This window comes from Dactylosporangium sp. CA-092794 (genome assembly GCF_050948465.1).
In the GTDB taxonomy this organism is placed as follows: domain Bacteria; phylum Actinomycetota; class Actinomycetes; order Mycobacteriales; family Micromonosporaceae; genus Dactylosporangium.
On sequence record NZ_CP192044.1, the window covers coordinates 288358 to 403038 of the forward strand.

The window sequence follows — 114681 nt, forward strand, 5'->3', positions numbered from 1 at the left end:
CTCCGCCAACACAAAGCGGCTGGTGATCGTGGAGTCGCCGGCGAAGGCCAAGACGATTTCGGGCTACCTGGGCCCGAATTACCTCGTCGAGGCCAGTTTTGGCCATGTCCGGGATCTGCCGGTGGGCAAGAAAGACATGCCCGACGCGCTGAAGAGCAAGCCGTGGGCCTACCTGGGCGTCGACATCGACAACGATTTCGCCCCGGTCTATATCATCTCGGCCGACCGGCGCAAGCAGATCAGCCGGCTCAAAGACCTGCTCAAGCAGGCCGACGAGGTCTACCTCGCCACAGATGAGGACCGCGAGGGCGAGGCGATCGCCTGGCACCTGCTGGAGACGCTCAAGCCCAAGGTGCCGGTCCGCCGGATGGTCTTCCACGAGATCACCCGCCCGGCGATCCAGGCCGCGGTCGCCAACCCGCGCGAGATCAACCGCTCGCTGGTCGACGCCCAGGAGGCGCGGCGCATCCTCGACCGCCTCTACGGCTACGACGTGTCCACCGTGCTGTGGAAGAAGGTCCAGCGCGGCCTGTCCGCCGGGCGCGTGCAGTCCGTGGCGACCCGGATCGTGGTCGAGCGGGAGCGACAGCGGATGCGGTTCCGCTCGGCCGAGTACTGGGACATCATCGCCAAGCTGCTGCCGGAGAACGAGACCCGCACCTTCAACGCGACGCTGATCGCGATTGACGGTGACCGGGTCGCTACCGGGCGTGACTTCGACCCGGAGACCGGCCAGGTCCGCCCCGGCGCCGGCGTCATCCACCTCGACGAGACCGGCGCCCGCGGCCTGGCCGCGCGCCTGGAGGGCCGGCCGTTCACGGTCACCCGGGTCGAGGAGAAGCCGTATCGCCGCAAGCCCTACCCGCCGTTCATCACCTCGACGCTGCAGCAGGAGGCGGCCCGCAAGCTGCGGCTGTCCTCGGCGCAGACGATGCGGGTCGCCCAGCGGCTGTATGAGAACGGCTACATCACCTACATGCGTACCGACTCGGTGAACCTCTCCGAGGCGGCGATCGCGGCGGCCCGCCAGCAGATCCAGGACCTGTTCGGGGCCAAGTCGGTGCCGCCGCAGCCCCGGCGGTACACCGGCAAGGTCAAGAACGCCCAGGAGGCGCACGAGGCGATCCGCCCGGCCGGCGACGCCTTCCGCACCCCCGGCGACGTGGCCAAGGAGCTCAACGCCGAGGAGCTGCGGCTCTACGAGCTGATCTGGCGGCGCACGATCGCCTCGCAGATGACCGACGCGGTCGGCAACAGCACGTCGGTGCGGATCAACGCGGTCACCCCGGCCCAGGAGTCGGTCGACTTCGGCGCCAGCGGCAAGACGATCACCGACCCGGGCTTCCTGCAGGCCTACGTCGAGTCCTCCGACGACGAGTCGGCCGAGGCCGACGACGCCGAGCGGCGCCTGCCGGTGCTGGTCAAGGGCCAGCCGCTGACCGAGCGGGGCCTGACCCCGACCGGCCACACTACCCAGCCGCCGCCCCGCTACACCGAGGCGTCGCTGGTCAAGGCGATGGAGGAGCTGGGCATCGGCCGGCCGTCGACCTATGCGTCGATCATGGAGACGATCAACAACCGCGGCTACGTGTTCAAACGCGGCCAGGCCCTGATCCCCTCCTTCCTCGCCTTCGCCGTGGTCGGGCTGCTGGAGCAGCACTTCCCCCGGCTGGTCGACTACGACTTCACCGCCTCGATGGAGAACGTGCTCGACGAGATCGCCAACGGCGACGAGAGCACGGTGGACTTCCTGCGCCCGTTCTACTTCGGCGGCGACACCGGCGACGAGGGCTCGGTGCCCCGCCAGGGCGGGCTCAAGCGGATGGTGACCGAGCGCCTCGGCGAGATCGACGCGCGCGGCATCAACTCGATCCCGCTGTTCCGCGACGAGGCCGGCCGCGACGTGGTGGTCCGGGTCGGCAAGTTCGGCCCCTACCTGCAGCGCTTCGTGCCCGGCGCGCCCGAGGAGGACGAGCCGGAGCGGGCCGCCGTGCCCGACGGCATCGCCCCCGACGAGCTCACGCCCGACAAGGTCGCCGAGCTGTTCGTCGGCGGCTCCGGCGGCGAGCGCAAGATCGGCGAGCACCCCGAGACCGGCGAGCCGATCGTGGTGAAGTCCGGCCGGTATGGCCCCTACGTCTCCAGCGGCGACAAGACCACGTCGCTGTTCCCGACGCAGAGCCCCGACCAGCTGACCCTCGAGGAGGCGCTGCGGCTGCTGTCGCTGCCGCGGCTCGTCGGCCACGACCCCGAGGGCGAGCCGATCATGGCCTCGCCGGGCCGCTACGGCCCCTACATCAAGCGCGGCAACGACACGCGGTCGCTGGAGAACAACGACCAACTGTTCTCGCTGACCCTGCCCCAGGCGCTGGACCTGCTGGCGGCGCCGAAGACCCGCGGCCGGGCGGCGGCCAAGCCCCCGCTGCGCGAGATGGGCGCCGACCCGCGCACCGAGAAGCCGCTGGTCATCAAGGACGGCCGGTTCGGTCCGTATGTGACCGACGGCGAGGTCAACGCCTCGCTGCGCCGCAGCCAGTCCGTCGAGGAGCTGACCATCTCCGAGGCGAGCGACATGCTGGCCGACAAGCGGGCGAAGGGCCCGGCGCCGAAGAAGGCCCGCCCGGCGGCCAAGAAGGCCGCACCGGCGGAGAAGAAGGCCGCGCCGGCCAAGAAGGCGGCGACCGGGGCGAAGCAGGCCACGGCGGCCAAGAAGACGACGGCGGCGAAGAAGACCACCACCGCGGCCAAGAAGGCCACCCCGGCGAAGAAGGCGGCCCCGAAGAAGGCCACCTCGCGCAAGGCGGCCCCTTCCGAGGACTGAGCATCACGACCGCGCCGACCGAGGCGCCGCCCGGACGTCGCCCGCGCCGGGCCGAGCCAGGCGGGGCGCAGGCCAGGCGGGGCGCAGGCCAGGCGGGGCGCAGGCCAGGCGGGGCGCAGGCCAGGCGGGGCGCAGGCCAGGCGGGGCGCAGGCCAGGCCAGGCCGGGCGGGGCGCGGGCCAGGCCGGGCTCGGGCCGAGCGCGGCGCCCCGGCGCCGATGACCGCCGTCCCGTCAGCTGCCGGCCTGGAATGCGGCCCCGCGCCCCTGTAGCGACCGTCCCGTCGGGTCGCTTCGCGCATCTAGGGGGCAGGCACGGAGCGGTCCGGCATCCGGGGTCGGGCACAGAGCGGTCCGCCATCCGGCCGCTCTGCGCATCCAGGGCGGGTCAGGCGCGGAGCGGTCCGCTATCAGGTCGGGAAGCCACCGCCGGCAGGTCGCGGTGGTGGAGCGCTCGCGGCTTGGGCGTCGGCGCGCGATGGGACGAGATCGCGAGGTCCAGCCGGTCGTCGACCTCGTGCCGATCCGCCGGATGTCTCCGTGATCATGCTGGATCGGCCGCGTGCACCACGCGTTTTTCATGATCGTGGAAGATGGATGTACGCCTGGGTACCGTATGTCTCCGGGATCATGGCGAACCCCGGGTATCGGCGTGGTGGCGTGCATGATCGCGGAGAGTTGTCGTCGTCAAATCGGATATATGCCCTGTCAGGGTATAAATCCGAAAAGTCGTGGCGCGGAGCGCCCGACTTTTCGGGGCTAGTCTCCGTCTCCCTGCCGGGCGGCCCGTTCCGGGCTGAAAATCGGTCGTGATGGTTGCGGTTCGTGGTGGTCTGTGGTGGCGTGATGCTGGTCGCCCGCTGACGTCGTGCCTCCTTGATCCGTTTGAGGTCGTGGGCTAGTCGGACGGTGGCAGCCGCGCCATGGGCCCTTCACTGTTGCTTCGAGCACGCGGATTAGCTTCACCCGTCCTGTGGCTGCCGCGGGCGACCGCCCTGGTATGTGCGCTGATGGGAGGTCGCGGGTGCTGGAGGAGACGCAGGATCGTGAGGAGATCATCGAGCGGGTCGCGGCGTTGGACATCGGCAAGGCCGAGGTGGTGTGTTGCCTGCGGGTTCCGGACGAGGCCAACCCCGGACGCCGGTTGCAGGAGGTGCGGACCTATTCCACGATGACCCGCTCGCTGGCCGGGATGGCCGAGCGGTTGCGGGAACTCGGGGTGACCCGGGTGGTGATGGAGGCGACGAGCGACTATTGGAAGCCGGCGTTCTATCTGCTGGAGGCGTACGGGTTTGACACCTGGCTGGTCAACGCCCGGGATGTCAAGCACCTGCCGGGCCGGCCGAAGACCGACCGGCTCGACGCGGTGTGGTTGTGCAAGGTTGCCGAGCGGCAGATGATCCGGCCCAGCTTCGTCCCGCCGCCACCGATCCGGGAACTGCGTGATCTGACCCGCTACCGGGTGGATCTGGTCGCCGCGGCCGGCGCGGAACGCAACCGGGCCGAGAAGCTCCTTGAAGACGCCCAGATCAAGCTGTCCGTGGTGGCCTCGGATATCTTCGGCACCTCGGGCCGGGCGATGATGGCCGCGCTGATCGACGGGCAGCGAGACCCGAAGATCCTCGCGCAGCTGGCCCGCTCCAGGCTGCGGAGCAAGATCCCGCAGTTGGAGGAGTCGTTCGTCGGGCGGTTCACCGACCATCACGGGTTCCTCCTGGCCAAGATGCTGGCCCGGGTCGATGCGATCAACGCCGACATCGCTGAGGTCGATGCCCGGATCGAGGCCCATATCGCCCCTTTCGGCGAAGCGGCGGTCCGGCTGGCTGAGATCCCCGGCGTCGGCCCGGCCGCCGCCCACGCGATCATCGCCGAGATCGGCCTGGACATGAGCCGCTTCCCCACCCCCGCGCACCTGGCCGGCTGGGCCCGGTTCGCACCCGGGATCAAGGAATCCGCCGGCCGGAAGAAGGGCAACGGCTCGACCGGGCACGGCAATCCCTACCTGGCCAGAGTCCTCGGCCAGATCGCGGTGTCCGCCGCCCGGACCCACACGTTCCTCGGCGAACGCTACCGCCGCCTCGCCCGCAGGCGAGGCGCCAAACGCGCCATCGTCGCGGTCGGCCGATCCGTGCTGACCATCATCTGGCACCTGCTGCACGACCCCGAGGCCCGCTTCCACGACCTCGGGGCCGCCTTCTACGACACACGTACCAGTACCGAACGCCGCAAACGCAACCACGTCCGCCATCTCGAAGCCCTCGGCTTCAAAGTCACCCTCGAACCCGCAGCCGCCTGACCACGTCAGACCTGGACATCCCGGCTCCGCTTCGCTACGCCGGGAGCTGCCGCCTGCCCACTCACCGTCGATTTTCGGATTAGGGGCCGAGGACGCGCTCGGTGTAGGCGTTGGCAAACAGGCGGTTCGGGTCGAGCTTGTCGCGGACTGCCTGGAAGTCGGCGAATCGGGGGTAGACCTCGGACAGCGACTCGGCGTCGCGGAAGTGCATCTTGCCCCAGTGCGGGCGTCCGGCCAGTGGGGCGGCGACGGCCTCGAAGCGGCGGAAGTACTCCTCGTAGGGCGCGCCGACGTACTGGTGGATCGCGACGTAAGCGTTGTCGCGGCCGTGGCCGTGGGACAGCCAGATGTCGTCGGCGGCGGTGAAGCGCACCTCCACCGGGAACTGGACCTTGTAGGGCAGGCCGGCCACCACCGCCCGCAGCCCGTCGAACGCCTCGCGCAGCGCGGCGCGGGGCAGGCCGTACTCCATCTCGACGAACCGGACCCGGCGCGGGGTGCAGAACACCTCGTGGGACGGCGCCGTGTAGACCCGCGCCGAGAGCGCCCGGGCCGAAACGCGGCTGATCGGCGGTACCGCCGCGGGAACCACCCGGCCGATCCGGCAGGCCGCGCCGAAGACCGTGTTGGACAGGAAGTCGTCGTCGAGCCAGCGCCGCCAGCCCGCCAGCGGCGTGTCCGCCTCCGGCACCCGGTTGTTGCGCTTGATCTGCACCCGGTCGGTGTAGGGGAACCAGTAGAACTCGAAGTGGTCGTTGGCCCCGACGTGCTCATCCAGGCCCGACCACACGTCGGCCAGCGACGCCGGGCGCTCGTCGGCGCGCAGCGTGAACGCCGGTGCGCAGCGCAGCGTGACGGTGCTGAGCACGCCCAGCGCGCCGATGTTGACCCGGGCCGCGGCGAACAGGTCCGGGTTCTGCGTCGTCGAGCAGGCCACCTCGGTGCCGTCGGCGGTGACCAGGGTGAGGGCCTCGATGAAGGTGGACAGGCAGCCGAAGCCGGTGCCGGTGCCGTGGGTGCCGGTCGACAGCGCGCCGGCGATCGTCTGCGCGTCGATGTCGCCGAGGTTGGGCATGGCCAGCCCGTTCGCGGCGAGGGTCGCGTTGAGCACGCGCAGCGGCATGCCGGCCTGCACGGTGACCAGGTTCCCCTCGACCCGCACCAGGGACGCCATCCGGTCGAGCTCGACCCGGACGCCGTCGGTGAGCGCGGTGGGGGTGAAGGAGTGTCCGCTGCCGACCGCCTTCACCCGCAGGCCCTCCGCGGCGGCGGCGTGGAGGACCTCGGCCAGCTCGGCGGGGTCGGCCGGGTGAGCGACGCGGGTGGCGGTCGCGGTCTGGTTGCCGGCCCAGTTGGCCCACGGAGTAGTCACGAAATCTGAGTACCCTTCACGTATGCCCCCCGTCAATCACCGGGCTCAATCACACGGGTGAAATGGGCTATCCGCCGATCGTCCCCGGTCGTTGACGTGAGTAGGTTTCAAAGGCGGGACCGACCGGGAGCTTCCCGGCGGACCCGACGAAGTGGAGGGGGGACATCCGGGTGGCGACACAGACTGTGGCCGGCGCCGGGACGAAGCCGCTGCGCCGGGTTCCGGTGCAGGGGCGCAGCGTGGCGCGGGTCGGGCGGATGCTCGATGCCTGCGCCGAGCTCGTCGACGAGGTGGGGTACGACGGGCTCACCACGACCCTACTGGCGGAGCGGGCGGGGGTGGCGATCGGCTCGGTCTACCAGTTCTTCCCGGACAAGCGGGCCATCGTGCAGGCGCTCACGCTGCGCAGCCTGGAGGGCTATCTGGAGCGTCTCGGGGCCCGGCTGGCCGACCAGGGCATCGCGCACTGGTGGGATGCCGTGGACGCGGCGATCGACGAGTACATCGACATGCACCGCACCGTGCCGGGTTTCCGCACCCTGCACTTCGGCGATGTGGTCGACATTCACCTGCTCGACGACGAGCGCGACAACAACGACGTCATCGTGTCGCAGCTCGCCAACCTGCTCATCGAGCGCTTCGGCGTGCCCGACCCGCAGCGCCTGCAGTTCGTGCTGGCGATCGCGGTCGAGGCGGCCGACGGGCTGATCAAGCTCGCGTTCCGCCGCTCGCCCGAGGGGGATCCGGTCGTGCTTGGCGAGGCCAAGGCGCTGATCAGGGAGTACTTGCACCACCGCCTGTAGTCGCATTACGTGGCGGGTGAGGCGGACGAAACACGTTGTTGACAATCCCACAACGGCTGTCCGCTTTGCCCGCTGCGACGCATACTTCTGTCGACCGGTACCCCGCACGAGGACTGGATCTTTCAGATGAACAGCGCTGTGAACAGGCGAAACATCGGCATTATCGGTGCCGGGCGAGTAGGTGCCGCACTCGGCGCCGCGCTCGAGCGAGCCGGTCACCGAGTGGTCGCCGCGGCGGGCGTCTCCGCCGCCTCCAAGGCCCGCGCGGAGCGCATGCTGCCCGCCGCGCGCCTGCTGCCCGCCGACGAGGTCGCCGCCGCCGCGGACCTCGTGCTGCTGGCCGTCCCCGACGACGTCCTCGCCGGCCTGGTCAAGGGCCTGGGCGAGACCGGAGCGCTGCGCGCCGGGCAGGTCGTCGCCCACACCTCGGGCGCGCACGGCCTGGCCGTGCTCGCCCCCGCGGCCGCCGCCGGCGCCCGCCCCCTCGCCCTGCACCCGGCCATGACGTTCACCGGCACCGAGGCCGACCTCGACCGGCTGGCCGCCGGGGTCTCCTTCGGCGTGACCGCCCCCGACGACCTGCGCGAGCTCGCCGCGGCGCTCGTCGGCGACCTGCACGGCGTCGTCGAGTGGATCGCCGAGGAGCGCCGGCCGCTCTACCACGCCGCGCTCGCCCACGGCGCCAACCACCTGGCCACGCTGGTCAGCGAGGCGATGGACCGGCTGCGCGACGCGGGCGTCACCGACCCCGAGCGGGTGCTCGCCCCGCTGCTCGGCGCCGCCCTCGACAACGCGCTGCGCCTGGGCGACGCCGCGCTGACCGGCCCGGTCTCCCGCGGCGACGCCGGGACCGTGGCCAAGCACCTCACCGCGCTGGCCGAGGTGGCGCCCGGCTCGGTGCCGCCGTATCTGGCGCTCGCCCGGCGCACCGCCGACCGGGTCATCGCCGCCGGCCGGCTGCGGCCCACCGACGCCGAGCCGCTGCTGGACGTGCTGCGCGAGGCCGCCCGGGAGCGTGCCGCGTGAAGGTCGTCGCCACCCGCCCGGAGCTGCGGGCCGGGCGCGCCGGGCTGACCGGTGACGTCGCCGTCGTGATGACCATGGGCGCCCTGCACGCCGGGCACGCCGCCCTGCTGCGCCGGGCCCGGGCCGAGGCCGGCTCCCTGCTGCTCACGGTCTTCGTCAACCCACTGCAGTTCGGCCCGGCCGAGGATCTCGACCGCTACCCGCGCACCCTGGAGGCCGACCTCGAGCTGGCCCGGGCCGAGGGCGTCGACCTGGTCTTCGCCCCGTCGCGCGAGGTCATGTATCCGGGCGGCGACCCCGCCGTGCGGGTCGATCCGGGGCCGCTGGGCTCGGTGCTGGAGGGCGCCAGCCGGCCCGGCTTCTTCCACGGGGTGCTCACCGTGGTCAACAAGCTGTTCCAGCTGACCCGGCCCGATCTGGCGTACTTCGGCGAGAAGGACTATCAGCAGCTCGGCCTGATCCGGGCCATGGTGCGCGACTTCGACCTGCCGATCGACGTGCGGGGCGTGCCGACCGTGCGGGAGCCGGACGGCTTGGCCCGCAGCAGCCGCAACCGCTACCTGGCCCCGGCCGAGCGGGAGGCGGCGCTGGTGCTGCACCGCGCGCTGCGCGCCGCCGCCGAGGCCGGCTCGGTCGAGGCCGGCCTGGCCGAGTATGCGCTGGTGCCCGAGGTCAAGCTCGACTACCTCGTGCTCACCGACCCGATGCTCGGCCCCGCGCCCGAGCACGGCCCGGCCCGGCTGCTCACCGCCGCCTGGGTCGGCGGCACCCGTCTCATCGACAACCTCGGAGTGAGACTCAACGGCCCGGTAGGAGAACAGTCGTGATCCGCACCATGCTCAAGTCCAAGATCCACCGGGCCACGGTGACCCAGGCCGACCTGCACTACGTCGGGTCGGTCACGGTCGACGAGGACCTCATGGACGCCGCCGACCTGCTGGCCGGCGAGCAGGTCGCGATCGTGGACGTCACCAACGGGGCGCGGCTGGAGACGTATGTGATCGCCGGGCCGCGCGGCTCGGGCGTGATCGGCATCAACGGCGCCGCCGCGCACCTCGTGCACCCGGGCGACCTGGTCATCCTGATCTCGTACGCGCAGCTCGAGGACGCCGAGGCCCGCGCCTACCGGCCGCGGATCGTGCACGTCGACGCCGCCAACCGGATCATCACCCTCGACCACGACCCGGCGGGCGCCGCGCCGGGCACGGCCGGCTCTCCGCACCGCGGCGACCTCGTGCGGTCGTAGACGGCGCGGGTTGCCAAGCGGCTCTATGGTTGGGCAGACTGCCGTGGCATCGTGCCGGGCCGGGGGAGGGACAGGACACCGATGGCGCGCAAGTTGATCTCGGTGCTGGTGCCGGTGCTGGCCTTGGCGCTGCTGGCGGGCTGCGGCGCGCCGGCGGGCACCGACAAGGACCTCACCGACGACTGGGCGATGCTCGCCGCGCCGAAGATCCCTCTGCCGCCGGTCGGCGCCTGTTACACGACCACCGTCGACTACTTCGCCACCGACTCGACCACGCTGTTCTCGTTCAAGCCGGTCGACTCCTGCACGGTCGCGCACGCGAGCGAGACGTTCTTCGTCGGCGACCTCACCGGCTCGGCCGCCACCGGCACCGCCCCGCCCAAGGGCGTGGCGCTCAAGGACGGCTGGGCCAAGTGCGCGAGCGAGGCGGAGAAGTTCCTCGGCGGCGACTACCACGACGGCCGGCTGGAGCTGATCGCCCTGGTGCCGTCCTCGACGCAGTGGTCCGGCGGCGCGCGCTACCTGCGCTGCGACCTGGCCGAGGTGGTCAGCGACGGCGACAAGCCGGTCAGCCGGACCAGCAGCCTGAAGGACGGGCTCAAGGGCGACAAGCCGCTCGCGCTGACGTGCGCCATGGAGGTGTACGACACCGACGGCAAGACCTGGCTCGACTTCAACCCGACGCCGTGCACGAGCACGCACAACATGGAGTACGTCGGGACGTACACGTCGACCGACCGCCCGTTCCCGTCCAACTCCGACGAGCGCAAGACCGCGATCCGCCCCGGCTGCGAGGCGCTCGGCGCGAAGTACCTCGGCATGACCACCTCCCAGCTGACCAACCACCAGCAGGTCGGTATCGGCTTCTGGGTGGTCGACGAGGAGTCCTGGAACCGGGGCAACCGGGCGGCCCGCTGCTACGCGATGCTCTTCGACAAGAAGACCGTCACCCGCACCATCAAGGGCGTGGGCACCGGCACCATCTGACGCGTTCGCCCCGATCTGGACAGTTACCGGCGGGTAACGCAGACTGCTTCCTCATGAAGCGGGTGGCCGTCATCGTCGTGGTCGTGCTGCTGCTCGGCGGCGGGTTCTTCTGGCTGTACCGGCGCGGGGCAGGGCGCGACATTCCCGGCGCGCCGCCGGCCGGGGCGCCGAAGGCTGGGACCTGCTACCGGGTCGACGCCGCCGGGTCCAAGGCGGCGCTGCCGTGGGCCGGCCCGCCGGTGGACTGCGCCGGGACGCACACAGTCGAGCTGTTCCACGTCGGGCAGGTCGGCAAGGACCTGCTGCACCGGCTCGACGCCGCCGAGGGCGACGACGTCAAGGTCGTCCAGGCGCTGCTCTACGCGCAGGCCCGGCGCGCCTGCCTGGTCCAGGCGCCGGGCTTCCTCGACGGCGGGTGGCACGAGGCGCGGCTGCAGATCGTGGCGGCGTGGATCAAGCCGGCGGCCGACGGGTTCTTCGGCTGCGGCGTCGCCGAGGTGACCGGGCCGGCCGGCGACGAGTTCGCCGAACGCGCCGGCAGGCTCAGGGGCGCGCTCGGGCGGGACTCGCAGCTCGCGATCGGATGCGTCGCGAAAAACAATGAGCTGCTGCGGTACGTCCGGTGTGCCGGCGTTCACGACGGGGAGTACACGGGCGTGTACAGCATCACCCCGCCCGAGGCCCCGTTCGACGCGGCGGCCGTGCAGTCGGCGGCGACCAAGGGCTGCACCGCGGTCGGCCTGCGGTATCTCGGGCTGCCGGAGAACGGCTCACGCGACGACCTGGCCCCGGGCTCGGTGGGCCCGAAGAGCGCCGACGAGTGGCTCGGCAGCGACCAGGCGTTCGCCTGCTATCTGATGAGCGCGCGGCCGCTCAAGGCGAGTGTCCGAGGCCTGGGCGCGGCGCCCCTGCCGCTCGCATAGGGCGACCATTATCACCACCCGCGGTAGGGGTGAGTGCGGTTGACTGTAGTGATGACTGCAGGCATGAACGGGCCGATCGTCCCGCGCCGCCTCGCCGGGCCACAGCCCGGATGGGCGGAGCCGACCGATGTCGTTGTCATCGGCTCCGGCGTTGCCGGGCTGACCGCCGCGCTTCACCTCCGCGCGGCCGGCCTCCACGTCACCGTCGTTACCAAGGTCAACATCGACGACGGGTCGACCCGATGGGCGCAGGGCGGGATCGCCGCCGTGCTCGACCCGCTCGACACGCCCGAGGCCCACGCGCAGGACACGCTGGTCGCCGGCGTCGGCCTGTGCGACCCGTCCGCCGTCGACGTGCTGGTGCGGGAGGGGCCGACCCGGGTGCGGGAGCTGATCCGCTGGGGTGCGGAGTTCGACCGCAACAGCGACGGGTCGCTCATGCTCACCCGCGAGGGCGGCCACCACGCCAACCGCATCATTCACGCCGGCGGCGACGCGACCGGCGCCGAGGTGCAGCGGGCGCTGCACGCGGCCGTGCACCGCGACCCCTGGATCCGCCTCATCGAGCACGCCCTCGTGCTCGACCTGCTCACCGACGACGCCGGCCGGGCCTGCGGGGTGACCCTGCACGTGCTGGGCGAGGGCGCCGAGGACGGCGTCGGCGCGGTCCTCGCCCGGGCCGTGGTGCTCGCCACCGGCGGCATGGGCCAGATCTTCGCCGCCACCACCAACCCGATCGTCTCCACCGGCGACGGCGTGGCCCTCGCGCTGCGGGCCGGCGCACGGGTCACCGACATCGAGTTCGTGCAGTTCCACCCCACCGCGCTGGCCCTGGGCAACCACGACTCCCAGCAGCCGCTGGTCAGCGAGGCGCTGCGGGGCGAGGGCGCCTACCTGCGCGACGGTGACGGCAACCGGTTCATGGTCGGTCGGCACGAGCTCGCCGAGCTGGCCCCGCGCGACGTCGTGGCCAAGGGCATCTACCGGGTGATGCGCGCCGAGGGCACGCAGAACGTGTGGCTCGACGCCCGGCACCTGGGGCGGGAGTTCCTCGAGGCCCGCTTCCCGACGATCGTGGCCTCCTGCCGGGCCGCGGGCGTCGACCCGGCCGAGGACCTGATCCCGGTCTCCCCGGCCGCCCACTACGCCTCCGGCGGGGTGCGCACCGACCTGCGCGGACGCACCTCGATCCCCGGGCTCTACGCGTGCGGCGAGGTCGCCTGCACCGGCGTGCACGGCGCCAACCGCCTGGCGTCGAACTCGCTGCTGGAGGGCCTGGTCTTCGCCCGCCGCATCGCCGAGGACATCGCCCGGGACCTGCCCCGCCAGGCCGACCCGGCGACCCACGAGCGGCCGTCCTGGGCCGCCGACCCGGCCATCCGCCCCCACGTGCAGGCCGCGATGTCGGCGCACGCCTCGGTGCTGCGCAGCGCCGCGTCGCTGGACGAGGCCATGCAGGCGCTCACCAAGCTCTCGCTCGACCGCGCGGCCGCCAACGTGGCCGCCTGGGAGGCGACCAACCTGCTCACCGTCGCCAGTGCCCTGGTGTCCGCCGCAGCGCCGCGGCAGGAGACCCGGGGCTGCCACTGGCGGGAGGACTTTCCCGCCGCCAGCGACGTCTACCGGGGCCACTTCCTCGCCGCCCTCGACGACGCCGGCGCGATCACCGAGACCTGGGAGGACGCGTGACGACGCAGACCGACGCTTTCGCGGGGGAGGGCGCGTGAGGATCCAGACCGAGGCCGAGCTTCGCAAGGTGGGGCTCGACCCGGCGGCCGTCGACGAGATCGTGCGGCGCACGCTGGCCGAGGACCTCGGCCCCGAGGGCCTGGACGTCACCAGCGTGGCGACCATTCCCGAGGAACAGACCGACGAGGCCGACATCGTGGCCCGGGCCGACGGCGTGGTCGCCGGGCTGTGGGTGGCGGTGGCGGTGTTCGAGACGGCTTCGGGCGGTACCACCGCGGAAGTCCGCAAACGCGACGGAGAGCGGGTGGCCCGCGGTGATGTCCTGGCCACGGTCAGCGGGCCCACCCGGGCGCTGCTGACCGCCGAGCGCTCCGCGCTCAACCTGCTCTGCCGTATGTCCGGCGTGGCCACCCACACCCGCCGCTGGGCGGATCTGCTGGAGGGCACCAAGGCGCTCGTGCTCGACACCCGCAAGACCACCCCCGGCCTGCGCGTCCTGGAGAAGTACGCGGTGCGGGCGGGCGGCGGCACCAACAAGCGCATGGGCCTCTACGACGTCGCCATGATCAAGGACAACCACAAGCTGGCGGCGGGCGGCATCACGGCGGCCTTCGAGCGGGTGCGCGCCGCGTTCCCGGACATTCCGGTGCAGGTCGAGGTCACCACCGTCGGCGAGGCCGTGGAGGCGGTCACCGCCGGCGCCACGTTCCTGCTGCTGGACAACATGCGGCCGGAGCTGCTGCGGGAGGTGGTGAGCGCGGTCGGCGGCCGGGCGGAGCTGGAGGCGACCGGCAACCTGACCCTGGCCACGGCCGCGGAGTATGCCGCCACCGGCGTGGACTTCCTCTCGGTGGGCGGCCTCACCCACTCCTCGCCGATCCTCGACATCGCCATGGACCTGCGGCTGCACTGATCGCCTCACCGGGGCGGGAAGGCAACCGTCACAAAGGGGTCGATGCGGTCGTACCGCCAATCCTGCGGCACGATCGCCCGGCAGCGATCCTGCTCGGAGACGCAGATGACCGCATCGACCGACCTGACGTCCCCCGCCGGCTGGCTGGGCACGTCCGACCACAGTTCGACGATCTTCTTGTCGCGCAGTTCGATCTGGAGGGGGTACTCCCAGAGGTCCCCCTCCAGCACCAGCCCGACCCGCTCGGCCCCGCCAGCGCGCACCCGGTCGATGGCGGTGCGATAGCCGGCCGCCTGGTCCGGCATGCGGACGAACCGCTCCTGCCAGTCGTCCAGCGTGAACACCGACCACGGCCCGACGAGCCGGCGCGGCTGCCCGTAGAACACGGCGGTGTAGCCGTGCGCCGCGCCCGCCGCGATCGCGAGCGCGACCACCGCCCCGGCGGCTCCTCGCGCCACGCCGCCGGCGCGGCCTTTGGCGGCTCCGCCCGCCTCGGGGTTTTCGGCCACTTCTTCCGTTTCGCGCTGACCGGCGGCGCTCGCCACGCCACGCCGGATAAATCGCGCTTTTCCGCGAATGAGCGCGGTTTCCAGGTATACGCCGACCAGCGGGGTGGCCACGGCGAAGGCGGGCAGGATGAGCCGGTTGCCCCAGTCCTGCCACTTCACGATCGCGGCGGTCAGCAGCAGGGCGCCCAGGATCAGCAAGGCGTAGCCACGGGTCCGGCGCAGGCACAGCCCCGCCGCGGTGGCGACCAGCGCCAGGGCGGACTGGACCGGGTAGGGCGAGCGGTCCTCGTCGGGCTTCCACCGGTCGCCCGGGAAGACGCTGCGCCACTGGGTGATGGCCGGGTCGTTCGGGTCCACGCCGACCAGCCGGGCGACCTGGATGACCGCGCCGCCGATGGCCGCGTTGACCTCCGGGATCGGGGTGAGCAGCGTGGACGCGCCCAGCCGCAGGCTGTTGACCAGGATCGCCGGCGGGTCGTGGCGGGTGGTGGACAGCGAGGCGCGGTAGCCGGGCGGGCCGAACGGCGAGCCGAACGCCTCCTGGACGCGCAGCAGCGACGGGCCGGCCAGCAGGGCACAGGCGGCGACGACCGCGCACCCGCCGTACACCATCGGCCGGAACTTTCGCTGTCTCGCCTGGCAGACCGTCCAGTAGCCGACGATCGGCACCAGGGCCATCAGGCCGGTGGACTTCGTCACCACGACCAGCCCGGCGGCGCCGGCCAGGGTGAGCACGTCGGCGAGCGTGGCCGGGCGCCGGCGGCCGTCCAGGGCGATCGTGGCGGCGCACAGGATCCACGCGGTGACGACCAGGTCGTTCTGGGTGCTGGTGGACTCCAGCACGACCGCGGGCGCGGTGAGGAACACGGTGGCGGCGAGCCACTGGCCCACGCGGCCGGCGCCGAGCTGGGCGGCGCAGCGGGCCACCGCGATCGCGCCGAGCAGCCCGGCCGCCCACTGCAGCAGGTTGAGCTGGCCGTCGCTGCCGCTGAGCAGGCGCAGCTGGAGCAGCAGGAACTCGGCGCCCGGCACCAGAATCAGCTCCTGGGCCTGCGCGGTGGGGAAGTTGGCGAGGTTCCGGTCGGCGATCCAGTGCTCGATCTTGGGCAGGTGGTAGCTGTTGGAGTCGAAGTTGTTCGGCGCCGACGCGACGGCCAGCACCAGCTCGGCCGCCACGAGCAGGCCCACCACGACCGCCAGCGCGCCGACGGCCCACCGCTCGCCGCGCGCGCCCGCGCCCCAGGCGGCCCGCCAGCCGATCGCCCACGCCTTCGGCCGGCCGCGGAACGCGAGCCAGCCGGTCACCGCCGCGGCAACCGCCCACAGGGCGATCACCGGGCCCGGCGCGATCCAGTCGACCAGGGAGAACAGCTCGACGCTCAGCACGGTCCCGACGGCGACGGCGACGGCCGCGCGGACGACCGCGAGGCGGCGGTCCGGTGCGTCCCGCGGGCGCAGCGCGACGGCCGCGAACACCAGCGTGGCCACCGGCAGCAGCGCCAGGAGCGCGCGGGCGTGGGGGATCATTGGGACGCGATCGTAATTGAACAACCTTTGGTTAGGCTTCCGGGGTGCTGCTGTGCATCGACATCGGAAACACCAATACGGTGCTCGCCACGTTCGAGGGCGAGAAGATCGTCCACTCGTGGCGGATCAAGACCGACGCCCGCGACACCGCGGACGAGCTCGGTCTGCTCTACCGGGGCCTGCTGGCCACCGACGCGGTGTCGCTGACCGGCATCGCGGCGTGCTCCACCGTGCCGGCCGCCCTGCGCTCGCTGCGCACGATGCTGCAGCGGTACTACCCGCACGTGCCCACCGTCGTCGTGGAGCCCGGCGTGCGCACCGGCGTCCAGCTGGCCATCGACAACCCCAAGGAGGTGGGGACCGACCGGGTGGCCAACACGCTCGCGGCGTACACCCTCTTCGGCGGACCGTCGATCGTCGTGGACTTCGGCACCTCGACCAACTTCGACGTCGTGTCGGCGCGGGGTGAGTTCCTCGGCGGGGTGCTCGCTCCCGGCATCGAGATCTCCGTGGACGCCCTCGCCGGGCGCGCCGCGCAGCTGCGGAAGGTGGAGCTGGTCAAGCCTCCGCGGGTGATCGGCAAGAACACGGTGGAATGCCTGCAGTCCGGCGTGGTGTACGGGTTCGCCGGCCAGGTGGACGGGGTCGTGCGCGGCGTGACCAACGAGCTCGGCGGCACCGTGAAGGCGGTCGTCGCGACGGGCGGCCTCGCGCCGATCGTGATCGGGGAGTGCCAGAGCGTGACCCATCACGAGCCGATGCTCACCCTGATCGGTCTCCGCCTGATCTTCGAGCGCAACACCTAGAGCTTCGCCGCCCGGTAGGTATAGGTGACGTAGGGCAGCTGGAAGCTCTCCCGGTCGCCGAAGGTGCGGGCGGCCAGCTCGCGGACCCGCCGCTCCAGGCCGGCCTGGGTGTCCGGGTCGGAGACGAGATAGTACGAGCGGGAGCGGATCAGCTCCACCAGCGACTCTGCGGAGTGCTCGGCGCTCCAGCGGAACAGCCGCAGCTCGGCCGGGGCGAACCGGGGGCCGAACTGGTCCGGGGTCATGCGGCGCTCGTCCAGCACCGAGCGGGCGCGGTGGCCGTCGAAGACCTCGGACAGCTCGGCCACCCAGCCGACCGACTCGTCGCGGACGTTCCAGATCGGCACGAAGGCCCCGCCGGGGCGCAGCACCCGGGCGATCTCGGTGTGGGCGGCGTCGCCGGCGAACCAGTGGTACGCCTGCCCGGCGGTGACCGCGTCCTGGCTCTCGTCGCCGACCGGGATGCCGGTCGCGCTGCCGGCCCGGGCGTCGCCCTCGATCTGCTCGCGCATCTTGTCGTCCGGCTCTACGGCCACCACCCGGTGGCCGAGTTCGGCCAGCTGGCGGGTCAGGATGCCGGTGCCGGCGCCGAGGTCGACGACCTGGCGTGGTTCGTCGCCGAGCGCCCAGCGCAGCGCCTCGACCGGATAGCTCGGCCGGATGCGGTTGTAGAGGTCGGCGGCGGCGCCGAACGAAGACGCGTGTTTGGCGATGTCCACGGCGCCTACCGTACGCCGCCGGAGAATTCACCATGGTGCAGTTGCTAGATGCCGGTGCGGGACTGCACCATTCGTCACAGATAGCAATGTGCTCGACACGCAAACTGTATCCCGGACATTGCTTCCGAGCTATTCCTGAGGCAGGTCTCGCAGGCCGGGCGCGAGGTGTGTGGCTTTGTGTGGGTGTCGGAGTACGGTTTGCCGCCCCGGTCCGTCGTCGCCGGAATCGCACTCTTCGCAGGTCATCGACGCAAAGATGAGCCTTTCCCGGCTGGAGTAGTTTCGGCGTACCGTTGACGGGGCGCGCCCTTACTGCGTTATCTTTGCTTTCGCACATCGCGAGCGGGCTTCCGTGAAGGGAATATGACAGTGGCCAAGCGGACCATCCACGTGCTGGTCGATGACCTCGACGGCGGGGAAGCCGACGAGACGGTGAAGTTCGCGCTCGACGGCGTTCAGTACGAGATCGACCTGTCCAAGAAGAACGCAACGAAGCTCCGCGATGCGTTCGGGCCGTTCCTGGCCGCCGGGACCAAGGTCGGCCGGGGTGGCGTCGTTGTCGGCGGGCGCGCGGCCAGCGCGCGGGGCCGGGGCGGTGCCGCTGCGGATCGCGAGCAGAACAAGGCGATTCGGGAATGGGCGCAGAACAAGGGCATCAAGGTGTCCGACCGTGGCCGGATCAAGCAGGAAATCGTCGACCGGTATAACGCCGAAGCGGGTCGATAGCGCCGGTTGACCGTTTCGTCCGGAATGGGAGTCCGCTGAACGGACGTTTCGGTAAGCCTCGCTCGAACTCGGAGAGCCCCCGACACCCACCGTAGCGATCTGATTACGGTGGGTGCAGCGCATCCGGGCGCCGGATTTCGCTCTTGGCGTACGGGCCGGTATGCAGGAACAGGACGCCGGATGCGAACGTTGGGCCAAAGCACCGGGTACACGCGGTGCCTGGAGGGTAGGCAACGTCAGATCGTGGGTCCAGACCTGGCGAATGTGGGGTGCGGCAACGCCGCACACCCCGCAATGTGTCGGCCCACGGCGATAGAGTGATGGCACGGTCACGTTGGCGTCCGACAGAGCTTTGGCGTGGCGACCCCCACACAACGGGGTTCCGCGTAGAAGCGGCGGCGACGGACACGGCACGTGAGGAGCAGGGATGTTCGAGCGGTTCACCGACCGAGCACGACGGGTTGTCGTCCTGGCACAGGAAGAAGCCCGGATGCTCAACCACAACTACATCGGCACCGAGCACATCCTGCTCGGCCTCATCCACGAGGGTGAGGGCGTGGCGGCCAAGGCGCTCGAGAGCCTCGGCATCTCGCTGGAGGGTGTCCGCCAGCAGGTCGAGGAGATCATCGGCCAGGGCCAGCAGGCGCCGAGCGGGCACATCCCGTTCACGCCACGCGCCAAGAAGGTGCTGGAGCTGTCGTTGCGGGAGGCGCTGCAGCTCGGGCACAACTACATCGGCACCGAACACATCCTGCTGGGCCTGATCCGGGAGGGTGAGGGCGTCGCGGCCCAGGTGCTGGTCAAGCTGGGCGCCGACCTCAACCGGGTCCGCCAGCAGGTCATCCAGTTGCTCTCCGGCTACCAGGGCAAGGAGCCGGCCGCGGCCGGCACCGGCGCACCTGGCGAGGCGGCCCCTTCCACCAGCCTGGTGCTCGACCAGTTCGGCCGGAACCTCACCCAGGCGGCGCGCGAGGGCAAGCTCGACCCGGTCATCGGCCGGGAGAAGGAGATCGAGCGGGTCATGCAGGTGCTGTCCCGCCGCACCAAGAACAACCCGGTCCTCATCGGCGAGCCCGGTGTGGGCAAGACCGCCGTGGTCGAGGGGCTGTCCCAGCGCATCGTCAAGGGCGAGGTGCCCGAGACGCTCAAGGACAAGCAGCTCTACACGCTCGACCTGGGCGCGCTGGTCGCCGGCTCCCGCTACCGCGGCGACTTCGAGGAGCGGCTGAAGAAGGTCCTCAAGGAGATCCGCACCCGCGGCGACATCATCCTGTTCATCGACGAGATCCACACACTCGTCGGTGCGGGCGCCGCCGAGGGCGCGATCGACGCGGCGAGCATCCTCAAGCCGATGCTGGCCCGCGGCGAGCTGCAGACGATCGGCGCCACGACGCTCGACGAGTACCGCAAGCACCTCGAGAAGGACGCCGCCCTCGAGCGGCGCTTCCAGCCGATCCAGGTGGGTGAGCCCTCGCTGGCGCACACCATCGAGATCCTCAAGGGCCTGCGGGACCGCTACGAAGCGCACCACCGGGTGACGATCACCGACGCCGCCCTGGTGGCCGCGGCGACCCTCGCCGACCGCTACATCTCCGACCGCTACCTGCCCGACAAGGCGATCGACCTCATCGACGAGGCCGGCGCCCGGATGCGCATCCGCCGGATGACCGCGCCGCCAGACCTGCGTGACTTCGACGAGCGCATCGCCCAGGTGCGCCGCGACAAGGAGTCCGCGATCGACGCGCAGGACTTCGAGCGCGCCGCGCAGCTGCGCGACAAGGAGAAGCAGCTGCTCGGCCAGAAGGCGCAGCGGGAGAAGGAGTGGAAGGCCGGCGACCTCGACGTCGTGTCCGAGGTCGACGACGAGCAGATCGCCGAGGTGCTGGCGAACTGGACCGGCATCCCGGTGTACAAGCTCACCGAGGAGGAGACGGCCCGGCTCCTGCGCATGGAGGACGAGCTGCACAAGCGCCTCGTCGGCCAGGAGGACGCGGTCAGGGCGGTCTCGAAGGCGATCCGGCGCACCCGGGCCGGCCTGAAGGACCCGAAGCGCCCCTCCGGCTCGTTCATCTTCGCCGGCCCGTCCGGCGTCGGTAAGACGGAGCTGTCCAAGGCGCTCGCCGAGTTCCTCTTCGGCTCCGAGGACGCGCTGATCCAGCTCGACATGTCCGAGTTCCACGACCGCTACACGGTGTCCCGCCTCGTCGGCGCGCCGCCCGGATACGTCGGCTACGACGAGGGCGGCCAGCTGACCGAGAAGGTCCGCCGGCGGCCGTTCTCGGTGGTCCTCTTCGACGAGATCGAGAAGGCCCACCCGGACGTGTTCAACACCCTCCTGCAGATCCTCGAGGACGGTCGGCTCACCGACGGCCAGGGTCGCATCGTGGACTTCAAGAACACGGTGATCATCCTGACCACCAACCTGGGCACCCGCGACGTGGCGAAGGCCGTGTCCCTGGGCTTCCAGGCGTCGGAGGACAACGAGTCGAACTACGAGCGGATGAAGCAGAAGGTCAACGACGAGCTGAAGCAGCACTTCCGCCCGGAGTTCCTCAACCGCATCGACGACACGATCGTCTTCCACCAGCTCCTGCAGGACCAGATCCTCGGCATCGTCGATCTGATGATCGCCCGGATCGAGACCCAGCTCCGCAACAAGGACATGGGCCTGGAGCTGACGGACAACGCCAAGAAGTTCCTGGCGAACAAGGGCTATGACCCCGTGCTGGGCGCCCGGCCGCTGCGCCGCACGATCCAGCGCGAGATCGAGGACGCCCTGTCCGAGCGCATCCTGTTCAACGAGCTGCGCCCGGGCCAGATCGTGGTCATCGACTGCGAGGGCGACCCGGCCCAGTTCGAGAAGGCCAAGCTGGTCTTCAACGGCGCCGACCGCCCGGGCGCAGTGCCCGACGCGGTCCCGGCCGAGCTGGCCGGCGGCGGCTCCGCCGACGAGCCAGCCGCCTGACGGCGCCCGACCGCCACCGGCCGCCTGCCGGCCGGTAGCGGCCACCCGGCAGAACGACGTCCGGCCGGGGCCGCCCCACAGCGACCCCGGCCACCCCGGCCGCGCAGGTGATCTCCACCCGCGCGGCCGTCGCCGTCCCCGCCCGCCATACCTCCGCCCCGCTCCCGCTCCCGCTCCCGCTCCCGCGCACTGCCCCTGCGCCCTGCTTCCGCGCCCGCCCCGTGCCTGTGCACTGCCACTGCGCCCCGCGTCCCGCTCCCGCGCACTGCCCCTGCGCCCTGCTTCCGCGCCCGCCCCGTGCCTGCGCACTGCCACTGCGCCCCGCGTCCCGCTTCCGGGCCCCGCCCCGCCCCGCGTCCGCGCGCTGGCCCCGCGTCCGCGCGCTGGCCCCGCGCCCCGTGCCCTGCCGGCGCGGACGTATGTCTCCGTGATCATGATGCCCGTCGTGGCCGCACCACGGGTTTGCCATGATCCCGGAGACTTTCGGTACACGGGTGTACATGGACACTCCGTGATCATGAAAAACCCTTGGTGTCGGTGGCGGGTTCGGCATGATCGCGGAGAGTTCCGGTCGGTGCGCTGTGCTCCGCGGCGTGCAGTGCCCGCCGTATTCGACCTGATCGCCCCGCACCCCGCGCCCCGCGCCCCGCGCCCCGCGCCCGCGCCGCTGCGCGCCGTGCGCCCGGCGGCCCGGGTCCCGGGGCGAAGGGCGGGGCGGCGGACAGCGGTTTCGCGCGGTGTGCTGTGCGGCCTTCGTGCTCCCGGGCAGGCTTTGCGCTGTGGCGAGCGGCGGTGGCCGGGAATGAGGGACGGCGACTCGCATCGGCGAATGGTGCGTTTTGCTGGTAGGGCGATGTGGAGGGGAACTGGGGGACTCCTTCGGGTGTGGTGGCGGGTATGTTCCCCGCGTGAGTACGGGGCGGCGATCGTTCGGGTCCGGACGATTCGAGCGGCGGCCGATTGTGCGGCCGATTTCGCGGCCTGGGCTGCTCGCTCGGCTCGACGCGGCCGATCGGGCGGTCATTCTGGTTGGGGGCGCCGGGGCCGGAAAGAGCACGCTGCTCGACGCCTGGGTCGCCGCGCGGGGCGGTGTGATGGTCGACCTTTCCCGCGCCGACGATCGGACCGGAATCGAGCGGATTCACGCCGCGTTCGTCGGGGCAGGCGCGGTGGTGGGGATTGACGGGGCGACCGCGAATCATTTTTCCGGACTGTCCGGAATATTGGGGCGTGGCGGGGTGGCGGTCGCCGTTGCCGGGGAAGTCGCGGTGGGCGGGGCCGTGCGGATTTCCGGGGCCGAGCTGGCGTTTGCCGAGGACGAGACGTACCAGGTGCTCGCGGGCGTGTTCGGCGACGCGGAGGCGGCCGATGAGCTGGCGCCCGATTTGCACCTGCTGACGCATGGGTGGCCGGCGCTCGTGGGTCTGGCCGGGGCGTGGCTCGGGCAGCAGCCGGCGGAGGAGCGGCGGGAGCGGCTGCGGGCGCTCGCGCGGGTCGACGGGGACCTGGGCGAGCACCTCGTGCCGGCCGTCGTCGCCGGGCTGGACGGGGAGGAGCGGGAACTGGTGCGGCGCCTCGCCCGGCTGCCGTGGGTCAACGCCGCGCTCGCCGACCGGCTCGACCTCACCGAGGACCTGGAGGCGGTGGCGCCGTTCGTGCAGAGCGTGGCGCGGAGGCCGGGCTGGTTCGCCGTCCCGGACGGTTGGCGACGGCCACTGCAGCGCGAGCTCCCGATGACCGACGCCGAGGTCGCAACCCTCCAGGAGGCCTACGCGGCAGCCACCTAGCCGCCGGCAAAGGTCAGGTGGCGGGCATGTAGTCGACGAGGAGGGCCGGGGTCAGGCCCGCGGCGGAGATGGCCTGGAGGGCGGCGATGAAGTCGTCGACGAAGCGGTCGCGGAAGTGCATCAGGATGATGTCGCCCGGCTTGATCGCGTGGCCCTCCTGGTAGCGCACGATGCCCTTGTCGACCGTCTCCTTCCAGAAGAAGCCGGCGTGCAGGCCGCAGTCGTGGGCGACCTTCAGCGTGGTGGCGTCCTTGTCGCCGAACGGCGGGCGGAAGAGGGTCGGGCGTTTGCCGTACAGCTGGGCGAGCTGGTCGGCGGAGCCGCAGATCTCGTGCTTCTGGAAGTCGTACGACTTGCCCTTGAGGTTGGGGTGGGTGAGCGTGTGCGCCTCGATGTCGGCGCCCGCGTCGCGCAGCTGTTTGAAGTACCCCGGATTGTCCTTGATGGCATTGATCGTCAGGAACAGCGTGACCTGCACGTCGGACTCGCGCAGCAGCTCCAGGGCCTCGGGGCGCTTGATCCAGCCGTCGTCGATGGTGAGGAACGCCACCGGCTGGTCGGTCGGGATGCGCGCGTAGTAGGCGGCGCTCGCGCCCTCCGGCAGGTTGACCCGGTGCGGGGCCGGCGGCCGGCCGAACTTCGGCAGGCGGCCCGCGTAGGCGTGGCCGGGCGGCGGCGGGCTCGTGGTGGGGCCCTTGGACGGCGTGGGGCTGCTCGACGAGTGGCTGGCCGACGGCTGCGGCGAGCCGTCATCGGCCGGAACGCCGGCGTCGTCGCCGGCGGAGGCGGAGGGCGCGGCGGAGGCCGGCGCGGACATGGCCGGGGCGGCTCCGTTGTGGGACCGGCCGCCGGCCTTGTCGTCACAGGCCGCGATCGCGATGGTCAGCGCGGCGGCCGCGGCGACGATCCTCGCGAGCCGGCGGGCCCTGGCGGAGGCGAGCACGAGGAGAGCCTAGCGAGCCGGTACCCCTTCCGAGATACCCATTGCGGGTATTGACTCCGGTGAAGAAAACCACCCGGGCGACCTGCAACCTAACCCGGCAGGGTGAACGTCTGATCCCGGCGGTTGACCAGGCCGTCGGCGAGCAGGCCGGCGAGCGCCCGGCCGCGCTGGTCGGCGTCGGGCCAGACGGCGTCGAGGCGCTGCGCCGGGACCGGCTCGTCGCTGGCGCGCAAGACGGCCATGAGCAGTCCACGGACATATCGGTCTGTTCCGTGGTACCCCTGGGATCGGCGCATCGGCCCGTCCGACGGCGGCGATCCGGCCAGCCGCCACGCACACACCCCGGTCAGCGGGCACTCCTCGCAGCGGGGCGCCCGCGCCGTGCACACCACCGCGCCCAGCTCCATGAACGCGATCGAGGCCCGGGCCGCCGCCTCCTCGTCCTCGGGCAGCAGGGCCTCGACGGCGCGCAGGTCGGCCGGGGTCGTGGCCGGACCGCCGTCGGCCTCCCCGGCCACGGCGCGGGCCACGACCCGGCGCACGTTGGTGTCCACGACCGGGTGGCGGCGGCGGAAGGCGAACGCGGCGACGGCGCGGGCCGTGTACATGCCGATGCCGGGCAGCGCGAGCAGTGCGTCGACGTCCTCGGGCACCTCGCCGTCGTGCCGCTCGACGATGGCCGCGGCGCAGGCGTGCAGGCGCAGGGCGCGGCGGGGGTACCCGAGCCGGTCCCAGGCTCGGATGGCCTCGCCCGGCGGGTCGACGGCCAGGTGCGCCGGTGTGGGCCAGCGCTCCATCCACCGCTGCCAGGCCGGCTCGACCCGCGACACCTGGGTCTGCTGCAGCATGACCTCCGACACCAGCACGCCCCACGGCGAGGCGCCCGGCCGGCGCCACGCGAGATCGCGGGCGTTGGCCTCATACCACCGCGTGAGGATGACGGCGATGGTGGTCTGTGCGTTCCTGATATTGGCGATACGCAAGGATAAGGCCCGTGAACGAGTACGCCGTCACGGTCATCGGGCACGACCGGCCCGGCATCATCGCCGACGTGGCCGAGATCCTGGCCCGCCTCGGCCTCAACCTCACCGACTCCACCATGACCCGCCTGCGCGGGCACTTCGCGATGACGCTGGTGTGCGCCGGTCCGCCCACCGCCGAGCAGATCGAGGCGGCCCTGGAGCCGTTGACCACCGACCGGACGCTGCTGGTCACCGTGCGTGCGGTCGCTGAGGAGCCGGTGCACGAGCCGGCCGGCTCCCACCACGTGCTCACCATGCACGGCGCCGACCGGCTCGGCATCGTCGCCACGCTGAGCCGTACCGTCGCCGAGGCGGGCGGCAACATCACGGACCTGACCACCCGGTTGTCCGGCCACCTCTACGTGGTCGTCGCCGAGGTCGACGTCGTCGACCCCGCCGCCCTCGACGCCGCGCTGCAGTCCGCCGCGCAGCGCCTCGGCGTCGAGGTGTCGCTGCGCCCGGCCGACGCGGATCTGCTGTGACCGGCGCCGTACTGCCGGTGGTCCGCGCGCCCGCCGAGGTGCTCGGCACCGCCGGCGCCGAGGTCGACCCGACCGCGCCCGAGATCCTGCAGCTGGCCGAGGACCTGCTCGCGACCATGCGCGTGTCGCCCGGCTGCGTCGGGCTGGCCGCGGCCCAGGTCGGGGTGAGCGCGCAGGTGTTCGCCGTCGACGTCACCGGCCACCCGAAGGCGCGCACCGTGCACGGCGCGTTCGTGCTGTGCAACGCCCGGATCCTGGAGGCCACGCAGTGGCAGAAGGGGCGCGAGGGCTGCATGTCGGTCCCCGACCTCACCGGTGATGTCAAGCGCGCCAACCGGCTCGTCGTCGCCGGCTACCCACCCGGCGAGACCGAGGAGGTGCAGATCACCACCGACGCGTTCGAGGCGCGGGCCCTGCAGCACGAGATCGACCACTGCGCCGGGCTGCTGTTCCTCGACCGGGTCGCCGGCGCCCACGCCGTCTACGCCCGCAAGGTCTATCTCTGAGCGCTCGCCCCGGCGTGCCGCCCCAACTGCGGGCTGTTCCCCCGATACGGTGAGTACATCATGAAGCTGACGGTTGGCCCTCTGCCGCCCGGCGTCTACTGGCGGCGTCGGGCGATCGTCGGCGGGGTGGTCGTGCTCGCCGGGCTCATGCTGTGGGCCTCCTGCGGCGGCGGCAGCGCCCCGGACGACCGGAAGGTGTCGGACGCGGCCTCGGCCGACCAGCGGTCGCGGGCCGACGTGGACCCGACGGTGACCATTCAGGTGCCGACGACCGGCGAGCCGCCGGCCTCATCGGCGCCGCCGCCCGCGAGCTCCGCCGCCGCCCCGCCACCGTCCGTGGCGGCCATCGCCCCGCCGTGCGCCGACGCCGACCTCTCGCTGACCGCCGCGCCCGACCAGCCGGTGCAGTTCCGCGGGGCGTACCTCAAATTCACGCTCAAGGTCAAGAACGTCTCCGCCCAGGACTGCGTGCGCGACCTCGGCGCCGACTACCAGGAGCTGTATCTGCAGGTCGGCGCGGCCAAGGTCTGGTCGTCGGACCAGTGCGACCCGCTGAAGGGCAGCAAGCCGACGGTCATGAAGCCCGGCATCGAGATGTCGTTCGAGACCACCTGGAACGGCAAGGCCACCAACACCAGCTGCGTCAACCGCGAGGTACCACCGGCGGGTAAATATCAGCTCGTCGGCCGCCTCGCCACGAAGATCAGCGACCCGGTCCAGATCCAGCTGACCTAGCGCGCCTTGCCGAGGTTGTTCGCGATCAGCACCTGGTCGGGCGCGAACGCGGCCAGCGCCGCCAGCTGCCCCTCCGGGCCGCCGGTGAAGTCGCGCAGCCGCACCGCGAGGTCGATCCCGCGCACCCGGCCCTCGCCGGCTTTGGCCATTTCGCGCCGCACCGTCTGATCGACCCAGGCCGGGTTTGTCCCCGTGCGGTCGAGGCCCGCGCGGAGGCGGATCGTGAGATACCGCTCGCCGCCCACCTCGACCGCCGCCACCTCACCCACCCGCGACCAGGGCAGCACCAGCGTGCGCACCCAGCCGGGCCGCACGGTCAGCGCGAAGTGGTTCGCACCCACCCGCGGCCGGCGCACCACGGCCAGCGTGACCGGCACCGCCCCGGCCACCGCCAGCCCCGCCGTCCACATCGGAAGGTCGGCCAGCGGATTGTGCGCCCCGGAGCCCAGCGTCTGCGGCTCGTCGGCGAACAGCGCCCGGACGAGCAGGATCAGCAGGACGACGGACACGACATACCACACCAGGGTCCCGACGGACCGGGACGGGAAGCTCCGCCGCCATTCGATCCGCTCCGGACCGGCCACCGGTTGGACCCCTCAGGTATGCACCACCATCCATCGGCGGATGGCATCCGCCCACTCTACGGGCTGGGTCGATACCGCACCAGCACCGGATGACCGACCATCCGTAGACTAGGCGGGTGCCGATTGACCGCGAGCCCGGCAGGGGCGGCGCCAACACCGGCCTCATCGGGGGCTGGGCCGCCGCCCTGCCCGGCGCCGACCCGCTGCGCGCCACCCTGGCCCTGATGGCCCCGGGCACCGTCCTGCGCGACGGCTTGGAGCGCATCCTGCGCGGCCGCACGGGCGCGCTCATCGTGCTGGGCTACGACCGCGTGGTCGAGCAGATCTGCACCGGCGGCTTCCCCCTCGACGTCGAGTTCTCCGCCACCCGCCTCCGCGAGCTGTGCAAGATGGACGGCGCGGTCGTCCTGTCGAGTGACGGCACGAGAATCGTCCGCGCGGCGGTCCACCTGATGCCCGATCCGACGATCCCGTCGGAGGAGTCCGGCACCCGCCACCGCACCGCCGAGCGCGTGGCCAAGCAGACCGGGTACCCGGTCATTTCGGTGAGCCAGTCGATGCGGATCATCGGCCTGTATGTCAACGGTCAGCGCCACGTCCTGGACGACTCCGCCGCCATCCTGTCCAAGGCCAACCAGGCCCTGGCCACCCTGGAGCGCTACAAGCTGCGCCTCGACGAGGTCAGCGGCACCCTCTCCGCCTTGGAGATCGAGGACCTGGTCACCGTCCGCGACGCCGTCGCGGTTGTGCAGCGCCTGGAAATGGTCCGCCGCATCGCCGACGAGATCGCGGGCTACGTCGTCGAGCTGGGCACGGACGGCCGCCTCCTGGCCCTGCAGCTGGAGGAGCTGATGGCCGGCGTGGAGGCCGACCGCACCTTGGTCATCCGCGACTACTTACCGCCGAGCCGCCGCAGCCGCACCTCCGATGACGCCTTGCAGGAGCTCGACGCCCTCTCCGCCACCGAGCTGATCGACCTGGTCGGCGTGGCGAAGTCCCTGGGCTACCCGGGCGCCAGCGACGCCCTGGACGCCGGCGTCTCCCCCCGCGGCTACCGCCTGCTGGCCAAGGTTCCAAGGCTCCCTTCGCTGGTGGTAGAACGCCTGGTAGAACACTTCAGCAGCCTCCAGCGCCTGCTGGGCGCCACGGTGGAAGACCTCCAGGCCGTCGAGGGCGTCGGCGACGCCAGGGCACGAGGCATCCGCGAGGGCCTCTCCCGCCTGGCCGAGGCCTCAATCCTCGAGCGCTACGTCTAGACCTTCACCACCACCCGCTCGCCCCCGCCCTGCTTCCAGCGCCGCGCCGGCCACAACTCTCCGCGATCATGCTGCAGTCGCCCTCCGCACCAGGCGTTTTCCATGATCACGGAGGGATTCGTCCGCTCCCTGCGCGGCCGATAAGTCACAACGCCCGGCGGTTCGCCGTCGGCGGCCGCTGCAGGCTGGGCGTCGGCGTCCACCGGCGCGGCACCAGCGATCATCGGCGCCGACCCCGGGGCAGCGCGGCCGACCGGTGCGGATGTCGCACCCGTCGGGCGCAACGGCCGATCTGCGCGGCCGGGCCGGACGTATGTCTCCGTGATCATGATGCCTGCGGTAACCGCACACCGGGTTTGCCATGATCCCGGAGACTTCTGGTACACAGGGGTACATCAGCACTCCGTGATCATGAAAAACCGTTGGTGTCGATGCGCGAGTGTGCAGATCACGGAGACTTCCGGTCCCTGCGCCGTGGCGTGCGGCGTGGCGTGGCGTGCGAAGTGGCGTGGGGCCGGAGCGCGCCGCGCGCGTGCGGCGTGGCGTGCGAAGTGGCGTGCGGCGCCCGACGGGTAGGACGTGATCGCCGATCGTGCCCACCCCTGAGTGGTGGGGCGCGCGGGCCGGGCACTGCTTGGTCGCCGACGGGATGGCGGCCAGCGGTGCCGGTTCCCGCGCGGCGCTGGCCGGTGCCGGGCGCGGGCAAACCACGTCGGCCGCACGCGCCGCGCCCCGGTCGCATGCGCCGCGCCCCGGTCGCATGCGCCGCGCCCCGGCCCGCGCCGGTGTCGGTCCGTGACGGGCACGCCAAGCTCATACACCACGCCGGCGGACGTGGCCCTGCACGCGCTGATCGGGCTGCAGTTGACCGACCAAGGCCGTCGGTGGTGGCGCGGTCCGCGGGCGGCCGGGGGCAAGGCGGCCGGAAACGCTTGGTTGGCGACGGCGGTGGCGTCGCCCTCGGGGCTACACCTCCTCGGCCGTAGCCTTCACCGCGTAGTGCAGCGCTGTGCGCACATCGTTGACCTCCAGCACCCGCATCCCTGGGGGCGTGACGCCCGTGGCCGCCGGACCGCAGCCGGGTGGCACCAGCGCGAACCGGAAGCCCAGGCGGGCCGCCTCCGCCAGTCGGCGGGGCACCGCGCCCACGCGCCGCACCTCACCCGTGAGGCCTACCTCGCCCAGCGCCACCAGGTCCGGCGGCATCGGTAACTCGTGCGCCGCCGATGCCGCGGCCAGCGCCAGCGACAGATCGGCGGCCGGCTCGGTCACCCGCAGGCCGCCGACGGTCGCCGCGTAGACCTCCCGGTCGTGCAGCTGGATGCCGGCGCGGCGCTGCAGCACCGCGAGCACCATCGCCAGGCGGGCCGAATCCAGGCCGCTGACGGTGCGGCGCGGCGAGCCGGGCATCTGGGCGCCGATCAGGGTCTGCACCTCGGTGACCAGGGCGCGGCGGCCCTCCATGGCGACGCAGACGCACGTGCCCGAGACGGCGTCGGCGTAGCGGGTGAGGAACAGGCCGCTCGGGTCGGGCAGGCTGGTGATGCCGCCCTCGTGCATCTCGAAGCAGCCGACCTCGTCGGCGGCGCCGAAGCGGTTCTTCAGGCCGCGGACCATCCGCAGCGACGAGTGCTTGTCGCCCTCGAAGTTGAGGACCACGTCGACGAGGTGCTCCAGGACGCGGGGGCCGGCGACGTTGCCGTCCTTGGTGACGTGGCCGACCAGGATGGTGGCCAGGCCGCGCTCCTTGGCGATGGCGACCAGGGCGGCGGTGACCGCGCGGACCTGGGTGACGCCGCCGGCCACGCCGTCGACGCCGGGGGCGGAGACGGTCTGGACGGAGTCGAGGATCAGCAGGCCGGGCTTGACCGCGTCGAGGTGGCCGAGGACCGCGGACAGGTCGGTCTCGGAGGCGAGGTAAAGCCGCTCGTGCAGGGCGCCGATGCGCTCGGCGCGCAGCCGCACCTGGCTGGTCGACTCCTCCCCGCTGACCACCAGGGCCGGGCTGTCGCCCTGCTTCGCCCACTGCTGGGCCACGTCGAGCAGGAGTGTGGACTTGCCCACACCGGGCTCGCCGGCGAGCAGGACCACGCCGCCGGGGACGATGCCGCCGCCGAGCACCCGGTCGAACTCGCCGACGCCGGTCGGGCGGGCCTTCGCGGGAGCGGCGCTGATCTCGGCGATCGGGCGGGCCGGCTCCAGCGGGGCACGGGACGGCACGGTGCGCAGGGCGGCCGGGCCGACGGCGGCGCCGCCCGCGAGCTCCAGGATGGCGCCCCACTCACCGCACTCCGGGCAGCGACCCATCCACTTGGGCGGCCGGTGCCCGCAGACGTCGCACTCATAGATCGCGCCCTTGGCTTTGGTCACACCAAGAAGCTAGCGGAGGGGTACGACAAAAAAGCTCACTCGCCGCCGTTGGGCACGACCGGGCTCGGCTTCGGCAGCGGCGTGAGCGGCGGCGTCATCGGCAGCTCGGGCAGGGTGATCGTGGTCGTCGTGCCGTCGGCGTAGGTGAAGGTGAAGACCACGTTCTTCAGCGCGTCGCCGGCCCGCAGGGCGCTGCCGGTCAGCCGGTCGACGGCGAGGTACGTCTCGGTGTCGCGGCTCAGCACGGCGAAGCCGGACACCGGCAGGTTGACGCTGATCTTGGCGGTGCCGGCCGAGGTCGGTGCCGGGGCGGCCAGCGCGGAGGCCGACGGCGACGCCGGGACGGAGGCGCCACCGGAGGCCGGGGCGGAGCCCGACGGCTTCTTGGAGCCCGACGGCGTCGCGGAGGCCGAGGCCGGGGCGGAGGAGGACGGGGCCGGCGCCGCGGCGGCCGCCGCCGAGCTCGCGGACCCCTGGCCGACCAGCACGAAGGTGCCGCTGTCGCTGGTCACGCCGGTCAGCTTCGCCGTCTGGTGGCTGTTGTTGAACAGGCGCACGCTGATCGGGACGGTCGAGCCGGGCTTGTACTCGTCGGCGTAGGTGACGAGGCCGTCGCGCAGCGCGATCTGCCCGTCGGTGCTGTTGACGTTGACCCCGGGCACCGCCGGGACCTGGGTGTCGGTCTGCGTGATCTGGCCCGCCCCGCACGCGGAGAGCAGGCCTACGCCGAGCGCGGCCGAGGCCATGAGCGCGGCGCGCAGCATGGTGCGGCGAGCCAGCGGCGTGGCCAGAGTCGAACGCGTCACCTTGGGTCCTCCAAGTCAAGGGGTGGCCGCACTACAGCCTAGATGCCGTTGATCTGCCGATAACGGCCACCCTCGCCCTGGCGGATCAGTCCAGGTGCAGGCCGCTGACCAGCAGAAACACCACATCGATCAACGCCACCGCGATGACGGACAGGAAGGGTACGCGCGAGGCAGGGTCGCGGCTCATGCGGTACCACCCCAGGGAAAGGGCGATGAGCGCGGCCGCGAGGGCCGGCCAGAACAGCACCGGCGGCGGACCCGGCGGCCCGAACGCGAGCGTCGCGGTCGCCGCGAGCAGCAGCACGGCGGCGGCCAGCAGCGAACCCCGGCGGCCCAGCAGGTGTGGCAGGCCACGGACCCCGGTCCGCACGTCGTCGTCGAGGTCGGGCAGCGTGTTGACGAAGTGCGCGCCGGCGCCGAGCAGCGCACCCGCGGCGATCAGCCACGCCGGCGGGGTCCGGCCCGCGCCCAGCGCCACGAACGCCGGCAGGGCCCCGAACGACACCGCGTAGGGCACCACCGAGGCGAGCGTCGACTTCAGCGGCCAGTCGTAGAGCAGCGCGGAGACCAGCGCCAGCGCGGAGACCAGGCCGGCGTCGGGCCCGGAGAGGAAGCCCAGCGGCACGCACGCCACCGCCGCGAGCGCCCCGAGGGTGAACACCAGCCGCCGGGACAACACGCCCGTCGCGACCGGCTTGTCGGTGCGCCCGGTCGCGGCGTCGCGGGGCGCGTCGAGGGCGTCGTTGACCCACCCGATGGAGAGCTGGCTCGCCAGTACCGTCGCCGCAACGGCAATCACGCCCGGTAACGGCCGGTCCAGGCCGATCGACAGCAGGGCGGCCACCGCCGTGACGCCGGCCGCCGGTTCGGGATGGCTAGCCCGCAACAGCGAGATCGCAACCGACATTCGGCAAGTGTGGCCGCTGGAAGGGTTCCATGTCAGGCTCATCTCATGCCGACGGTGCGGCGGGCTCGCAACGATCCGGGTCAGTATGACGACCTGGCCGGCGAGTGGTGGCGCCCCGGTAGCCCGCTGTCGATGCTCTACTGGCTGGCCCGCGCCCGCGCGCGGCTGATCCCGCCCGCCGAGCGCCCCGGCGCCGTGCTGGTCGACCTGGGCTGCGGCGGCGGGCTGCTCGCGCCGCACGTGGCCGACAAGGGGTACCACCACATCGGCGTCGATCTGGTCGTGTCCGGCCTGGAGCAGTCGGCGGCGCACGGGATCGCGCCGGTGCTCGCCGACGTGCGGCGGCTGCCGTTCGCCGACGGCAGCGCCGACGTGGTGAGCGCGGGTGAGCTGCTGGAGCACGTGCCCGGCCTGTCCCGGGTGATTTCCGAGGCCTGCCGGGTGCTGCGCCCGGGCGGCTGGCTGGTGCTGGACACCCTCGCCGACACCGCGCTGTCCCGGCTCATCGCCGTGCGCCTCGCCGAGGCCGTGCTGCCCGCGGTGCGCGGCATCCACGACCCCGCCCTGTTCGTCGACCCGCGGCGCCTGCGCGCCGAGTGCGCCCGCCACGGGGTGCCGCTCGCGGTGCGCGGTGTCCGACCGGCCCTGCCCGCCCTCGCCCGCTGGCTGGTCACCCGCCGTAACCCTGTGCCGATCGTGCCGACGTTCTCGACCGCGATCCTCTACCAGGGGCGCGGTAGGAAGGGGTACCGGTGACGGGTGCCGCCATCGCGGGAATGCACGTGACGTTCCCCGGCCAGATGCGCCAGGACGAGGTATGGGACGGCTTCTTCGAGCGGCACTACAACGGGCCCAGGCGGGGTCTGGCGAAGCGCATCTTCGCCAACGCCGGCGTGGTCACCCGGCACGGGGCGGTCAACCCGCTGGTGGAGGACGCGTCGGGCTGGTCGACCGCCAAGCGGATGAGCCGGTATCTCACCGAGGCCCTCCCGCTGGGCAAGGACGCCGTCGGCGGGGCCCTCAGCGCCGCCGGACTGCGCCCGGACCAGGTCGGGCTGTTCGTGGTGTGTTCCTGCACCGGGTACGCCACGCCCGGGCTGGACATCCTCCTCGCCCGTGACCTGGGCATGGCGCCCGACACGCAACGCCTGTTCATCGGGCACATGGGCTGCTACGCCGCGCTGCCGGGGCTGGGCGCGGCGTCGGACTTCGTGGTCTCCCGCGGCCGGCCGGCGGTGCTGCTCTGCCTGGAGCTCACCAGCCTGCACGTACAGCCGCCGACCGACGATCCGCAGCAGATCGTGGCGCACTCGCTGTTCTCCGACGCGGCGGCCGCGGTCGTGCTGGTCCCCGGCGGGGCGGGCGCCGGCGTGTCCGACATCGTCGCGGTGACCGACACCGCCACCGCGGATCACATGACCTGGGACGTCACCGACCTCGGGTTCCGGATGGGGCTGTCGCCCAAGGTGCCCGACGTGCTGTCGATCTACGTCGCCGACCTGGTGACGCGGCTGATCGAGCCGCACGGGCTCACTCCCGCAGAAGTTGATGGTTGGGCGGTACACCCCGGAGGCCCCCGGATCCTCGACGTCGTCCGCGACCGGCTGGAGTTGCCGGAGGCGGCGCTGGCCGAGTCCCGCGACACGCTGGCGGCGCACGGCAACTGCTCCTCGCCGACGGTACTGCTGATCATCGACGCCCTGCGCCGGCGCGCGGCCGGCCCGCCGCGCACGACGGTGGCCCTGGCCTTCGGCCCCGGCCTCACCCTCTACGGCGTGCTACTGCAGCTTTGACAGATCGTCGCGGAAGGCGTCGGGCGTGGTGACCGACTTGACCACCCGGACCATGACGCCGCTGCGGCCGACCAGCACCGCCGAGCTGGTGTGCTCGCCGGTGAGCGCCGGCACCGTGGCTCGCACCGCGTTGTTGGGGTCGGCGAGGGCACGCACGGTCACCTTCTCGTTGAGGCCGCTCGGCAGGGTCGGCGGCCGGGTGGCCACGACGAGGACCTTGGCCTCGCCCTTCGAGTCCGCCACCGCATCAGCGGTACTGCCGATGAGCTTCTCGCACGAGCACCCCTCGACCAGCAGGATCACCGCCGGGGCGAGATCCTTCAGCGCCACCTGCGCGCCGTCGGCGCCCTGCAGGCTGACGCCGGCCAGGGAGATGGGGGCCGGCGGCGAGGCGGAGCCGACGTGCGGCGTGGTCTTGGGGTGGTTGCCCGGCCACGCCACGGCGAACAGGCTGACCAGCGTGGCGATCACCGCGATCGACATGATCAGCAGCGGGACGGCCAGGCCGGGGGACTCGTCGGTGGCCCGGCCCATGGGCTCGGGCCGCAGGTGGAACCGCCGCCGCCAGCGCCGGCGTATTGTCGCGCGGCGGAATTGCCTGCGGATCGGTGCGCCTTCGGCATCGAGCGCACCGGCATCGTCGGGGATGATGATCGTGCCCCACTCAGGCGGCAGGTCGGGCAGTCCACCGCCCTCTTGTGGTCGCTCACCACCGCCGTTGTCGCCGCGCAGCGTGCCCATCGCTGTTCTCCTCGCACCTGCCTCAACTTTCCCTCACGCGGCGCCTGCGCGCCAGAGGGAGACTCCATCGAGATGTGTGCGTATCATCTACGCTCCGCCGCTGGTCAGGTCACTCAGCGTGTCGGTGCTGGACGGCTCCCGCGCGGCGCGAGACACTTGCGGTAGTCAATCGGATATGTCCGGCTGGCAGGCCATTTGTGTGTGCTCCCGGTTGTTGATCCGCTACACAGCAGGTTCCACGATTCCTGTCAAGCGGGAGAAAGGGGACTCACATGTGTTCTGACCTGCGCGAATGCTGCTCTCCGGGGTGGGACGACGGCGCGTGACCGTGTTACCCTAGACACAGCGAAAGGGGTTTCGAACCTATGGTTTTCAGTGTCGGCGAGACCGTTGTCTACCCCCACCACGGGGCCGCACTCATCGAGGCAATCGAGACTCGCGTCATCAAGGGCGAGGAGAAGCAGTATCTCGTCCTCAGGGTCGCTCAGGGTGACCTGACGGTGCGGGTGCCCGCCGAAAACGCCGAGATCGTCGGCGTGCGCGAGGTGGTCGGCGAAGAGGGCCTGACGAAGGTCTTCGACGTCCTCCGCGCTCCGCACACCGAGGAGCCGACCAACTGGTCGCGGCGTTACAAGGCGAATCTGGAGAAGCTGGCCTCCGGCAATCCGCTCAAGGTCGCGGAGGTCGTGCGCGACCTGTGGCGTCGTGACCGTGAGCGCGGTCTGTCGGCCGGCGAGAAGCGCATGCTCGCCAAGGCTCGGGACATCCTTGTCGGCGAGGTGGCGCTCGCCGAGAAGAGCACCAAGGACGAGGCGGAGACGCTGCTCGACAAGGTGCTGACCGAGGCCTGACATTCCAGCCCGGCTATCCCTTCGATCGAGGACCGCGACGTGACGGCGCACGCGACTGTGCGTGGTGACGTCGCGGTCCTCGTGCCCGCGGCCGGCATGGGAGTCCGACTCGGACCCGGCGGCCCCAAGGCGCTCCGCCTGCTCGGCGGCGAGCCACTGCTCGTGCACGCGGTGCGCCGGCTCGCGCTCGCACCCAGCGTGGGTTGCATCGTCATCGCCGCGCCGGCCGACGCCGTGGCCGAGGTGGCCGAGCTGCTCGCTCCTGTGGCGCCGGTCACGGTGGTGCCCGGCGGGACGACCCGGCAGGCCTCCGTCGCGGCCGCCCTCGCCATCGTGCCCGACGGTTTCGACATCGTGCTCGTCCATGACGCGGCGCGCGCCTTGACCCCACCGGAGCTGGTGGAGTCGGTCGCGGAGGCGGTCCGTGGGGGGCACGGCGCGGTCATACCCGTTCTGCCGGTGGTCGACACCATCAAGCGGGTCTCGGCTTCCGGCGACGTGGTGGAGACGGTCGACCGGTCGTCGCTGCGGGCGGTGCAGACGCCGCAGGGCTTCCGGCGCGAGGTGCTCGAGAAGGCCCACGCGGCCGCCGTCGACGACCACACCGACGACGCCGGCCTGGCGGAGCGGATCGGCGTCACCGTCCACACCGTGCCCGGTGCGGAGGCCGCCCTGAAGATCACCCGCCCCTTCGACCTGGCCGTCGCTCAGCTCCTGCTCTGAGCCGGCACCGTGTCGGCACCGTTACTACGGGGCGGCCCGGGATCGCCTTGGCCGGTCTTGTGATCTACCTGGCCGACTTGGCCGGTGCGGTGGCCCCTCTGGCCGCCGCGGTCGCCATCCGTTCGCGGCCCGCCGTCCGCTCGCCGTGCCGCCATGGGCCTGCGGTTCCGGCAGGTCTACCGTCCGCCGTTGCGCCCCAGCTTCGGCCGTCGCGCGCTCGGCCGCTGCGTGCATCCGCCGACAGTGCCGCGTGGCCCCCCGTCCGCCCGACGCGGCTGGGCGCTGGGTGGAAGCGGCCGGAAGTCTCCACGATCATGCTCGGACCGCGGGTGACATCAGGCGATTCTCATGATCACGGAGTGAATATGTACACATAGGTACCATATGTCTCCGGGATCATGGAAAAGCTGCGGTGTCCGAATGGCGACGAGCATGATCGTGGAGAGTTTCGTCCCCGGCTCGCAGCAAAATGGGCGTTTTGTCCCCGGGCTGGTCAGGCGGCGGCGGGAGTGGTCGCGGCGGTGGTCGAGCCGGCGCAGACCTTGCGCGGGCGGCGGCGCCACAGCAGGAAGCTGCCGATCGAGCCGCCGACGCTGAGCGTGACGGTCATCGCGCCGGCGATCGACATGCCGACCGCGTCGCCGCGGGCGGTGGCGGAGCCCAGTGCGGAGTACGCCAAAGTGGCGGGCAAAGCGCCAAGCACCGTGCCGGCCACGAACGAGCGCATGCGCACGCTCGTGGTGCCGAACAAGTAGTTGGCGATGCCGAACGGCACCAGCGGGATCATCCTCGAGATCACGATCGCGAGCATCCCCCGCTTCGCGACGGCCTGCTCCATCGCCAGCAGCCGGCCGCTGAGGTGCCGCGCCATGAAGTCGCGGCCCAGCAGGCGGCCGATGGTGTGGGCGACCAGGGCGCCCAGGGTGAGGCCGAGCATGGTGTACAGCGCGCCGCCGACAAAACCGAACAGCAACCCGCCCACGCCGGCCAGCAGCGTGCGGGGCGCGAGGGCGGTGGTCAGCACGGCGGAGCCGCCGATCGCGATGATCGGGGCCATGGTGTGGTTCGGGCCGATCGCGTGGACCAGCGAGGCGCGGTCGGGGTGAGCGATGAGAATCACCACGGACAGGGTCGCCACCAGCAGGGCGAGCAGACCGAAGCGAAGCGCGGCTCCGGTGCGCCACCACGGCTTGTGGCTCGTCGGGGTCGTCAGGTCGCTGCGCACCCGACCCAGCCTAGGCCCCGGATGCCAAGATGCCGACCCCGGATTCGTTTCGGCAACCGGACGTTCACAGTTGTGCACCGATTCGTCGTACCCTCCGGAAGTGATGTTGATCGGCAATGGGACTGACGTTCATGCCTTCGAATCCGGGCGCGAATGCTGGGTGGCCGGGCTCAAATGGGACGGAGTGGACGGGCTCGCCGGGCACTCCGACGGTGACGTCGCGGCGCACGCGATCTGCGACGCGCTGCTGTCCGCGGCCGGGCTGGGTGATCTGGGGGCGAACTTCGGCACCGGGCGGCCGGAGTGGGCCGGTGCCTCCGGGGCCACCCTGCTGCGCGAGACGGCCAAGAAGGTGCGCGCCGCCGGCTACGAGATCGGCAACGTGTCCGTCCAGGTCATCGGCGTGAAGCCGAAGGTCGGCACGCGGCGGGCGGAGGCCGAGCGCACGCTGCACGCCGCGATCGGCGCCATCGTGCGCGTGTCCGGCACCACCACCGACGGCCTCGGCTTCACCGGCCGGGGCGAGGGCCTGGCCGCGACCGCCGTGGCCTTGATCTATCCGATCGTGCGCGAGAGGTCCTAGCCGCCGTTTCGTGACCATGTCCAGGCGTAGCCGGTGTCCTCGATCGAGAGCGCCGGTTCGCACAGGTCGAGCGGCCGGAACGTGTCGACCATGACCGCCAGCTCGTCGAACGCCTCGGCCCCGATCGCGCGCTCGACGGCGCCGGGCTGCGGCCCGTGGGTGAAGCCGCTCGGGTGCAGCGAGATCGAGCCTAGTTCGATCCCGGAGCCGCGCCGCGCCTCGTAGTTGCCCCCGGTGTAGAAGAGCACCTCGTCGGAGTCGACGTTGTGGTGGTTGTACGGCACCGGGATCGCCAGGGGGTGATAGTCCACCTTCCGCGGTACGAACGAGCAGACCACGAAGTTCGGGCCCTCGAACGTCTGATGGACCGGCGGCGGCTGGTGGACCCGCCCGGTGATCGGCTCGAAGTCGTGGATGGAGAAGGCCCACGGGTACAGGCAGCCGTCCCAGCCGACGACGTCGAATGGGTGATTTGCGTAAATGTGCTCAGTCCAGCCACGGCGGTGCTGCACCAGGACAGAAATGTCGTACCCCTCCACGAGTATGGGCGCCGAGGGGCCGCGCAGGTCACGTTCGCAGTAGGGCGCGTGCTCCAGGAACTGTCCACGCACCGACAGATAGCGCCGCGGGGGTCCGATGTGTCCAGCAGCCTCGATCGTCAGCAGCTTCACCGGCTCGCCCTTGGCCGGCACCAGGCGGTGGATGACCGACGTCGGGATGATCGCGTAGTCGCCCTCGCTCAGCTCCAGCGCGCCGAAGGTCGACTCCAGGGTGACCGCCCCCGCCGAGACGTAGAGACACTCGTCCCCGACCGCGTTGCGGTAGAGCGGCGAAGGCTCCGTCGCCTCGACGTAGGAGATCCGCACGTCGTCGTTGGCCAGCAGGTGCTGCCGGCCGAGCACGGGGTCCGCCTTCCCGCCGGCGAGCTTGCCCGTCTGCAGATGGCGCGGTTTGAGCGGCAGGTTCGGCACCCGCGCCCACGCCGGCGGGGTGAAGGGCACTGCCGAGAGGATCGCGGTCGGTCGATGGCGGTGGTAGAGCAGCGAGGAGTCGCTCGAAAAACCCTCCTGCCCCATCAGCTCTTCCGCGAACAACGAGCCGTCCGGCTGGCGAAACTGGGTGTGGCGCTTCGGCGGCACCTCGCCGACGCGGCGGTAGTACGGCATCACGGCCCTCCCTACAGGAGCGTCCGGATAGCGGACGAAGTTGTCCGCCCTGTAAAGCGTCCACTAGATTCGGAAGCCGTGTCAAACGCAGTGCCACCCCTGCTGACCGCACTGGTCGACGACGCCGCCGTGTTCCCGCCGGGCAGCGCGTCGCTGGCCGACGCCGTCCCGGCGCACGCCGAGCACCGCGCGCGCTGGTATGCCCCGCTCGTCGGCCCGCTGGTCATCCCGCTCGCCGACCGCGCCGAGTTCCGCGCGCTCGCGCCGCCGGGCACCGCCGTCGGCCTGGTCGGCGAGCCGGCCGCGGTCGAGGCCGCGCTCGGTGACCTGCCCGCCGGCACCCGCCAGATCGAGAGCCCGGTCGCCAAGCGGGGCGAGGACCCGCTGCCCGGCATCGAGCGGCTCGCGGCGCTCATGCGCAAGAACGAAGAGCCTTGGCAGTGGTATCTCGAAGTGCCCCTCTCCTGGGGCCTCATGTCCGCGCTCGACGCCGTCGCGGCGCTGCGCGCCGAGGGCCTGTCCGCGGCCGCGAAGTTCCGCACCGGCGGCCTGGCCGCCGAGCTGTTCCCCACGCCGATGGAGCTCGCCGCGGTGATCTGCGCCTGCCGCGACCGCGCCCTGCCCTTCAAGCTCACCGCCGGCCTGCACCACGCGCTGCGCCACACCGACGCCGAGACCGGCCTGGTCCACCACGGCTTCCTCAACATCCTGGTCGCCGTCCTGGCCGCCGCCGACGGCGCCGAGCCGGCCGACCTGGGCGGCGTCCTCGCCACGACCGACGCCCCGCCCCTGGCGGACCGCATCCTGCCGGCCCTGGACCGCGAGCGCCCGCTGTGGGTCGGCTTCGGCAGCTGCAGCGTCCGAGACCCGGTCGCCGACCTGGTCACCCTCGGCCTGCTCGACCGCCCCCGCCCTACTTCACCTCCTCCCTCGCCCGGGGGTGCCTCATGACCGCCGTCCGGTTCGCGCCGTTCCGTCCCTGTCCGGCCCTGCCGCGTGGTTCCTGGGGGTGCGCCGTGACCGCCGTCCGGTTCGCGCCGTTCCGTCCCGGCGGCGTGGTTCCTGGCGGTGCGTCATGACCGCTGTCTGGTTCGCGGCGTCGCGTCCCGGCGGCGTGGTTCCTGGCGGTGCGGCGTGAGCGCGGCGGAGACCTGGCTGGAACTGGCCGACGAGGATCCGTTCGGCGTGCACAATCTGCCCTACTGCGCGTTCGGCCAGGACCGGTTCCGCTGGCCGGGGGTCCGCATCGGCGACCGCATCCTCAACCTCGCCGCCGCCGAGGGCCGGGATCTGATCGATGCCGGCGGGGCGTTCCTCGGCCAGGCCACCCTGAATCGCTTCATGAGCGCCGGGCCCCCGGTCTGGCGGCGCGTGCGCGAGGGGCTCACGGAGCTCTTCACCACCCCGCGGCACCGGGAGGCGGTCGAGCCGCTCCTGCTGGCGGTCGGCGACGTGCGGCTCGACCTGCCGTTCGAGGTCGCCGACTACGTCGACTTCTACTCCTCGCAGGAGCACGCCACAAACCTCGGCCGGCTGTTCCGCCCCGGCGGCGAGCCGCTGCTGCCCAACTGGAAGCACCTCCCGGTCGGCTACCACGGCCGCGCCGGCACCGTGGTCGTCTCCGGCACCGACGTGCCCCGCCCGCACGGCCAGCGCAAATCACCCGACGACCCAGTCCCGACGTTCGGCCCGTCCGCCCGCCTGGACATCGAGGCCGAGGTCGGCTTCGTCGTCGGCGTGCCGTTACAGGCCCCGGTGCCCATCGACGACTTCCGCGCCCACGTCTTCGGCGCCGTGCTGGTCAACGACTGGTCCGCCCGCGACCTGCAGGCCTGGGAGTATCAGCCCCTCGGCCCGTTCCTGGGCAAGTCCTTCCGCACGTCGATCTCGCCCTGGCTGGTCCCACTCGACGCCCTGGACGCCGCCCGGGCGCCGGCCCCGCCGCAGGACCCGGCCGTGCTGCCCTACCTCCGGGCGGCGGACCACTACGGCTACGACATCGAGCTCGAGGTCTTCTGGAACGGCACGCTCGTCTCCCGCCCGCCGTTCGCCGGCCTGTACTGGACCCCCGCCCAGCAACTCGCCCACCTCACCGTGAATGGCGCCTGGACCCGCACCGGCGACCTGTATGCCTCAGGCACCGTCTCCGGCCCCACCCCCGACCAGACCGGCTCCTTCATCGAACGCACCTGGAACGGCACCCACCCGCTCCAACTCGCCGACGGCACCCCCCGCACCTTCCTCCTCGACGGCGACACGGTCACGATCACCGCCACGGCCCCGGGCCCATCCGGCACCCGCGTCGGCTTCGGGGAGGTGACCGGCACGATAACCAAGCCCGAGTAACGCACCCCACACCGCGACCGCGCCACGCCGCACCGGACCCGCGAGGCCGGGACAACCGCAGCCGCGGTGCTGCATGCGGTCGACGCGTCCGGCCCGCAGCTACCGTGCCCCGCTCGCACCCCCGTACCCCCGCACCCGTAGCGGTCAGCGCCACCCGGGAACCGGCACCACGAGCACCGCCATGCCCGCCGCCGGCCGCTACGCCCCGTCGGATCCGCCGGCCGCGATGGCCGCGCGCGTCCCACATGCCAGGGGCGGGCACGATCCGGGACGCAGGTCCCACATTGCGAGGCGCTGCCCGCGGTAAAGCACGGCGCAGCGACCGGAAGTCTCCGCGATCATGCCGAACCCGCCGCAGACACCACGGGTTTTTCATGATCACGGAGTGTCCATGTACACCCGTGTACCGAAAGTCTCCGGGATCATGAAAAACCCGTGGTGCGGCCACCGCGCGCATCATGATCACGGAGACATTCACCCGGCGAGGCCCAGCCCGTGGTGGGCGCCGCCTGCCGCCAGGCATCAACCATCGCGATCAAGCATCGGCCTCATACAGCACGCCGGCGAACGCGACGCGCGCTCGGGTTGCGCCGCGCCCGTTTCCGCGCCGGGCCTGGTGGGTGGACGTGGTTCGGGCTGAGGTTCGGTGGCAGGTGGTGTGAGGCGTGACACGGACGGGTGACATTCGGTGGCCAAGGGGCCGTTGGCGGGGTGCGGGGCGGGGCGCTCGCCGTCGCGGGGCGGGAGCTGGGTGGATGGGGTTGTTGTGGGTGGGGAGTGTGCGGGCGGTGTGAGTCTGCTGCGGATCGACCGTCGCCGTGAGCGGATTGCGACATGCGCCGGGTATGGTGCCCCGCGGAGGTGGTTATGGGGTCGGCTTGGGCGTGGCTGCGGCGGCTGGTGTCGCCGCGTAGCTGGTCGCGGCCGGTGCGCTTCGTGCTCACCGGAGTGCTGGTGCTCGTCGTGGTCGCGGCCATGGGGATCACGGCGTACCGCACGCTGAAGCCGGCCGAGACGGTGAGTCGGGCGGACAAGCCCGTGCCGTCGCCGGAGCCGATCAAGTCGATCCAGTATGCCGAATTGCCCTCGGCGCCGCTGATCGTGGAGGGGCGGCTTCGGGTGTATACCGAGCAGCGGCGGGTGTTCGCGGACACGCCGGTGACGGCGCAGCGGATGAACACGCCGCACTGGTCGTATCGGCGGTGGCCGGCCGAGATCGTGTCGATCGTGGAAGTGGAGAAGCCGGCCAGCGGGGTGGGGATGTCCGTCGTGATCACGAAGTGGTCGGACGGGGAGATTGTTGCCCTGGATGCCGAGAAGGGTGACATCGTCTGGCAGACGAAGATCGAGCCGGCCGATGGGGAGTCGTTCAAGGGGCGGCGGACCGGGGCGAAGACGATGTGGGCGCCCGAGGACCTGTTCGTGAGCGCGTCCGCGGTGGACAAGCAGCCGGTCGTCATCGCGACCGGTAAGGACGTGGCCGAGGGGATCGATCCCGTCGACGGCGAGGTGAAGTGGACCCGATCGTTCGCCACCGAGCCCGGGTGCCGCGCGAACGACTGGACCGGCGCCGACGCGTACTTCGTCAAGAACACCTGCGCCAAGCCCGCCACCCTGGAGATCTACGACGCGGCGAGCGGGGTGCTGCTGACCACCTGGCGGCCGCCGGGCGCGTCGATCGGCACCGACACCGTGACCAACTGGTACATCGAGCCGACCTCCTGCCAGCTCGGGCGGTCCGGGTGCGCGCTGTTCAAGGCGGCGCCGACCGGCGACGTCGTGACGTACACCGACGCCGCCTCGGGGGTGGGGACCAACACCCCGGCCTATTGGTCGTTCGCCGCCGACCACACCGTCAAGCCCGAGGCCGTCCTGGACAAGGACAACGTGGTCGTGGTCGGGGACGTGGTCGCGCAGCAGATGACCGGCGGCTACATCTGGGCGTTCTCCCGCAGCACCGGCCAGCGGCTGTGGATGTCCGAGGTCGCCGGCCGGCTGATCGGCGGCGACCAGCGCAACGTCTACCTGATCAACAACGAGTACCAGCTGCTGGTGCTCAACCTGGAGACCGGGGCCGTCACGTCGAGCACCGAGCTGCGGATCCGGCCGGCGGACCGGTTTGTCTACAGCCTGTATTACCTGCATGCCGGCTACTTGGTGATCGAGCGGCTGCAGACCACCAAGGAATCCGAGATCGACGACCGGTACTACTTCAGCCAGGACACGGTGGTCCTGGTCGGCATCGGCTAGGAACTACAGCGCGCCGAGGAAAGCGTCGTTCTCCTCCGGGGTGCCGAGGGTGACGCGCACGCCGTCGCCCTGGAAGGCGCGCACGATCACGCCCGCGCGCTCGCACTGCGCGGCGAACTCCGCGGCCTGGTCGCCCAGCGGCAGCCAGAAGAAGTTTCCCTGGGTTTCGGGCACCTCCGGATACACCTTCCGGACCGCCTCGACCACCCGGGACCGCTCCGCCGTGATCAGGGCCACGCGGCGGAGCATCTCGTCCTCGGCGTCCAGCGCGGCCAGCGCGGCGGCCTGGGCGGCGAGCGAGGTGGAGAACGGCGTGACGACCTTGCGCACGGCGCCGGCGACCTCGGGGGTGCCGATCAGGTAGCCGACGCGCAGGCCGGCCAGGCCCCACGCCTTCGACAGGGTGCGCAGGACGACGACGTTGGGGCGGTCGCCGTACTCCACCAGGCCGTCCGGCACGTCCGGGTCGGTGACGAACTCCCGGTACGCCTCGTCGAGGGCGACCAGCACGTTGGCCGGCACCTTGTCGAGGAACGCGTCGAGGTCGGCCTTGCGCACCGCGGTGCCCGTCGGGTTGTTGGGGCTGCACACGATGACCAGCCGGGTGCGCTCCGTGATCGCGGCGGCCATCGCGTCGAGGTCGTGGGCGTGGTCCGCGGTGTTCGGGACCCGGACGCTGGTGGCCGCGGTGGTCGCCGCGATGATGGGGTACGCCTCGAAGGACCGCCACGGGTAGACGACCTCGTCGCCGGGCAGGCAGGTGACGCGGAACAGGTGCTCGAAGAGGGCCACCGAGCCGCAGCCGGTCGCGATCCGCTCCGGGGCGACGCCGAGCCGGGCGGCGAGGCGCTCGCGCAGTGCGGTGACGCCCATGTCGGGGTACCGATGCACCCCCTCGATCGCGGCGGTGACCGCGTCCACCACGCCGGGCAGCGGGCCGTAGGGCACCTCGTTGCTGGCCAGCTTGATGGCGCCGGGCACGCTGCGGCCCGGGACGTAGGCGGGGAGGGCGTCGAGATCCGGGCGGGTGAGGCTCATGACTGTTCTCCGGCGTTGTGGTTCTGGTCGGGGTCGGGGCTCGCGGGGACGGGGCTCGCGGGGACGGGGGTCGGCTCGGCCATCACGACGACGGTGCCGGCGGATCGGTCGTGCAGCGCGCGGCGCAGCGGCCAGTCGACGACCGGTGACAGGCTGTCGATGAACTGGATGACCACGCCGAGACCGCACGTCCACAGCAGCACGGACAGGCCGAGCGGGTTCCAGCGGCGGATCGCGCGGCCGAAGCCGAGCGGCTGGTCGCTGTCCAAACCGACCACTTTGATCTTCAGTAGCCGTTTGCCGAACGTCTGGCCGCTGCCGGCGATGGCGGGCACCTCGTAGGCGAACCACAGCGCGGCGATCAGGAGCAGGATCACGATCTCCAGCCAGCTGGTCCGCTGCGAGGCGGTGGCGAGGTCGTCGATCGGCTGGCCGCTCGACGCGCGGCGCATCGCCTCGACGAAGGTCGGGCCGACCTCGCGGATGTACTGGTACACGAACCAGCCGGCGACCAGCGTGCTGAGTGCCCCGACGGCGAGGATGTCGATGATCCGGGCGGCCAGCCGGGCGCCCAGCGGCGCCAGGGCGTGGCCGTGCGGGCGGATCGCGGCGGCGCTCGGCAGCCCGGCCCGCGGCGGCAGCAGCACCTGCACCGCGCTGGCCGGCAGGTTGCCCTGCGGCCGCAGTCCGGGCGGCAGCGGGGTGCCCGGCGGCAGCACGATCGCGCCCGGGGGCAGCTGACCGGGCGGGAACCCGCCCGGCGGGATCGGCGTGCCGGGCGGCAGCACCACGGCGCCCTGCGGCAGCGGTGTGCCCGGCGTGGTCACGACCGGCTGGTCCGCTTGCTTGCCGGGCCGGCCCTGGGCGCCGGGGAACGGCGGTGGAGCGGGCGGTGTCGCCGGCGGCGGCTCCGTGGGGGTCGGTGCCGAGGCCGGGATCGACTCACCGATCCAGCCTTCGCCGTCCCAGTACCGCTGGACGTCCGGGTCCGCAGGGTCCTTGTACCACCCAGGCGCTGTCACGCCGCCTCCGCCTTCGAGCCGTTCATGAAGACCCTATCCGGCCTTCACCACAATGGTGCCTGCCGCCTTGTCGTGCAGGCACTGCTGGTAGGGCTTGTCCCACAGTTGCCACAGGCCGTCGAGGTACGAGAAGAACGGAATGACGAACCCGCCAAGATTCTGCACCGCCCAGCGCTTCACCAGCACGCCGCGGTTGATCGGCGCCGCCGGGTCGTCGGCGCGGATCAGCAGCAGCTTCATCGCGCGCTTGCCCCAGGTGATGCCGGTCCGGCGGAACATCTCGACGTGGTAGATGTACCCGGCGGCGAGCATCACGAGCAGATATCCGAACTCGATCAGCAGCGGCACGCCGAAGAACAGCCCCACGTTCGGCGATCCGGTCACCTCACCCGTCACCGGGTCGGTGTCCAGGGAGGACGCCGCGCCCGCGAACACCGCGACCATGCCGATGACGGTGGGAATGGCCAGCACCAGGCCGACGCCGAAGAGCACCGCGCCGTCGATCAGGAAGGCGAGGAGCCGGTCGCCGAACCCGGCCAGCGGCATGCCGTTGGGCGCGAGCGGCACGAACGGGCGGGGGAGCGGAACGGCGTAGTTGCCCTGTGGATAACTGGGCTGTGGATAACCCGGGCCGGGGGGCCCTTGCTGTGGATAAGCAGCTGGTGGGTAGGCCATCGGCTGTGGATAACCCCCGGAAGTGGGGGCTCCCTGTGGATAACCCTGTTGATATCCCTGCGGATACCCGGGTGGCGGCCCATAGTTCGGGACACCACCCGGTTCCTGAGGCTGGCCCGGATACGTCACCCGGACAGTGTTACAGGTTCCCGCGAAGTTCCTGCTCTCGCTCGATGGCCTCGAAGAGCGCCTTGAAGTTGCCCTTGCCGAAGCCGAACGAGCCGTGCCGCTCGATGAGCTCGAAGAAGACGGTCGGGCGGTCCTGCACCGGCTTGGTGAAGATCTGCAGCAGATATCCGTCCTCGTCGCGGTCCACCAGGATGCCGCGCGCCTTGAGCTCCTCGATCGGGACGCGCACCTGGCCGATGCGGGCGCGCAGCTCGGGGTCGTCGTAGTACGAGTCCGGGGTGGTCAGGAACTCGACGCCGGCCGCGTTCATCTCGTCGACGGTCCGCAGGATGTCGCCGGTGGCCAGCGCGATGTGCTGGGCGCCCGGCCCGCCGTAGAACTCCAGATATTCGTCGATCTGCGACTTCTTCCGCGACACGGCGGGCTCGTTGAGCGGGAATTTCACTTTACGGGTACCGCTGGCCACGACCTTGCTCATCAGCGCCGAATACTCGGTGGCGATGTCGTCGCCGACGAACTCCGCCATGTTGGTGAAGCCCATGACCCGGCGGTAGAACGTGACCCATTCGTCCATCCGGCCCAGCTCGACGTTGCCGACCACGTGGTCGACGGCCTGGAAGAACCGCTTCGCGGGCGGGGCGACGATCGCCCGGCGGGCGACGAAGCCGGGCAGGAACGGGCCGCTGTAGCGGGAACGGTCGATCAGCGTGTGGCGGGTTTCGCCGTACGTGGCGATGGCTGCCCGCCGTACCACTCCGAAATCGTCTTTCTCCTCGTGTGGCGCCTCGAGGCCCGTCGCGCCCTGCGCGAGCGCATATGCATATGCGGTGTCCACATCGGGCACCTCGAGCGCGATATCGACGATGCCGTCGCCGTGCCGTTCGTAGTGCTGCGTCGCCGCCGCCTGCCGGTGCACGCCGCCGGCCAGCACGAAGATCGCCGAGCCGGCCTTGAGCACATATTCGGCGTGATCCCGATATCCCTGCTCGGGCCCGCGATATGCGATCAGCGTCATCCCGAACGCGGAGGAGTAGTAATGCGCGGCCTGCTTGGCGTTGCCGACGTAGAACCGGACGTGATCGAGGCCGGTGAGCGGGAAGGGGTCGTGGGAGGCGTCGTGCTCGACGGCCCCGATGAGCTCGCTGAGGTCTTCGATGGCGCGGGTCATGCCTTCAGCGTTGCCCGCGATTCCGCGGTTGGGCAAGGAAGGCTAATCTGCGTGGTCAGGTTGCACAATCGATCCAGAGTTTGGGGGGTACGGGTGGACAAGTTGCCCAGCGAAATCGACACTCTGGATGCACGGCTGATCGCGCTGCTCTCCGCCGAGCCCCGAATCGGCGTGCTGGAGTGCTCCCGCCGGCTGCAGGTCGCTCGCGGTACCGTCCAGGCCCGTCTCGACCGCCTGGCGGCCAGGGGCGTCATCCGAGGTCACGGCCCGGACATCGACCCGGCGGCGCTGGGCTATGCGGTCACCGCGTTCGTGACCCTCGAGATCCGCCAGCGCTTCGGCCACGACCCGGTCGCGGCCCACCTCGCCCAGATCCCGGAGGTGCTGGAGGTCCACACGATCACCGGCTCGGGCGACCTGCTGTGCCGGATGGTCGCCCGCTCCAACGCCGACCTCCAGCGCGTGATCGACCGGGTAATGAGCCACGAGGGCATCGTGCGGTCGTCCACGATCATCGCCCTTGCCCAACAGATCCCGTATCGGGTCCTTCCCCTGGTCGAGGCCACCGCGACGGCCCGCCCGCCGACTGCCGCCGGTTGACAGCACATCGCGCCTGGTTCGCCGATCGGTTCCGGCTCTGCGAGGCGGACGATGGACATATAGCGTTTGCCGTGCGGCAAACGTTAGATCGACGAGGTGGCGACATGTGGCAGCTGTTCCAGCGTCCGGACGCCTTGCGCAAGGCATTGCGCGGCATGTATCCGGCCGACCGCGCCGAGCGCATGCACGCCGACTACCAGGAGGCCGGCCCGCTGACCGACCCGGAGGTGCGGCAGCTGTCCCGCCTCGGACCGGACGACCGCGACCGCGCGCTGCGGGTACGCTACCCGTCCGACGACGCCCTGGCCGTCGCCGCGGTCGACTACGCGCTGCGCACCCGGTCGGGCGACGACCCGGGCGGCCCCGGCTACCACCACATGATCGTGCCCGACGAGGTGTAAGCCCCTCGCGCGCGTATGACGGTCGTTGTACATTGGGATCGTGCCCTACCGCTGGTGGCCGGCAACGCTCGCGGCCCTGGTCGGCATCGACGCCGCCGAAGTCCTCCAGGCCCTAGGCGCCGACCCGTGCCGGGCCAGGCCCTCGGCATACCGGCGCTCAGCGTCTGGGCACGTACCGACGCGGGACGACCTCTCATCGTCACCGTGAAGCACCAGGGCGGATTCGAATGGGGCATCGTCGGCGCCCGCGACATGACCCCCGCCGAGCTCGCCGAGTTCGAGCAATGGGAGGCCGGGTCATGAGCAACGAACCACTCACCGAGCGCCAGATGGACGACCTCGTCGCCGCGGTCGCCGCGGGCCAGTTCGTCTTCGACCGCGACGCCCCCACTCCCGAGCTCCCCCCGAAGCCCGAGGCCGAGGTGATGGCCGTCTACTCGACCCGCCTGCCCACCTCGCTGGCCGAGCGCATCGCCGCCATCGCCCGCGCCAAGGGCGTCAAGCCGGCGACACTGATGCGCGAGTACATCGAAATCGGCGTCGCCGCCGAGGAGAACGACCGCCCGATCTCCCTCACCGACGCCCTCCGCGCCCTCACCCAACTCCGCCCAGCCGCCTGACCGGCCCTTCCAGCCGGCGTGGCCGCCTGCCGTATATGGCGGTCCGGCCGGGCGGTGGTCATCGAGGCGGAGGTCGACAGCGCCGTCGATGGCCGGTCGGGCGGTGGCGGCACCGGGCCAGGCACGCGCGGGCCTGGGCCGACCTCAGCATCTACGACGTGCGGCGGATCGGCGCGGCGTAGTAGCACAGAAACGGAAACGTGTGGCCCGGCCACGTCGCCTCGCGGGCAGCGGCCTACCGGCCCTCGTCAGTCCGCCGCCGGACAACGACGCGGGTGACCATTACATAGCTGGTGGTAGGGCTGTGTGAGCTGCCGTCAGTAAGGAAAGCAACCGGCTCCCAGCCGTCCGGGCTGAGCTGGTTCAGGTAGTCGATCTGCTCCCAGCCGTCATGCTGGATCTCTTGGACTTGTCGTTGTGGGTCGCGCCACTGCACTGAAGAGCCCCCGGCTGCGACTCCGAGGGCTTCTGACGTCCGGTGCCGACCGCTATGGCCGCCGCGCCCGCAGTAGGGCGTACAGTACACGGGCCGTGGTGATCCCAGCGAGAATGCTGACGGTCGCCGATCCCGTTTCGTGGTGCGCTTCGACACCGATCCCGATCGCGATGGCACCGATGACGAGCCATGCGAGGGGGATCGGGCCGGGGATGTGTTCTGTGGTGCCGCGACGGCGCTGCGTGGTTACACCGGCCATGTCCAGATGCGCCTTTCTCCCTGCCGTGGTTGTTGTTTTGGGCAGCACTGAGCGACCCATTTCGGGGCCCCAGACCCCTGGGTCGCTTTCGTGTCTTCCTCATCAAGCTACATCTAGGGGTAGACGCTATGCCGATCTACGTTGAACCCGCCTGACCTGCAAAAACTGAACTTTAGTATGATCTTGCTAACGCGATGACCCGCGACGATGGCCCCGCGCTCGGCAAAGGTTCTTTCGGGAGCAGGTTGGGTCGTTGTGATTGGTTGATATTCGGTTTCCCGGTAATCGGCGAGAGGGCGTCCGTGACGATCTTCCTGCCACGCGGTCCGAATTCGCGGGTCGAGGCGTACGCGATGCTCGCCCAGCACGCCCTCACCTCGCTGTGGATGTCGTCGGACTTCCAGCCGCGTAACGACGGCGACGACCTGTGGGGCTCTGCTGGCCCGACGGGCTGTGAGCCGTCAGATCACCGCGACCGCGTACGAATGACCTATGACCAGGCGCTGTTCAACCAGTTGCCGCAGATCGTGCAGGTTGTCGAGGAAGGCCGCCAGGTCCTCAACGCCGTCAGCGCACAGGAGCTAGGGGAGTGGTACGACAAACACGCGAACGAGGAGAACACCAAGGCCCGCCTTTGGCTGTCCGCTACGGTAGGGGTCCTCGTCGTTTCGATCACTTATGCCGTAATGGTTGCGCAGTTCGGGCGTGCTCCGCTGTCGAGCCGTGAAATCGCGCAGCTCAGCGTCACCATTCCGCTGATTCTTTTCGCCGTCTACTGCTCCCGTCAAGCCCACTTCCACCGAACCGAATGCGCCCAGAGCCGCCGCTCGGCCGTGCAGGTGAAAACGGCTCCAGCCTTCACACAGGCGCTATCCGAAGCTCAGCGACAGCAAGTGCTGACGGCGCTTGGCATGTCACTGTTCGCCAGTCCAATGGCTGGCGTCGACGCTGCCGGTAGTCAGTATGGGATGCTCGCCGAGGCGGTTGACCTGCTCCGAGCGGCTGTCGGCAAGATGAAGCCGGACAAGTAACCACTGGGTGGTTTCGACGCTTGGCTCCTGGCGGTCGTGACCGCCGACCAGATCACGGTTCCAGGAACCGGCGTCCGTTCCAGGTCGGTAGAGGCTCGACTTCGTCGTCGACAACGAGCTGCGACATCTCGGCGAGGTCAATAAGCAGGCGAATACCGCCCCAGCGCATGTAGAAGCGATGCGGTGCCGGCAAGATGCCAGCGAGGGCGGCATTACGGACCCACTCCTCCAGCGGCTTGGTCGTACAGGTCGTGGACGAACCGCTTGAGGAAGTCGGGCGTCCGTGGACGGTCTACGGCCCTGCCGCCGGTCATCTTCTCCCGCCTCCGCGCCAAGGCCGCGTTCTTGGCCTCGAGGTGCTCATCGCTGGTCACTGGTCAGCCCGACCCAGCAACGCGGCGACAGCCCGGACCGCCTTGCCGATCGGGATTGGTGTCAACCTGCAGGCTTATGGACAAGTCCGTCGACTTCCCGGCGCCACTGGCTCTCGTCTTCTGCGAGCCTACGCAGCGCCTCCGCGCCCTTCTCGTCCCGCATGATCCAGAGTTCGCTGGCAACCTCGCGGGCGACGCGGTCTCGTACGTCGCCCGGCCACGAGTATGGGACGAATGTCGAGACCTCGGCCTCGTAGGCGGGTTGCTGGCACCTACGCCCTCTACCCGCGCACCGCCGCCTGAAGGCCGTGCCGTGGACGACGCCACCATCCGTCGTGTTCGCGCGGCTACGGCTGCCAGCTGTAAGGCTTCGGGCCCTTGCAGGTGTAGGTCACGCCGTCCTTGACGAAGTACTTGCCGAGCCGATTGGTTGCGCACGGCGCACCCGGCGTACCAGCGCCCATGTCGATTCCCGGGCGGGCCATGGACGGGTCCACACTGGGGCTGATCGCCGGCTGCGGGGCCGCCGGGTCGCTCCGTCCGGCCAACACGGCGGCGACGGCAATCACCAGGCCCAGCACGAGCGCGCCAGCGACCAGCCAGATGACAATCAGCGGCGTCCGGTCTTTGCGTTTCGAGCGCTGCGGCGCGGACGGGGTGGGCTGCCGCGGCCAGGAGGGCTGCTGCTGGTAGGGGTCTGCCATGGTTCCGGAGTGTGGCAGCCGTGCTGCCGGATCGCCCTCGTCTGACTGGACGTGGGGCTGTTCAAACGCCGCGAGTGGCGCGAGGCCGGACATAGGCGATGCGGAGCGCATCGCCACCGCGTCCTACGTGTGGGCGGTCATGAGGGCGAGGACCGCGGCGGGACCTTCGTCGAGGAGCCGTCGCCAGCGGCTGAGGTGGACGTCGGCGCTGCGTCGTGGTGGGTCTGCCGCAGGACTGGCTGTCGCCGTTGGTCACGGCCCATGGTGCGCCACAAACGCCACGAACACTTCGGTCGGTGCCGCGGGACCGATAGCTGATCGGGTTGGACGGCTGGCGACACCCGTCGGCAACTCGCCGAAGAAGTTGGTGCGGATGCCCGAGCCTGTCCGGGTCGCCGCAAATGGATGATCGTGAGTGTTCATCCATTTTGACGACGTGGCGAGGGTGTGATGTATTACGGCACCCCACCACCGCAACGACCGGTTTGCTGCCGTTGCGATGGATCTGGGTACGTGACCCACCAAGCGTACGGTGCTGGCGGAAGCCCTCAGCCGTACACGACAGTTTGCGACGCTTGCGAAGGCACCGGTTGGGCGAACCCGACTCAGGCGGAGTTGCGTGCGGCAAGGCAGAAGACCAGAGTTGCCCGGGCGGTAACCGCGCTTATCGTCGTGATCCTGCTGGTTCTGTGTTGTGTTGTCGTTCCGCAGATCTTCGGCCGGGCATGGCTGGGCGGCGGCATCGTTCGGCCGTAGGGTGACACGCCTACTGCTGTTGCGAAAGGCGGTGGTCCCGGCCGGGAGCCGCCTGGCCGCCGCGCCGTGTGGGGCAGTGTGGCGAGGGCGCCGGGTTTGCCAAGCCAGAACGTCACCGCGCACCTCCAACCTGACTGTCGAGGGTGCGCGGTGAGCAGCTGCTATGCCAGGGCGACCTTCGCGCCGCCCGAGAACATCGAGTCGTGCAGTTCGAGGGTGGTCAGGGTGATGCTGGCGGCGACGTCGAAGACCATGACGGCGCTGACCTGGTTCCCCGGGTTGATCTTTTCGAGGAAGCTTTCGCCGTTCGGATTGGCGTACATGCCGGCAACACCGTCGGTTTCGTAGCGGGCGCCGGCAGCGTCGTAGGCGACGACGTTGGAGTCGTCGAAGGTGCGGGCATCGTTGCCGATGTTCTTGATCGACAGGGTGATCTGGCAGTAGCGGCCTTGCGCCTTCTGCCCGCCGATCTGGGTTTTGCCGCAGTCGGGGCCCTTGGTGACCTTGAACTCGAACTTGCCGTCACGGACGGCGCTGCCCGCGGCGGCAACGTTCGAGGTCTTGACCGGCGCGCCGGTCGTGGCTTTCGGGGCCACGGCCGTGTTGCCAGCCGGCTGGGTTGTGTTCCCGCCCGGCTGCGCAGCCGCCGTCTCCTGGTCGGCGGCCTGACTGCCGGGCTTCTTGCCGCTGTCGGACGTCGCGGCGACGATGATCCCGCCGAGGCAGCACACGGCGACGATCCCGCCGATGACGATTCCGATGATCGCGCCGGTCGACAGGCCTTTCTTCTTCGGCGGCTGCGGCGGGTACGGCGCAGGCAAGGGTCCTGTGGCGGGGAAGCCGCCGGTTGGCGGGTGGTAGCTGGGTGGCTGCGGCGGGAGCGGGCCGGGCGGCTGACGGCGCGGATCTGGGTAGGTCACGGAGGTCTCCACAGGTGGAGCGGGCCGCGCCACCAGCCGGGGCGCGGCCCGCTGGTTCGCGCGTTCCTCGCGGCCGGAGCCCGTCACGACGACGGCCGGGCACCACGCGAACGCACTAGCTGACGGGCTACGCGCCGTAGCGTGCCTACGCCCGCCCGCGCCCACCAGCCCCCGGCGGGCGGATCCGCTCGTTCGGGTTGCCGGTTCCGCCCAATTGGCCGACCTGTTCCGGGTTTGTCAGCCGGCGTAGCCGAGCCGCTTGTCCCCACCCTTGACGATCTTCGCTAGGGCCGACTTGTCCTGTTCCGCGGCCGAGAGGACGAACCGGTCGTATTCGGCCGCACCGGGGAACATGTAGATCGGGATGATGATGTCTGCCGGGCAAGGGTGGCATGGACCGTTTGAACCGGCTTCGGAACGGCTTCAAGCACGCCGGTACGTTGCCTGGGGGTGCAGGCGGTCGAGCAGGCCCGAGCTGAGACGACGGCCTTTCTGGAAGACGCGACCCCGCTCGTGTTCGGCATTGCGTTCGCCGACATCGACATGGCTGATGTCGCGCCGCAGGCAGACGTCCGCACCAGACTCAAGCAGGCAAGCGCCGAAAACAACGCCGGAGCCCGTATCGAGGCTATGGCCTCGCTCAAGGAGGCATTCCGGTTGGTGCTCGATGCCCGCACCAAACCGGACTGGCTTCGGGAGACGCCCTTCAGCTTTGGCACAGACGAGACGTACCCGCCGTCCGAGCAGGACTACCTGAGACTTGCCTCGCACATCGATCTGGAGGGCAGGACCGAATCCTACAAGATCGCGAAGGAGCAATTCCGGATCTCGGCGGCAACACGGAGCCTGCAGGTCGACATGCGTGTAGTCGCACTTGGTATCGACTACGCCGAGTATCACCGGTTCGGAGTTATGACGCCCGGGGTGGATCGTCACCACGATGGCGGACGTCGCATCTACCACGCAAGGGAGTACGCGCCGAGGTTGGAAGACTTCGAATGGTGCTACCGGTTCGTGATTGGATCTGCGTTGCGTGTCGCCGAGGCGGGTTCACACGTTGAGAGTCTCCCGGTTGAGGCCATCGCCATCAAGCGAACCTAGGGGCGGGGGAACAGGCCGGGGTCGACCCGCTGGAGGTGCTGCAGCGGGTCGGGCGGTGGCATGCGGACGACCGGAACTACGAGGGCTGACTACGTCGTTGAGGTCAGATGGGCGATCCTCCGAGGCCGAGCGGTCGGCGGAGGATGCACGGCACGCTGGGCCGTGACGCCCCGGCGAGACGATGCCCGCCGGGGCAGCGTGACTACCGGCGGCCGATCTGCAGGGTCAGGGTGGGCTTGGTGACCTCGGCGAAGAAGTCGTTGCCCTTGTCGTCGACGACGATGAAAGCGGGGAAGTCGACCACGTCGATCTTCCAGACGGCCTCCATGCCCAGTTCCGGGTACTCGATGACCTCGACGTGCTTGATGCAGTCCTGGGCCAGGCGGGCGGCCGGGCCGCCGATCGAGCCCAGGTAGAAGCCGCCGTGGGTGTGGCAGGCGTCCGTTACCTGCTTGGAGCGGTTGCCCTTGGCGAGCATCACCAGGGAGCCGCCGGCGGCCTGGAATTTTTCCACGTAGGCGTCCATGCGGCCGGCCGTGGTCGGGCCGAAGGAGCCTGAGGCGTAGCCGTCGGGGGTCTTGGCCGGGCCGGCGTAGTAGACGGCGTGGTCGCGCAGGTAGGCGGGCATCGGCTCGCCGGCGTCGAGGCGTTCGGCGATCTTCGCGTGGGCGATGTCGCGGGCGACGACCAGCGGGCCGGTCAGGGACAGCCGAGTCTTTACCGGCAGGGCGGAGAGCTGGGCGCGGATCTCGGACATCGGGCGGTTCAAATCGACCGTGACGACGTCGTCGTCCAGATGTTCGTCCGTCACGTCGGGCAGGAAGCGGGCCGGGTCGCGTTCGAGTTGTTCGAGCCAGATGCCCTGCTCGTTGATTTTGCCCACGGCCTGGCGGTCGGCCGAGCAGGAAACGGCGATCGCGACGGGGCAGGAGGCGCCATGGCGGGGCAGGCGGACCACGCGGACGTCGTGGCAGAAGTACCGGCCGCCGAATTGGGCGCCGATGCCGAATTCGCGCGTCAGTTGCAGTACCTCCGCCTCCAAAGCAAGGTCGCGGAAACCGTGCCCGACCGGTGAGCCGGACGTGGGGAGGGTGTCCAAATACTTGGCCGAGGCGAGCTTGGCGGTCTTCAGCGCGTGCTCGGCCGAGGTGCCGCCGATAACAATGGCCAGGTGGTAGGGCGGGCAGGCGGCCGTGCCGATCAGGCGCAGCTTCTCCTCCAGGAACTGCATCATCCGGGTCGGGTTCAGCAGCGCCTTGGTCTCCTGGTAGAGGTAGCTCTTGTTGGCCGAGCCGCCGCCCTTGGCCATGAAGAGGAACTTGTAGGCATCGTCGCCTTCGGCGTAGAGCTCGACCTGCGCCGGAAGGTTTGAGCCCGTGTTCTTCTCGTCCCACATGGTCAGCGGGGCGAGCTGCGAATAGCGCAGATTCAGCCGGGTGTACGCGTCGAAAACGCCCCGCGCGATCGCCGCCTCGTCGTTGCCGTCGGTCAGCACGAAACGGCCGCGCTTGCCCATGACGATGGCGGTGCCCGTGTCCTGGCACATCGGCAGCACGCCGCCGGCCGCGATGTTGGCGTTGCGCAGCAGGTCGAGCGCGACGAACCGGTCGTTGGCCGAGGCCGCCGGGTCGTCGATGATGGTGCGCAGCTGGGTCAGGTGGGCCGGGCGCAGGAAGTGCGCGATGTCGTGCATGGCCTCGTCGGTCAGGCGGGTCAGCGCCTCCGGCTCGATCGTGAGGAACCGCCCGTCGCGGCCGATCCCGTCGCTGGTGACCAGGCGGTATTCGGTGGTGTCGGGTCCGAGCGGCAGCAGCGGCGAGAACGCGAATTCGGGCATGCCTCGACTGTAGTAACCCGCACGCCGCGAGCCTGGGCAGGGCGGCGGCGCGAAATGTCACTCGACGCCGGCGACCCGCAGCAGCGCGGCGGTCAGGGCCGCGGCGACGACCACCACGACGAAGGGCGCGCGGCGCCAGGCCAGCACGGCGCCGACGAGCACGCCGGCGGGCCGGGCGATGCCGACGAAATGCGTGCCGTCCAGCAGCGCCGAGGTCGCGATGAGCGCGGCCAGCAACGCCACTGCGGCGAGCGTCAGGTACCGCTTGACCGGCTCGGACACCGATATCCGATCGCGCAGCACGGGGCCGGCGAAGCGCAGCAGATATGTCCCCACCGCCAGGGCGGCGATCACGATCCAGCTCATGATTTCTTCGGTACCGGTAGGGCCAGCGCCACCGCGAGCAGCGCGACGAGCACCGGCAGCCCCGCCGGCAGCAACGGCGTGGTCGCGAGCGCGAGCACCGCGCCGCCGACCGCCACGAGTACCGCCGGCCGGTCCTTCAACGACGGCAAGGTGAGCGCCAGCAGGGCCGCCGGGAACGCCGCGTCGACGCCGAACGTGTCGGGGTCGCCCAGCGCGGAGCCGGCGATCGCGCCGGCCGCGGCCGAGACGTTCCAGGTCAGAAACAGGCTGATCCCGGTGAGCCAGTAGGCGCGGCGGCGGTGCGCGGGGTCCGACTGGGCCAGCGCGAACGCGACCGACTCGTCGGTCAGCAGGTGGCTGCCCAGCAGCCGCGCGGAGCGGCGCTCGCCGAGCACCTCGTTGCCGATCGCCAGGCCGAACGGCAGGTGCCGCGCGTTGAGCAGCAGCCCGGCCAGCACGATCGCGGCCGCCGTGGCGCCGGCGCCGGCCAGCCCGACGGCGAGGAACTGCGCGCCGCCCGCGTACAGCAGCGCGTTCATGGCGACGATCTGCGACAGCGGCAGGCCGGCGGCGGAGGCGATCGCGCCGAACGACAGCCCGACGACCGCGGCCGCCGCGCACAGCGCCGCCACGTCGCGGGCGATCGGATCTGTTCGAAGAATCGAACGCATAGTTCGGTATGCTGGACCCCTGACGTAACGTTCGTCAAGCCGAATACTTCGTTCGATAAATTGAACGGACTGCCCATGGACCCGAGCAAACCGCCGATCGACCTCATCGCGGCCGCCCTGCGCCGCGAGCGTGAGCGTGAGCGCCTCTCGCTCAGTGAGGTGGCCAAGCGCGCCGGCATCGCGAAGTCGACGCTCAGCCAGCTCGAGTCCGGCGCCGGCAACCCGAACATCGAGACGCTGTGGGCGCTCGCCATGGCGCTCAACGTGCCGTTCAGCCGGCTGGTCGAGCCGCCGCCGACCGCGCCCCGGGTGATCCGGGCCGGCGAGGGGCCGACGGTGCGGTCCGAGCAGGCCGACTTCGTGGGCACACTGCTGGCGACCAGCCCGCCCGGGGTACGCCGGGATATCTATCTGATGCACGCCGAGCCGGTCGGCGCCCGCAAGGCCGACGCGCACAACCCGGGCACGATCGAGCACGTGGTGATGATCAGCGGGCGGCTGCGGGTCGGCCCCGAGGACAGCCCGGTCGACCTCGAGGTGCACGACTATGCGTCTTTCGCCGGTGATGTCGCCCACGGTTACGAGGCGCTCGCTCCCGGCACATCGTTCGCGCTCATCATGGAGTACCGCTAAGCGAAGGGCAGATATCCGATCGTGCGGCCCCGGCCGATCACCAGCCCGTGCTCGCCGACCCCCAGCACGTCCGCGGAGGTCTTGGCCTCCAGCAGTTGCTTGCCGTCCGAGGGTTGGTACGCCAGGAGCTTGCCCTCGCCGGAGTCGCGCACCAGCACCGCATAGCGCGAGACGGCGACGTCGGCCTTGGCCGGCACCGGCTGCTCCCACAGCCGCCCGCCCCGCTCGAAGCCCACGACCGCGAGGCTCTTGCCGCCGTTGGTGCGCACCAGCCCGTATTGGCTGTCGGCGGCCACGATCACGTCGCCCTCGGCGCCGGCCCACAGCTCGTGCCCGTCGCGCGGGGACAGGAACACCTCGCGGTTGTCCCCGCGGGTCGCCACCAGCACGGTGTCCGCGCCGGCCGGATCGCGCCGCTGCTCGCAACCGGCGCCGGAGGCGGTGCGCAGGTCGTACCCATCCTTCTTCCACAGCGTCTTGCCGGTGCTCGCGTCGCGGCCTTCGAGGCTGTAGCGGCAGCTGCCGTCCTTGGGCGTCGCGGTGGACACCAGCACGCGCCCGCCCGCGACCACCACCCGGGCCGTGTTCGTGGGCGTCTGCTCCGGCAGCCGCTTGCCGTTGACGGTGTCGACGACCTGGACCTTCTGCTCGACCGGGAAGCCGAGCATGGCCGGGATCGCGCGCGGCATGGCGGCAATGGCGTCGCGGTACGCATCGGCCATGACATCGGTGCCGAGCAGGTCGCTGTTGACGCCGTTGAGCACCCGCCCGATCCCCGGCAGCGTGAGCTTCCACATCTGCGCACCGTCTCGGGGCGCCCGCGCGGCGAGGGTACAGTCCGACAGCCCGCCGCAGGCCAGGGTGAGCACCGTGTCGCGGTACGTCCAGGCCCCGACGACCCCGCCGTCCTTCCAGCGCTGCGCCCCGCTGGCCGGATCGAGCGCCTCGAGCCCGGTGCCGCGCCGCCCGACGACGGCGATCGCGTTCGAACCGTCCCCGGCGACCCCGGCCCAGTCGGCCTCCTTCTGCCACAGCACGGCGCCGTTGGACAGGGAGCGAGCCTCGATGGTGCCGCGCATGCTGATCACCACCGCGTTGCCGGCGACCACGGCCGAGGACGGCTGCCCGCCGACCCGTTCCACCCAGGTCGTGTCCGGGGTGGAGAGCTTGTTGGTACTCGAGGCGACCTTCTGCCACCAGTCGGTGACCTTGGGTACCGGATTCCAGCCGGTGATGAGGATGCCGGTGACGATGAGTGCCAGCACACCGATCGCGCCGAGCGCCGTCTCGAAGTTGCGGACCGCTCCCCTAGCCACGCCGGGCAGCGTAGCGCCGCGGCATGATACGGCGGCGGATGGCCGCTTTTGCCCGTGTCGGGCGATTTTCACCCGCAGCGGGTGAGCGAGCCGGAGTGGTTCGCCGGTACGGCCACCCTCGAGCGCCGATCATCGGCCGCGCACTGACCGTCTGCCGGGCTCCCAGGCGCCCGTCACGGTGATGGGCTATGCCGTGGGGTCGGTATGACGGCAGGTGGTATCCGCCGGAGCCACTGCCCTCCCGCAGCACGGCAGCCGTCAGCCGACCCCAGGGAAGCCCCTAGCGCGCGCCGTAGGCGCGGACGAACGCGTGCACCCCGTCGATCATGCCCTGGCGGACCCGGCCCAGGTCCGTCCTGGCCGGGTTCGGTTGTTCGTCGAAGGCCAGCAGGATGGTCAGGGCGGCGAAGTGGCCGGCGGCCAGGAGCGGGTTGTCGGTGTCCAGCAGCCCCGCGTCGGCGAAGTGGGTGATGCGCTCCGCCAGCGCCTCCTGCGCCGCCGCCGTCGGCAGGTCGTCGTCGGTTTCCGGCGACTGCCAGCGCTGCTGGATGACGAGCGCGAACACGGCGGCGTAGTCGGCGGAGCCCAGCATCGTCGTGCCGAGATCGATCGCGGCTGCGGTGAGCGCCTCCTCCAGTTGCGGCACCGTCGTGATCCCGGCGTCGTCCGCGAGGTACGTGTCGACCACCCGGCGGACCGAGGCGTTCAGCGACTCGGCCGCGTCGGAGAGGATCGCGAGGAAGAGGCGCCGCTTGTCGCCGAAGTAGTCGTAGACGGTGCGCTTGGACACCGCGGCCTGGGCCGCGATGGCGTCCATGCTGACCCGGTCGACCCCGTGGCGCAGGAACAGCTCCCGCGCGGCGGCGAGGATCGCCCTCCGCTTGACCAGGGAGCCCTCGCGCACGGCCTTCTCTGTGCCGACAGCGCTCATCGCACCTCCGCGGGCAGTCTACACCGGCCGGTTTACCTACTACACTGCACGGTGTAGTGTCCAGCCATGACCACGACCCTGGCGGCCGCGCCGGCCGCCGCAGTGACGAAGCGCCGGCTGAACCTCATCAGCCTCGCCCTGGTCCTCGGCGTGAGCACCACGCTGCTGGATACGACGATCGTCAATATCGCCCTCGACCATCTGCACACGGTGTTCCGGGCCTCGGTCACGCAGACGCAGTGGGTCGCGACCGGCTACCTGCTGGCGTTCGTGTCCGTGATCCCGGCGAGCGGCTGGGTCTCCGAACGGTTCGGCGCCCGCAACGCATGGCTGTTCGCCGTGGGCACCTTCCTGGTCGGCTCGGTCCTCTGCGGCATCGCGGGTTCCCTGCCCGCCCTCATCGTTTTCCGGGTACTGCAGGGAGCCGGCGGCGGCATGGTGATGCCGATCACGATCTCGATCCTCACCCGCGCGGCCGGACCGGAGCGGATCGACCACGCGATGGTCGCGGTCGGGGTGCCCGGCCTGCTCGGCCCGATCCTCGGCTCGGTGCTCGGCGGCGCGATCCTGCAGTCACTGAGCTGGCACTGGCTCTTCTTCGTGAACGTGCCGATCTGCCTCGCCGCGCTCGTGCTCGGCCCGATCCTGCTGCCCGCCACCGCCGGACAGCGCGGTCACCGGCTCGACGTCCTCGGCTTCCTGCTGCTCACGCCCGGCGTCGTCGCCATCGCCTACGGCATCAGCCAGGCGCCCGGCCCCGACGGCTTCGCCGCCGTCGACGCCTGGCTTGCACTGGCCGCCGGCGCCGCGCTGCTCGCCGCGTTTGCGCTGCACTCGCTGCGCTCCCGCCGTGCCACCCTGATCGACGTCCGGGTGTTCGCCCGGCGCGGCTTCGGCCTGGGCAGCATCGTCACCTTCGTGGGCGGGTTCTCGATCTACGCCCTCATGTTCCTGCTCCCGCTGTTCTACCAGCAGATCCGCGGCGAGTCGGTGCTGAACACGGGCCTGCTGCTCGTCCCGCAGGGCCTCGGCACGATGACGTTCTTCCTGCTCGCCCGCACCTTCGTCGCGCGCTTCGACGGCCGTCTCGTCATTGCCGCCGGGGTACTGCTGAGCATGCTCGGCATCGTGCCGTTCGCCCTCGCCGACGCGCACGGCGGCCCGGCCCTGCTGCTGGCCGCCGAGTTCGTCCAGGGCCTCGGCTTCGGCCTGACCACCTTCCCGGTGATGACGCTCGCCTTCGCGAGCCTGACCCACGACGAGGCCCCCCGCGGCAGCGCGGCGTTCAGCATCGTGCAGCGCGTCGGCGCACCTTTCGGCGTCGCGGTCATCGCCGTGATCCTGCAGAGCCGGCTCGGCGCGTCGGACGGTCTGACCGCGTTCTCCGGCGCCTTCTGGTGGGCCTTCGGCCTCAGCGCCATCCCGCTACTCCTGGCCGCCTTCATCCCCGCGAAGCGGCGCACCTGAGCGGAGGATCCCCATGCCCCAGGCACCCGCCGTCATCGGCAACCTCGTCGAATCGACCATGGGCCGCCCGGCGCGCGTGCTCGGCGTCCACGAGCCCGCCGCCGGCTTCCTCGAGCTGGACCTGCGCGCCGCCGCGCCGCCCGGCGGCTGGCACCCCGGCCACGAGATTCAGTTCCGCGTCGCACCCACCCTGGGCCGCCGGTACACCGTCCACGCCGTGAGCGGCCCGGAGCGCATCGCCATCCTCGTCACCATTCACGCGGCCGCCCCCGGCACGACGTGGATCCGCCGCCTGCGCGCCGGCACCGAGACGACGGTGCTGGCCGCCCGGCACCGGCCGCTGCGCGCGACCGGGACCCGGCGCCTCTACCTCGGCGACGGCTCCGCCCTCGGCACGATCGACGCCTACGCCCGGCCCGGCGACGATTCCGTCGTGGCCGTGGAGGTACCCCCGGATGCCGTCTCCCCGCTCGCCGCCCGCTGGCCCCGATACCGCTGCTTACCCGCCGCGGCCGCCCCGGGCGACGCGCTGCAGTCGTGGCTCGCCCGCGCCGCCGACGCGGGCGAGCTCGCCGGCCTCGACGGCGCCGTGCTGCTGGGCCACGCCCAGTCCATCCAGCGCCAGCGGCGCGCACTGATCGACGCCCAGATCCTGCCGCGCCGCGCGATCACCACGCGGCCGTACTGGGCCACCGGCAAGGAGGGACTCTAGCTACGCCGCCCGCCTGGGCGACCAGACGCCCACAGTGAGCGCGATCCGCAATGCAGGTCCCACAGGCCGGGCGCTGCACGGCGCAGCGACCGGAAGTCTCCGTGATCATGCCGCACGCGCCGTCGACACCAAGGGTTTTTCATGATCACGGAGCGCTGATGTACTCCCGTGTACCAGAAGTCTCCGGGATCATGGCAAACCCGTGGTGTGGTCACGGCGGGGTCATGATCACGGAGACATACATCCGGCCCGGCGACGCCGATCGGATGTCCGCCCGACGTGGCGAGGGTCCGCCCGACGTGGCGAGGCATCCGCAACGCCGGCCCCGCCGCACCGCCCAGGGCCGGCGCCCAAGGGGCGGCGCCGATCACCGCCGTGCCCCACCCGGTGGCCGGCGACGCCCGGCTGCGGTGTCCGCTGGCTGCCGCCGACCACCGCGGTCGGACGCCGGCCGCCTCGTGCGCGACGCCGGCGGGAGGGCGCAAAGGGGCCGCACGCATCGCTGCGCGCAGCCCCGCCTCTTTGGATCGCGGTTGCGGCCGAAATGTCCCCGTTCGTCCAGAGCAATGGAGGTAGCCTCACTAGCAAGACCTGCGCAGGTCTTGAGCAAGATCCGCGCAAACTCTGGACGCATTCCGGCGCGCGCATGCGCTCCGTTGAAAAAGGGTCGCCGCCCCTGCTCTTTCGGCGCTCTCATCTGACTACCATCGGGTATTCGCACGTGCAGCTTCGAGGGGAGGCGGCGGCAGCACAGAGGGTGGTTATGCGCGATTCGACCCGTTTTTCCATTCTGGGGCCGGTGCTGATTCGCACGCCGGTCGCGGAGATCACGGTCGCGGCACCGCGTGAGCGGATCCTGCTGTCGCTCCTGTTGCTGCGCGAAGGGCAACTGGTGCCGGTCCAGCAGGTCATCACCGCGCTGTGGGACACCAGCCCGCCGCCGACCGCTCGGGCGCAGGTGCACAGCTGCGTCTCCAGGCTGCGGCAGTTGCTGCGCCGGGCCGGGCTGGCCGAAGACCTCGTCGTGACCGAGCCCGCGGGCTACCGCATCAAGGTCGGGCCCGAGGATCTCGACGCCGCGCTGTTCGCGGCGCGGGTCGAGCGGGGGCGGGCCGCGGCGGCCGAGGGGGACCTGGCCGGCGGGCGCGACGAGCTGCGGGCGGCGCTGGCCCTCTGGCGCGGGCGGCCGCTGACCGACGTCGACTCCGACGTGGTCCGCGCGGCCGCGGCGCACCTGGACGAGCAGTGGACCGCCGCCATGGCCTTCTGCCTGGACCTGGAGCTGCAGCTCGACCTCGCCGAGGAGATCCTGGCCGAGGCCGCCGACCTGGTCGAACGCTACCCGCACCACGAGCAGTTCCGTGGCCACCTGATGACCGGGCTGGCCCGCACCGGGCGGCGGGCCGACGCCCTGGCCGTGTTCCGCCGCGGGCGGGCGCTGCTGGCCGAGGAGCTGGGTATCGAGCCCGGCGCCGAGCTCGCCGACCTGCACCGGCGGATCCTCAACGGCGACGCCGAGCTGCTGCTGCCGCAGGCGCCGCGGTCGCTGGGGCGGCGGGCGGCCCGCTGCCTGCCCCGCGACATCACCGACTTCGCCGGGCGGGTGGAGCTGGTCCAGCGGCTGGTCGGCGCGCTGCGCGACGAGCGGCCGGAGGTCATCGCGATCGACGGCATGGCCGGCACCGGCAAGACCACGCTGGCCGTGCGGGTCGCGCACGCCGCGGTCGAGCGGTATCCGGACGGCCAGCTGTACCTGGACCTGCGCGGGCACAGCGACCGGGCGCCGCTCGACCCGGGCGAGGCGCTCGGCGCGCTGCTGCGCCAGCTCGGGGTGCCGGCCGAGCGGGTGCCCCCGAGCCTGGACGACCGGGCCGTGCTCTGGCGCACCGAGCTGGCCGACCGCCAGGTCCTGGTGCTGTTCGACAACGCGCTGGACACCGCCCAGGTGCTGCCGATGCTGCCCGGCACCGCGCACACCGGCGTGGTCATCACCAGCCGGCGGCGCCTCGGCGGGCTCGACGGCGCGCAGACCGTGTCCCTGGACGTGCTGCCGCTGGACGAGGCCGTCGAGCTGCTGCGGCGCACCGTCGGTGAGCGCGCCTACGCCGACCCGGCCCGCACCGTCGAGGTCGCCGAGCTGTGCGGGCGGCTCCCGCTCGCGGTCCGGCTGGCCGGCGCCCGGCTGCAGCACCGGCCCAGCTGGAGCGTCGCCGACCTGGCGGCGCGGCTGCGCACCGCGGACCGGCGCCTGCCCGAGCTGGCCATCGACGGGCGGACCGTCGCGGCCGCGTTCACGCTGTCGTACCAGCAGCTCGCCGTACCATTGCGGCGGTTTTTCGGGTTTCTCGGGCTGCACCCGTCGGGGGACTTCGAGCCCGCGGCGGCCGCGGCGCTGGCCGGGCTGAGCGTGGCGGAGGCCGAGGCGCGGCTGGAGGACCTGGTCGACGTCCACCTGGTCGAGTCGCCCGCCGCCGGCCGCTACCGGCTCCACGACCTGCTGCGCGACTACGCCGCCCAGCTCGCCCGCGACGACACCGCGGCGGTCGGGCGGATGCTCGATCACTACCTCTACAGCGTGGTCAACTCGGCCCGGTTCATGGACCTCTCCGACGCCCGTCCGGTGCTGAGCCCGGGCGAGCTGCCGCCGACCGCACTGGACTTCACCACCCCGTCCGACGCGCTGCGCTGGCTGGAGCGCGAGCTGCCCAACGTGCTCAGCGTCGCCCGGCTGGCCGCCGAGACCGGTCGGCACCGGCACACCTGCCTGCTCGCCCGCGCGCTCTCGCCGTTCCTGTTCGGCATGGGCTTCAGCGAGGCGCAGCTCGACCTCTACGAGCACGCGATCGAGGCCTCGGTGGCGCTGCCCGACGCCGAGCTGGAGGCCGAGTCGCGCAACCATCTGGCCGGGATGTACTTCCGGATCGGCCGCAACGATGACGCCCTCGCCACCCTGCAGACCGTCATCCGCATCGCCGAGCGCGAGCGGCTGCCGCGGCTCGTCTTCACCGCCCTGACCAACCTGGCCATGCTGCACAGCCGCCTGGGGCAGTATCCGGAGGCCATCGCCTCGGCCGAGGCCGCCGCCGAGGTGACGCTGGACGTGGTACCCCCGATCCTGGAATTCAAGCTGCACAGCACGATCGGCCTGGTGCACACGCAGGCCGGCAACTACGCGCAGGCGCTGGCCGCCAACCGCCGCGGGCTCGCCGTGGCGCGCACCCTCGGCGGCATCCGGGCGGTGGCCATCATGATCGGCGAGCTCGGCCTGGTCCACCTGCACCTGGGCCACCTCACCGTGGCCACCGCGCTGCTGCAGCGGGCGCTGGTGCTCAAGCGCGACTCGGCCAACCAGTACGGCGTCGCCGAGACGCTGAGCCGGCTCGGTATCGCCTACCGGCTGCGCGGCCGGCTCGCCGACGCCATCACCTGCCAGCGCGCCGCCCGCGCGCAGATGGAGCGGGTCGCCGACGTCGCCGGGCAGTGCCTGGCCGCCAACGATCTCGCGCTCACACTGCGCGCGGCCGGCGAGGACAACGAGGCCGACTGGCTCAACAAGGAGGCCTTCGCCAAGGCCTCGCGCATCGGCGACCGCTACGAGCTGGCCCGGGCGCTGGCCGGGCTGGGCCGGATGGACGAGGCGGTGGCGCTGTTCGCCTCGCTGGGTGCGCGCGATCTCACTGCCCTTTCGCGCTGATTTGCGAGCCCCGCAGTCCACGACGCGGCAACTCGGCGCAGGATGGGTTTCATGGAGTACCGCATTGAGCACGACACGATGGGCGAGGTGCGCGTTCCCGCCGACGCGCTGTGGCGGGCCCAGACCCAGCGGGCCGTCGAGAACTTTCCCATTTCCGGCGGGCGGCTCGAGCCTTCGCTGATCCGGGCCATCGCACAGATCAAATTGGCGGCGGCGCGGGTGAATGGGGACCTGGGCGTCGTCGATCCGGACATTTCCGCGGCGATCGCCGAATCCGCCTCAATCATTGTAAAAGGCGAATTTTCCGACCAGTTCCCGATCGACGTTTTTCAGACCGGGTCCGGCACCTCGTCGAACATGAACGTCAACGAGGTCGTCGCCACCCTGGCCACCCGCGCGCTCGGCCGGCCGGTGCACCCCAACGACCACGTCAACGCCTCGCAATCGTCCAACGACGTGTTCCCGTCCGCGATCCACGTCGCCGTGGCGGGCGAGCTGGCCCACGCGCTGATGCCGGCCCTCGCCGGGCTGCGCGACGCGCTGCGGGCCAAGGCCGAGGAGTTCGCGCCGCTGGTGAAGGCCGGGCGCACCCACCTGATGGACGCCACTCCGGTGACGCTCGGTCAGGAGTTTTCGGGGTACGCCGCACAGGTCGGCCACGGCATCGAGCGCATCGAGGCCGTGCTGCCCCGCGTGGCCGAGCTGCCGCTGGGCGGCACCGCGGTCGGCACCGGCATCAACACCCCGCCCGGCTTCGCGGCGCAGGTCATCGCGCGGCTCGCCGAGGCGACCGGCCTGCCGCTGACCGAGGCGCGCAACCACTTCGAGGCGCAGGGCGCCCGCGACTCGCTGGTCGAGGCCTCGGGCGTGGTCCGCACGGTCGCGGCCGGGCTGTACAAGATCGCCAACGACATCCGCTGGATGGGCTCGGGCCCCCGGGCCGGCCTGCGCGAGCTGGCCATCCCCGACCTCCAGCCCGGCTCGTCGATCATGCCCGGCAAGGTCAACCCGGTCATCCCGGAGGCGGTCCGGCAGGTCGTCGCGCAGGTCATCGGCAACGACGCCGCGGTCGCCTTCGCCGGCACCCAGGGCGACTTCGAGCTCAACGTGATGCTGCCGGTGATCGCCCGCAACCTGCTGGAGTCGATCCGGCTGCTGGGCAACGTGTCGCGGCTGTTCGCGGAGCGCTGCGTCGCCGGGCTGGCCGCCAACCGCGAGGTGCTCGAGTCCTACGCGGCCGGCTCCCCGTCGATCGTCACGCCGCTGAACCGCTACCTCGGCTACGAGGAGGCCGCGGCGGTCGCGAAGCAGGCCCTCGCGCAGGGCCGCACGATCCGGGAGGTCGTGCTGGAGCGCGGCCATGTGGCCCGCGGCACGCTGTCCGAGCGGCAGCTGGACGAGGCCCTCGACCTGCTCGGCATGGCCAACGCGCGCTGAGCGGCCCGTAACGCGCCCGCCGGCCGGGCCGCTGCTTGCTGCGTGGAACCCGTGTTCATGGATCGCAGCGGCTGGCGGCGGCCGCTGTTCACCGCGCTCGGTGCGGCGTTCGGCGTCCTGGTGGCCGCCAGCGGTGGCCTGCTCATCGCCGGCCTGCTGGGTTCCTCCCCGGTGCCGCTGCCGGGCCTGCCCGACAACGGGCAGGGCCTGGTGCAGCGCCACGACGACAGCGGGGCCGGGCTCGGCACCGCGCCGGCCGAGGCCCCCCGGCCGCCGACCGCCACCCCGCGGCCCCGCCCCTCGGCGACCGCCGCGGTGAGCCCGCCGCCGGCCCCGACCACCGACCGGCCCGGCAGGGGCCGCAGCAGTTCGCACGGCAATCCCAAGCCGAGCCGGACCAAGTAGCGCATGGCGCGGCACAAGGCGCGGGGCGAACCGCGGGCGCACTGGCTGCTGTTCCTGCTCGCCGTCCTGGTACTGCTGGCCGAGCTGGCCCTGGACGGCTACGCCGGGCGGCCGGCGGGGGAGGGGCACCGCGACGACGCCGCGCCGGCCGCCGGGCCGGCCGCGGCGCCGGCCGGCGGGCCGGTGCTCCTGGCGGCGGCCGACGGCTCGATCCAGGCGGCGGGGATGCCGGCCGGCGCCCTCGCGCTCACCTTCGACGACGGCCCCGACCCGCGCTGGACGCCCCAGCTGCTCGACCTGCTGCGCGAGCACCACGCCCACGCCACGTTCTTCGTCATCGGCGCGCAGGTCAACCGCTACCCGGACCTGGTGCGCCGGATGGTCGCCGAGGGCCACGAGGTCGGCGTGCACACCTTCACCCACCCCGACCTGGCCGGCCTGCCCGTGTGGCGGCAGCGGCTCGAGCTCGGCCTGACCGCCAGCGCGATCGCCGGGGCGACGGGGCGTACGGTCCGGCTGATGCGTCCGCCGTACTCCTCGACGCCCGGCGCCCTCGACGCCGCCGGGCTCGGCCCGCTGCGCACCGCGGCGGGGGAGGGGTACCTCACCGTCCTCGCCGACCGCGACACCCGCGACTGGGAGCGGCCGGGCGCGGACGCGATCGTGCGGGCCGCGCTCGACGGACCGCCCGACGCGGGCGCGGTCGTCATGCTGCACGACGGTGGCGGCGACCGCTCGCAGACCGTCGAGGCGACCCGGCGGATCCTCACCGCCGCCCCCGGGTACCGCTTCGTGACCGTGCCGGAGGGCCTCGCATTGCCGGCCGCGCCGACCGCCGAGGCCGGCACGGTCGCCCGGGGCGCCGCCCTGCGCTGGAGCCAGGCCATCGGCCGCCTGCTCGCCGTCGCCATCCGGTGGATCGTCGTGGCCGCCACCGCGCTCGCCCTGCTGCGGCTCATCGTGCAGGTCGCCGCGGCCGCCCGGCACGCCCGCATGGCCCGGCGGCGGCGCCGGGAGCGGCGGCAGTACCTCGGCTCCGTCTCGGTCGTCGTGCCCGCCTACAACGAGGCCGCGAACATCGCCGAGACGGTGAACTCCCTCGCCGCCGCGGACTATCCCGACCTGGAGATCATCGTCGTCGACGACGGGTCGACCGACGCGACGGCGTCCATCGTGCAGCGCCTGCGGCTGCGACTGCCCGGAGTACGACTGCTGCGACAGGCCAATGCGGGCAAGCCCGCGGCGCTGAACGCGGGCATCGCCGCCGCCCGCGGCGAGCTGCTGGTGCTCGTCGACGGCGACACGGTGTTCGAGCCCGACGCGATCGGCCGGCTCGTGCAGCCCTTCGCCGACCCGCGGGTCGGCGCGGTCAGCGGCAACACCAAGGTCGCCAACCGGGGCGGGTTGCTCGGGCGGTGGCAGCACCTCGAGTACGTGGTCGGCTTCAATCTCGACCGGCGCCTGTTCGATCTGGGCGAGTGCATGCCGACCATTCCCGGCGCGATCGGGGCCTTCCGGCGCTCCGTGCTGCGCGCCGTGGGCGGCGTGCCCCGGGACACCCTGGCCGAGGACACCGACCTGACCATGGCCGTGCTGCGGGCCGGCTGGCGCGCCGTCTACGCCGAGGACGCGGTCGCCTGGACCGAGGCGCCGGGCACGCTGCGACAGTTGTGGCGGCAGCGGTACCGCTGGTGCTACGGCACCATGCAGGCCGCCTGGAAACACCGGCGGAGCGTCCTGGAGCGGGGTGGCGGCGGGTACCTCGGCCGGCGCGGGCTGCTCTACCTGGTGCTCTTCCAGATGCTGCTGCCGCTGACCGCCCCGCTGGTCGACGTGTATGCGATCTACGGCGCCTTCGCGCTGCCGTGGACGGAGGTCGTCGCGGTGTGGGGCGGGTTCACCGTCCTGCAGATGGCCACCACGGCATTCGCCCTGCGGCTGGACGGGGAGCGGATCGGGCCGGTGTGGACGGTACCGCTGCAGCAGGTGGTATACCGGCAACTTCTGTACCTTGTCGTAGTGCAGGGAACAGTAGCGGCACTGCTGGGCGGACGGCAGCGGTGGCGGGCGATGGCCCGCACCGGCGTTGCCGCCGCGGCGCGATGACGGCCTCGGCGCAACGATTGCGCGACGACGAAGACCTCGCCGGCCCGCTGGCCGCCGCGATCGACGGCGACCCGGCGGCCTTCGCCGTGCTGTGGCGCGCGCTGCACCCGCTGGTGCTGCGCTACCTGCGGGTCGTGTGCGGCGAGGCGGCCGAGGACGTGGCCTCGGAGACCTGGCTGCAGGTGTCGCGGGACCTGTCGCGCTTCCGCGGCTCGGCGACGGCGTTCCGGGTCTGGCTGTTCCGGATCGCCCGCCACCGCGGCATCGACGAGAACCGGCGGGCGTGGCGCCGGCACGAGGAACCCTACGAGGCCGTCGACCAGCTGCGCGCCACGCCGGCCGCGCCCGACGTGGCCAACGAGGTCGTGGAGCTGGCCGACACCGACCGGGCCGTCCGGCTCATCGCCACCCTGCCCCGCGAGCAGGCCGAGGCCGTGATGCTGCGGGTGGTCGCCGGCCTCGACGTGGCCGGCACCGCGCGGGTGCTGGGCAAGCGCTCGGGCGCGGTGCGCATCGCCACCATGCGCGGCCTGCGCCGCCTGGCCGAACACCCGCAGCTGCGGGGGCACAATGACGCCGCTGAGGACGCCTGACATGGAACTTGACGAAACTCCCGAGCTACGCGCCCTGCTCGCGGCGGCCGCCGCGCCCGCCCGGCCGCACGAGCTCGTGGGCGAAGAGGCCGCGATCGCCGGATTCCGCCGGGAGTACCGCCCGGTGAACCGCCGCCGGCGCCGCTTGGCCCTGGCCGCGGTGGCCGCGTTCGCCGCCGCCTCGGTCGGCGGGACGGCCTACGCGGCCGGCACCGGCCACCTGCCCGGCCCGGTCCGCGAGTGGCTCGGCGAGGCCGACCGGCCGCCCGCGACCGGCGCCGCCCCGCGCCCCGGCCAGCCCTCCACCGCGCGCCCGCCGGCACCTACCGCCACGCCCACGCGCGGCGAGACCGTCGTGCCCGCCGATGCCTGCCGGGTCTATCTCGCCCACCGCGAAGACCCGCACGCCCGGCAGATCACCGCCGCCGAGCGCAAGGAGCTGACCCGCCTGGCCGGCGACGAGTCCTCCATCGAGGGGTACTGCCGGCAGCTGCTCGGCGTCACGCCGTCGGACAACGGCAAGAAGCCCAAGCCCAGCCATCCGGTCCACCCGACGCGGTGACGACCGTGTAACACTCCGGCGGGCCGCGCCGCTGCTTCGCGCTCAAGCTCCCCACACCATCCCGCACCGCGTGCGCCGCCTCGACGCGGACACGCACTACCCGGCCGACGTGGCCGGTGGGACATCCGCACGTCGCTGGGCGACGCCCGAGCCACGTCGACGCGGCCCAGCGCCTTCACGGTCCGGCTGCGGCCGAGGCCGCCCCTGGATCTTGTTGTCGCCACTTTGCATGCCTGATGGAATTCTATTGTGGCCACATGGCCCCAATGTGTAGGGTCTCCGCATGGCCAACGTGCTGCGCGCCGCCGGCTGGGTCACCGGGCCGCTGGCCGACGACGTCTTCCGGCTGTGCCACGACGATCGCGACGGCCGTCCCCTGCTCGACGGGACGGCCGTCCGGATCGGGCTCGCCTCCGCGCTGATCGGCGAGCTCGGCTGGGCGGGCCGGGTCGCGATCGACGGCGGGCTGCTCTACGCCCGCCCCGGACCCCCGCTCCGCGACACGCTCGCGCAGGCCGCGCTCGCCGACATCCTCGGCGAGCCGGTCCGCCGCGACCTCCCCACCTGGCTGCGCTACTTCGCGATGGAGGCGTACGACCGGGTGGCCCGCCGGCTCGTCGCCGGCCATCACCTCATCCCGCAGCGGCGGCGCCGCATGCACCGGTTCACCGGTTACCTGCCGTCCGACCGGAACCGTCACGTGTGGCCGCGGGCCCGGCTCGGCACGAGCCTCGGCCACCGGCGGCCGCTCAGCCCGCACGACGTGCACCTGCTCGGCATCGCCGAGGCCATCGGGCTGCTCCCGATCATCGTCGACGGCCGCGGCACCGCGGCGCACGACTGGTTCGCCGCGCACTGGGAATCGGCGCACCCCGACGTGCAGGCCCTGATCGGCGAGACCAGGGCCGTGGTCGGCAACAAAGTCTTGGGCCGGCGCTGATCCGGCGCCCGGCGCGGCTCGCACCGCACCCCCTTCTTCCCCCTATGTAGTGGAGGACGTCATGGCTGTTGCCGCGATGCCGCCGGACGGCTACGTGAGCAAGGTCGACGCGGCGCTGAACCGCGACAAACTCAGCGCGCTGTCCGTGATCCTGATGGTGATCGCCGCCGCGGCGCCGTTCACCGTGATCGGCGGCGGCGCGACCGCCGGCTGGGCCGTCACCGGGGTGCTGGGCATCCCGGTGGCCTACATCGCGATGGCCGCCGCGCTGGGCGTGTTCAGCGTCGGCTACACCGAGATGTCCCGGCACATCGTCAACTCGGGCGCGTTCTACGCCTACGTCACGCAGGGCCTCGGCCGGATCCCCGGCCTCGGCGCGGCCGGCGTGGCGGTCGCCGCATACAACTTCATGCAGATCGGCCTGTTCGGCGGCTTCGGCGTGGTGCTGAGCGGCTTCCTCGCCGACGAGCTGGGCTGGCACGCGGCCTGGTGGGTGTACGCCATCCTCGGCTGGGCGATCGTCGCCGTCCTCGGCGTGCTGAGCATCGAGTTCAGCGGCATCCTCCTCGGCGTGCTGCTCGGCGCCGAGGTCGTCATCGCGCTGCTCTTCGCCGCCGTCGAGCTGATCCACCCGGCCGGCGGCGCCGTCACCGGCGCCGCGCTCAACCCGGCCCGGCTGTTCAGCCAGGGCACCGGCGCGGCCCTCGCGACCGCGGTCGCCGGGTTCGTCGGCTTCGAGTCCACGGCGGTCTACAGCGAGGAGACCCGCAACGCCCGGCGCAACATCCCCCGGGCCACCTACCTCTCGCTGCTCATCATCGGCCTGCTGTACGCGTTGTGCTCGTGGGCGATGTCGGTCGCGGCCGGCCCGGACGGCATCGTCGCGCTGTCCACCGAGCACGGCTCGGAGACGATGTTCGTGCTCGTCGGCCCGCACCTCGCGCGGATCTGGCTGACCCTGGGCCACGCGCTCTTCATCACCAGCCTGTTCGCGGCGCTGCTGTCGTTCCACAACACCGCCGCCCGCTACAGCTTCGCCCTCGGCCGGGAGCGGGTCCTGCCCGCCTGGTTCGGCCTGGCCGGCCGCCGGTTCCGCGCCCCGCTGTGGGGCTCGATCACCCAGTCCCTGCTCGCGCTCGTGGTCCTGATCGTCTTCGCCGCGACCGGCCTTGACCCGTTCGTCAACCTGTTCTTCTGGTGGACGGTCACCGGCGGCTTCGGCGTGCTCATCCTGATGACGTTCACCTCGCTCGCCGTGGTCGTCTATTTTCTGCGGTACCGCACGGGCGAGGCGGCCCAGGTGCCCTCCTGGCGGCGGTTCATCGCCCCGATGATCGGCTTCCTCGTCCTGCTCGCCGTGCTGATCGTCACGGTCCAGGAGTACGACACCCTCCTCGGCGTGCCCGCCGGCAACCGGTGGCGCTGGATCTTCCCCGCGGCGTTCGTCGCCGCCGCCGCGCTCGGCGCCGGCTGGGCGGCCGTCCTGCGGGCCACCCGACCGGCCGTCTACCGCGGCATCGGCCAGGGCGCCGCCGCCGAACTGCTCGCCATGCACCCGGCCGGCGGCGCGGCCCACCGAGCGGCCCCGGCGGCCACCCGATGACCGGCACCCCGGCCATCCGGCGGGCCGGCCCGGACGATCTGCCCGCCGTGATCGCCGTCCTCGCCGCGGCGCTCGACGACACCGAGATCGCGCGCTGGCTGGTGCCCGACCCGGCCGCGCGGCCCGAGGTCTACCGGCGGTACTTCGCCCTGGTCACGCCGTGGTTCTTCGAGCACGGCACGCCGTACGTCACCGCGGACGGCTCGGCCGCCGCGCTCTGGGTGCGCCTGTCCGGCAAGTTCGCCCCCAACATCGCCGACTACGAGCGCGGACTGACCCGTGCGTGCGGCCCGGCAACCCCGCGGTTCCTGCGCCTCGACGTGGCCATGGACACCGCGCACCCGGACTGGATCACCCACGACTACCTGGCGTTCCTCGGCGTGCACCCGGACCGGCAGGGCCGGGGCATCGGCTCGCGCCTGCTGAGCGAGCATCATCGGGTCAGCGACCGGGACCGCGTGCCCGCCTACCTTGAGGCCACCGGCCCGCGCAACGCCGCGCTGTACGCCCGGCACGACTACGGCTACCGCACCCCGTTCCCGGTCGGCGAGGGCCCGTCGCTGTACCCGATGCTGCGCGACTACTCGCAGGCGACGCCGTCGCCGTCGCGGTCCAGGGCCTTGCGATAGCCCGGATCGCCCCGGTACAGCGGGGCGGCGCCGGCCGAGCGCGCCTCGGCGCAGTTCTTGTAGTAGACGTCGGTCCCGGGGTCGTCGGTCGCTTCTTCTGCCGGCGGCTCCGCCGTCGTCGGCACGACCACCGGCGGCGTCGCGACCGGCGGCTCGGTGTCCGTGACCACGGGCGGCGCGGTCGTCGCCCGCGGCGCGGCCGACGTCACGACCACGCTCGGCGACACCGCCGCCGGGGCCCGCGTCTCGACCGCCGGTGCGTCCCGCCGCTGTTCCGGGTCGTTCTTGTCCGGGCTGTTCGCCAGCCCGATCCCGACGCAGGTGCAGATGACAAGGCACAGCACGCCCACGACCGAGCCGAGCACGATGAACAGCGGGCGGTTGTCCTGGTTGGCCACGTCGGCACGGTAACCAGCCGCGAACCGGCATGTCACCGGCAAACGGCCAGCATGTTCCGGCTCGCTGACCCATCGCGCCGGCTGGAGGCGGCCGTCGGTAGGCTCGCGGCGGCAGGGCCGTAGCGCAGAGGTCGTCGCATCCGACTCCGGATCGGAAGAACGCCGGTTCGAATCCGGTCGGCACTGCCCCCGAAGCGGCGCGCAGGAAGGGGCGGCCCGTGCACCCCGCTGCCGTGCCGGCGTGGATGCTCCAGCGGGCCACCGCCCGCCGGCTCGCCGGGGACTGGCGCGGCGCGTGCGCGGCCGCGAGCGTCGACGTCGACGTGGACCTGGCCGCGGTGCGCCGGGTGCACGGCGCGGAGGTCGCCGACCGGGTCGAGGACGACCTGCGCCACCTCGTGCCCGACCTGCTGCGCTGGCGCCTGCCGCGGCGGCCGAAGGACGGGCTGCTGCGCGAAGGCTTCCGGTATCCGCTCGAGCTCTTCCCCGACGGCCACGCCCTCGTCGCCCACCCGCCGGTCTGGCACGACCGCCCGCAGCGGATCACCCTGCGCTTCGAGCGCCTCGACGGGACGGCGACCGGCCGGCGCGACGACACGCTCATGTTCGTGCGGGATCGCTGGGATTCCAGGTGTACCCCCGAAATCTTGACCCGCTGCGGCGGCAACCGGCCCGATCTGGACGAGCACGGGCGGCACGCCGCCGCCTGGCGCGCCGCCGGGTTCGAGCTCAAGATCCTGCTGTTCGACCCGCGGTGGGGGCATGAGGGCATCGACCCGGCCGCGCTCGCCTCGCACGCCCGGCGCGGCGCCGCGGTCGAGCGGTCGCTGGCCTGGCTGCGGCCCGTCCACGGCACGCTCGCCGAGGCCGCGCGCCGGGTCACCGCGCACCTCGCCGATCGGCGCCGTACCGCGCCCTGGAACGAGCGGGCCTGGCAGGGCCCGCCGTGGATCGACGACGTGACCGAGGACCGCGGGCTGTTCCGCATTGATTTGCGCGGCCGCTGCCTGGTGCTGGACCGGCTCGACACGGCCCGGCCGCGGGTCCGGCTGGTGACCCGCGCGCCCTACGGGCGGGCCGACGAGCGGCGGCGCCGGGCCGAGCGGGCGGAGTTCGGCGTCGAGCTGGCCCGGGTACCGCGAATCCCGCACGTCCTCGCCCGCCGCCCGGAGGAGCTCGACCAGCCCCCGGGCGAGCTGCACCCGCTGGTGCGCGCCCTGCTGTTCCCGGGGTCCGCGGCCGACGGGCCAGGTCCGCCGCTGCCGACCGCGGTCCGCGTCCACTGCGACCACGCCACCCACGAGGTCGCGATGCGCGACGGCACCTTCGTCCTGCCACACCCGCCGGCGGAGATCGACCGGGAACGGATGATCGCCGTCCTCGGCGGCCAGGTCCAGGGCTGCGTGGCCGCCCGCGACGGCTGGCGCGACCCGGCCGTGCGGATGCCGCCGCCGATGCGCCGCCTGCGCGCCGACCTCATGGCGCTGGTCCTGCACGGCGACGCCCCCGCGGTGGCCGCGGCGCTGGACCGCGGCCTCGACCCCCACGTGCGCGACGAGCGCGGCCGCACGCTGCTGCACCTGCTGCCCTGGCTGTCCGGCGCCGACCTGCTGCCCCGTCTGCTCGCCGCCGGCCTCGACATCCACGCCCGCGACAACCATCGCGACACGCCGCTGCACGCCGCGGTCGAGGACGGCTCGCCCGAGCTGGTGACCGCCCTGCTCGCCGCCGGCGCCGACCCGCGCGCCGCCGGTCGCTGGGGCCGCATGCCGCTCCACACGAACCGGCCGGAGCTCGCCTTCCTGCGCCGTCGTTAGGTCTGCTGGAACTCCTGGACCAGGGCGTCGATGTGGTCCGACGGCAGGCCGAGGTCCTGACGGGCGCGGTACCGTCCACCGGCCAGGAAGGCAACCTCGGCATCGAGCCGCAGGTCGTCGCCCTGCAGGTCGGTGAGCTGCCCGAGGCGGGCGACCAGGCCGGCGGTGAACCAGCGCGCGGCCTGTTGCGGGCGGTCGTGCTCGGCGAGCGCCTCGCCGATGGTGGTGAACACCTCCGCCGCCTGCGGACGGAGCCGCCGCGCGGCGTCGATCACGGCGAGCGCCTCGTCGGTGCGGCCATGGTCGAGCAGGAACGCGGCGTACGCTGCCTGCGGGGCGCCCGGCTCGGCCGCCTCGATGTCGATCGCTTCGCGATACGCCTGCTCGGCCCGGTCGTGGTCGCCGGCCATGGCGTAGAAGTCGCCGGCCTGGCAGAGGCTGCTGGCCTCCTCGACGCAGCGATGACCGGCATGCTCCCGCCGGAGCGCGTCGGCGTGGGCCAGCCGCTGGGCATTGGTCAACGGCCAGAAGCCGTCGTCGCCCGGCCCCAGCTCGTTGCGGTGTTTGTGCGCCATGCCCCCACCCTAACCACGCTCAGGGGCCGAGGCCGTTCACCCGGCCCGTCAAGGCCCGAGCTCAGAGCGGCGAACGAGGCTCTTGCGCTTACTGGCCCCGAGCATGCGGAGCAGGGCAAGGGCGTGTTCGCGTGCGACATCTTTGGCTGCGGATGTCGCACCCGTCGGGCGGACCATCCGATCTGCGCGGGGCGGGGCGGATGTATATCTCCGTGATCATGATGTGCGCGGTGGCCGTTCCACGGGTTTGCCATGATCTCGGAGACTTTCGGTACACGGGGGTACATCACCACTCCGTGATCATGAGAAACCGTTGGTGTCGGTGCCGGGTTGCGCATGATCGCGGAGACTTCTGGTCGCCACGGCCGTGCTCCGCGGCGGCCAGCACCCGGCGGACGGGACGTGATCGCCGACCGCGCCCCGCCCAGGCGCGCGGCCTCATCACGGACGAGGTGAAGCGGTGGTTAGCCGAGGTCTTGGGAGCCCCAAGGGCGGGCGCCGGCTGAACGGGTCGCTCGCTGGCCAGAATTGGTGGTACACCTCAGGCGAGGGCGTCGGCGACGGCCTGGGCGGCCGCGGTGACCTCGGCGGGGACGGCGACCGGGTCGAGGTCGGTCAGGGCGACCACGCCCACGCTCGCCTCCAGGCCCTCGACGTCCGGGACGGCGGCGGCGACCCCGTGGGCGCCCGGCTGCAGCTCGCCGGTCGTGGTGACGGCGGCGAAGTCGCCGCGGCGGCCGGCCAGGATCGCCTTGCCGGCGGCGCCGGAGTCCAGCGGGTGGCGGGAACCGGTGCGGTACGCCACGTGAAACTGCGTCCAGCTCGGCTCCACGACCGCCAGGGCGTAGGCCTCGCCGCCGTCGGCGATGGTCAGGTGCGCGGTGGCGCCCACGGTCTCGGCCAGGCGGCGCAGGGCCGGCAGGGCGGCGTCGGCGACCAGCGGCTGGGCGCGGCGGGCCAGGCGCAGCACGCCGGCGCCGAGGCGGAGCCGGCCGGCGCGGTCGCGGCGCAGCATGCCGTGCTCGGCCAGGGTCGCGGCCAGGCGGTATACGACGGCCCGGCCGACGCCCAGGCGCGTGGCGGCCTCGGTCATGGTCAGGCCGGCCGGCGCGTCGGCGACCAGGTGCAGCAGGCGCAGCCCGCGGTCCAGGGTCTGCGCCGTCTCGGTTGCCACTGGCCAAGGCTATGTGACGCCCGGCGGATCTTGACACGGCCGTCGTCCGGCCAGCCGGATACAATGCCGGACCCCGGCGGCGGCTACCCTTGTGTGCGTGACCCTACGCCTGTATGACACCGCCACCCGATCGATCCGGGACTTCGTCCCGAAGACGCCCGGGCAGGTCGGCATCTACCTGTGTGGGCTCACGGTACAGGCCGGTCCGCACATCGGCCACCTGCGCTCCGGCGTCAACTACGACGTGCTGCGCCGGTGGTTGCTCAAGTCCGGCTACGCGGTGACGTTCATCCGCAACATCACCGACATCGACGACAAGGTGCTGCAGAAGGCGCTCGATGCCGGGCAGCCGTTCTGGTCGATCGCCTACGCCAACGAGCGCGTGCTCTCGGCCACCTACGACAAGCTCGGCGTGCTGCCGCCCACCTACGAGCCGCGGGCGACCGGGCACGTGCCGGAGATGCACTCGCTGATCAAGCTGCTCATCGAGGCCGGCCACGCCTACCAGGCGACCGACGGCAGCGGCGACGTGTATTTCGATGTGCTGTCGTATCCGCAGTACGGCGCGCTGTCCGGGCAGAAGCCCGACGCGATGGAGCCGGCCGCCGACGGGCCCGAGCGGGCCAAGCGCGACCCGCGCGACTTCGCGCTGTGGAAGGGCACCAAGCCTGGCGAGCCCGCCGAGGCCAACTGGCCCTCCCCGTGGGGGCCCGGCCGGCCCGGCTGGCACATCGAGTGCTCGGCCATGTGCTGGCGCTACCTCGGCACCGAGTTCGACATCCACGGCGGCGGCCTCGACCTGCAGTTCCCGCACCACGAGAACGAGATCGCGCAGTCCAAGGCGGCCGGGCACGGCTTCGCCCGGTTCTGGGTGCACCACGCGCTGCTCAACCTCGGCGGCACGAAGATGGCCAAGTCGGTCGGCAACGTCGTGTCACTCGAGACGCTTGAGGAGTCGGGGGTACGACCCGTCGAGGTCCGCTACTACCTGCTGGCGCCCCACTACCGGTCGGTGATCGACTACTCGTCCGAGTCGGTGGCGGAGTCGACGGTGGCGTACCGCCGCCTGGAAAACTTCGTGACCCGCGCGGCCGAGCTGGTCGGCGACGGCCAGCCGGGGGAGCTGCCGGCCGAGTTCGCCGAGGCGATGGACGACGACCTCAACACCTCGCGGGCGCTCGCCGTGGTGCACGAGACGGTGCGCGAGGCCAACGCGGCGCTCGCGGCCGGCGACAAGACCACCGTCGGCGCCGCGCTGGCCACGGTCCGCGCCATGCTCGACGTGTTCGGCGTCGACCCGCTGCACCCGCAGTGGCGCTCCACCGACACCGGCGACCTGACCCGGGTCGTCGACTCGCTGGTGGCACTCGCGCTGGAGCAGCGCGCCGCCGCCCGCGCCCGCAAGGACTGGGCGGCCGCCGACGCGGTCCGTGACCAGCTCAACCAGGCCGGCATCGCGGTGGAAGACACCCCGACCGGGCCCCGATGGACGTTGGAGCACTAAGCGATGCCAGGAAACTCCGAGCGGCGCGGCAAACGGGTCGCGTCGAAGAAGGGCGCCCCGAAGGGCTCCGGCGGCAAGAACCGGCAGTCCCTGTCCGGGCGTGGCCGCACGCTGCCCGCCGACGAGCGTCCGTGGCACAAGGGGTACTCCGGAGACGAGCAACTCCCCGATCGCACCGCCTGGAAGCAGGACAAGGAGCGCCGGGCGGCGGCCGCCGAGGGACGCGCCCCCAAGATCGGTCAGCCCGGCACGAAACGGACGGCCGGCAAGGGGCCCTTCGGCGCCAAGAAGGCGACCCCGGCCCGCTCGTCCACCCCGCGGGTCTCGCCCGGCCGGAAGGCGGCCCAGCCCAAGGACGGCCCGGAGCTGCTGGTCGGGCGCAACCCGGTGGTCGAGGCGCTGCGCACCCACGTGCCGGCCACCGCGCTGTATGTCGCGCTCGGCATCGACATGGACGAGCGGGTCAAGGAGGCGGTGCGCACCGCCGCCGACCGCGGCGTGGCGATCCTCGAGGTGACCCGCAACGAGCTGGACCGCATGACCGGCGGGGTGCTGCACCAGGGCGTCGGCCTGCAGGTGCCGCCGTATTCGTACGAACCCTTCGCCGACCTGCTCGCCGCCTCGCTGGAGTCCTCGGCGCCGCTGCTCATCGCCCTCGACGGGATCACCGACCCGCGCAACCTGGGCGCCGTGCTGCGCTCGGCGGCCGCCTTCGGCGCGCACGGCGTGTTTCTGACCGAGCGCCGCTCGGCCGCGATCACCGCCACCGCCTGGCGCACCAGCGCCGGCGCCGCCGCCCGGGTCAAGGTCTCCCAGGTCACCAACCTGACCCGGGCGCTCAAGCAGTGTCAGACCGAGGGCTTCGTCGTCGCCGGGCTCGACGCCGACGGGGAGACGTCGCTCTACGAGCTCGAGGCCGCGGTCGGCCCGCTGGTCGTGGTCGTCGGCTCGGAGGGCCGCGGCCTGTCCCGGCTCGTCGGGCAGACCTGCGACCTGCGGGTCGGCATCCCGATGGTGTCCGACGTGGAGTCGCTCAACGCTTCCGTCGCCGCCGCGGTCACGCTAGCCGAGGTCGCGCGCCGTCGGTCGCTGTAGGTCTCGATCAAGGCTCCTAGTATGGGCCGGTGACTCAGCCTCAGCAGGGCTTTGCGATCGGCGTCGACCTCGGCACGTCCAACACCGTCGCGGTGATCCGGCACCCCGACGGGCGGACCCGCCCGCTGCTCGTCGACGGCGCCCCGATCATGCCGTCCGGGGTGTACGTCGACGAGGCCGGCCGGCTGCACGTCGGCCGGGACGCCTACCGCATGGCCGGGCTCGACCCGTCCCGCTTCGAGCCCAACCCGAAGCGGCGCATCGACGAGCCCGCCGTCCTGCTCGGCGACCGCGAGATCCCGACCGTCGACCTGCTCGCGGCGATCCTGGCCGCGGTCGCCCGGTCCGCGGTCGAGGCCGTCGGCTTCCTGCCCGCCGCGGTCCTCACCTACCCGGCGGCGTGGGGCAGCCGCCGCCGGGAGACGCTCGCCGCCGCCGCTCACCGGGCCGGCTGGCCGCCGGTCACGCTGGTGCCCGAGCCGGTCGCCGCCGCCCGGTACTTCGCCGACGTCTTGCGCCGCCCCGTCCCCGTCGGCGCCGCGATCGCCGTCTTCGACTTCGGCGGCGGCACCCTCGACATCGCCGTCGTGCGCAACGACGGCGGCAGGTTCTCCGTCGTCGGCTCCGGCGGCATCGAGGACCTCGGCGGCCTCGACGTCGACGCGGCCGTCATCGAGCACCTGGGCGCCGTCATCGCCGCGACGTCGCCCGCCGCCTGGGCCGCGCTGCAGCAGCCGCAGACCACCACGCAGCGCCGCGACCGCCGGCTGTTCTGGGACGACGTGCGGGGCGCGAAGGAGATGCTGTCGCGGGCCACCGTCGCGCCGATCACCGTGCCCGGCCGCGACCAGGCCATCCACCTGACCCGCGAAGAGCTCGAACGGGTCACCGAGCCGCTGATCCGCCGCGCCGTGTGGGAGACCGGGAAGGTCGTGCACTCCGCCGGCCTGCGCCCCGACCAGCTGGCCGGCCTGTTCCTGGTCGGCGGCTCGTCCCGGCTGCCGCTCGCCGCCCGCCTGCTGCACGCCGAGCTCGGCATCGCCCCGACCGTGCTGGAGCAGCCCGAACTGCCCGTCGCCGAGGGCGCCATCGCGGAATTCGCCCCCGCCGGCTACCAGACCGAGGCCGTGCCTGTTTCTTCCGCGTTTGTGCCGTCTGTTCCAGCCCCTGCCGCGCCGTCTTCCGCGCCTCCTGCGTCCCCTGGTCCGGCTTATGCGGCTCCTGGGCTTTCTGCTCCGGTTTCGCCCGGTTTTAGTGGCTCGCCGGTTGCTGTTCCGCCGGGACGGCGGCGCGGGCCCGGACTGCTGGTCGGCGTCATCGCGGCCATTGTGGTGCTGGCGCTGGTGGCCGCCGGCGGATATTGGTTCCTCTTCCGTGACCGGATCAACGCGGTACCGTTCAAGACGTTCGCCGTCGATGGCTCGCTCGATCTCGCGGCCGCCAATGCGATCACCTATCCCGTGACCGCCACCCGCGGATCGCGCGTCTACGCCGGCTGGATGGCGGACAAGAAGTTCCACTTCGCCGCCTACGACCTCGACGACAAGAAGCAAATCTGGACCAAGGATGTGGACGGCGATAACTATCGCTGGCAGCTGTATCCGAATCCCGGAGGACTGATCGCGATCGGATCCGGCGGTACCAAAGGCGCGGTGAAGCTTTACGACCCCGACAACGGGGCGCTGCTCAAGACCCTGGACTTCGGCTCGGACGACCGCGTCAACTTCTTCGCCGACGTGTGGGTGCTGCATTCCACCGCCGCGAAGAAGACCACCGCATACGCCTGGAACGGCGCCGAGCGATGGTCGATCCCCGACGACCAGCAGCGGGGTACCAAGGTCGTCGGCTCCATCACCACGGCCGACGGTCGAGGCCCGTCCGACCTCTCCGGCAACCCGTCCAACCGCGACGTGAAGTCCCGCAGCAGCCTGGTCACCCTCGACAGCGGCAAAATCAACCTGCGCGACGTCGGCAAGAAGGGCACCATTACGCGCACCTGGAACGACACCTCCGACTCCTACGCGACCTACGTGGTCTTCGACAACCTGCTGTTCGTCTACAGCACGAGCGCGAATTACACGGTCAAGGTCTACGATCTGACCAAGCAGAGCGAACCGGAGCAGATCTTTACGACTCCCGACGACAAGCGCCGCATCGCCGACCTACAGCCCTGCGGCACCGGCCGAATCTGCATTCTCGACGGCTCGTCGTCGGACGGCACGGACACCGTCGTGCGCGCCGTGTCCATCGCCGACAAGCAGCAGGTGTGGGAAGAGGCCGCCCCGAAGACCGACACTTTGGTACCCGTCGGAAAGCAGATCCTGGCCACCGCGTATTCGAGCGGCGGCTTCAGCCGTTTGTTCGGCAACGACGGCAAGCAGCTGCTGAAGTCCGAGGACCAGGCCGCCACCGGCGTACGAGTGACCAACGGCAGCCTGCTGTTCTTCACCAAGCCACCCAGCTCGTACGACGGCGACGTCTCGTTGGTCGGCGTGACCGCGTCATCGGGCGACCGCGTGGCCCTCGGAACGCTCTCGAAGGTGACCGGCACCAGCTGCTCGTGGAACGCTTCGAGGATCGCCTGCGTCGGCGCCGGCAAGCTGCAGGTCTGGTCCTTCGCCTAGTTTCGCTCTGTTCTCCGATAAATCCAGCCGCTCCGCGACCGGATTTATCGGACATTTCATGATTTTACGCGATCCTGCGGCACGGAAGAGGGCGGCGCCATCGCGGCGCCGCCCCCTGTAGACGTGCGGTCTAGCGGTTGGATCAGATCCGGCGGCCGGTCGCGGCGTTGAACGCGTGGTGCGTGTTCGCGTGCGGCCGGACGTACACGATCTCGGTCAGCCGCGGCGTGCGGCGCGGGTCGGCCCGGACGACGAACCGCTCGTCCTGGCCCTCCAGCGCGACGGTCCCGTGCACGTAGGCGTCGGAGCCGAGTTCCTCGACCAGGTCGACCGTGATCGGGATGCCACCGTCGTTCGGCCCGACCAGGTCCGTGTCCTCCGGCCGGAACCCGACGGTCACGCGCCCGTTGGCCCCATCGGTCTGCGCCGCCGCGATCTGCTCGCGGGTCAGCGGCAGAATGACGTCGCCGAACCGCCCACCCTGGTCGGAGAGGGGAACGGTCTTGATGTTCATGGCCGGTGAGCCCATGAAGCCCGCGACGAACACGTTGGCCGGCCGGTCGTACAGCTCCCGCGGGCTGTCGACCTGCTGCAGCACACCGTCGAGGAGGACGGCCACCCGGTGCCCCATGGTCATGGCCTCGACCTGGTCGTGCGTGACGTACACCGTGGTGATGCCGAGCTTGGCCTGCAGCGTCGCGATCTGCGACCGGGTCTGAACGCGCAGCTTGGCGTCGAGGTTGGACAGCGGCTCATCCATGAGGAACACCTGCGGCTCCCGCACGATGGCCCGACCCATGGCGACACGCTGCCGCTGACCACCGGACAGCGCCTTCGGCTTGCGCCCGAGGTAGTCCTCGAGCTGCAACATCGCGGCCGCTTCCTTCACCCGCCGGTCGATATCGTGCTTGGGCGTCTTGCGCAGCTTGAGCGCGAACGCCATGTTCTCGTACACCGTCATGTGCGGGTACAGCGCGTAGTTCTGAAACACCATAGCGATGTCCCGCGCCTTCGGCGGCAGATGCGTAACGTTACGCTCGTTGATCAGAATGTCACCGGCGTCGACATCTTCGAGCCCGGCGAGCATGCGCAGCGACGTCGACTTGCCACAACCGGACGGCCCGACGAGCACAAGAAACTCGCCGTCACCGATCTCGAGGTCGAGCTGGTCAACCGCGGGACGCTGGGTGCCCGGATAGATCCGGGACGCCTTAGCGTACGTGACCGTAGCCATGGGGTAGCCACCTTCCACCGGCAGGAACGTGCCGGACGATCCGAGTAGAAGTCACCGGCCTGCGGCGGTGCAGGACGCGGAGTAGGGCAACAGTAAGCGGTTAAGCCCCCGCTGCCAAGGTTGGAGCCCAAATTGGTACCGTTCTGCCCAGCTCCGCCCGATAAGCCCGACCAGGATCTCCAGCGACGCCACCCCAGCCCACCAAGTACCATCGGGGGGTCCAGCCGACGTGGCGCAACTGGCAGCGCACCCGACTTGTAATCGGAAGGTTGGGGGTTCAAGTCCCCCCGTCGGCTCTCTTGATCAAGCCCCTGAGCTGGACTTTCTCGGTCATTGGTGGCTAGTGGCGGATCGGTCGGCCGTGGTTTGTGCTCATTCTGCGCTCGGACGGGCTCATCAGATGTGGCGCGAGCTGGCCTCTAACTGGACTGACCACCGTAAGACCTGGTTGTCAATGTGCCGACGTGTCGTCGAGGGCCTTGCGGGTGTCGGCCTCGGCCTTTGAGATCGGCGTAACCGTAAGGCGATGAACGTGGCTTTTGGCAATGCGTGGCGTAGGCGCTGCATGTACCCGTCGGGCTGTCGTAGGAGTTGCGGGCGATGGTTGGGAGTTGTGCGTCGAGGAGGCACCTGGCGCCTTCAAGAAGATCGACCTGACCGCCGAGCAGGCAGCGGCGTGCGAGGTGCGCAGCCTGCGCTGGCAGAAGTCCACGACGGGAACACCGCGTCGGCGATCTGAAACGTCGTGAGCACGCCAGTCGTAGAGCCAGCCGAGCACCGTGCGGTCGCCCCATCCCACCGCAGACCCCCATTGGGGGGGTCTGTCGGAGTTGATCGGTACGGCGGTGACAGCGGCCCTGCGCTGGCCAGTGAGCGGTCAGGAGGGTCAGGCAGCCGGTCAGTCTGAAGGCTGACCCCCAGGCCGACGGGATGTCATGACACAAGACAAGCGCCCTGACACCTCCGGCGCGGTGTCATCGTGTCCGCGTCGCGGTCCTGTCACGGCGCTGTCGGCGCTCCTGCGTGGCAGTGGCAGCCCCGGCGAGCACTGTGACCGGCACGCCCGAGCGACTCGGCCAACACGGCCACCATCGCGCCGCCGGGTAGCCGCAACCCGCGCTCGTACCGTGACAGCTCACGCCGCGTGATTGGCGTGCGCCCGTCGCTCGGGCTGAGTCAGCGGGATTTGGCCGACCCCGACGGCGGTCGGCAATAAGCGCACCAAGGGTGGTGCTGGCGGAGGCGGTGTCCATCGACGCTCGCAACAAACGGTGGAGGTCGATCAACGCTTGCCTTCGCGTGAAGGTCAAGTCGTCAGCGAGGGGGCTGCGCTGCGCGAAGCTAAGGCGCAAGCAGGGGCGCTGGTCGGAATCCTTAGCGTTTTTGGTGTTTGGAACTACGATGGAGGTGTGAGCGCCACCCCGCACGTCCTGTTGACGACCACCGAGGCCGCCGCGCTGCTGCACTGTTCCCGGCAGCACGTCGTCGACCTGTGTGACAACGGGACGCTGCCGTCTGTCCGGGCCGGCACGCATCGGCGTATCCGCCGCGACGACGTCGAGCAAATCCTGCGGCCGCCGTTCCGGCGTGAGGTGGAGAAGTCGCTGTGGCTCCATCGCGCCGTCGCGGGCAAACTCGTCGCCGACCCGCAACGCGGGATGGTGCTGGCGCGCCGCAATCTCGCTCACCGCCGGCAGGTCCACTCGGACGGCAGCGCCGACGTCTGGTTCGACGCCTGGGGGCGACTGCTGGATGACGGTGTGGACGCCGTCGTTGACATGATCACCTCGCGTACTGAGGTGGCGGCAGAACTCCGGCAGAACACGCCGTTCGCTGGGCTGTTGACCGAGCGGGAGCGGCTGAAGGTGCTGGCGGCGTTCGACGCAACCCACCCGCGGGTGGCGTTGTCCGCATGAGACGGGAGCAGCTCGAACACGTGCTGCGGGCGGTGTCCGCGATCGTCGGCGATCCCGACGTGCTGGTAATCGGCAGCCAGTCGATCCTCGGCGCGATACCGGAGCATCTCCTGCCGCCGGTCGTCACCCGCTCGACGGAAGTCGACATCGCGTTCTTCGACGATCCTGACGGGCGCAAGGCGGATCTGGTCGACGGTGGCATCGGGGAGATGTCAGCGTTCGACAGCACATACGGCTACTACGCCCAGGGTGTCGACACCTCAACCGCGATCCTGCCGGACGGCTGGCGGGATAGGCTCGTCGTGGTCGCCAACGCCAACACCGGTACCGCGCAGGCCCGCTGCCTGGAACCGCACGACTGCGCGGCATCCAAGCTCGCCGCGGGCCGCGAGAAGGACCTCGTCTTCGTCTCTGCGCTGCTCGAGGCGCACCTGATCGACGCCGACACCCTCGCCGACCGCATCAAGGCGATGGACGTCTCCGCGGTCCTGCGTCAGCGCATGCTGACCTGGATAGCCTCGGCAAGTTAAGGAATCGGAGGTACGGACCGTGTCGCCTGGCATCGTGGGCGTCGGGTACGAAGGACAAACGCTCGAAGAACTCGTCGAGCGGCTCGTCGCCGCGGGCGTTTCTCGGCTCGTGGACGTCCGGATGACGCCGATCTCCAGGAAGCGCGGGTTGAGCAAAACGGCGCTCGGAGCCGCATTGGCAGAGGCCGGCATTCGGTACGAGCATCGACGCGAGCTGGGCAACCCGAAGTCGAACCGGGCGGGTTTCGGCGGTTCGTCCGAGGAGCGCCAAGAGGCGAAGGCCGTCTTCGCCGGCCTGCTAAAGGTCGAGGACGCCGCCGATGCTCTCGACGCGTTGGCGGACGCGAGCGGGCGCGAGATGGTCGCCGTGCTGTGCTTCGAAGCCGACCAGAGCCAGTGCCACCGCGACGTGGTCCTCCGCGAAGTGGAGCGTCGTAGGTCTACCGCTTCGGGTAGTACACCCCCAGCACGCTGAAGACGTTCACTCGCTTGGCCTGGTTGCCGACGTAGAATGCGACCTCACGGTCGGCGGCGCACATCTGGCCGAAGAACTTGTCCTCGATCGCTCGGCGGGCTTCGTCGTCGGTAATGTCGCCGAGGTTGCGCTGGAAGGCGACGAACTCCCAGTCCAACAGACCTTGATTGTGGCCCTTGCAGCGCGGGTCATGGCAACGGTACTGGTAGTGGCCCCTGAACCGCGGCGCCTCTAGCGGTGTGCGGTTCTTGCTGTCGAAGAGATCGGGCTGATTAACGTACGCGTCGATCTCTTTTCTGCTCTTCAGGAATCCAGCCCGGGTGCGGCTCCACCTTGAAACCGCTGACGTCCTTGGGCCGAACGAGCGCGAGCGACTGGGCGTCGGCGTGGTCGCGAGTGTTGCGGAAGAGTGTGCACATCGAGTGCTCGATATGCGGGTCCAGATGCGGTCGCCGTGGTTCCCACGCTCGTAGGTGCCCCTTGTTGACGATTGTCTCCGGGTACGGCTTCCAGCTTTCGCGGCGCTGGTCCTGGCGGGCGGGTCGCGCGTCGACGCTGATGATGTCGTACTTACGGAACCGGTCGTTGAAGCTGAGATCGCGGAAGTTGATCGGGTACAGCCTGATCCACCGTCGTTGACTCAGGTCGACGCTGAGGCCGGCGATGCAGACCGTCTCGCCGTACTTCTCCGACGGATTCGGTGCCGCCTTTACCGTGATCAGTACCCGAAGCCGCACCACGTCGTCGGACTCGGGCTTGCGCTCCGGCTCGCCGTCGCCGAGCCCGAAGAGCGACAACTGCGTCATCGGCACTCCTCGTCGCTTTTGGTGATCAATCGACTACCCAATGTTGTATAGCTTGACATGGATGGCATCGATCGGGAAGGTGTGGCGTATCGTCGAGCTTCGTGCTGTATCGGCGCCCGTCTAGGTCCGTGAACGTCGAGGTCGAGCCGGAACTCGCGAGCTGGGACAAGGCCGGCTCACCTGGGCAGCACCGGCTCGCCAGGTGGCTGCAAGAAGTCGACGTTGTTGCGGAGCGGGTAGCTCCGACATCAGGTCCCGTCGCGTTGGCGCTTGGCGTTGCCCTCCCGGCGGCGACGCCGCTCGATAGCGGAGGCCGCGATCTGGACAACTACCTGCTGCCGGTCGTACAGCGGCTCGGCGCGCGAACGGTCACGGCCGCCTTCGCCACGAAGCGCCACCAGCCGACCTCGACACTGGCGATCGAACCGGCGAGCGCCACGGACGAGCCGGTCGGCAGTCGGCACGTCGCATTGCTTCGCGGGTCGTCGGAAAGCAGCGCGTGGAAGTACCAGCTTCGCAACAGTCTCGTCGCTGCCGGTGTCGAGGAAGTCCCGGCCGCCCCGATCTGGCTCACCGTCGCGATCGCCACTGGGCCCGGCCGAGTCTGGACCAACCTCTGGAAGCCGTTGATCGACTCGCTTGGCCCGATCCTCGGTGAGCGCGCAGCCAACCCGTTCAACGCCTCTGACGACCGAATCGTCGACCTCGGTCTCCACCATCAGCTCGACACCGGCCTCGAACACGACGTCCGGGTCCGGCTGTGGTGGGGTCCCATGCCACCCGCCTGAATTGCTGGAAGGTCGTAACCCACCTAGAAAATATCTAGGTGGGTTACAACGCAGCGGTAGCTATTCGATGCGTCCCTGGTGGTGGGGTCCTCGGGCATTGGGAGGCCATGGCGAGTCGTCATGAGCCAGCGCGCGACGGACGTCGGCGAGGTCGGTCCGGCAGCCCGCCAGGTCATCGGCAAGCTCCTGTAGCGGAGTTTGGATGACCAGCCCGTACCGCGCCAGATAGATCACGACATCGCTGACGTCGTACCCCTCGGCTTCGGCGAGCAAGGCGTACTCGACGGCCTGGACCACTGCCTCGGCGAGTTGCTGGTCCTCCATGCGTCCCGTCTTGATCTCGACCATGCTCGTGCCGGCAATCAGGTCGCCCATTCGGCGCCCGCCCCGGAACGGTACGTCCGCAGCGCGCACCGGGCCGAGCGCCTGGAGCATCTCTCGAGGTCCGGCAAGATGTTCGCGCCAGAACGCGCGGAATGCCGGGGCCTCGGTCGCCGCGATTCGGCGGCGGGTGGCGAAGGACTCGACGCGGGAGTTCCAGGTCTCCAGTGACGCCCGGCTCGCTTCGGCGGTGTCGCCGAAGCGGTACAGCATCGGCATGAGCTGAGCGAGGTTGCTGCCGGCGGCGTGCAGCCACGCCGGCGCGGTCTCCTCCCGTCGGTTCCAGCGGCCGAAGTCCGCGGCTGGATCATCCAATGGTGGCGCGAATCCGGTCCGCCAGGCGGTCCAGATCGCCTCGAACGTCGGCAACGCGTCCAGTAGGTGTGGGTAGGGCATGCGCTCGGCGAGATCCAGCACGGTGCACAGCTCAAACGTGGACCCGAAGAGCTGGCCGTGGGGTGCCATGGTCGGCACGGCGGCTGCTCGGCGCACGAGGCTGCGGGCGTGCCTGAGCCAGTCGCAACGGTCGCGAACGGGCGCACGCAGCCAACGCGGTCGGCGCGGCGATTGCGGATGGGACATGGTGAGGCTCCTCCTCGGAACGGCATGCACCTGGTGGCATGCGCCCCGGGCGGGGCACGCATGGCAGGTGAGGGCGAACGAGGTCCGTCAGCACGTGAAGACAGGTGAAGGAGAAGCCGCGGTGCGGGGTCTCAGCCCGGTGGCGAAACGATCGCCGTGATGTGGGCTCCGCTTTCGGATGCGGCAAGGTGCGAAAGATCAGATCGAAGGAGCGACGAACCGATCGAACGACGCAACTGTACGGTCCGATCCGTTCCGGCGGAAGGGGGCACCGTCCGTGCCCAGCCAACTGATCGACAGCGACCGAGCGTAGGACCGTCCACTGTGGATCAGGCCGGGGCTCGACGCGTGCTCCGCCGTTTCTGGACGCCGCTCTGTCGTCTTGGACTCGGTCCGCCAGGCTGGACCAGAATCCGGACAAGACGGCACTAAATGGCGGCCACAATACTCGTAAACCGAACGGAACTCGCCTTGTAGTCGGAAGGTTGGGGGTTCAAGTCCCCCCCCGTCGGCTCTCTTGATCATGCCCCTGAACTGGCCTTTCGCGATCTGGCGATTTTGATGGGCTTCCGGACGGCGCACCGTGCTCATTCTGTGCTCGGACGAGGTCGGTTCATACGGCAGACTGGTCGGTCGTGAAGGCCTATGTCGGTGTGACGGACGGCAATTGGTACCGGTTCCTTGCCGACCGGCCGCAGCTGCAGGAGGTCAACTTCTGGCGGCCGTCGAGCAGGCATGGGTTCGGAGCCGTCGAGATCGGCGAGCCCTTTTTCTTCAAGAGCCACCACCCATACAACCGTGTCGTCGGCGGAGGCTTCTTCAGCGGCTTCGCGCGGCTGACCATCTCTGAGGCATGGGAACTACTCGGCGAGGGCAACGGCGCTTCGAGTCTTCAGCAGATGCGCGAGGCGATCAGCCGCTACCGGAATGAGCCGATCTCGCCGCGCGAGGATCCGCTGATCGGGTGCCTGTTCATCCGCGATACCCGTTTCTTCGGGCCGGCATTGGATGCCCCGGCGCCGCCCGACTTCGCTACGAACGTCGTGCAGGGCAAGAGCTACGACCTGGCCGAGGGCGCTTACTCGGGGTACTTCATGGACCTCTTGCACCGGCTTACCGGAACGGTTCTCGAAGTCGATCTCAGTGCGCCGTGGCATCGCGCTGGACCTGTGTACGGCGACCCGCGGCTGCAGCCGCAACGGCTCGGCCAGCAGGCGTTCAAGGGTGTCGTGCTCGACGCGTATCATCATCGCTGCGCCATTACTGGTGCGAAGATCCGGCCCGTGCTTCAGGCGGCGCACATCCTGCCGTTGCCTCAAGGCGGTGAGCACCGAATCGACAACGGCCTGCTGTTGCGTTCCGACGTTCACATCATGTTCGACCGCGGGTACCTCAGCATCGACCCGAAGCACCGGCTGCTGGTCAGCCCGCGGCTGCGCGAGGACTTCGGCAACGGCGAGGAGTTCTACTCCCGAAGCGGGACGCAGATTGCGCTTCCGGAGCGGAAAGCCGATCGGCCGCACCGGGAATTCCTGGAGTGGCATGTCGACGCGGTGTATCAGGCCGCCTGACCGCACACTCACCGTCGTCGGTCAGCGAGTTTCCCTTGGCGGCAACGCCCAGCATGCCGCGCGGGGCGTCTACCGGCAGTCCGCCCCGAACGCCCATCCGGCCGACCTTGAGCGACCATGACGGAGTGCGTGATCCCACGAGGCTCGATGATCGCGAGAACTGGTCTGGCGGCTTCTACGAGCTCGACATCGAGCTTGGACGGGCCGGTCCGGAGCGCCTGCAGTCGGCGCTGGTGCGGCTGTGGGCGGCCGCGCGTGTTGAGGGCTGCTATGCCGATCCGCGCAGGATCGCGAGTGACGAGCCGGTTGCGGTACCGCTGCAGGTGTCTTCACTCGAGGAGCATGGACTGCTTGCGGGGATCGTGGCGTTGCATTCCGGCCGCCGCGTGGTGTGTGGATGCACGTCGGTCGAGCTGGATGGCTGCCAGCGGTGGCTGACTTTGAACCTGCCGCTCGGCGCTCTTGGTCGTGTCGATCGGCGTGTCGGCGCGTTCCCGTTCGGCGACGACGGTGGCCCCGTGTCGTTGCGCTGGCGGCATCCGCTCGACGCTTGGCTGGGTACCGTCGCGGATGCCGTTCATGCGGAGGTCGGGATCGCTTGCGCGGTCATCGGGTTCGAGATCGACGCCGGGAAGGATGCTGCCTCGTTCGCGGGCGGGCTGCCTGAGCGGCGGTGGGAGGCGATCGCGCTGCCCAGGCCGGGCGGCCTGGTGCACACGCCGGCCAACTGGTGAACGGATCAAGAAGCGGGGAACTCAGCGAGGCGACTGCCCGCACCTCGCTGGCTGGTGACGATCCGCTGGCGCGGTAACCGGTGGCCATTCGGTCAGGAGGCGCTGGCGGCGGCGCTCCTCACCTCGCCCTCGGAGCACAATGACGTCGGCAGCGCCGCGCCCGGTCGTCCATCGACGTTCGGCGCCGCCTCGACAAGACCGGTCCTCCCGCGTGAGTCTGTCGATGGTCGGGCTACTCTGCCGCGGTGAGTTCGCTAAGTCGGCAACACCTCGATGCTCTGGTCGAGGAGGCGACCGTTGACTGCTACAACGAGGATGAGCAGTTGACGGGCCTGTTCACCATGATCGAGGACAACCTCGCCCTGCCGTTCACGACGCGAGTCCTCGGCGTCGAGGTCACGGTGCGCCGAGTCGATCTGCGCGGTGACCGGATCGTGGCGATCTGCCACCGGGGTCGCGAGCGGCAAGCAATCGCGATCCTGGACCTGCCGTTGCCGGAGCCGCCGCCCGACGGCGTGCAGTGGATCGAGGCATACCGGCACTGGGGTGGATGACGCGTGAGCGAGTACCAGTACTACGAGTTCGTGGCGATCGACCGGCCATTGACCTTGGCCGAGCAGGGCGAGTTGCGGGCGGTGTCGACGCGTGGCCGGATCAGCGCGTCGAGCTTCGTCAACGACTACCAGTGGGGTGACCTGAAGGCCGATCCGCGCAAATGGATGGAGCGGTACTTCGATGCTCACCTCTACCTGGCGAACTGGGGCACTCGCCGGATAGCACTGCGGCTGCCGGTACAACTGCTGGATCCGGATCTCGCGGCGACGTACTGCATGGGTGGCTCCGCTTCGTCGTGGGCGACGGATGAGCATGTGATCCTCTACCTGTCCAGCAGGGACGAGGACGGCGACGAAGAGTGGTGGGACGAGGAAGCCGGGCTCGCGTCGATCGTTCCCGTCCGGGCGGAACTGGCCGCCGGCGACACCCGGCTGCTGTATCTGGCCTGGCTGTTGTGCGTGCAGGACCTGGAGCTGGACGAGGATGAGTTGGAGCCGCCGGTCCCGCCCGGCCTGGGCGAGCTGTCGGGGCCGTTGCAGAGCCTCGCCGATTTCCTGCGCCTGGACGAGGATCTGCTCGACACGGCGGCCCAGGCCAGCGCGCCCCTGACCACGCAGGCTCCTTCGGTGGAAGTGTTGGCCGAGTGGGTACAGCGGCTGCCGGCGGCTGACAAGGACGAGGTCATCGTGCGGTTGCTGCGTGGCGACGGCGCCCACCTTCGCGCCGAGTTGCTGCGACGGTACGGCGGCGGGACGCCGACGGAGGCCGTGGGTGGTGCTCGGACGGTGAGCGAGTTGCTGGCCGGTGCCGAGACGCGTTGGGAAGGCCGGCAGCGGCAGGCCGAGGAGCGTGCGGCGGCCGAACAGGCGCGCCGGGAGGCAGCGGCCGCCGCCGCCCGCGAGCAGCGCCTCGACTCGCTGGCCGCCAACCACGAGCGGGCGTGGCAGCAGGTGGCGGAGCTGATCGCGACCAAGAAGCCCAAGGAGTACGACTCGGCGGTCGAACTGCTGACCGACCTGAAGGCGCTCGGCGAACGCGACGGCCAACGCGAGGCGTTCCGCGGCCGGATGCACCAGCTGCGGCTGGAACACGCCCGCAAGCCGAGCCTGCTGGACCGCCTCGAACGCGCCGGCCTCATCGCGAGCGCCGCCGACGAGATGGCCACATGAGCGCAGAGCCGTAACCCGCACGTACGTCACGTACTTGACGTACGTGTGGGTGAGTCGCATGCTGGACTGGGAACGGTTGGAGGGCGCATGTCCATTGCCGCGCATTTCGACAGCTACTCGGCTGCTCGAGCGCACTTCAAGGATCTCCTCGACGCTGCTCGCCGCGGCCGGGTGGCAACCGTACAGCGGGAGACAGGCCGGGCAGCGGTCGTGGACGCAGACCGCCTGAGGGCGAGCCTCGTCGGTGTTCTGCCGCCGCCACAGGTGGTGGCCGAGGACGGCGGATGGTCCGTCTTCCTTCCAGGGGTACCGGTGGCCGCGGACGCCTCGACGTTCGACGACGCGGTCGACGAGATGGTCCTCGCCCTTCGTGAGTACGCCGACGATTGGCAGGAGCGGCTGCTGGACGCCCCGAACCACCGGAACAACTGGGCGCTGGTCCAGGTGATCGAGCTCAGCGATGATGCGCAACTGCGCGAGTGGCTGGTGGGCTCGGCCCCATGAGCTGGCCGACGCCGACTCGCCAAGACCACCAGAAGTTCTGCGAGATCGAAGGGTGGGAACCCGTCCGGACCGCTCGCGGCCGGACCGGCACCCATCACCTCACGTACGAGCTGGCGTTGCCGGACGGCCGGATTCTGCGAACCCGGATCTCCCACCCGCCGGACCGCAGCACCTACGGTCCGGGCATCTGGAGTCACATCTTGCGTGACCAGCTCGACGTCACCGAGGACGTCTTCTGGACCTGTGTGCGCGATGGCGTCAAACCGGCTCGGGGCAGGCCTGAAGTGCCAACGGCCGAACCCATCCCGGCCGAGGTGGTGCACCTACTTATCACCCGAGTCGGCCTCACCGAACCGGACGTGGCCCGAATGACGAAGGACGAGGCCATCACGCGGCTGAACCAGTACTGGGCCGAAGGTAGCTGACCCACCCTCGACGTCTCGAGGAGTGCTCGGGGACGCGAGCCGCTGGCCGCGGGATGCCGCCGCCCGTGGACTTCGTGGCCGGGGCGGTCGTCAGCGGCGGCGAGGAACTGCGCTCGGCGTGGGTGACCGCGCGGCCGAGGCGGGGTGGCGGAGGAAGGACCGGCCGAGGGTGGGGCGGCCACTGCGGCGTGGGGCTTGGGCGCGGATCAGCCGCCCAGCAGCAGCACCGGGGTCAGGGCGCGGGGCAAGCGCGCATCGTAGGATACCGGCCGCCCGATGCACGTCATTCCGCCTGCACGAACCGGACGGCCGGCAGCACCAGAATCCGGTCCGCCATCGCAGACGGCGCCGGCTGGGGAGAATCGAGGCATGACCAACGACCTGGTGGAGTTCATCGAGGCGCGGCTTGCCGAGGACGAGTCGCTCGCCAGCATTATCTCGGCCGGCGCCTACGCACCGCAGGTGTGGAACGTCAAACCGGACCAGCCCGGCGGCTGGCGGGAGGTCCGAGCGTTTGACGGTACCAACGTCATGAGCCCTTCACCGACGCACGACGAAGGCGTTGGGTTGGTCGCGGTGGTGCCTGGCAGTCGCAACCAGCACATCCATATCGCCCGTCATGATCCTGCGCGGGTGATTCGCGAGGTAGCGGCCAAGCGGCGGCGGATCGAGCGGCACAAGCCGGACTATGCCAGCGGTCAGGTCGAATACGGCCAACACCACGAGGTGTACCGGCGTGAGGACGGCAAGACGATCGAGGTGCTGGTTCAGGACGACGAACCGCGCGAGCCGAACTGGTGCCGAACCTGTGCTGAGCCGGCTCCATGCCGGGAGCTTCGCAACGACGCATCGGTCTGGTCCGACCATCCCGACTACCCTGAGTGGGCTGTATGAATGCCGCCTACGTGGCGGGCGGATCGCCGAAGCCGAGCCAGGTGATGCGGTGGCCGGTGGTGTCGTGAACGACCTGTAGGCGCAGCCGCGACACGCCGTACACCGTGTCCCACAGCGACATCACGCTGGTCCGGCGTGGTCCGTCAGGACCCGCGTCGACTGTGCTGATGAGGTCCGGCGGGATGCGCTGCGGTGGCATGAGCAGTGGTACCGGGTATGCGTCCACGACTGTCTGGAGTTGGTCGGTGGACCAGCCGCCGCTGGTGCGCTCGGCCAGGGTCTTGTACCAGCCGCGGACCAGGTCCTGAACGATGGCGGCCAGTTCGAACCGTACCGACTGGGGCAGGTCGGCCGCGGCCGGCGGACCCCACGGAGCCGGGCGCAACCCACTTGGCGGGAGGGCGCCGTGCATGCCGTTGTGGATCTCGGGGTTGCCGCTGAGCTCGAGCAGTGATCCGTTGAGGTGATGGTCCAGCGCGGCGAGCACCTGCATTGCGCCGAGCATCATCGCCTTGACGGTCGGTGAACCCTGACGGTTCCAGGCGTTGAGCTGGAAGACCAGAAACTCCCGCAGCTTCAGCGGGTCGATGAACAGCTCGTCGGACTCGGGGCCCACGATCCCGCTGGACCGCTGGATCCAATGCTCCAGCGCCCGCACCTGCGTGCAGAACATCTGGGCGGTGGACTGGCCAGGCTCCCAGAACGGGATCCCGTCGACATACGCGATCATTCCCATGAAGTCTACCCGTCGGAATTCTGTCGTCTCGCTTAGGCTGCTCGTCAAGCACGCTTCGTATCGAGCGCCGGAGTGGTCCAGTTCTTCCGGCCGCCCGGAGCCCATTGCGGACACGTCCGTGAGTAGCAGCGCCAGTACCACTCGCCGTTGTGGCGTCGACGGAGGTCGACGGTTGTGCCGTTGCACGCGCCGCACTGCGGTGGTCGTGCGAACTCGGCCGCGTGCTCGTGTTCGAGGATCTTTCGGGCGAAGTGGCTCCCTCGCATGGTGAGCATCACCTCGCGGGTCCAGCTTTGGGAAAGCGCGTTGAGGCTGCCGAGTAGCACCGCTTCTTCGTCGATGACGACGATCTTCTGGTGCATGACGTTTACCTCAACCACGGCATCTACCGTGCCCCGCAAATCGGCCAAGTACTGTTGATGGGCGGCCTTGCCCTGTAGGTCGTCGCCAGGATCCCGCACGAAGAGGACTGTGGACACGCCGCGCGCACTGGCGTCAGCGAGCACGGGCAAAAGTGACCTTACGCGGCCGGTGGTCCACGGAGCCCAAATCCAGAGGGAGCGACGGGCCGCCGCCAGATAGCCGGCGAAGACGTCGTAGAAGCTGCGTTCGTCATGAATGTCGTCCACCCGCACGTGGGCCGCCAGTATTTCGGCGAATTCCTTGGTGAACGGGCCCAGTTCGGCTGGTAGCGGAGTTCCGGTGGGCGTGATGAGGCGGGAAGCGCTTACCGTGCGAGCCTGCCGGTTCTGCAGGAGTTCGGCCACGTAGGCGAGCGGCGTGCCGTTCGGTGCCGCGTTCACTTGCTTGCGGCTGCCGATGAGGTACAGCCGGGTCTGGGTCCGCGTGACGCCCACGTTGAACAAGCGGACACCGTTGCGTTCCCAACGGCCGGCGGCCAGCGTCGCGCAGGCCATCCATCGCCGGTCGAACTCGTCCTCGACGAGGTCGAAGATGACGATCGGAAATTCGCGTCCCTGGAACCGGTGAGCAGTGCCCACTTCGGTCATGACGCCATCGGATACCTCCTGGTCGCGGAGCGCTTCGAGCGTGGCATCCACCTGGTACCCGTATGGAGTGACGACGCCGACCGGCTCTCCGCGGACGCGGTGGTAGTCGGTGAGAACCCGGCTGATCAGCGCACCGGCTGGCCACCAACCGCTTTTTCGGCCGGTCGCACGGACCTGAGCGATGTCGCCCAGGCCGTCAACGTCGATGAAGACGACTTCTGGGTCATCCGGGATGTGGGCGCGAATATTGGAGCCCGCCTGCAGCAGGCCGCCATACGCGACCGCGTTTGCCAGCCCCATGACGTCCGGACCAAAGCGGTGCTGAATGTTGAGCGCCGTGCAGCCCGGGTGCGCCTGTGCGTCGTCCGGCGTCGCAATGCCGCAGTGCTCGAAGAGGTCCCGTTGCAGCCAGCGACCCACATCCGGACGGTTGGCGCGTTCAACGGCTGTGGGAATGATCGCGCCGAGCTGCATGAAATCGCCGAGTAGAACGGCGGTGCGGCCGGCGCGAGAAACCGCCAACAGCACCTCCGGCACGTTCGCCGCGCCGACCTCGTCGACGAGGACCACGTCGTACGGCCCGTCCATCAGGACCTTGTTCGTACGGAGCCGCGCGAGCGTGGTGGCGACCACCTTCGCCCGCCGGATCAGTTCGCCCTCCGCATCCCGCCGCAGCCGCTCAAACTGCTCGTAAATCTTGGCGTGCTGCTGTTCGAGCCCGGCTCGCGCCTGCTGCACTCCAGCAAGTTCTTGGCGCAATCTGTCGGCCTTCTGCGCCATTTCCGGGAGGTCGCGCGCGTCCGCGTCACTGACCATGGCGCGCTCCTCATTGGTCGCACGTGTTTGGGCCTCTGCCGCAAGGAGCGCTTGCTGCGCATGGTCCTGTTGCTCCTGGGCGTGGCGTAGCCGCGCCCGCGCATCGGCCTCGGCGCGCTCGGCCACGCGCAGTGCTCGGTCCGCTTCGGCAATCCTCGCTCGGCTGTACGTCGCCGCGGCAGTCCAACGGCTGGCCTCGCTGCGCAACGCCGCACGCCGGCGCTCGACGAGTGCGTTCGCCTGCTTGGCCTCGTCGGCAAGCCGCTCCGCCCTCGTCCGCGCTGTGTTCGCCACTTCCTGTTGGCGGCGGATGGTCGAGCCGGCGCGCATGCGTGCGAGCAGGCCACCCTGTGCGAGTCTTTCCAGCTCGCTCTCGGCAAGATCGGCTGCATGCCGGGCAGTGAGTGCTTGTCCGCTCACCGCGTCGACGGCCGTGATCAGGTCTTGGAGCTCGCGCTCAAGAGCGTCGATTTTGCTGTACGCGGCCCGCGCCGACGCCATGTCGGCAAGTTGCCTGCGGATCTCGTGCAGCGCCCGAAGATGTTCCTCGGCGTCGCGATCGATGGCGCGGACACCGCCTTGCGCGGCGGTGACCTTGCGGGCCAACTCGGGGATGGCGGCCTCCGCGAGAATTCGTCCCTTCGTGCGTTGGTAGGCCGCTCGGTCGAATTCGGCGACGATTTCATCCAGGTGGGTTAGTTCTGCCTCTCGGTCCCGGATCAGGAGGATCTGTTGCTCAACCTGCCGTCGCTCATTCTCGACCTGAGCGAGACGCTCGCGTACCAACTGCGGAAGACAGAGATCCGGATGGTTGAGTACCTCCGGATGGTGAGGCGGCCCGACGCGCAGCAAGTCGCCCGGCCGGTGCCGGCGCTGTCGCACCACGCCCAGGAGGGCGTTGTCCACGGCGATATTCGTCGATGACACCAGCAGGACGCGTTGACCGGAGGCGAGCAGGGCGCCGATCGCCTCGGAGAGGACTCGCGTTTTGCCGGTGCCCGGCGGTCCCCACACCAGCCGTACGCCCGGTGCCAAACACGACGCCACGGCTTCGTTCTGTCGTGGGGTGAAGCCGGCTATCTGCCGAACCGCGCGCGGTTTCGGTGTTAGCCTGCCCAGCGCCAGGTCATGGGCGAGGCCCGCATCGCTGAGTTCTGCGATGCCTTCACGCAGCTTCACCATCAGGTGGGTGGCAGGCTGTTTCTGCTGCCACAAATATGCGTCGGCGATGTCGACGAATTCGGCCACCCGCACCCGCAGTACTGGGCCGTCTTGTACCGCCTCCATGACCTGGTAGGCGCCGCCGGCGGTTGGCCCCTGGGCCCCGGCCAAGCGGAGCGTCTCTACTTGGTCGGCGTCCGCACGGCCGTCGCGCAAATCGACCGCGTACCAGCCCCGTTCCGCTTGCTGGCGTGCGCGTCCGACACGCACTGGAGCCTTCGGATCGCGGGTGGGTCCACCTACGGCATTGATCCAGAAATCCAACGCGGAGCACACTTCGTCGCGCCAATCCGGCAAGACCGACCCCCATCGTCGCCGAATAGTCTGCTTGCATGCTACGCATTGGAGTTGCTCGATTACAGTCTTGACAAGTGGGCGGCGGACCCGGAATGGCACCGGGTTACCGGCCGATTGTGGTGTGCACGGGGTGCGCGGAACATGGGTTGATCTGCCGTATTCGTCATTAGCTGCGCGCTGTCCGCACGGACCTTTGACGCGCGGTACCTGGCCGTGAGGAGGCATATGACATGGCAGTTCCTCACACCGACACCGTCGACCAGCTCATCCTCGGATACCTTGACCAGGCCGAGCTACCTGATGCCGCCACAAATCTGATCATTGCCGCGCTGCTCGGCGAGGAGGATCTGCGGGCGGCGCTTGGTGGAGGGCCGCCCCACCGACCGCCGCCCCCACCGAGCGAGGCTGCGTCGTCGGAGCCGATAGGCACCTACCTCGCCAGCATCGAGGTGACCGGATTCCGCGGAATCGGCCAGACCGCCACGCTCGACCTCGTGCCGGGCCCGGGACTCACGATCGTGACCGGGCGAAACGGTTCGGGAAAGTCCAGTTTCGCCGAAGCCGCCGAGTTCGCCCTGACCGGCGACAACAAGCGCTGGGCCGGACGGAGCATGATCTGGCAGGACGGCTGGCGCAATCTGCATGCCACGGAGAATCCGCATATTCGGGTACGGCTCGGTGTGGAAGGCCATCGCAACGGGGCCACCGTTGAATACGCCTGGCAGAGCGGGGACCACCTCGCCGACTACACCTCATATCTGCAGGTCGCTGGGCAGGGCCGACAGTCGGTTGCCGAGCTTGGCTGGGATAAGCCGCTGGAGCTGTACCGCCCGTTTCTGTCCTATGCCGAGCTCGGCGGCCTGGTCGGCGGCAGGCCCAGCGAGATGCACGACTCCCTCCAACGCATCCTTGGCCTTGGTCGACTCGTCGAGATCGAGGCAATGCTGAAGTCTGCCCGTAAGGAGATGGACGATCGGCGGAAGCTGGCCGGCAATCAGCTGCCGGCCTTGCAATCTGCGCTGGCCGCGCATGCCGATCCGCGGGCCCGCCTCGCCGAACGGGCACTCGTCGGCAAGGTCGCCGACCTCGACCAGCTCGAGACCCTCGCGACCGCGGATGATCCGGCCGACGACGCGAACGTCGTGCCGTTGCGCCAGCTCGACGTCCTGGAACTGGTCAGCCACGACCACGTGGCCGCCGAGGTCGAGCGGCTGGGCAGAGCACTGCGGGAGATCGAGGACTTGGCCGGTACCCCCGCAGAGGAGGCCCGAGCGCTCGCGGGACTGCTGCGTGACGCGCTTCGCCACTACCACACCAGCCCGGACCAGCCTTGCCCGGTGTGCGGGGGTCGCACCCTGGACGAGGCTTGGGCGCTGCGAGCGCAGGGCGAACTGGTGCGACTCACCGAGCGGGCCGAACGGCTGGATGAGGTTCATCGAACCGAGTTGGAGTCGCGCCGGGCGCTGCGCGATCTTGTGCCCGCATTGCCGCCCGTCCTTGGAGTCGACCTCGGCGCCGAGGGCGTGGAATCCGGTGACGCTCGAATGGCGTGGCAGCACTGGGACGATCTGGTCGGCGCCGACGACGCGGGCAAGATCGCGGAAGCCGGGCTCGCCACGTTCGACGTTCTTTGTGCCGCCCTGCAACCCGCTCAGGCCGCCGCGCGGCGGGCGCTAGAGCGCCGTCAACAGGCCTGGCAGCCGCTCTCCGATCAGATCCGGGCCTGGGCCGACACCGAGCGGGCCAGCCGGCACGCCGCCGAGATGTTCGCGGTGCTGCGGAAGGCGATCAGCTGGCTGCAGAAGGTCGGCGAGCAGATCCGCAACGACAAGCTGGCGCCCGTGGCGAACGACGCGACCGAGATTTGGAACATGTTGCGGCAGGAGAGCAACGTGGAACTCGGCGCGATCCGGCTGGCCGGCACCGGCACCAGCCGGCGGGTTGACCTCCACGTGAACGTCGACGGTGTGCCTGGGGCGGCGCTGGGCGTCATGAGCCAGGGCGAGCTGCACTCGCTTGCGCTTGCGCTCTTCCTGCCGCGTGCCACGATGCCCGAGAGCCCGTTCCGCTTCCTCGTTATCGACGACCCGGTGCAGTCCATGGACCCGGCGAAGGTGTACGGCCTGGCCAAGGTGCTTGCACAGGTCGCCGAGCACCGTCAGGTGATCGTCTTTACCCACGATGACCGGCTGCCGGCAGCGGTGCGGCACCTGCAGTTGAAGGGCCGCATCGTCGGGGTCAGCAGGCTGGCGCGCTCACAGGTTACGGTCACAGACGACCGGCACGGCGATCCGGCACAGCGTTACCTGGGCGATGCGTGGGCGATCGCGCACGACGACGAGATGTCGTTGGCGGTGCGGATTCCGGTCGTGTGCAACCTGATCCGCGATGCCATCGAGTACACGTGCCACGAGCGCATCCGGTCGCGGGACTTCCTCGCCGGCGTGGCTATCGTGGACACCGAGACGGCGATCAGCGAGACCCAAGGGCTGCGTTCGGTGCTCGCGCTGGCGCTGCTGTCCGACGCGAAACGAGTCGGGGAGGTGTCTACTGCGCTGGGCAAGCTGCATCCTGCTGCCGCACGGGTCGTCGCTACGGCCAACAGCGGCGCACACGGTGACGGCGGCGGCGACCTCACCGCCTTGGTCGAGGACGCCCGACAGGTGATACGGAGGCTGAGCCAGCGATGACTCCGCGGCAGCTTCTGGACGCGGCCGCTCACCTGCTGGCCCAGCCGACGCCGAGCATGCGCCGCTGCTGGCAGCGTGGGTGCGCCTGCCTCACACGCGTTGCCCTCGAAACGGCGCTGGAACAGTACTGGGACCGGGTCGCCCCGTCGGTGAACGGCAGACCCATGCGTCACCAGCTTCTCGCCCTGCCGGCCTTCGCGGACTCAGACACGGCCGCGGCGGCCCGCACCGCGTGGTACGGACTGTCTCGGGCGATGCATCACCACGCGTATGAGCTGGCTCCGACGATTGCGGAACTCGACGGTTGGCTCCGCGACGTCACGTTGCTCATTCCGCAGCTCGAAACAGCATCCACAAAACGCTCAGCGTGAGGTCGGATTACCGGACGGCGGCGATCGCGTCGCGGAAGCGTTCGGCGGCTGTGTCGAGGTAGTTGTCCCACGCCGCCGGTGTTTGCGCATCCGGCGGCTGAGGGAACGGAATTCGTACCGTTGCCAATCGGACCGGTGCCTGAATACCGTCGCGGCCGCGGCGCCAACTGCGGATGTTGCCCTCGCCGGGGTAGACGAGCAGGGCGCGTGCGACGGTGCCGTCGACGTCCTCCAACAGATGGGTGTAGGAGAACATTTGGTACTGATCGCCGCGGTCTGGTGGCTTGCTTGCCGCGAGCGTCTTGTACTTCGCATCGGCGATCCAGATGGCGTTGTCCTGCCAGGCCACGTTGTCGGGGCGGCTCTCGCTCGGCTTTGGTGGATCGTCGACCCACGGGTCCGCGACGAGGTCAACGGGCAACTCCGACTGGGCGATGACCTGCGTGAATCGGCTGCGAGTGAGGACTCGGTGGACGATCTCTTCCCACAGCTTGTCGGTGGGGATGGACAGCTCAACCGCGTCCGCGTTTGGTCGGCCGGAATGGTCCGGAGTGAGCTCCGTGCTCGCTAGGATCGCGAGCGCCAGGCGCAACGCATCGGCCCAGGGGCGGTCGAGGCGGTTGAGGTGCAGCCTAGGGCCAATGCGCAGCGCCGCGGTGACGGGCATCGTCGTCACGGTGGCGAAGACTCGGCGCAGGGTTACGGCGTCGTGCCGGAGCTGCTGCTCGCTGAAGCGACCCCGGAAGACTGAACGTACGCCAATGCCGTCGGCGATGCGTTCGAGCGCAGCACACAAAATGCCGAGCAGTTCGGTGGACTCGGTGAGTTCCTCGTATCGGCAGACGAGTCGCGGATCGCCGGTCGCCACGTGTCGAACCGCACTGGTCGCGCTGATTTGGCCGCGAATGGATGCGCGGGTCGCTACGACCGGCCGGTAGCCGCGGCGGATTGCGTGTCGTCGGGCGACGATCTCGTCCAAGAAGCGTCGGCAGAGTAGCGGCCGATGCAGCGGGGAGCGTTGCGGCATCGCATGCAGCATCGCCGGCGGCGGGGTCAGCAAATCGAGCCGGTCGAAGAGCTGCAGCAGCTCTGTCGTAACTCCTCGGTGTTCCGGATCCAGCCCGCGGACGTTTGCGGGATCAAGCTGCTTTGGCCGTACATCCGGAGCCAACAAACTGCTATCCCAGCGCACGGCGCCGAGGTGGGTCCGCCGAGACACCTCCAGGCAGCGCTCTAGCAGGTCCTCCATCGACGGTTCGTCCGCGGTGACGTGCAGTCGGTCCAGCTCATACAGGACAACTTCGTGATGTCGCCGCTGCGGCCATTGCGTGACGTGCACGGTCCGCGCCGTCTCCGGTGGTCGCCACAGCTTCGGCGCTACGCTTACCACAATCTGATGATCCGAGTTGCCCGCGGCGGTGAAGCCGATTCGTGCACCACGAGGCGCTGCCGTCAGCGTGATGCTCACGCGTTGTCGTCCAGTCCATCGAGGACATCCCCGAGGTACTCTTCGACGCTTCCTTCCGTGTCGTCGTCCTCGGTATCCGCGTCAGATGGTAGAGGGGTGGAGGCGCTCACTCGGAACGTGGCGATCCGTGCACCGCGCGCCAGCCCGGTGCCGTCGACGACCAGTTGGAGCTCCAAGGACTGTTGCAAGAAGCTGTCGAGCTGGCTCAGCGCCGGCAGGGCGGTCTTGCGGACCTGGTCTAGCTCACGATGCTGCGCGAACCAGCTCTCGCGAGTATTCGTGTCAAGCAGATCGTCGGCGCCGAGGCCGCGGACGGTGTCGATGAGTTGCGGCAGAATCGTGTATCGCCATTGCAGCTGAAGCAGGCGCATTGCTGCCTCCAGGCTCGAGGCCTGCTGCAGCGCGTCCGCTACCGCGTAGAGATACGACTGACCAAGCATGGCGTCGGGGCCTAGGCATGGCCGGAGAGCGTGATCGTTGAGGTCTCGTAGCACCTTCGCGGACTGAATGAACAAATCGCGCGCTGGACTCGCCACCGAGGCGGGCAGCGAGTCACCGTCCGGCATTGTCGGTTCGAGGCGATAGAACGCGAATCGGCGGCGCAGGGCGGCGTCGAGCGGTGCCACCGACCGGTCGGTGGTGTTGGTCGTGGCGATGACGTAGACGTTGTCGGGCACGAAGAAGGTCCGGCCCGAGTACGTCAGCTGGGCCGGTGTGTCCACGCGCCAATGCTCGGCGGTCGACGGCGTCCCACCACTACCGACGAACGTTGCCCGCCGTGACGCCTCAAGCGTCAGGAGCAGATCGCCGAACACGCTCGGCACGTTGCATCGATTGAGCTCATCGAGGAGCACCAGGACATCCCGATCCGGTGCGGCAGCGGCCGCCGCGCACACGCCGAGGAAAAAGCCGTCCTGGATGCTGAAGCCACCGTCTACAACGACCGGTTGATCGAACATTCGGGGCGAACTATCCGGTTTGTGCACGCCGGGTCGCAAGCCCTCGACGAAGTCCTCATAAGAACTGCTTGGGTGCAGGACGATTGCCCGATACGGCCGGCCGTCGGAGGAGAGCAACTCCCGTCCGGTCCGACCACGCCACATTTCTGCGAGGCGCTGGATCGCATACGTCTTGCCGGTTCCGGGTACACCCTCCAGAACCACATTCTTGAAGGCCAGGAGCGCTTCGAGGATCGGATCTGTCGGTCCGGACGGCTCCGCCATAGAACTCGGCGCTGCGCTCGCATGCGGGTGAGTGATCGGGCTCTGGAACAAGTCCGGGATCCGGCTGTTGAGGAACTCGAGCATGGTGCACACGTGTGGATGGTTGATCGGCACGAGATACACCTGCTTGACGTTGCCGTCCTTCGTGAACGGGCCGACGTCCGGGCCGCGGTCCCGGATGTCGTCACGCGGGATCGGGGTCGGCAGCTCGTAATAGTCGACCGGGCAGAGGTAGCCGAGGTCGCCCCACGCGTCGGTATTGAACTCGGCCGGGCGTTGCGCCTCGTACGGAGCCTCCGCGACCGTGCCGACCGCGCGGATGCGGTTATCGGCGTAGTGGATGATCCGCTGTCCGACGGTCAGGTTGTTGACGTCTTTATGGTGAGCTACCGAGCGGCCGGACTTCGTCTGCTGCGGTGCCCATAGGTAGCCGCCGTCCCGCTCGGCCTTGTATGTGGCACCCTGATTCACCCACCACAAGCCGGAGAAGGGCACTACCTCGTAGCCAAGCCTCTCCAATCGGGCGATGGCGCTGGTTGCGTCGAACTCGTTCGGCTTCAGCGGACGGCCATCCGGGGCGTATTGGTTGGCCGCGCCCACGATTGCCTTGGGGTCATAGAAGCGACCGCGATGCCGCAGCAAGTACGTCGTAGCAACGCCGAAGCCGTACTTGCTGAGGAACGCTTGCCGGCCGAGCTCGTCGTACTCGGCAAGCGCCGCCTCGACGGCGGACTGTTCGATCTGGGACAGCGCCATGGTATGAGCCTAAGCGATGAAACACTCGGGACTTTGGGCACTACGCGGGCGGAGGGGGCGGGCCTAGCTTCAAGGTGTGGACATGGCTGAGCTGCAGTTTCGCGTGCGGGGGACCGTTGCTGATGCGGGGTTGACCTACCGGCAGCGGCTGCATCGGCTGGCTGGGCTGGCCGAGGAAGCCGTTGACGGGCCGGCGGTCGGTGAGGCGTGTCGGGAGGCGCTGGAGAAGGGCGTCATCTGTGATCTCGCCGAGGGGCATGCGCCGTACCGGCCTCGTTACGTGCTTCCGGACTACGGGGTTCTGCTGCGGCAGGGGTCCGCGTTTCTGGAGCTTGAGCCGGCGCGAGACCTTGATGAGGCGCTTGCGTTTCTGCTGATTGCCTACACCGCGGTGCCGTCCATCACGACGTACCCCGTCTATCTCGGGGATCTCGACAAGCTGCTGGCGCCCTATGTGGACGGGGTCGGCGACGAGGAGTTGTACAAGCGGCTGCGGCTGTTCTGGATCTCGCTCGATCGGATGTTGCCGGATGCCTTCGTGCATACCAATATCGGGCCGGAGGACACGCGGGTTGGGCGGACGATTCTGCGGCTGGAGCGGGAGCTCAAGCAAGTGGTGCCCAATTTGACGCTCAAAGTTGACCCCGCAAGCACTCCGGATGACCTGGTGCTCGATGGGGTGCGGACGGTGTTCGAGTGTGCGAAGCCGCACTTCGCGAACCATCCGATGATGGTTGGGGATCTGGGCGCGGACTATGCCGTGGTCAGCTGCTACAACTCGCTGAAAGTCGGGGGTGGGTCGCATACGCTGGTCCGCCTGAACTTGGCCGAGGTGGCCCGGCAGTGCGGGGGCACCACGGAGACGTTCCTGACCGAGACGCTGCCGCATTATGTCGAGTTGACGGCCCAGCTGATCGAGGCGCGGGTTCGGTATCTCGTCGAGGTGGCCGGGTTCTACGAGCATGACTGGCTGGTTGACGAGGGGCTGATCTCGCTGGACCGGTTCTCGGCGATGTTCGGGATCTACGGTCTGGCGGAGGCGGTCGAAGGACTGCTCGACCACAAAGCCTACGGGCGCGATGCCGAGGCGAACGAACTGTCGTACCGCATCACCGAGACGGTCGCCGCGTTGGTTGCGGCGAGGCCGCTGCCGTACTGCGAAGGGAACGGCGGGCGGGCGTTCCTGCACGCGCAGTCGGGGATCGACAGCGACGTGGGCGTGACCGCCGGGACGCGGATTCCCGTCGGGCGGGAGCCGGCGCTGTTCGAGCATCTCAGCGCGGTGGCGCCGCACCATCGGCTGTTCGCGGCGGGGGTCAGCGACGTGCTGGCGTTCGACGACACCGTACGGCGGAATCCGCGGGCCGTGGTCGACATCATCCGGGGTGTGTTCAGCAACGGCATGCGGGACTTCACGTTCAACCTGGACAGCAACGACTTCATCCGGATCACCGGCTACCTGGTGCGCAAGTCGGACCTGGCCAAGAATGCGCGGCACGAGTCGACGGTTCTCGGGGCCGGATCCATCCGGAACTCGCATGTGGACCGGCGGAGTGTCAAGCGGGTGATCAGCCATGAGAGCGACCCGCGGGCTGGTCGCTGACGTCATTCGCTTCTCGTGCGTGGACGGGCCGGGCAATCGGTTTGTCGTGTTCCTGCAAGGGTGCGACTTCGACTGCCTGGCCTGCCACAATCCGCAGACGATCCCGGCCGGGTCGCGCGCGGCCCGAATGTGGTCGGTGGCGGAACTCGTCGAACAGGTGCGCGCGGCGGCGCCGTATCTGTCCGGCGTCACCGTGTCCGGCGGGGAGGCCACCCGGCAAGCGGGGTTTGTGCGGGACTTCTTCGCCGCGCTGCGGGAAGGCGAGCAACAGCTCACGCGATACATCGACAGCAACGGCGACGCGCCGCAGACTGTCTGGGACAGTTTGATTCCGGTGCTGGACAAGGCGATGATCGACCTCAAGGCCCTCGATCGGGATCTGCACATCCGGCTGACCGGCCGGCCGAACGACCGCGTGCTCGACTCGATCCGCCAGCTCGCGGGGGCCGGGAGGCTTTATGAAGTACGACTGCTGCTTGTGCCAAATGTGAATGACGATGACTCGTCGCTGGAAAAGACCGCCGCATGGCTGCTCTCCGTCGACTCTCGCGTGCGGGTCAAGGTGATCGGGTTTCGGCGGCACGGGGTGCGGGCCGCCGGGCGGCGGTGGGCGGAGGCGACGCCGGAGCAGATCGCGGGGTGGGCCGGAAAGCTCACCGCGGCCGGGATCCGCGAGGTTGAGGCGGTTTGAGCGGTGAAGGAGTTCGCGGATTTTCTCGGTGGTCATGCGCCGTTTGATGCGCTGAGCGCCGACGAGTTGCAGCGGGTGGTCCGGCGGCTTGAGGTCGAGTATTTCGCGGCCGGCGCCACCGTTGTCGCCGTCGGGGAATCGCTGACGCATGTGTGGGTGGTGCGGACCGGTGCGCTCGAGGTCGTTGACGGCGGGCGGGTGGTGGACCTCCTGGGGCCGGGTGACATGTTCGGGCTGGAGTGGGTGCGGTCGGGGTTGCCGTCGCCGGTGCTGGTCCGGGCGCATGAGGAGAGCCTGTGCCTGCGGATCGCGGATCCGCCGGCGGGGCTGCGGCTCGTCCGGGGGCTCGGCCGGGTTGCCCAGCCGCTGGCCCGGCTGGTACGCCCGATCGTCTGGTGCGACGGGACGGACCGGGTGCGGGATGTCGCGGAGCGGATCGGCGCGGCGCGGCAGTCGTGCGCGCTGGTGCGGGCCGGCGGCGAACTCGGCATCGTGACCGATCTCGACTTTCGCCGGCAGGTGGGGACCGGGGAGGTCGGCGTCGACGCCCCGATCACGGCGCTGGCCACGGTGCCGGCGCTGACCATCGAGGAGGGCGCCGCGCAGTCGGCCGGGCTGCTGCGCATGATCGAGCGGGGGGTACACCACCTGGTGGTCGTCGACCACGCGGAGCGGCCGGTGGGGGTACTCCGGGCGGTCGACCTGGCCGGGGCCGAGGTGCGGGACTCGCTGCTGGTCCGCTCGGCGATCGGCGAGGCCCGGGACATCGAGGAGCTGGCCGCGGCGTGCCGGCTGCTGCCCACGATGCTCGTGGAGCTGTGCGACGACGGGGTACCCGCGGGGCAGATCGGGGCGATCCACGCGGCGGTGGTCGATGCGGCGGTCCGGCGTACCCTCCAGCTCGAAACCCACCCGGCAATGGACGGCTTGCGGCACTCGTGGGTCCTGCTCGGCTCCCTGGCCCGCAAGGAGCCGCTGCCACTGTCCGATGTGGACACCGCGCTGATCTGGGCGGACGGTTGCCGGGAGGAAGAGGCGATTCGCGCCGAGGCCCGCGAGGTGCTGCGCGGCCTGCAACGGTGCGGGTTTTCGTTGTGTACGAACGGGGCGAACGCGCACAACCCGGTCTTCAGCCGGGCCCGGTCGGACTGGATCGCGGCGGCCCGTGGCTGGCAGCACGATCCGACCCAGGACAACGCGCTGCTGCTGTCGGCGATGGTGGCGGACAGCCGGCCGCTGACCGACCCGGAGCTGGGCGACTCGCTCACCCAGACCATCCGGTCCCACACCCGGACCAGCCAGTTCCTGCGCGCGCTGCTCGATGAGGCGCTGCGCTGGCGGCCGCCCACCGGGTTCATCCGCGACTTCGTCGTCCAGCACAGCGGCGAGCACCGCGGGCAGCTCGACCTCAAGCCGGGCGGGCTCACCCCGGTGGTCGCGCTGGCCCGGTGGATCGCCATCGCGGCCGGCGACGCCAGCGGTACCACGGTCGAGCGCCTGCACCGCGGCGCCGGCCTCGGGCTGCTCACCACCGACGAGGCGGACACGCTGGCCGGCGGCTTCGAAAACGTCTACGGGTTGCTGCTGCACCATGAGGTACACGCACTGCGCTCCGGCGGCGCGCCGACGTCGACGTTCATCGCGCCGAAGGAGCTGGACTCGCTCACCCGCCGGCACCTGCGCGAGACGTTCCGGGCGATCGCGCTCGTCCAGGCGCGGGTCGATCGGCACTGGCTCAACCGGCTGCCCGAATGAGGCGCGTGCCGCTGCCGGCGCCCGACCCGCGCACACCTTGGCGGGAGGCGGAGTTCTGCGTGGTGGACCTGGAGACAACCGGGCTGGACCTGCGCCGGGACGAGATTGTGTCGTACGGCGCGGTGCCGGTCCGGCACGCCCGGATCCCGTGCGCGGAGGTGGTGTACCGGCAGCTGCGTCCGGCCCGCCCGATCTCCGTCGCCGCCATGACCGTGCACGGCCTGCGGGGCGCCGACCTCGCCGACGCCCCGCCGCTCGGCGACGTTGTCGACGAGCTCGTAGAGCTCCTGTCCGGCCGTGTGCCGGTGGCCCACGCGGCCTGGGTGGAGCGCGCGTTCCTGGACCGGGCGCTGCGCCCGCGCGGTCGCCGGCTGGGCCGGACGATGATCGACACCGCGGGGCTCCTACGCGCCTGCCACCTCGCCGACCGCGACACCGGCCGCGAACCGAACCTGGAGTCCTCCGCGACGCGGCTCGGGCTGCCCGTCCACACGCCGCACCACGCACTCGGCGATGCCTTCACGACCGCGCAGCTGCTACTCGCGCTCGCCACCCGACTGGAGCGGCGTTCGCGGCCGGTCACGGTCGGTCAGTTGTACGCCCTGTCGCGCTCATAGGGGTACCGGAGCGGCTAGATACGACTGCGTACGGGTGACCCAGTAGTCGTAGTCAGACGGAGTGCTCTGGTAGGTGCCGACCATCTCCGGCACGCCGTAGGTGCCGGTTCCGGTACCGGCGCCGAACATGATGGCGACGATGCCCGCGTTCTTCGCGTCGGGGAGGTGCGAGCCCCACGTCACCGTGCTGCCGTTGACCGAGACCTTCGGGTCGGCGTCGGCGTTGGAGCCGAAGAACGACAGGTTGTTGCCGCTCATCGTCATGGAGTCGCCGAAGAAGTAGCTGGCGGCGGAGTCCTCGTAGCGGTTGGCCGACACGTCGTCGAGGTTGGGGAATTGGCCGCTCGCGTTCCAGTACGTCGGGCTGGGTGTCCTGGTCGAGTTGAGGTGGCCGGCCGCGATCTGCCACAGCACGGCGGGGAGGTTGAGCGACGTACGGATCGTCTTGACGTAGAGCAAATAGTTGTTCCAGTGGGTGGCGTTGAGGTAACGCACGTTGCCGGCCGGGTTCGGGTCGCGGAAGATGCCGAAGTCCTGTCCCCACTGGTCGAAGGCGACCAGGTTCGCTTCGCTGGTGATTTTCGCGGTACCAAGGAATCCGGCGACCTGGTTGGCGGTGTTGACGATCGACGTGTGACCGGCGGCCACACCCATGGTGTCGGTGTCCTTGATCGTGCTGCGGACCGCCCAGGTGTTGACCTGCCAGCCGAGGAACGCGCTCGGGTTGTACTTCTTGATCGTGTGGTTGATCGCCTGGACCAGCCCGGCCAGGGTGTTCGGATACGTCGGGTCGCCGGCGCCCAGCACGCCGGAGCTGTAGGCGGCGGAGGTGGCCGCCGGCATGCGGGTGGCGTCGTTGCCGTAGGCCGAGCCGTGCCCCTGCTGGATGTAGCCGAGCATGTCCGGCTCGATGATCCAGCCGACCGGGCTGCCGCCCGAGCTGCTCGTGGCGCCTTGGGCGGCGGACCGGAGCGCGGCGAAGAACTGCGACACCCAGGCCGCGCTCTGCATGTTGTTCCAGGCCGCGTCGGCGCCGTCGATGTTGCCATTCATGCCGTACTCCACGAGCACCGGCGTCATGCCGAGCCGCTTGGCGCTGCTGACCTGGGTGCCCGCCACGCTGCCCCAGTTCGACAGCTCGTTGCCCAGCAGGTACTTGTACCCGTAGTCGGGCAGCTTGCCGTGCGTGGCCAGCTGCGAGAAGAAGCCGTCCACTGTGGATCCTGGGGCGTAGACGGTACCGATGGAAAGGTAGCTCGGGTGCCAGGTGCCCGGCGGCGGCGGAGTGCTCGGCGACGGTGACGCCGACCGGCTGGGCGAGACCGACGGCGACGGCGAGGCCGGCGACGAGGCCGAAGGTGAGGCGGACCTCGACGGCGAAGGGCTGCCGTTCGGCGCCGGGCCGGACAGCGCCACGTCGTCCGCGTAGTACGTGCCCTGCGCGTACCAGCCGTGCAGGTACACCTGCACGCTCGTCGCGGACCCGGTGTCGAAGGACGTGGACAGCTGGGTCCACGAGCCGGCCGACGGCGTCCAGATGGTCGCGCCGCTGTTGGTGCCTAGGTATACGTACGCACCCTTGACCCAGGCGGTCAGCGTGTAGTGCGAGTTCGGCAGGACGGCGACGGTCTGCGTGCACTGCGCGGTGTCGGACGCGGTGGCCCCGCCGGCCAGCGCGTAGCCGCCGCCGTGCGCGTTGCCGGCGACGACGGAGGCCGTCGATGCGCACGACCACCCCGACAGGGTGCCGCTCTCGAAGCCGGGGTTGGTCAGCAGGTTCGTCTCCGCCGAGAGCGCCGCCCCGGCCAGCCCGATCACGCCGGCAAGGACGGCGGCCACACTCCCGATGACCGCCGCCCGGCGCACCGAGCGCCGCCCGTCCCGACGAATCCTCATCAGTGCCCCCTGCCGCCAATTTAGGAAACTCTTAAGAATCTTTACGGTTTCCTGTCACGACGATACCCAGCCCCAGTCGCCACGGTCAATGTCGCCCGAGCCCGGTGGCAAAGCCTGTGATGGCACCGGGCGACCGGCCGCGGTGCTGTCCGGCGCGTGGTGACCGTGGCGTGCCCGCCACGGACCGGCGCCGGCGCGGCCGTGACGGCACGGCCGGCGTCACCCGGCAACCGGCACCGCTG

At 70.6% G+C, this 114681-nt stretch carries 101 protein-coding genes, 2 tRNA genes and 1 pseudogene (1 of these 104 only partly in view); 68 read left to right on the forward strand and 36 right to left on the reverse strand.

Annotated features, from left to right (window positions below):
- Positions 1–2821, forward strand: partial view of a type I DNA topoisomerase gene (topA, locus tag ACQPXD_RS01250; protein ID WP_432833944.1) — the 3' portion only. Its footprint begins 8 nt before the window's first position; the window shows 2821 of its 2829 coding nt (coding positions 9–2829); its start codon lies beyond the left edge, outside the window; the stop codon is at positions 2819–2821.
- 1022 nt (positions 2822–3843) lie between these two features.
- Positions 3844–5115 (forward strand): IS110 family transposase, encoded by a 1272-nt coding sequence (locus tag ACQPXD_RS01255; RefSeq protein ID WP_432833946.1) that lies wholly within the window; start codon positions 3844–3846, stop codon positions 5113–5115.
- A gap of 79 nt (positions 5116–5194) precedes the next feature.
- Here the strand turns inward: ACQPXD_RS01255 and ACQPXD_RS01260 are convergent, their stop codons facing one another.
- On the reverse strand, positions 5195–6487 hold the full coding sequence (locus tag ACQPXD_RS01260; protein ID WP_432833948.1) for a D-arabinono-1,4-lactone oxidase: 1293 nt from the start codon (positions 6485–6487) through the stop codon (positions 5195–5197).
- Positions 6488–6744: 257 nt separating this feature from the next.
- Here ACQPXD_RS01260 and ACQPXD_RS01265 point away from each other — a divergent pair, with 257 nt between their 5' ends.
- The 8 genes and pseudogenes from ACQPXD_RS01265 to nadC all read left to right on the forward strand — a co-directional run bounded on the left by ACQPXD_RS01265 (position 6745) and on the right by nadC (position 14074).
- Complete coding sequence (locus ACQPXD_RS01265; protein ID WP_432843545.1) at positions 6745–7290, forward strand: TetR/AcrR family transcriptional regulator; 546 nt, start codon at positions 6745–6747, stop codon at positions 7288–7290.
- A gap of 153 nt (positions 7291–7443) precedes the next feature.
- Positions 7444–8316 (forward strand): annotated as a pseudogene (locus tag ACQPXD_RS01270) (Rossmann-like and DUF2520 domain-containing protein); the annotation flags it as partial.
- On the forward strand, positions 8313–9143 hold the full coding sequence (gene panC, locus ACQPXD_RS01275) for a pantoate--beta-alanine ligase (RefSeq protein ID WP_432833950.1): 831 nt from the start codon (positions 8313–8315) through the stop codon (positions 9141–9143). The pseudogene ACQPXD_RS01270 and the gene panC, both read left to right, overlap by 4 nt.
- Positions 9140–9562, forward strand: coding sequence for an aspartate 1-decarboxylase (gene panD / locus ACQPXD_RS01280; protein WP_432833952.1), 423 nt, complete (start codon positions 9140–9142; stop codon positions 9560–9562). Before panC ends, panD begins: the two co-directional genes overlap by 4 nt.
- An 81-nt stretch (positions 9563–9643) precedes the next feature.
- Entirely contained in the window at positions 9644–10549 is a 906-nt protein-coding gene (locus ACQPXD_RS01285) for a septum formation family protein (RefSeq protein WP_432833954.1), read from the forward strand.
- A 53-nt stretch (positions 10550–10602) separates the two neighbouring features.
- Entirely contained in the window at positions 10603–11472 is an 870-nt protein-coding gene (locus ACQPXD_RS01290) for a septum formation family protein (protein ID WP_432833956.1), read from the forward strand.
- Between the two features lie 51 nt (positions 11473–11523).
- On the forward strand, positions 11524–13161 hold the full coding sequence (locus tag ACQPXD_RS01295) for an L-aspartate oxidase (protein WP_432833958.1): 1638 nt from the start codon (positions 11524–11526) through the stop codon (positions 13159–13161).
- Between the two features lie 34 nt (positions 13162–13195).
- Positions 13196–14074 (forward strand): carboxylating nicotinate-nucleotide diphosphorylase, encoded by an 879-nt coding sequence (nadC, locus tag ACQPXD_RS01300; protein ID WP_432833960.1) that lies wholly within the window; start codon positions 13196–13198, stop codon positions 14072–14074.
- 5 nt (positions 14075–14079) lie between these two features.
- Here nadC and ACQPXD_RS01305 read toward each other — a convergent pair whose 3' ends face one another.
- Positions 14080–16110, reverse strand: a complete 2031-nt coding sequence (locus tag ACQPXD_RS01305; RefSeq protein ID WP_432833962.1) for a hypothetical protein — start codon at positions 16108–16110, stop codon at positions 14080–14082.
- A gap of 44 nt (positions 16111–16154) precedes the next feature.
- Between ACQPXD_RS01305 and ACQPXD_RS01310 the strand changes: the two genes are divergently transcribed.
- Positions 16155–16916, forward strand: coding sequence for a type III pantothenate kinase (locus ACQPXD_RS01310; RefSeq protein ID WP_432833964.1), 762 nt, complete (start codon positions 16155–16157; stop codon positions 16914–16916).
- On the opposite strand, the gene ACQPXD_RS01315 is transcribed toward ACQPXD_RS01310, so the two are convergent.
- A complete protein-coding gene (locus ACQPXD_RS01315; RefSeq protein ID WP_432833966.1) occupies positions 16913–17635 on the reverse strand; it encodes a class I SAM-dependent methyltransferase in 723 nt (240 codons plus the stop codon). The two genes, ACQPXD_RS01310 and ACQPXD_RS01315, sit on opposite strands and share 4 nt — an antisense overlap.
- Before the next feature lie 369 nt (positions 17636–18004).
- On the opposite strand from ACQPXD_RS01315, the gene ACQPXD_RS01320 reads away from it, so the two are divergent.
- The 3 genes from ACQPXD_RS01320 (at position 18005) to ACQPXD_RS01330 (ending at position 23113) form a co-directional block, all read left to right on the forward strand.
- Positions 18005–18361 (forward strand): histone-like nucleoid-structuring protein Lsr2, encoded by a 357-nt coding sequence (locus ACQPXD_RS01320; protein WP_432843547.1) that lies wholly within the window; start codon positions 18005–18007, stop codon positions 18359–18361.
- A gap of 427 nt (positions 18362–18788) precedes the next feature.
- Complete coding sequence (locus ACQPXD_RS01325; RefSeq protein ID WP_432833968.1) at positions 18789–21326, forward strand: ATP-dependent Clp protease ATP-binding subunit; 2538 nt, start codon at positions 18789–18791, stop codon at positions 21324–21326.
- A gap of 1280 nt (positions 21327–22606) precedes the next feature.
- Positions 22607–23113: a hypothetical protein gene (locus ACQPXD_RS01330; RefSeq protein WP_432833970.1), complete on the forward strand. Its 507-nt coding sequence runs from the start codon at positions 22607–22609 to the stop codon at positions 23111–23113.
- A 13-nt stretch (positions 23114–23126) separates the two neighbouring features.
- On the opposite strand, the gene ACQPXD_RS01335 is transcribed toward ACQPXD_RS01330, so the two are convergent.
- Positions 23127–24056 (reverse strand): polysaccharide deacetylase family protein, encoded by a 930-nt coding sequence (locus tag ACQPXD_RS01335; RefSeq protein ID WP_432833972.1) that lies wholly within the window; start codon positions 24054–24056, stop codon positions 23127–23129.
- An 89-nt stretch (positions 24057–24145) separates the two neighbouring features.
- A complete protein-coding gene (locus ACQPXD_RS01340) occupies positions 24146–25033 on the reverse strand; it encodes an A/G-specific adenine glycosylase (protein WP_432843549.1) in 888 nt (295 codons plus the stop codon).
- A gap of 17 nt (positions 25034–25050) precedes the next feature.
- On the opposite strand from ACQPXD_RS01340, the gene ACQPXD_RS01345 reads away from it, so the two are divergent.
- The 3 genes from ACQPXD_RS01345 to ACQPXD_RS01355 are packed head-to-tail and all read left to right on the forward strand — an operon-like array spanning position 25051 to position 26801.
- Positions 25051–25560 carry a glycine cleavage system protein R gene (locus tag ACQPXD_RS01345; protein ID WP_432833974.1) on the forward strand — a complete coding sequence of 170 codons (510 nt, stop codon included), beginning with the start codon at positions 25051–25053 and terminating at the stop codon, positions 25558–25560.
- Positions 25557–26066, forward strand: coding sequence for a peptide deformylase (locus ACQPXD_RS01350; protein ID WP_432833976.1), 510 nt, complete (start codon positions 25557–25559; stop codon positions 26064–26066). Before ACQPXD_RS01345 ends, ACQPXD_RS01350 begins: the two co-directional genes overlap by 4 nt.
- Positions 26067–26126: 60 nt before the next feature.
- A complete protein-coding gene (locus tag ACQPXD_RS01355; RefSeq protein ID WP_432833977.1) occupies positions 26127–26801 on the forward strand; it encodes a hypothetical protein in 675 nt (224 codons plus the stop codon).
- Here the strand turns inward: ACQPXD_RS01355 and ACQPXD_RS01360 are convergent.
- Positions 26798–27385 (reverse strand): hypothetical protein, encoded by a 588-nt coding sequence (locus tag ACQPXD_RS01360; protein ID WP_432833979.1) that lies wholly within the window; start codon positions 27383–27385, stop codon positions 26798–26800. The two genes, ACQPXD_RS01355 and ACQPXD_RS01360, sit on opposite strands and share 4 nt — an antisense overlap.
- 116 nt (positions 27386–27501) lie before the next feature.
- On the opposite strand from ACQPXD_RS01360, the gene disA reads away from it, so the two are divergent.
- Complete coding sequence (disA, locus tag ACQPXD_RS01365; RefSeq protein WP_432833981.1) at positions 27502–28641, forward strand: DNA integrity scanning diadenylate cyclase DisA; 1140 nt, start codon at positions 27502–27504, stop codon at positions 28639–28641.
- On the opposite strand, the gene ACQPXD_RS01370 is transcribed toward disA, so the two are convergent.
- The 4 genes from ACQPXD_RS01370 to ACQPXD_RS01385 form a co-directional block, all read right to left on the reverse strand.
- Positions 28638–28865 (reverse strand): hypothetical protein, encoded by a 228-nt coding sequence (locus tag ACQPXD_RS01370; protein WP_432833983.1) that lies wholly within the window; start codon positions 28863–28865, stop codon positions 28638–28640. The genes disA and ACQPXD_RS01370 overlap by 4 nt on opposite strands.
- 742 nt (positions 28866–29607) lie before the next feature.
- A complete protein-coding gene (gene radA, locus ACQPXD_RS01375; protein WP_432833985.1) occupies positions 29608–31011 on the reverse strand; it encodes a DNA repair protein RadA in 1404 nt (467 codons plus the stop codon).
- 35 nt (positions 31012–31046) lie between these two features.
- Positions 31047–31817 carry a hypothetical protein gene (locus ACQPXD_RS01380; RefSeq protein WP_432833987.1) on the reverse strand — a complete coding sequence of 257 codons (771 nt, stop codon included), beginning with the start codon at positions 31815–31817 and terminating at the stop codon, positions 31047–31049.
- Between the two features lie 85 nt (positions 31818–31902).
- Positions 31903–32766, reverse strand: a complete 864-nt coding sequence (locus tag ACQPXD_RS01385; protein ID WP_432833989.1) for a UbiA family prenyltransferase — start codon at positions 32764–32766, stop codon at positions 31903–31905.
- A gap of 3 nt (positions 32767–32769) precedes the next feature.
- On the opposite strand from ACQPXD_RS01385, the gene ACQPXD_RS01390 reads away from it, so the two are divergent.
- Both ACQPXD_RS01390 and ACQPXD_RS01395 read left to right on the forward strand, forming a co-directional pair.
- Positions 32770–33480, forward strand: coding sequence for a methyltransferase domain-containing protein (locus ACQPXD_RS01390; protein WP_432833991.1), 711 nt, complete (start codon positions 32770–32772; stop codon positions 33478–33480).
- Between the two features lie 20 nt (positions 33481–33500).
- Positions 33501–34517, forward strand: a complete 1017-nt coding sequence (locus ACQPXD_RS01395) for a type III polyketide synthase (RefSeq protein WP_432843551.1) — start codon at positions 33501–33503, stop codon at positions 34515–34517.
- Here ACQPXD_RS01395 and ACQPXD_RS01400 read toward each other — a convergent pair.
- Positions 34503–35258 (reverse strand): hypothetical protein, encoded by a 756-nt coding sequence (locus tag ACQPXD_RS01400; protein WP_432833992.1) that lies wholly within the window; start codon positions 35256–35258, stop codon positions 34503–34505. The genes ACQPXD_RS01395 and ACQPXD_RS01400 overlap by 15 nt on opposite strands.
- Before the next feature lie 365 nt (positions 35259–35623).
- On the opposite strand from ACQPXD_RS01400, the gene ACQPXD_RS01405 reads away from it, so the two are divergent.
- Positions 35624–36109 carry a CarD family transcriptional regulator gene (locus ACQPXD_RS01405; protein WP_345120185.1) on the forward strand — a complete coding sequence of 162 codons (486 nt, stop codon included), beginning with the start codon at positions 35624–35626 and terminating at the stop codon, positions 36107–36109.
- A gap of 96 nt (positions 36110–36205) precedes the next feature.
- Positions 36206–36832 carry a 2-C-methyl-D-erythritol 4-phosphate cytidylyltransferase gene (gene ispD / locus ACQPXD_RS01410; RefSeq protein WP_432843553.1) on the forward strand — a complete coding sequence of 209 codons (627 nt, stop codon included), beginning with the start codon at positions 36206–36208 and terminating at the stop codon, positions 36830–36832.
- Between the two features lie 493 nt (positions 36833–37325).
- On the opposite strand, the gene ACQPXD_RS01415 is transcribed toward ispD, so the two are convergent.
- Positions 37326–38057 carry a TVP38/TMEM64 family protein gene (locus ACQPXD_RS01415; RefSeq protein ID WP_432833994.1) on the reverse strand — a complete coding sequence of 244 codons (732 nt, stop codon included), beginning with the start codon at positions 38055–38057 and terminating at the stop codon, positions 37326–37328.
- A 103-nt stretch (positions 38058–38160) separates the two neighbouring features.
- Between ACQPXD_RS01415 and ispF the strand changes: the two genes are divergently transcribed.
- On the forward strand, positions 38161–38640 hold the full coding sequence (ispF, locus tag ACQPXD_RS01420) for a 2-C-methyl-D-erythritol 2,4-cyclodiphosphate synthase (RefSeq protein ID WP_432833996.1): 480 nt from the start codon (positions 38161–38163) through the stop codon (positions 38638–38640).
- Here the strand turns inward: ispF and ACQPXD_RS01425 are convergent.
- Positions 38637–39806 (reverse strand): homogentisate 1,2-dioxygenase, encoded by a 1170-nt coding sequence (locus tag ACQPXD_RS01425; protein WP_432833998.1) that lies wholly within the window; start codon positions 39804–39806, stop codon positions 38637–38639. The two genes, ispF and ACQPXD_RS01425, sit on opposite strands and share 4 nt — an antisense overlap.
- A 78-nt stretch (positions 39807–39884) precedes the next feature.
- Between ACQPXD_RS01425 and ACQPXD_RS01430 the strand changes: the two genes are divergently transcribed.
- The 3 genes from ACQPXD_RS01430 to ACQPXD_RS01440 all read left to right on the forward strand — a co-directional run bounded on the left by ACQPXD_RS01430 (position 39885) and on the right by ACQPXD_RS01440 (position 44402).
- Complete coding sequence (locus tag ACQPXD_RS01430; protein WP_432834000.1) at positions 39885–40757, forward strand: hypothetical protein; 873 nt, start codon at positions 39885–39887, stop codon at positions 40755–40757.
- 183 nt (positions 40758–40940) lie between these two features.
- Positions 40941–42152 carry a fumarylacetoacetase gene (gene fahA, locus ACQPXD_RS01435; protein WP_432834002.1) on the forward strand — a complete coding sequence of 404 codons (1212 nt, stop codon included), beginning with the start codon at positions 40941–40943 and terminating at the stop codon, positions 42150–42152.
- A gap of 867 nt (positions 42153–43019) precedes the next feature.
- The gene (locus ACQPXD_RS01440; protein ID WP_432834004.1) at positions 43020–44402 is read left to right on the forward strand and encodes a PQQ-binding-like beta-propeller repeat protein; all 1383 of its coding nucleotides are present in this window, start codon (positions 43020–43022) and stop codon (positions 44400–44402) included.
- 3 nt (positions 44403–44405) lie between these two features.
- On the opposite strand, the gene hisC is transcribed toward ACQPXD_RS01440, so the two are convergent.
- The 4 genes from hisC to hppD form a co-directional block, all read right to left on the reverse strand.
- The gene (gene hisC / locus ACQPXD_RS01445; protein ID WP_432834006.1) at positions 44406–45440 is read right to left on the reverse strand and encodes a histidinol-phosphate transaminase; all 1035 of its coding nucleotides are present in this window, start codon (positions 45438–45440) and stop codon (positions 44406–44408) included.
- Positions 45437–46462 (reverse strand): RDD family protein, encoded by a 1026-nt coding sequence (locus tag ACQPXD_RS01450; RefSeq protein ID WP_432834008.1) that lies wholly within the window; start codon positions 46460–46462, stop codon positions 45437–45439. The genes hisC and ACQPXD_RS01450 overlap by 4 nt, the downstream gene beginning before the upstream one ends.
- Before the next feature lie 33 nt (positions 46463–46495).
- Complete coding sequence (locus ACQPXD_RS01455; protein ID WP_432834010.1) at positions 46496–47029, reverse strand: RDD family protein; 534 nt, start codon at positions 47027–47029, stop codon at positions 46496–46498.
- Between the two features lie 247 nt (positions 47030–47276).
- A complete protein-coding gene (hppD, locus tag ACQPXD_RS01460; RefSeq protein WP_432834012.1) occupies positions 47277–48434 on the reverse strand; it encodes a 4-hydroxyphenylpyruvate dioxygenase in 1158 nt (385 codons plus the stop codon).
- A 93-nt stretch (positions 48435–48527) separates the two neighbouring features.
- Here hppD and ACQPXD_RS01465 point away from each other — a divergent pair, with 93 nt between their 5' ends.
- The 5 genes from ACQPXD_RS01465 to ACQPXD_RS01485 all read left to right on the forward strand — a co-directional run bounded on the left by ACQPXD_RS01465 (position 48528) and on the right by ACQPXD_RS01485 (position 51781).
- Complete coding sequence (locus ACQPXD_RS01465; RefSeq protein WP_432834014.1) at positions 48528–49034, forward strand: Lrp/AsnC family transcriptional regulator; 507 nt, start codon at positions 48528–48530, stop codon at positions 49032–49034.
- 104 nt (positions 49035–49138) lie between these two features.
- Complete coding sequence (locus tag ACQPXD_RS01470) at positions 49139–49435, forward strand: hypothetical protein (protein ID WP_432834016.1); 297 nt, start codon at positions 49139–49141, stop codon at positions 49433–49435.
- Between the two features lie 126 nt (positions 49436–49561).
- Positions 49562–49738, forward strand: coding sequence for a hypothetical protein (locus ACQPXD_RS01475; protein WP_432834018.1), 177 nt, complete (start codon positions 49562–49564; stop codon positions 49736–49738).
- Entirely contained in the window at positions 49735–50055 is a 321-nt protein-coding gene (locus ACQPXD_RS01480) for a hypothetical protein (RefSeq protein ID WP_432834020.1), read from the forward strand. Before ACQPXD_RS01475 ends, ACQPXD_RS01480 begins: the two co-directional genes overlap by 4 nt.
- Before the next feature lie 997 nt (positions 50056–51052).
- The gene (locus ACQPXD_RS01485; RefSeq protein WP_432834022.1) at positions 51053–51781 is read left to right on the forward strand and encodes a hypothetical protein; all 729 of its coding nucleotides are present in this window, start codon (positions 51053–51055) and stop codon (positions 51779–51781) included.
- 721 nt (positions 51782–52502) lie between these two features.
- On the opposite strand, the gene ACQPXD_RS01490 is transcribed toward ACQPXD_RS01485, so the two are convergent.
- Positions 52503–52859: a hypothetical protein gene (locus tag ACQPXD_RS01490; protein WP_432834024.1), complete on the reverse strand. Its 357-nt coding sequence runs from the start codon at positions 52857–52859 to the stop codon at positions 52503–52505.
- Positions 52860–53776: 917 nt separating this feature from the next.
- Positions 53777–54535 carry a DUF4352 domain-containing protein gene (locus ACQPXD_RS01495; protein ID WP_432834026.1) on the reverse strand — a complete coding sequence of 253 codons (759 nt, stop codon included), beginning with the start codon at positions 54533–54535 and terminating at the stop codon, positions 53777–53779.
- A 450-nt stretch (positions 54536–54985) separates the two neighbouring features.
- On the opposite strand from ACQPXD_RS01495, the gene ACQPXD_RS01500 reads away from it, so the two are divergent.
- Positions 54986–55636, forward strand: coding sequence for a hypothetical protein (locus tag ACQPXD_RS01500; protein ID WP_432834028.1), 651 nt, complete (start codon positions 54986–54988; stop codon positions 55634–55636).
- A 202-nt stretch (positions 55637–55838) separates the two neighbouring features.
- Here ACQPXD_RS01500 and ACQPXD_RS01505 read toward each other — a convergent pair whose 3' ends face one another.
- Genes ACQPXD_RS01505 through ACQPXD_RS01515 form a run of 3 tightly spaced genes read right to left on the reverse strand, consistent with a single transcriptional unit; the run spans position 55839 to position 58510 of the window.
- Complete coding sequence (locus tag ACQPXD_RS01505) at positions 55839–57473, reverse strand: fumarate hydratase (protein ID WP_432834030.1); 1635 nt, start codon at positions 57471–57473, stop codon at positions 55839–55841.
- A gap of 57 nt (positions 57474–57530) precedes the next feature.
- A complete protein-coding gene (locus ACQPXD_RS01510; protein ID WP_432834032.1) occupies positions 57531–57839 on the reverse strand; it encodes an AzlD domain-containing protein in 309 nt (102 codons plus the stop codon).
- Positions 57836–58510, reverse strand: a complete 675-nt coding sequence (locus ACQPXD_RS01515) for an AzlC family ABC transporter permease (RefSeq protein ID WP_432834034.1) — start codon at positions 58508–58510, stop codon at positions 57836–57838. The genes ACQPXD_RS01510 and ACQPXD_RS01515 overlap by 4 nt, the downstream gene beginning before the upstream one ends.
- A gap of 75 nt (positions 58511–58585) precedes the next feature.
- Between ACQPXD_RS01515 and ACQPXD_RS01520 the strand changes: the two genes are divergently transcribed.
- Positions 58586–59143, forward strand: coding sequence for a helix-turn-helix domain-containing protein (locus tag ACQPXD_RS01520; protein ID WP_432834036.1), 558 nt, complete (start codon positions 58586–58588; stop codon positions 59141–59143).
- Here the strand turns inward: ACQPXD_RS01520 and ACQPXD_RS01525 are convergent.
- Positions 59140–60459, reverse strand: a complete 1320-nt coding sequence (locus ACQPXD_RS01525) for a PQQ-binding-like beta-propeller repeat protein (protein WP_432834038.1) — start codon at positions 60457–60459, stop codon at positions 59140–59142. The two genes, ACQPXD_RS01520 and ACQPXD_RS01525, sit on opposite strands and share 4 nt — an antisense overlap.
- 280 nt (positions 60460–60739) lie before the next feature.
- A complete protein-coding gene (locus ACQPXD_RS01530; protein WP_432834040.1) occupies positions 60740–61390 on the reverse strand; it encodes a TetR/AcrR family transcriptional regulator in 651 nt (216 codons plus the stop codon).
- Positions 61391–61456: 66 nt separating this feature from the next.
- On the opposite strand from ACQPXD_RS01530, the gene ACQPXD_RS01535 reads away from it, so the two are divergent.
- The 11 genes from ACQPXD_RS01535 to ACQPXD_RS01585 all read left to right on the forward strand — a co-directional run bounded on the left by ACQPXD_RS01535 (position 61457) and on the right by ACQPXD_RS01585 (position 75538).
- The gene (locus ACQPXD_RS01535; protein WP_432834042.1) at positions 61457–62857 is read left to right on the forward strand and encodes an MDR family MFS transporter; all 1401 of its coding nucleotides are present in this window, start codon (positions 61457–61459) and stop codon (positions 62855–62857) included.
- 13 nt (positions 62858–62870) lie between these two features.
- Positions 62871–63569: a hypothetical protein gene (locus ACQPXD_RS01540; protein WP_432834044.1), complete on the forward strand. Its 699-nt coding sequence runs from the start codon at positions 62871–62873 to the stop codon at positions 63567–63569.
- 799 nt (positions 63570–64368) lie between these two features.
- Positions 64369–67263 (forward strand): BTAD domain-containing putative transcriptional regulator, encoded by a 2895-nt coding sequence (locus ACQPXD_RS01545; protein ID WP_432834046.1) that lies wholly within the window; start codon positions 64369–64371, stop codon positions 67261–67263.
- 51 nt (positions 67264–67314) lie between these two features.
- Positions 67315–68700 carry a class II fumarate hydratase gene (locus ACQPXD_RS01550; protein WP_432834048.1) on the forward strand — a complete coding sequence of 462 codons (1386 nt, stop codon included), beginning with the start codon at positions 67315–67317 and terminating at the stop codon, positions 68698–68700.
- Positions 68701–68742: 42 nt separating this feature from the next.
- Complete coding sequence (locus ACQPXD_RS01555; RefSeq protein ID WP_432834050.1) at positions 68743–69105, forward strand: hypothetical protein; 363 nt, start codon at positions 68743–68745, stop codon at positions 69103–69105.
- 3 nt (positions 69106–69108) lie between these two features.
- Entirely contained in the window at positions 69109–71211 is a 2103-nt protein-coding gene (locus tag ACQPXD_RS01560; RefSeq protein ID WP_432834052.1) for a bifunctional polysaccharide deacetylase/glycosyltransferase family 2 protein, read from the forward strand.
- 17 nt (positions 71212–71228) lie between these two features.
- Positions 71229–71804, forward strand: coding sequence for an RNA polymerase sigma factor (locus ACQPXD_RS01565; RefSeq protein ID WP_432834054.1), 576 nt, complete (start codon positions 71229–71231; stop codon positions 71802–71804).
- Between the two features lies 1 nt (position 71805).
- Positions 71806–72366: a hypothetical protein gene (locus tag ACQPXD_RS01570; RefSeq protein WP_432834056.1), complete on the forward strand. Its 561-nt coding sequence runs from the start codon at positions 71806–71808 to the stop codon at positions 72364–72366.
- A gap of 283 nt (positions 72367–72649) precedes the next feature.
- Positions 72650–73306, forward strand: a complete 657-nt coding sequence (locus ACQPXD_RS01575) for a GOLPH3/VPS74 family protein (RefSeq protein ID WP_432834058.1) — start codon at positions 72650–72652, stop codon at positions 73304–73306.
- Positions 73307–73367: 61 nt separating this feature from the next.
- Positions 73368–74909, forward strand: coding sequence for an APC family permease (locus tag ACQPXD_RS01580; RefSeq protein ID WP_432834060.1), 1542 nt, complete (start codon positions 73368–73370; stop codon positions 74907–74909).
- Positions 74906–75538, forward strand: a complete 633-nt coding sequence (locus ACQPXD_RS01585; RefSeq protein WP_432834062.1) for a GNAT family N-acetyltransferase — start codon at positions 74906–74908, stop codon at positions 75536–75538. Before ACQPXD_RS01580 ends, ACQPXD_RS01585 begins: the two co-directional genes overlap by 4 nt.
- Here ACQPXD_RS01585 and ACQPXD_RS01590 read toward each other — a convergent pair.
- Entirely contained in the window at positions 75490–75936 is a 447-nt protein-coding gene (locus ACQPXD_RS01590) for an excalibur calcium-binding domain-containing protein (protein ID WP_432834064.1), read from the reverse strand. The two genes, ACQPXD_RS01585 and ACQPXD_RS01590, sit on opposite strands and share 49 nt — an antisense overlap.
- 113 nt (positions 75937–76049) lie before the next feature.
- On the opposite strand from ACQPXD_RS01590, the gene ACQPXD_RS01595 reads away from it, so the two are divergent.
- Both ACQPXD_RS01595 and ACQPXD_RS01600 read left to right on the forward strand, forming a co-directional pair.
- A tRNA-Arg gene (locus ACQPXD_RS01595) sits at positions 76050–76122 on the forward strand.
- 32 nt (positions 76123–76154) lie between these two features.
- Complete coding sequence (locus ACQPXD_RS01600) at positions 76155–77753, forward strand: ankyrin repeat domain-containing protein (RefSeq protein WP_432834066.1); 1599 nt, start codon at positions 76155–76157, stop codon at positions 77751–77753.
- On the opposite strand, the gene ACQPXD_RS01605 is transcribed toward ACQPXD_RS01600, so the two are convergent.
- Together ACQPXD_RS01605 and ACQPXD_RS01610 are read right to left on the reverse strand one after the other, a co-directional pair.
- Positions 77750–78328: a hypothetical protein gene (locus ACQPXD_RS01605; protein ID WP_432834068.1), complete on the reverse strand. Its 579-nt coding sequence runs from the start codon at positions 78326–78328 to the stop codon at positions 77750–77752. The two genes, ACQPXD_RS01600 and ACQPXD_RS01605, sit on opposite strands and share 4 nt — an antisense overlap.
- A gap of 541 nt (positions 78329–78869) precedes the next feature.
- On the reverse strand, positions 78870–79502 hold the full coding sequence (locus ACQPXD_RS01610) for an IclR family transcriptional regulator (protein ID WP_432834070.1): 633 nt from the start codon (positions 79500–79502) through the stop codon (positions 78870–78872).
- Positions 79503–79599: 97 nt separating this feature from the next.
- Between ACQPXD_RS01610 and cysS the strand changes: the two genes are divergently transcribed.
- The 3 genes from cysS to ACQPXD_RS01625 are packed head-to-tail and all read left to right on the forward strand — an operon-like array spanning position 79600 to position 84725.
- Positions 79600–81006, forward strand: a complete 1407-nt coding sequence (cysS, locus tag ACQPXD_RS01615; RefSeq protein ID WP_432834072.1) for a cysteine--tRNA ligase — start codon at positions 79600–79602, stop codon at positions 81004–81006.
- Between the two features lie 3 nt (positions 81007–81009).
- A complete protein-coding gene (gene rlmB / locus ACQPXD_RS01620) occupies positions 81010–82101 on the forward strand; it encodes a 23S rRNA (guanosine(2251)-2'-O)-methyltransferase RlmB (RefSeq protein ID WP_432834074.1) in 1092 nt (363 codons plus the stop codon).
- 29 nt (positions 82102–82130) lie between these two features.
- The gene (locus ACQPXD_RS01625) at positions 82131–84725 is read left to right on the forward strand and encodes an Hsp70 family protein (protein WP_432834076.1); all 2595 of its coding nucleotides are present in this window, start codon (positions 82131–82133) and stop codon (positions 84723–84725) included.
- A gap of 142 nt (positions 84726–84867) precedes the next feature.
- Here ACQPXD_RS01625 and ACQPXD_RS01630 read toward each other — a convergent pair whose 3' ends face one another.
- Positions 84868–85959 carry an ABC transporter ATP-binding protein gene (locus ACQPXD_RS01630; protein ID WP_432834078.1) on the reverse strand — a complete coding sequence of 364 codons (1092 nt, stop codon included), beginning with the start codon at positions 85957–85959 and terminating at the stop codon, positions 84868–84870.
- A gap of 223 nt (positions 85960–86182) precedes the next feature.
- On the opposite strand from ACQPXD_RS01630, the gene ACQPXD_RS01635 reads away from it, so the two are divergent.
- The 5 genes from ACQPXD_RS01635 (at position 86183) to ACQPXD_RS01655 (ending at position 88880) form a co-directional block, all read left to right on the forward strand.
- Positions 86183–86255 (forward strand) — tRNA-Thr (locus ACQPXD_RS01635).
- 315 nt (positions 86256–86570) lie between these two features.
- On the forward strand, positions 86571–86708 hold the full coding sequence (locus tag ACQPXD_RS01640; RefSeq protein ID WP_432834080.1) for a hypothetical protein: 138 nt from the start codon (positions 86571–86573) through the stop codon (positions 86706–86708).
- A 660-nt stretch (positions 86709–87368) separates the two neighbouring features.
- Positions 87369–87875, forward strand: coding sequence for a helix-turn-helix domain-containing protein (locus ACQPXD_RS01645; protein WP_432834081.1), 507 nt, complete (start codon positions 87369–87371; stop codon positions 87873–87875).
- Positions 87872–88405: a DUF6036 family nucleotidyltransferase gene (locus ACQPXD_RS01650; protein ID WP_432834083.1), complete on the forward strand. Its 534-nt coding sequence runs from the start codon at positions 87872–87874 to the stop codon at positions 88403–88405. The genes ACQPXD_RS01645 and ACQPXD_RS01650 overlap by 4 nt, the downstream gene beginning before the upstream one ends.
- A gap of 19 nt (positions 88406–88424) precedes the next feature.
- Entirely contained in the window at positions 88425–88880 is a 456-nt protein-coding gene (locus ACQPXD_RS01655) for a DUF488 family protein (RefSeq protein ID WP_432834085.1), read from the forward strand.
- Here ACQPXD_RS01655 and ACQPXD_RS01660 read toward each other — a convergent pair.
- Together ACQPXD_RS01660 and ACQPXD_RS01665 are read right to left on the reverse strand one after the other, a co-directional pair.
- Positions 88846–89037 carry a hypothetical protein gene (locus tag ACQPXD_RS01660; RefSeq protein ID WP_432834087.1) on the reverse strand — a complete coding sequence of 64 codons (192 nt, stop codon included), beginning with the start codon at positions 89035–89037 and terminating at the stop codon, positions 88846–88848. The two genes, ACQPXD_RS01655 and ACQPXD_RS01660, sit on opposite strands and share 35 nt — an antisense overlap.
- A 115-nt stretch (positions 89038–89152) precedes the next feature.
- A complete protein-coding gene (locus tag ACQPXD_RS01665; RefSeq protein ID WP_432834089.1) occupies positions 89153–89686 on the reverse strand; it encodes a hypothetical protein in 534 nt (177 codons plus the stop codon).
- A gap of 128 nt (positions 89687–89814) precedes the next feature.
- On the opposite strand from ACQPXD_RS01665, the gene ACQPXD_RS01670 reads away from it, so the two are divergent.
- On the forward strand, positions 89815–90474 hold the full coding sequence (locus ACQPXD_RS01670) for a hypothetical protein (RefSeq protein ID WP_432834091.1): 660 nt from the start codon (positions 89815–89817) through the stop codon (positions 90472–90474).
- 60 nt (positions 90475–90534) lie between these two features.
- On the opposite strand, the gene ACQPXD_RS01675 is transcribed toward ACQPXD_RS01670, so the two are convergent.
- On the reverse strand, positions 90535–91437 hold the full coding sequence (locus ACQPXD_RS01675) for a hypothetical protein (RefSeq protein ID WP_432834093.1): 903 nt from the start codon (positions 91435–91437) through the stop codon (positions 90535–90537).
- 635 nt (positions 91438–92072) lie between these two features.
- Between ACQPXD_RS01675 and ACQPXD_RS01680 the strand changes: the two genes are divergently transcribed.
- The 7 genes from ACQPXD_RS01680 to ACQPXD_RS01710 all read left to right on the forward strand — a co-directional run bounded on the left by ACQPXD_RS01680 (position 92073) and on the right by ACQPXD_RS01710 (position 97289).
- A complete protein-coding gene (locus ACQPXD_RS01680) occupies positions 92073–93008 on the forward strand; it encodes an HNH endonuclease (protein WP_432834095.1) in 936 nt (311 codons plus the stop codon).
- Positions 93009–93133: 125 nt separating this feature from the next.
- Complete coding sequence (locus ACQPXD_RS01685; RefSeq protein ID WP_432834097.1) at positions 93134–93742, forward strand: hypothetical protein; 609 nt, start codon at positions 93134–93136, stop codon at positions 93740–93742.
- 245 nt (positions 93743–93987) lie between these two features.
- Positions 93988–94296, forward strand: a complete 309-nt coding sequence (locus tag ACQPXD_RS01690; protein WP_432834099.1) for a hypothetical protein — start codon at positions 93988–93990, stop codon at positions 94294–94296.
- 30 nt (positions 94297–94326) lie between these two features.
- Entirely contained in the window at positions 94327–95466 is a 1140-nt protein-coding gene (locus ACQPXD_RS01695; protein WP_432834101.1) for a hypothetical protein, read from the forward strand.
- An 87-nt stretch (positions 95467–95553) separates the two neighbouring features.
- Positions 95554–95970 carry a hypothetical protein gene (locus tag ACQPXD_RS01700; RefSeq protein ID WP_432834103.1) on the forward strand — a complete coding sequence of 139 codons (417 nt, stop codon included), beginning with the start codon at positions 95554–95556 and terminating at the stop codon, positions 95968–95970.
- Positions 95967–96395 carry a hypothetical protein gene (locus tag ACQPXD_RS01705; protein ID WP_432834105.1) on the forward strand — a complete coding sequence of 143 codons (429 nt, stop codon included), beginning with the start codon at positions 95967–95969 and terminating at the stop codon, positions 96393–96395. The genes ACQPXD_RS01700 and ACQPXD_RS01705 overlap by 4 nt, the downstream gene beginning before the upstream one ends.
- Positions 96396–96764: 369 nt before the next feature.
- Positions 96765–97289: a DUF6221 family protein gene (locus tag ACQPXD_RS01710; protein ID WP_432834106.1), complete on the forward strand. Its 525-nt coding sequence runs from the start codon at positions 96765–96767 to the stop codon at positions 97287–97289.
- Between the two features lie 7 nt (positions 97290–97296).
- On the opposite strand, the gene ACQPXD_RS01715 is transcribed toward ACQPXD_RS01710, so the two are convergent.
- Entirely contained in the window at positions 97297–98019 is a 723-nt protein-coding gene (locus tag ACQPXD_RS01715; RefSeq protein ID WP_432834107.1) for a DUF6086 family protein, read from the reverse strand.
- Between the two features lie 50 nt (positions 98020–98069).
- Positions 98070–101336, reverse strand: coding sequence for an AAA domain-containing protein (locus ACQPXD_RS01720; protein ID WP_432834109.1), 3267 nt, complete (start codon positions 101334–101336; stop codon positions 98070–98072).
- Positions 101337–101599: 263 nt separating this feature from the next.
- On the opposite strand from ACQPXD_RS01720, the gene ACQPXD_RS01725 reads away from it, so the two are divergent.
- Together ACQPXD_RS01725 and ACQPXD_RS01730 are read left to right on the forward strand one after the other, a co-directional pair.
- Positions 101600–104059: an AAA family ATPase gene (locus tag ACQPXD_RS01725; RefSeq protein ID WP_432834111.1), complete on the forward strand. Its 2460-nt coding sequence runs from the start codon at positions 101600–101602 to the stop codon at positions 104057–104059.
- The gene (locus tag ACQPXD_RS01730) at positions 104056–104430 is read left to right on the forward strand and encodes a hypothetical protein (RefSeq protein ID WP_432834113.1); all 375 of its coding nucleotides are present in this window, start codon (positions 104056–104058) and stop codon (positions 104428–104430) included. The genes ACQPXD_RS01725 and ACQPXD_RS01730 overlap by 4 nt, the downstream gene beginning before the upstream one ends.
- 7 nt (positions 104431–104437) lie before the next feature.
- Here ACQPXD_RS01730 and ACQPXD_RS01735 read toward each other — a convergent pair whose 3' ends face one another.
- Together ACQPXD_RS01735 and ACQPXD_RS01740 are read right to left on the reverse strand one after the other, a co-directional pair.
- The gene (locus ACQPXD_RS01735) at positions 104438–105898 is read right to left on the reverse strand and encodes a 5-methylcytosine restriction system specificity protein McrC (RefSeq protein ID WP_432834115.1); all 1461 of its coding nucleotides are present in this window, start codon (positions 105896–105898) and stop codon (positions 104438–104440) included.
- Positions 105895–107877, reverse strand: coding sequence for an McrB family protein (locus ACQPXD_RS01740; RefSeq protein ID WP_432834117.1), 1983 nt, complete (start codon positions 107875–107877; stop codon positions 105895–105897). Before ACQPXD_RS01740 ends, ACQPXD_RS01735 begins: the two co-directional genes overlap by 4 nt.
- A gap of 82 nt (positions 107878–107959) precedes the next feature.
- On the opposite strand from ACQPXD_RS01740, the gene ACQPXD_RS01745 reads away from it, so the two are divergent.
- The 4 genes from ACQPXD_RS01745 to ACQPXD_RS01760 are packed head-to-tail and all read left to right on the forward strand — an operon-like array spanning position 107960 to position 112543.
- Entirely contained in the window at positions 107960–109480 is a 1521-nt protein-coding gene (locus tag ACQPXD_RS01745) for a YjjI family glycine radical enzyme (RefSeq protein ID WP_432834119.1), read from the forward strand.
- Positions 109452–110171 (forward strand): radical SAM protein, encoded by a 720-nt coding sequence (locus tag ACQPXD_RS01750; RefSeq protein WP_432834121.1) that lies wholly within the window; start codon positions 109452–109454, stop codon positions 110169–110171. The genes ACQPXD_RS01745 and ACQPXD_RS01750 overlap by 29 nt, the downstream gene beginning before the upstream one ends.
- Before the next feature lie 3 nt (positions 110172–110174).
- Entirely contained in the window at positions 110175–111926 is a 1752-nt protein-coding gene (locus ACQPXD_RS01755) for a putative nucleotidyltransferase substrate binding domain-containing protein (protein ID WP_432834123.1), read from the forward strand.
- The gene (locus tag ACQPXD_RS01760; RefSeq protein WP_432834125.1) at positions 111923–112543 is read left to right on the forward strand and encodes an exonuclease domain-containing protein; all 621 of its coding nucleotides are present in this window, start codon (positions 111923–111925) and stop codon (positions 112541–112543) included. Before ACQPXD_RS01755 ends, ACQPXD_RS01760 begins: the two co-directional genes overlap by 4 nt.
- Here ACQPXD_RS01760 and ACQPXD_RS01765 read toward each other — a convergent pair.
- A complete protein-coding gene (locus ACQPXD_RS01765) occupies positions 112538–114439 on the reverse strand; it encodes a carbohydrate binding domain-containing protein (RefSeq protein ID WP_432834127.1) in 1902 nt (633 codons plus the stop codon). The two genes, ACQPXD_RS01760 and ACQPXD_RS01765, sit on opposite strands and share 6 nt — an antisense overlap.
- Positions 114440–114681 lie beyond the last annotated feature (242 nt).

What these genes read in the sequence shown, in the direction of transcription:
- ACQPXD_RS01265 (WP_432843545.1), top strand. Translation starts at nt 6,745, where the DNA reads ATGCTCGATGCCTGCGCCGAGCTCGTCGACGAGGTGGGGTACGACGGG.
- ACQPXD_RS01285 (WP_432833954.1), top strand. Translation starts at nt 9,644, where the DNA reads ATGGCGCGCAAGTTGATCTCGGTGCTGGTGCCGGTGCTGGCCTTGGCG.
- ACQPXD_RS01290 (WP_432833956.1), top strand. Translation starts at nt 10,603, where the DNA reads ATGAAGCGGGTGGCCGTCATCGTCGTGGTCGTGCTGCTGCTCGGCGGC.
- ACQPXD_RS01295 (WP_432833958.1), top strand. Translation starts at nt 11,524, where the DNA reads ATGACTGCAGGCATGAACGGGCCGATCGTCCCGCGCCGCCTCGCCGGG.
- ACQPXD_RS01305 (WP_432833962.1), bottom strand. Translation starts at nt 16,110, where the DNA reads ATGATCCCCCACGCCCGCGCGCTCCTGGCGCTGCTGCCGGTGGCCACG.
- ACQPXD_RS01325 (WP_432833968.1), top strand. Translation starts at nt 18,789, where the DNA reads ATGTTCGAGCGGTTCACCGACCGAGCACGACGGGTTGTCGTCCTGGCA.
- ACQPXD_RS01355 (WP_432833977.1), top strand. Translation starts at nt 26,127, where the DNA reads ATGAAGCTGACGGTTGGCCCTCTGCCGCCCGGCGTCTACTGGCGGCGT.
- ACQPXD_RS01370 (WP_432833983.1), bottom strand. Translation starts at nt 28,865, where the DNA reads ATGATCGCTGGTGCCGCGCCGGTGGACGCCGACGCCCAGCCTGCAGCG.
- ACQPXD_RS01385 (WP_432833989.1), bottom strand. Translation starts at nt 32,766, where the DNA reads ATGAGCCTGACATGGAACCCTTCCAGCGGCCACACTTGCCGAATGTCG.
- ACQPXD_RS01390 (WP_432833991.1), top strand. Translation starts at nt 32,770, where the DNA reads ATGCCGACGGTGCGGCGGGCTCGCAACGATCCGGGTCAGTATGACGAC.
- ACQPXD_RS01395 (WP_432843551.1), top strand. Translation starts at nt 33,501, where the DNA reads ATGCACGTGACGTTCCCCGGCCAGATGCGCCAGGACGAGGTATGGGAC.
- ACQPXD_RS01400 (WP_432833992.1), bottom strand. Translation starts at nt 35,258, where the DNA reads ATGGGCACGCTGCGCGGCGACAACGGCGGTGGTGAGCGACCACAAGAG.
- ACQPXD_RS01405 (WP_345120185.1), top strand. Translation starts at nt 35,624, where the DNA reads ATGGTTTTCAGTGTCGGCGAGACCGTTGTCTACCCCCACCACGGGGCC.
- ispD (WP_432843553.1), top strand. Translation starts at nt 36,206, where the DNA reads ATGGGAGTCCGACTCGGACCCGGCGGCCCCAAGGCGCTCCGCCTGCTC.
- ispF (WP_432833996.1), top strand. Translation starts at nt 38,161, where the DNA reads ATGTTGATCGGCAATGGGACTGACGTTCATGCCTTCGAATCCGGGCGC.
- ACQPXD_RS01425 (WP_432833998.1), bottom strand. Translation starts at nt 39,806, where the DNA reads ATGCCGTACTACCGCCGCGTCGGCGAGGTGCCGCCGAAGCGCCACACC.
- ACQPXD_RS01440 (WP_432834004.1), top strand. Translation starts at nt 43,020, where the DNA reads ATGGGGTCGGCTTGGGCGTGGCTGCGGCGGCTGGTGTCGCCGCGTAGC.
- hisC (WP_432834006.1), bottom strand. Translation starts at nt 45,440, where the DNA reads ATGAGCCTCACCCGCCCGGATCTCGACGCCCTCCCCGCCTACGTCCCG.
- hppD (WP_432834012.1), bottom strand. Translation starts at nt 48,434, where the DNA reads ATGACCCGCGCCATCGAAGACCTCAGCGAGCTCATCGGGGCCGTCGAG.
- ACQPXD_RS01470 (WP_432834016.1), top strand. Translation starts at nt 49,139, where the DNA reads ATGTGGCAGCTGTTCCAGCGTCCGGACGCCTTGCGCAAGGCATTGCGC.
- ACQPXD_RS01480 (WP_432834020.1), top strand. Translation starts at nt 49,735, where the DNA reads ATGAGCAACGAACCACTCACCGAGCGCCAGATGGACGACCTCGTCGCC.
- ACQPXD_RS01490 (WP_432834024.1), bottom strand. Translation starts at nt 52,859, where the DNA reads ATGGCAGACCCCTACCAGCAGCAGCCCTCCTGGCCGCGGCAGCCCACC.
- ACQPXD_RS01505 (WP_432834030.1), bottom strand. Translation starts at nt 57,473, where the DNA reads ATGCCCGAATTCGCGTTCTCGCCGCTGCTGCCGCTCGGACCCGACACC.
- ACQPXD_RS01510 (WP_432834032.1), bottom strand. Translation starts at nt 57,839, where the DNA reads ATGAGCTGGATCGTGATCGCCGCCCTGGCGGTGGGGACATATCTGCTG.
- ACQPXD_RS01515 (WP_432834034.1), bottom strand. Translation starts at nt 58,510, where the DNA reads ATGCGTTCGATTCTTCGAACAGATCCGATCGCCCGCGACGTGGCGGCG.
- ACQPXD_RS01520 (WP_432834036.1), top strand. Translation starts at nt 58,586, where the DNA reads ATGGACCCGAGCAAACCGCCGATCGACCTCATCGCGGCCGCCCTGCGC.
- ACQPXD_RS01530 (WP_432834040.1), bottom strand. Translation starts at nt 61,390, where the DNA reads ATGAGCGCTGTCGGCACAGAGAAGGCCGTGCGCGAGGGCTCCCTGGTC.
- ACQPXD_RS01535 (WP_432834042.1), top strand. Translation starts at nt 61,457, where the DNA reads ATGACCACGACCCTGGCGGCCGCGCCGGCCGCCGCAGTGACGAAGCGC.
- ACQPXD_RS01540 (WP_432834044.1), top strand. Translation starts at nt 62,871, where the DNA reads ATGCCCCAGGCACCCGCCGTCATCGGCAACCTCGTCGAATCGACCATG.
- ACQPXD_RS01550 (WP_432834048.1), top strand. Translation starts at nt 67,315, where the DNA reads ATGGAGTACCGCATTGAGCACGACACGATGGGCGAGGTGCGCGTTCCC.
- ACQPXD_RS01560 (WP_432834052.1), top strand. Translation starts at nt 69,109, where the DNA reads ATGGCGCGGCACAAGGCGCGGGGCGAACCGCGGGCGCACTGGCTGCTG.
- ACQPXD_RS01570 (WP_432834056.1), top strand. Translation starts at nt 71,806, where the DNA reads ATGGAACTTGACGAAACTCCCGAGCTACGCGCCCTGCTCGCGGCGGCC.
- ACQPXD_RS01575 (WP_432834058.1), top strand. Translation starts at nt 72,650, where the DNA reads ATGGCCAACGTGCTGCGCGCCGCCGGCTGGGTCACCGGGCCGCTGGCC.
- ACQPXD_RS01580 (WP_432834060.1), top strand. Translation starts at nt 73,368, where the DNA reads ATGGCTGTTGCCGCGATGCCGCCGGACGGCTACGTGAGCAAGGTCGAC.
- ACQPXD_RS01585 (WP_432834062.1), top strand. Translation starts at nt 74,906, where the DNA reads ATGACCGGCACCCCGGCCATCCGGCGGGCCGGCCCGGACGATCTGCCC.
- ACQPXD_RS01605 (WP_432834068.1), bottom strand. Translation starts at nt 78,328, where the DNA reads ATGGCGCACAAACACCGCAACGAGCTGGGGCCGGGCGACGACGGCTTC.
- rlmB (WP_432834074.1), top strand. Translation starts at nt 81,010, where the DNA reads ATGCCAGGAAACTCCGAGCGGCGCGGCAAACGGGTCGCGTCGAAGAAG.
- ACQPXD_RS01630 (WP_432834078.1), bottom strand. Translation starts at nt 85,959, where the DNA reads ATGGCTACGGTCACGTACGCTAAGGCGTCCCGGATCTATCCGGGCACC.
- ACQPXD_RS01650 (WP_432834083.1), top strand. Translation starts at nt 87,872, where the DNA reads ATGAGACGGGAGCAGCTCGAACACGTGCTGCGGGCGGTGTCCGCGATC.
- ACQPXD_RS01665 (WP_432834089.1), bottom strand. Translation starts at nt 89,686, where the DNA reads ATGACGCAGTTGTCGCTCTTCGGGCTCGGCGACGGCGAGCCGGAGCGC.
- ACQPXD_RS01675 (WP_432834093.1), bottom strand. Translation starts at nt 91,437, where the DNA reads ATGTCCCATCCGCAATCGCCGCGCCGACCGCGTTGGCTGCGTGCGCCC.
- ACQPXD_RS01700 (WP_432834103.1), top strand. Translation starts at nt 95,554, where the DNA reads ATGTCCATTGCCGCGCATTTCGACAGCTACTCGGCTGCTCGAGCGCAC.
- ACQPXD_RS01705 (WP_432834105.1), top strand. Translation starts at nt 95,967, where the DNA reads ATGAGCTGGCCGACGCCGACTCGCCAAGACCACCAGAAGTTCTGCGAG.
- ACQPXD_RS01710 (WP_432834106.1), top strand. Translation starts at nt 96,765, where the DNA reads ATGACCAACGACCTGGTGGAGTTCATCGAGGCGCGGCTTGCCGAGGAC.
- ACQPXD_RS01715 (WP_432834107.1), bottom strand. Translation starts at nt 98,019, where the DNA reads ATGATCGCGTATGTCGACGGGATCCCGTTCTGGGAGCCTGGCCAGTCC.
- ACQPXD_RS01725 (WP_432834111.1), top strand. Translation starts at nt 101,600, where the DNA reads ATGGCAGTTCCTCACACCGACACCGTCGACCAGCTCATCCTCGGATAC.
- ACQPXD_RS01730 (WP_432834113.1), top strand. Translation starts at nt 104,056, where the DNA reads ATGACTCCGCGGCAGCTTCTGGACGCGGCCGCTCACCTGCTGGCCCAG.
- ACQPXD_RS01740 (WP_432834117.1), bottom strand. Translation starts at nt 107,877, where the DNA reads ATGGCGCTGTCCCAGATCGAACAGTCCGCCGTCGAGGCGGCGCTTGCC.
- ACQPXD_RS01745 (WP_432834119.1), top strand. Translation starts at nt 107,960, where the DNA reads ATGGCTGAGCTGCAGTTTCGCGTGCGGGGGACCGTTGCTGATGCGGGG.
- ACQPXD_RS01750 (WP_432834121.1), top strand. Translation starts at nt 109,452, where the DNA reads ATGAGAGCGACCCGCGGGCTGGTCGCTGACGTCATTCGCTTCTCGTGC.
- ACQPXD_RS01760 (WP_432834125.1), top strand. Translation starts at nt 111,923, where the DNA reads ATGAGGCGCGTGCCGCTGCCGGCGCCCGACCCGCGCACACCTTGGCGG.
- ACQPXD_RS01765 (WP_432834127.1), bottom strand. Translation starts at nt 114,439, where the DNA reads ATGAGGATTCGTCGGGACGGGCGGCGCTCGGTGCGCCGGGCGGCGGTC.